The 113,071-nt window shown below is 72.7% G+C and carries 106 protein-coding genes and 2 pseudogenes (2 of these 108 running past the window's edge); 57 read left to right on the forward strand and 51 right to left on the reverse strand.

Features of this window, described 5'->3' with window-relative positions:
• The 14 genes from DN051_RS05385 to hypE all read left to right on the forward strand — a co-directional run.
• Positions 1-987, forward strand: partial view of an NADH-quinone oxidoreductase subunit B family protein gene (locus DN051_RS05385; protein ID WP_053756130.1) — the 3' portion only. It extends 102 nt beyond the left edge of the window; the window shows 987 of its 1,089 coding nt (coding positions 103-1,089); its start codon lies beyond the left edge, outside the window; the stop codon is at positions 985-987.
• A gap of 76 nt (positions 988-1,063) precedes the next feature.
• On the forward strand, positions 1,064-2,845 hold the full coding sequence (locus DN051_RS05390; protein WP_112438116.1) for a nickel-dependent hydrogenase large subunit: 1,782 nt from the start codon (positions 1,064-1,066) through the stop codon (positions 2,843-2,845).
• A complete protein-coding gene (locus DN051_RS05395; protein WP_112438117.1) occupies positions 2,842-3,405 on the forward strand; it encodes a hypothetical protein in 564 nt (187 codons plus the stop codon). The genes DN051_RS05390 and DN051_RS05395 overlap by 4 nt, the downstream gene beginning before the upstream one ends.
• On the forward strand, positions 3,402-4,067 hold the full coding sequence (locus DN051_RS05400; RefSeq protein ID WP_112438118.1) for a DUF5947 family protein: 666 nt from the start codon (positions 3,402-3,404) through the stop codon (positions 4,065-4,067). The genes DN051_RS05395 and DN051_RS05400 overlap by 4 nt, the downstream gene beginning before the upstream one ends.
• The gene (locus tag DN051_RS05405) at positions 4,064-4,702 is read left to right on the forward strand and encodes a DUF6084 family protein (protein ID WP_112438119.1); all 639 of its coding nucleotides are present in this window, start codon (positions 4,064-4,066) and stop codon (positions 4,700-4,702) included. Before DN051_RS05400 ends, DN051_RS05405 begins: the two co-directional genes overlap by 4 nt.
• Positions 4,699-6,150: a hypothetical protein gene (locus tag DN051_RS05410; RefSeq protein ID WP_112438120.1), complete on the forward strand. Its 1,452-nt coding sequence runs from the start codon at positions 4,699-4,701 to the stop codon at positions 6,148-6,150. Before DN051_RS05405 ends, DN051_RS05410 begins: the two co-directional genes overlap by 4 nt.
• Entirely contained in the window at positions 6,147-6,659 is a 513-nt protein-coding gene (locus tag DN051_RS05415) for a hydrogenase maturation protease (RefSeq protein ID WP_053756124.1), read from the forward strand. The genes DN051_RS05410 and DN051_RS05415 overlap by 4 nt, the downstream gene beginning before the upstream one ends.
• 59 nt (positions 6,660-6,718) lie before the next feature.
• Positions 6,719-6,835 (forward strand): DUF6893 family small protein, encoded by a 117-nt coding sequence (locus DN051_RS47755; RefSeq protein WP_381280856.1) that lies wholly within the window; start codon positions 6,719-6,721, stop codon positions 6,833-6,835.
• A gap of 133 nt (positions 6,836-6,968) precedes the next feature.
• Positions 6,969-7,364: a hydrogenase maturation nickel metallochaperone HypA/HybF gene (locus tag DN051_RS05425; RefSeq protein WP_053756122.1), complete on the forward strand. Its 396-nt coding sequence runs from the start codon at positions 6,969-6,971 to the stop codon at positions 7,362-7,364.
• Between the two features lie 2 nt (positions 7,365-7,366).
• Complete coding sequence (gene hypB / locus DN051_RS05430) at positions 7,367-8,062, forward strand: hydrogenase nickel incorporation protein HypB (RefSeq protein ID WP_053756121.1); 696 nt, start codon at positions 7,367-7,369, stop codon at positions 8,060-8,062.
• The gene (gene hypF, locus DN051_RS05435) at positions 8,059-10,470 is read left to right on the forward strand and encodes a carbamoyltransferase HypF (protein WP_425471732.1); all 2,412 of its coding nucleotides are present in this window, start codon (positions 8,059-8,061) and stop codon (positions 10,468-10,470) included. The genes hypB and hypF overlap by 4 nt, the downstream gene beginning before the upstream one ends.
• A 41-nt stretch (positions 10,471-10,511) precedes the next feature.
• A complete protein-coding gene (locus DN051_RS05440) occupies positions 10,512-10,811 on the forward strand; it encodes a HypC/HybG/HupF family hydrogenase formation chaperone (protein WP_053756120.1) in 300 nt (99 codons plus the stop codon).
• Complete coding sequence (gene hypD / locus DN051_RS05445; protein WP_112438122.1) at positions 10,808-11,959, forward strand: hydrogenase formation protein HypD; 1,152 nt, start codon at positions 10,808-10,810, stop codon at positions 11,957-11,959. The genes DN051_RS05440 and hypD overlap by 4 nt, the downstream gene beginning before the upstream one ends.
• A 19-nt stretch (positions 11,960-11,978) precedes the next feature.
• Positions 11,979-13,019: a hydrogenase expression/formation protein HypE gene (gene hypE / locus DN051_RS05450; protein WP_199314975.1), complete on the forward strand. Its 1,041-nt coding sequence runs from the start codon at positions 11,979-11,981 to the stop codon at positions 13,017-13,019.
• A 56-nt stretch (positions 13,020-13,075) separates the two neighbouring features.
• Here hypE and DN051_RS05455 read toward each other — a convergent pair whose 3' ends face one another.
• The 7 genes from DN051_RS05455 to DN051_RS05485 form a co-directional block, all read right to left on the reverse strand.
• Positions 13,076-13,306 (reverse strand): hypothetical protein, encoded by a 231-nt coding sequence (locus tag DN051_RS05455; RefSeq protein WP_079000238.1) that lies wholly within the window; start codon positions 13,304-13,306, stop codon positions 13,076-13,078.
• Positions 13,290-13,541, reverse strand: coding sequence for a DUF6400 family protein (locus DN051_RS05460; protein ID WP_112438124.1), 252 nt, complete (start codon positions 13,539-13,541; stop codon positions 13,290-13,292). The genes DN051_RS05455 and DN051_RS05460 overlap by 17 nt, the downstream gene beginning before the upstream one ends.
• Before the next feature lie 134 nt (positions 13,542-13,675).
• Positions 13,676-14,869: a glycerate kinase family protein gene (locus DN051_RS05465; protein ID WP_112438125.1), complete on the reverse strand. Its 1,194-nt coding sequence runs from the start codon at positions 14,867-14,869 to the stop codon at positions 13,676-13,678.
• Between the two features lie 10 nt (positions 14,870-14,879).
• Positions 14,880-16,295: an SLC13 family permease gene (locus DN051_RS05470; protein ID WP_162624860.1), complete on the reverse strand. Its 1,416-nt coding sequence runs from the start codon at positions 16,293-16,295 to the stop codon at positions 14,880-14,882.
• A gap of 74 nt (positions 16,296-16,369) precedes the next feature.
• On the reverse strand, positions 16,370-17,032 hold the full coding sequence (locus DN051_RS05475; protein WP_112438126.1) for a response regulator transcription factor: 663 nt from the start codon (positions 17,030-17,032) through the stop codon (positions 16,370-16,372).
• Positions 17,029-18,393, reverse strand: a complete 1,365-nt coding sequence (locus DN051_RS05480) for a sensor histidine kinase (RefSeq protein ID WP_053756281.1) — start codon at positions 18,391-18,393, stop codon at positions 17,029-17,031. The genes DN051_RS05475 and DN051_RS05480 overlap by 4 nt, the downstream gene beginning before the upstream one ends.
• Before the next feature lie 58 nt (positions 18,394-18,451).
• On the reverse strand, positions 18,452-18,772 hold the full coding sequence (locus DN051_RS05485; RefSeq protein WP_112438127.1) for a small secreted hydrophilic protein: 321 nt from the start codon (positions 18,770-18,772) through the stop codon (positions 18,452-18,454).
• A 268-nt stretch (positions 18,773-19,040) separates the two neighbouring features.
• On the opposite strand from DN051_RS05485, the gene DN051_RS05490 reads away from it, so the two are divergent.
• Positions 19,041-19,778, forward strand: a complete 738-nt coding sequence (locus DN051_RS05490) for a carbonic anhydrase (protein WP_112438128.1) — start codon at positions 19,041-19,043, stop codon at positions 19,776-19,778.
• An 87-nt stretch (positions 19,779-19,865) separates the two neighbouring features.
• On the opposite strand, the gene DN051_RS05495 is transcribed toward DN051_RS05490, so the two are convergent.
• Complete coding sequence (locus tag DN051_RS05495; RefSeq protein ID WP_053756112.1) at positions 19,866-21,086, reverse strand: alginate lyase family protein; 1,221 nt, start codon at positions 21,084-21,086, stop codon at positions 19,866-19,868.
• A 306-nt stretch (positions 21,087-21,392) separates the two neighbouring features.
• Between DN051_RS05495 and DN051_RS05500 the strand changes: the two genes are divergently transcribed.
• On the forward strand, positions 21,393-23,036 hold the full coding sequence (locus tag DN051_RS05500) for a GMC oxidoreductase (protein ID WP_112438129.1): 1,644 nt from the start codon (positions 21,393-21,395) through the stop codon (positions 23,034-23,036).
• Positions 23,037-23,108: 72 nt separating this feature from the next.
• Here DN051_RS05500 and DN051_RS05505 read toward each other — a convergent pair whose 3' ends face one another.
• The 3 genes from DN051_RS05505 to DN051_RS05515 form a co-directional block, all read right to left on the reverse strand.
• Positions 23,109-23,534: a carboxymuconolactone decarboxylase family protein gene (locus DN051_RS05505; RefSeq protein ID WP_425471807.1), complete on the reverse strand. Its 426-nt coding sequence runs from the start codon at positions 23,532-23,534 to the stop codon at positions 23,109-23,111.
• A gap of 63 nt (positions 23,535-23,597) precedes the next feature.
• Positions 23,598-24,674 carry an NAD(P)H-dependent amine dehydrogenase family protein gene (locus tag DN051_RS05510; RefSeq protein WP_112438130.1) on the reverse strand — a complete coding sequence of 359 codons (1,077 nt, stop codon included), beginning with the start codon at positions 24,672-24,674 and terminating at the stop codon, positions 23,598-23,600.
• Positions 24,675-24,748: 74 nt separating this feature from the next.
• On the reverse strand, positions 24,749-25,183 hold the full coding sequence (locus tag DN051_RS05515) for a response regulator (RefSeq protein WP_053756110.1): 435 nt from the start codon (positions 25,181-25,183) through the stop codon (positions 24,749-24,751).
• Positions 25,184-25,381: 198 nt separating this feature from the next.
• On the opposite strand from DN051_RS05515, the gene DN051_RS05520 reads away from it, so the two are divergent.
• From DN051_RS05520 to DN051_RS05530, 3 genes are all read left to right on the forward strand, one after another.
• A complete protein-coding gene (locus DN051_RS05520; protein WP_053756109.1) occupies positions 25,382-26,962 on the forward strand; it encodes a sensor histidine kinase in 1,581 nt (526 codons plus the stop codon).
• Positions 26,959-28,212, forward strand: a complete 1,254-nt coding sequence (locus DN051_RS05525; RefSeq protein WP_112438131.1) for a PP2C family protein-serine/threonine phosphatase — start codon at positions 26,959-26,961, stop codon at positions 28,210-28,212. The genes DN051_RS05520 and DN051_RS05525 overlap by 4 nt, the downstream gene beginning before the upstream one ends.
• Positions 28,213-28,431: 219 nt before the next feature.
• Positions 28,432-29,124 (forward strand): GAF and ANTAR domain-containing protein, encoded by a 693-nt coding sequence (locus DN051_RS05530; protein ID WP_053756277.1) that lies wholly within the window; start codon positions 28,432-28,434, stop codon positions 29,122-29,124.
• 248 nt (positions 29,125-29,372) lie between these two features.
• Here DN051_RS05530 and DN051_RS05535 read toward each other — a convergent pair whose 3' ends face one another.
• From DN051_RS05535 to DN051_RS05545, 3 genes are read right to left on the reverse strand one after another with little or no spacing between them, the layout of a single operon-like run.
• Positions 29,373-30,863: a tripartite tricarboxylate transporter permease gene (locus DN051_RS05535; protein WP_112438132.1), complete on the reverse strand. Its 1,491-nt coding sequence runs from the start codon at positions 30,861-30,863 to the stop codon at positions 29,373-29,375.
• Between the two features lies 1 nt (position 30,864).
• Positions 30,865-31,404, reverse strand: coding sequence for a tripartite tricarboxylate transporter TctB family protein (locus tag DN051_RS05540; RefSeq protein ID WP_112438133.1), 540 nt, complete (start codon positions 31,402-31,404; stop codon positions 30,865-30,867).
• Positions 31,401-32,384: a Bug family tripartite tricarboxylate transporter substrate binding protein gene (locus DN051_RS05545; protein WP_053756105.1), complete on the reverse strand. Its 984-nt coding sequence runs from the start codon at positions 32,382-32,384 to the stop codon at positions 31,401-31,403. Before DN051_RS05545 ends, DN051_RS05540 begins: the two co-directional genes overlap by 4 nt.
• Before the next feature lie 234 nt (positions 32,385-32,618).
• Between DN051_RS05545 and DN051_RS05550 the strand changes: the two genes are divergently transcribed.
• From DN051_RS05550 to DN051_RS05560, 3 genes are all read left to right on the forward strand, one after another.
• Positions 32,619-34,268 (forward strand): sensor histidine kinase, encoded by a 1,650-nt coding sequence (locus DN051_RS05550; protein WP_112438134.1) that lies wholly within the window; start codon positions 32,619-32,621, stop codon positions 34,266-34,268.
• A complete protein-coding gene (locus tag DN051_RS05555; protein WP_053756104.1) occupies positions 34,265-34,978 on the forward strand; it encodes a response regulator in 714 nt (237 codons plus the stop codon). Before DN051_RS05550 ends, DN051_RS05555 begins: the two co-directional genes overlap by 4 nt.
• A gap of 416 nt (positions 34,979-35,394) precedes the next feature.
• Positions 35,395-36,453, forward strand: coding sequence for a hypothetical protein (locus tag DN051_RS05560; protein ID WP_112438135.1), 1,059 nt, complete (start codon positions 35,395-35,397; stop codon positions 36,451-36,453).
• A gap of 37 nt (positions 36,454-36,490) precedes the next feature.
• On the opposite strand, the gene DN051_RS05565 is transcribed toward DN051_RS05560, so the two are convergent.
• Complete coding sequence (locus tag DN051_RS05565; protein ID WP_053757000.1) at positions 36,491-36,946, reverse strand: flavodoxin family protein; 456 nt, start codon at positions 36,944-36,946, stop codon at positions 36,491-36,493.
• Between the two features lie 96 nt (positions 36,947-37,042).
• On the opposite strand from DN051_RS05565, the gene DN051_RS05570 reads away from it, so the two are divergent.
• On the forward strand, positions 37,043-37,786 hold the full coding sequence (locus DN051_RS05570; RefSeq protein WP_112438136.1) for a class I SAM-dependent methyltransferase: 744 nt from the start codon (positions 37,043-37,045) through the stop codon (positions 37,784-37,786).
• A 77-nt stretch (positions 37,787-37,863) separates the two neighbouring features.
• A complete protein-coding gene (locus tag DN051_RS05575; RefSeq protein ID WP_112438137.1) occupies positions 37,864-38,760 on the forward strand; it encodes an arginase family protein in 897 nt (298 codons plus the stop codon).
• A gap of 101 nt (positions 38,761-38,861) precedes the next feature.
• Here DN051_RS05575 and DN051_RS05580 read toward each other — a convergent pair whose 3' ends face one another.
• Positions 38,862-39,572 carry a type 1 glutamine amidotransferase domain-containing protein gene (locus tag DN051_RS05580; protein WP_053757003.1) on the reverse strand — a complete coding sequence of 237 codons (711 nt, stop codon included), beginning with the start codon at positions 39,570-39,572 and terminating at the stop codon, positions 38,862-38,864.
• Between the two features lie 193 nt (positions 39,573-39,765).
• Between DN051_RS05580 and DN051_RS05585 the strand changes: the two genes are divergently transcribed.
• Both DN051_RS05585 and DN051_RS05590 read left to right on the forward strand, forming a co-directional pair.
• On the forward strand, positions 39,766-40,329 hold the full coding sequence (locus tag DN051_RS05585) for a TetR/AcrR family transcriptional regulator (RefSeq protein ID WP_053757004.1): 564 nt from the start codon (positions 39,766-39,768) through the stop codon (positions 40,327-40,329).
• A 137-nt stretch (positions 40,330-40,466) separates the two neighbouring features.
• Positions 40,467-41,525 (forward strand): medium chain dehydrogenase/reductase family protein, encoded by a 1,059-nt coding sequence (locus DN051_RS05590; RefSeq protein WP_112438138.1) that lies wholly within the window; start codon positions 40,467-40,469, stop codon positions 41,523-41,525.
• On the opposite strand, the gene DN051_RS05595 is transcribed toward DN051_RS05590, so the two are convergent.
• Positions 41,517-42,419 (reverse strand): LysR family transcriptional regulator, encoded by a 903-nt coding sequence (locus DN051_RS05595; protein ID WP_053757006.1) that lies wholly within the window; start codon positions 42,417-42,419, stop codon positions 41,517-41,519. The genes DN051_RS05590 and DN051_RS05595 overlap by 9 nt on opposite strands.
• A gap of 256 nt (positions 42,420-42,675) precedes the next feature.
• On the opposite strand from DN051_RS05595, the gene DN051_RS05600 reads away from it, so the two are divergent.
• Positions 42,676-44,040 carry an FAD-dependent oxidoreductase gene (locus tag DN051_RS05600; RefSeq protein ID WP_053757007.1) on the forward strand — a complete coding sequence of 455 codons (1,365 nt, stop codon included), beginning with the start codon at positions 42,676-42,678 and terminating at the stop codon, positions 44,038-44,040.
• A 208-nt stretch (positions 44,041-44,248) separates the two neighbouring features.
• Here DN051_RS05600 and DN051_RS47235 read toward each other — a convergent pair.
• Positions 44,249-44,706: pseudogene (locus DN051_RS47235) on the reverse strand (SDR family oxidoreductase); the annotation flags it as partial.
• Between the two features lie 240 nt (positions 44,707-44,946).
• On the opposite strand from DN051_RS47235, the gene DN051_RS05610 reads away from it, so the two are divergent.
• The 4 genes from DN051_RS05610 (at position 44,947) to tgmB (ending at position 48,085) form a co-directional block, all read left to right on the forward strand.
• Positions 44,947-46,101 carry a hypothetical protein gene (locus DN051_RS05610; protein ID WP_112438139.1) on the forward strand — a complete coding sequence of 385 codons (1,155 nt, stop codon included), beginning with the start codon at positions 44,947-44,949 and terminating at the stop codon, positions 46,099-46,101.
• Between the two features lie 154 nt (positions 46,102-46,255).
• Positions 46,256-46,567 carry a DUF1232 domain-containing protein gene (locus DN051_RS05615; protein WP_053757009.1) on the forward strand — a complete coding sequence of 104 codons (312 nt, stop codon included), beginning with the start codon at positions 46,256-46,258 and terminating at the stop codon, positions 46,565-46,567.
• A gap of 324 nt (positions 46,568-46,891) precedes the next feature.
• Complete coding sequence (gene tgmA / locus DN051_RS05620) at positions 46,892-47,083, forward strand: putative ATP-grasp-modified RiPP (protein WP_053757010.1); 192 nt, start codon at positions 46,892-46,894, stop codon at positions 47,081-47,083.
• 15 nt (positions 47,084-47,098) lie between these two features.
• Complete coding sequence (gene tgmB / locus DN051_RS05625) at positions 47,099-48,085, forward strand: ATP-grasp ribosomal peptide maturase (protein ID WP_053757011.1); 987 nt, start codon at positions 47,099-47,101, stop codon at positions 48,083-48,085.
• A gap of 27 nt (positions 48,086-48,112) precedes the next feature.
• On the opposite strand, the gene DN051_RS05630 is transcribed toward tgmB, so the two are convergent.
• The 3 genes from DN051_RS05630 to DN051_RS05640 form a co-directional block, all read right to left on the reverse strand.
• Positions 48,113-48,355 (reverse strand): DUF5133 domain-containing protein, encoded by a 243-nt coding sequence (locus DN051_RS05630; RefSeq protein ID WP_053757012.1) that lies wholly within the window; start codon positions 48,353-48,355, stop codon positions 48,113-48,115.
• A gap of 123 nt (positions 48,356-48,478) precedes the next feature.
• Positions 48,479-50,248, reverse strand: a complete 1,770-nt coding sequence (locus tag DN051_RS05635; RefSeq protein WP_112438140.1) for an ABC transporter ATP-binding protein — start codon at positions 50,246-50,248, stop codon at positions 48,479-48,481.
• A 174-nt stretch (positions 50,249-50,422) separates the two neighbouring features.
• On the reverse strand, positions 50,423-50,968 hold the full coding sequence (locus DN051_RS05640) for a hypothetical protein (protein ID WP_112438141.1): 546 nt from the start codon (positions 50,966-50,968) through the stop codon (positions 50,423-50,425).
• A gap of 218 nt (positions 50,969-51,186) precedes the next feature.
• Between DN051_RS05640 and DN051_RS05645 the strand changes: the two genes are divergently transcribed.
• Both DN051_RS05645 and DN051_RS05650 read left to right on the forward strand, forming a co-directional pair.
• Positions 51,187-51,408 carry a DUF397 domain-containing protein gene (locus DN051_RS05645; protein WP_053757132.1) on the forward strand — a complete coding sequence of 74 codons (222 nt, stop codon included), beginning with the start codon at positions 51,187-51,189 and terminating at the stop codon, positions 51,406-51,408.
• A gap of 74 nt (positions 51,409-51,482) precedes the next feature.
• The gene (locus DN051_RS05650; RefSeq protein ID WP_112438142.1) at positions 51,483-52,403 is read left to right on the forward strand and encodes a helix-turn-helix domain-containing protein; all 921 of its coding nucleotides are present in this window, start codon (positions 51,483-51,485) and stop codon (positions 52,401-52,403) included.
• A gap of 16 nt (positions 52,404-52,419) precedes the next feature.
• Here DN051_RS05650 and DN051_RS05655 read toward each other — a convergent pair whose 3' ends face one another.
• The 10 genes from DN051_RS05655 to bdeA all read right to left on the reverse strand — a co-directional run bounded on the left by DN051_RS05655 (position 52,420) and on the right by bdeA (position 65,056).
• The gene (locus DN051_RS05655; protein WP_053757016.1) at positions 52,420-53,238 is read right to left on the reverse strand and encodes an SAM-dependent methyltransferase; all 819 of its coding nucleotides are present in this window, start codon (positions 53,236-53,238) and stop codon (positions 52,420-52,422) included.
• A 166-nt stretch (positions 53,239-53,404) separates the two neighbouring features.
• Entirely contained in the window at positions 53,405-54,262 is an 858-nt protein-coding gene (locus tag DN051_RS05660) for an aldo/keto reductase (RefSeq protein ID WP_053757017.1), read from the reverse strand.
• 196 nt (positions 54,263-54,458) lie between these two features.
• Positions 54,459-55,730, reverse strand: a complete 1,272-nt coding sequence (locus DN051_RS05665) for an ABC transporter substrate-binding protein (protein WP_112438143.1) — start codon at positions 55,728-55,730, stop codon at positions 54,459-54,461.
• On the reverse strand, positions 55,727-56,836 hold the full coding sequence (locus tag DN051_RS05670; RefSeq protein WP_053757019.1) for a branched-chain amino acid ABC transporter permease: 1,110 nt from the start codon (positions 56,834-56,836) through the stop codon (positions 55,727-55,729). Before DN051_RS05670 ends, DN051_RS05665 begins: the two co-directional genes overlap by 4 nt.
• On the reverse strand, positions 56,829-57,725 hold the full coding sequence (locus tag DN051_RS05675) for a branched-chain amino acid ABC transporter permease (RefSeq protein ID WP_053757020.1): 897 nt from the start codon (positions 57,723-57,725) through the stop codon (positions 56,829-56,831). The genes DN051_RS05670 and DN051_RS05675 overlap by 8 nt, the downstream gene beginning before the upstream one ends.
• Positions 57,722-58,522, reverse strand: a complete 801-nt coding sequence (locus tag DN051_RS05680) for an ABC transporter ATP-binding protein (protein WP_053757021.1) — start codon at positions 58,520-58,522, stop codon at positions 57,722-57,724. The genes DN051_RS05675 and DN051_RS05680 overlap by 4 nt, the downstream gene beginning before the upstream one ends.
• Positions 58,519-59,301 (reverse strand): ABC transporter ATP-binding protein, encoded by a 783-nt coding sequence (locus tag DN051_RS05685; protein ID WP_053757022.1) that lies wholly within the window; start codon positions 59,299-59,301, stop codon positions 58,519-58,521. The genes DN051_RS05680 and DN051_RS05685 overlap by 4 nt, the downstream gene beginning before the upstream one ends.
• Before the next feature lie 481 nt (positions 59,302-59,782).
• Positions 59,783-61,039, reverse strand: a complete 1,257-nt coding sequence (locus DN051_RS05690; RefSeq protein WP_053757023.1) for an RsbRD N-terminal domain-containing protein — start codon at positions 61,037-61,039, stop codon at positions 59,783-59,785.
• 142 nt (positions 61,040-61,181) lie between these two features.
• The gene (locus DN051_RS05695) at positions 61,182-63,911 is read right to left on the reverse strand and encodes a helix-turn-helix transcriptional regulator (protein ID WP_107093822.1); all 2,730 of its coding nucleotides are present in this window, start codon (positions 63,909-63,911) and stop codon (positions 61,182-61,184) included.
• A 203-nt stretch (positions 63,912-64,114) separates the two neighbouring features.
• Positions 64,115-65,056, reverse strand: coding sequence for a bis(hydroxyethyl) terephthalate hydrolase (gene bdeA, locus DN051_RS05700; protein ID WP_053757025.1), 942 nt, complete (start codon positions 65,054-65,056; stop codon positions 64,115-64,117).
• A 269-nt stretch (positions 65,057-65,325) separates the two neighbouring features.
• Here bdeA and DN051_RS05705 point away from each other — a divergent pair, with 269 nt between their 5' ends.
• The 6 genes from DN051_RS05705 to DN051_RS05730 all read left to right on the forward strand — a co-directional run bounded on the left by DN051_RS05705 (position 65,326) and on the right by DN051_RS05730 (position 70,488).
• Positions 65,326-66,210 (forward strand): Gfo/Idh/MocA family protein, encoded by an 885-nt coding sequence (locus DN051_RS05705; protein ID WP_053757133.1) that lies wholly within the window; start codon positions 65,326-65,328, stop codon positions 66,208-66,210.
• A gap of 74 nt (positions 66,211-66,284) precedes the next feature.
• Positions 66,285-67,430 (forward strand): PP2C family protein-serine/threonine phosphatase, encoded by a 1,146-nt coding sequence (locus tag DN051_RS05710; protein WP_112438144.1) that lies wholly within the window; start codon positions 66,285-66,287, stop codon positions 67,428-67,430.
• Positions 67,431-67,680: 250 nt separating this feature from the next.
• The gene (locus DN051_RS05715; protein ID WP_053757027.1) at positions 67,681-67,887 is read left to right on the forward strand and encodes a hypothetical protein; all 207 of its coding nucleotides are present in this window, start codon (positions 67,681-67,683) and stop codon (positions 67,885-67,887) included.
• A gap of 149 nt (positions 67,888-68,036) precedes the next feature.
• Positions 68,037-69,440: a Si-specific NAD(P)(+) transhydrogenase gene (sthA, locus tag DN051_RS05720; protein WP_053757028.1), complete on the forward strand. Its 1,404-nt coding sequence runs from the start codon at positions 68,037-68,039 to the stop codon at positions 69,438-69,440.
• 38 nt (positions 69,441-69,478) lie between these two features.
• Positions 69,479-70,210 (forward strand): Type 1 glutamine amidotransferase-like domain-containing protein, encoded by a 732-nt coding sequence (locus DN051_RS05725; RefSeq protein WP_234388664.1) that lies wholly within the window; start codon positions 69,479-69,481, stop codon positions 70,208-70,210.
• Between the two features lie 62 nt (positions 70,211-70,272).
• Positions 70,273-70,488: a hypothetical protein gene (locus DN051_RS05730; RefSeq protein WP_199314976.1), complete on the forward strand. Its 216-nt coding sequence runs from the start codon at positions 70,273-70,275 to the stop codon at positions 70,486-70,488.
• Between the two features lie 101 nt (positions 70,489-70,589).
• Here the strand turns inward: DN051_RS05730 and DN051_RS05735 are convergent, their stop codons facing one another.
• The 4 genes from DN051_RS05735 to DN051_RS05750 form a co-directional block, all read right to left on the reverse strand.
• Complete coding sequence (locus tag DN051_RS05735; RefSeq protein ID WP_053757030.1) at positions 70,590-70,832, reverse strand: DUF6411 family protein; 243 nt, start codon at positions 70,830-70,832, stop codon at positions 70,590-70,592.
• Positions 70,833-71,039: 207 nt separating this feature from the next.
• On the reverse strand, positions 71,040-72,017 hold the full coding sequence (locus tag DN051_RS05740; RefSeq protein ID WP_112438145.1) for a lysylphosphatidylglycerol synthase domain-containing protein: 978 nt from the start codon (positions 72,015-72,017) through the stop codon (positions 71,040-71,042).
• Between the two features lie 303 nt (positions 72,018-72,320).
• The gene (locus DN051_RS05745) at positions 72,321-74,663 is read right to left on the reverse strand and encodes a glycoside hydrolase family 65 protein (RefSeq protein WP_112438146.1); all 2,343 of its coding nucleotides are present in this window, start codon (positions 74,661-74,663) and stop codon (positions 72,321-72,323) included.
• Positions 74,660-75,400 carry an HAD family hydrolase gene (locus DN051_RS05750; protein WP_053757033.1) on the reverse strand — a complete coding sequence of 247 codons (741 nt, stop codon included), beginning with the start codon at positions 75,398-75,400 and terminating at the stop codon, positions 74,660-74,662. The genes DN051_RS05745 and DN051_RS05750 overlap by 4 nt, the downstream gene beginning before the upstream one ends.
• Before the next feature lie 185 nt (positions 75,401-75,585).
• Between DN051_RS05750 and DN051_RS05755 the strand changes: the two genes are divergently transcribed.
• The 4 genes from DN051_RS05755 (at position 75,586) to DN051_RS05770 (ending at position 80,073) form a co-directional block, all read left to right on the forward strand.
• Positions 75,586-76,230, forward strand: coding sequence for a nucleoside/nucleotide kinase family protein (locus DN051_RS05755; RefSeq protein ID WP_112438147.1), 645 nt, complete (start codon positions 75,586-75,588; stop codon positions 76,228-76,230).
• A 566-nt stretch (positions 76,231-76,796) separates the two neighbouring features.
• Positions 76,797-78,326, forward strand: coding sequence for a glycosyltransferase family 39 protein (locus tag DN051_RS05760; protein WP_112442089.1), 1,530 nt, complete (start codon positions 76,797-76,799; stop codon positions 78,324-78,326).
• Between the two features lie 100 nt (positions 78,327-78,426).
• Entirely contained in the window at positions 78,427-79,347 is a 921-nt protein-coding gene (locus DN051_RS05765) for a MurR/RpiR family transcriptional regulator (protein ID WP_053757034.1), read from the forward strand.
• A 345-nt stretch (positions 79,348-79,692) separates the two neighbouring features.
• A complete protein-coding gene (locus DN051_RS05770) occupies positions 79,693-80,073 on the forward strand; it encodes a hypothetical protein (RefSeq protein ID WP_199314894.1) in 381 nt (126 codons plus the stop codon).
• Positions 80,074-80,142: 69 nt separating this feature from the next.
• Here the strand turns inward: DN051_RS05770 and DN051_RS05775 are convergent, their stop codons facing one another.
• A complete protein-coding gene (locus tag DN051_RS05775; protein ID WP_053757035.1) occupies positions 80,143-80,493 on the reverse strand; it encodes a winged helix-turn-helix domain-containing protein in 351 nt (116 codons plus the stop codon).
• Between the two features lie 131 nt (positions 80,494-80,624).
• Between DN051_RS05775 and DN051_RS05780 the strand changes: the two genes are divergently transcribed.
• Both DN051_RS05780 and DN051_RS05785 read left to right on the forward strand, forming a co-directional pair.
• A complete protein-coding gene (locus DN051_RS05780) occupies positions 80,625-81,335 on the forward strand; it encodes an STAS domain-containing protein (protein ID WP_079000405.1) in 711 nt (236 codons plus the stop codon).
• A 314-nt stretch (positions 81,336-81,649) separates the two neighbouring features.
• Entirely contained in the window at positions 81,650-82,063 is a 414-nt protein-coding gene (locus tag DN051_RS05785) for a Zn-ribbon domain-containing OB-fold protein (protein WP_112438148.1), read from the forward strand.
• Between the two features lie 108 nt (positions 82,064-82,171).
• Here DN051_RS05785 and DN051_RS05790 read toward each other — a convergent pair whose 3' ends face one another.
• The 5 genes from DN051_RS05790 to DN051_RS05810 form a co-directional block, all read right to left on the reverse strand.
• Positions 82,172-82,555 carry a PPOX class F420-dependent oxidoreductase gene (locus tag DN051_RS05790; protein WP_112438149.1) on the reverse strand — a complete coding sequence of 128 codons (384 nt, stop codon included), beginning with the start codon at positions 82,553-82,555 and terminating at the stop codon, positions 82,172-82,174.
• A gap of 69 nt (positions 82,556-82,624) precedes the next feature.
• Positions 82,625-83,803, reverse strand: a complete 1,179-nt coding sequence (locus DN051_RS05795; RefSeq protein WP_053757038.1) for a MalY/PatB family protein — start codon at positions 83,801-83,803, stop codon at positions 82,625-82,627.
• Positions 83,804-84,222: 419 nt separating this feature from the next.
• A complete protein-coding gene (nhaA, locus tag DN051_RS05800; protein WP_112438150.1) occupies positions 84,223-86,103 on the reverse strand; it encodes a Na+/H+ antiporter NhaA in 1,881 nt (626 codons plus the stop codon).
• Between the two features lie 139 nt (positions 86,104-86,242).
• Positions 86,243-86,932 (reverse strand): DUF899 domain-containing protein, encoded by a 690-nt coding sequence (locus DN051_RS05805; RefSeq protein WP_053757039.1) that lies wholly within the window; start codon positions 86,930-86,932, stop codon positions 86,243-86,245.
• 242 nt (positions 86,933-87,174) lie between these two features.
• On the reverse strand, positions 87,175-89,238 hold the full coding sequence (locus DN051_RS05810) for a galactose-binding domain-containing protein (RefSeq protein ID WP_246040929.1): 2,064 nt from the start codon (positions 89,236-89,238) through the stop codon (positions 87,175-87,177).
• A gap of 307 nt (positions 89,239-89,545) precedes the next feature.
• Here DN051_RS05810 and DN051_RS05815 point away from each other — a divergent pair, with 307 nt between their 5' ends.
• Entirely contained in the window at positions 89,546-90,376 is an 831-nt protein-coding gene (locus DN051_RS05815) for an SAM-dependent methyltransferase (RefSeq protein WP_053757041.1), read from the forward strand.
• A 116-nt stretch (positions 90,377-90,492) separates the two neighbouring features.
• Positions 90,493-91,866 carry a S1 family peptidase gene (locus tag DN051_RS05820; protein WP_112438152.1) on the forward strand — a complete coding sequence of 458 codons (1,374 nt, stop codon included), beginning with the start codon at positions 90,493-90,495 and terminating at the stop codon, positions 91,864-91,866.
• A gap of 72 nt (positions 91,867-91,938) precedes the next feature.
• On the opposite strand, the gene DN051_RS05825 is transcribed toward DN051_RS05820, so the two are convergent.
• Both DN051_RS05825 and DN051_RS05830 read right to left on the reverse strand, forming a co-directional pair.
• Entirely contained in the window at positions 91,939-92,124 is a 186-nt protein-coding gene (locus DN051_RS05825) for a hypothetical protein (RefSeq protein WP_053757043.1), read from the reverse strand.
• Between the two features lie 100 nt (positions 92,125-92,224).
• A complete protein-coding gene (locus DN051_RS05830; RefSeq protein ID WP_112438153.1) occupies positions 92,225-93,385 on the reverse strand; it encodes an ROK family transcriptional regulator in 1,161 nt (386 codons plus the stop codon).
• A gap of 163 nt (positions 93,386-93,548) precedes the next feature.
• Here DN051_RS05830 and DN051_RS05835 point away from each other — a divergent pair, with 163 nt between their 5' ends.
• The 4 genes and pseudogenes from DN051_RS05835 to DN051_RS05850 all read left to right on the forward strand — a co-directional run bounded on the left by DN051_RS05835 (position 93,549) and on the right by DN051_RS05850 (position 98,036).
• A complete protein-coding gene (locus DN051_RS05835; protein ID WP_053757045.1) occupies positions 93,549-94,511 on the forward strand; it encodes a carbohydrate ABC transporter permease in 963 nt (320 codons plus the stop codon).
• A gap of 18 nt (positions 94,512-94,529) precedes the next feature.
• Positions 94,530-95,447: pseudogene (locus DN051_RS05840) on the forward strand (carbohydrate ABC transporter permease).
• 10 nt (positions 95,448-95,457) lie between these two features.
• Positions 95,458-96,819, forward strand: a complete 1,362-nt coding sequence (locus DN051_RS05845) for an ABC transporter substrate-binding protein (protein ID WP_246040931.1) — start codon at positions 95,458-95,460, stop codon at positions 96,817-96,819.
• Between the two features lie 14 nt (positions 96,820-96,833).
• A complete protein-coding gene (locus DN051_RS05850) occupies positions 96,834-98,036 on the forward strand; it encodes a Gfo/Idh/MocA family protein (RefSeq protein ID WP_112438155.1) in 1,203 nt (400 codons plus the stop codon).
• A 26-nt stretch (positions 98,037-98,062) separates the two neighbouring features.
• Here the strand turns inward: DN051_RS05850 and DN051_RS05855 are convergent, their stop codons facing one another.
• The 6 genes from DN051_RS05855 to DN051_RS05880 all read right to left on the reverse strand — a co-directional run bounded on the left by DN051_RS05855 (position 98,063) and on the right by DN051_RS05880 (position 103,293).
• The gene (locus DN051_RS05855) at positions 98,063-98,758 is read right to left on the reverse strand and encodes a L,D-transpeptidase family protein (RefSeq protein WP_053757049.1); all 696 of its coding nucleotides are present in this window, start codon (positions 98,756-98,758) and stop codon (positions 98,063-98,065) included.
• A gap of 206 nt (positions 98,759-98,964) precedes the next feature.
• Positions 98,965-99,765, reverse strand: coding sequence for an SDR family NAD(P)-dependent oxidoreductase (locus DN051_RS05860; RefSeq protein ID WP_053757050.1), 801 nt, complete (start codon positions 99,763-99,765; stop codon positions 98,965-98,967).
• Between the two features lie 66 nt (positions 99,766-99,831).
• The gene (locus DN051_RS05865) at positions 99,832-100,746 is read right to left on the reverse strand and encodes an SDR family oxidoreductase (protein WP_053757051.1); all 915 of its coding nucleotides are present in this window, start codon (positions 100,744-100,746) and stop codon (positions 99,832-99,834) included.
• 234 nt (positions 100,747-100,980) lie between these two features.
• Positions 100,981-101,610 carry an MBL fold metallo-hydrolase gene (locus tag DN051_RS05870; RefSeq protein ID WP_053757052.1) on the reverse strand — a complete coding sequence of 210 codons (630 nt, stop codon included), beginning with the start codon at positions 101,608-101,610 and terminating at the stop codon, positions 100,981-100,983.
• The gene (locus tag DN051_RS05875; protein ID WP_112438156.1) at positions 101,607-102,698 is read right to left on the reverse strand and encodes an S-(hydroxymethyl)mycothiol dehydrogenase; all 1,092 of its coding nucleotides are present in this window, start codon (positions 102,696-102,698) and stop codon (positions 101,607-101,609) included. The genes DN051_RS05870 and DN051_RS05875 overlap by 4 nt, the downstream gene beginning before the upstream one ends.
• Positions 102,699-103,005: 307 nt before the next feature.
• The gene (locus tag DN051_RS05880; RefSeq protein ID WP_053757140.1) at positions 103,006-103,293 is read right to left on the reverse strand and encodes a metal-sensitive transcriptional regulator; all 288 of its coding nucleotides are present in this window, start codon (positions 103,291-103,293) and stop codon (positions 103,006-103,008) included.
• Positions 103,294-103,363: 70 nt separating this feature from the next.
• Between DN051_RS05880 and DN051_RS05885 the strand changes: the two genes are divergently transcribed.
• From DN051_RS05885 to DN051_RS05895, 3 genes are all read left to right on the forward strand, one after another.
• Positions 103,364-103,930 carry a rhodanese-like domain-containing protein gene (locus DN051_RS05885; protein WP_053757054.1) on the forward strand — a complete coding sequence of 189 codons (567 nt, stop codon included), beginning with the start codon at positions 103,364-103,366 and terminating at the stop codon, positions 103,928-103,930.
• Positions 103,931-104,058: 128 nt separating this feature from the next.
• The gene (locus tag DN051_RS05890) at positions 104,059-105,771 is read left to right on the forward strand and encodes an ABC transporter ATP-binding protein (RefSeq protein ID WP_420709116.1); all 1,713 of its coding nucleotides are present in this window, start codon (positions 104,059-104,061) and stop codon (positions 105,769-105,771) included.
• Positions 105,772-105,908: 137 nt separating this feature from the next.
• Positions 105,909-106,277 carry a nuclear transport factor 2 family protein gene (locus DN051_RS05895; RefSeq protein ID WP_053757056.1) on the forward strand — a complete coding sequence of 123 codons (369 nt, stop codon included), beginning with the start codon at positions 105,909-105,911 and terminating at the stop codon, positions 106,275-106,277.
• Positions 106,278-106,533: 256 nt separating this feature from the next.
• Here DN051_RS05895 and DN051_RS05900 read toward each other — a convergent pair whose 3' ends face one another.
• The gene (locus DN051_RS05900; protein ID WP_112438157.1) at positions 106,534-108,504 is read right to left on the reverse strand and encodes an elongation factor G; all 1,971 of its coding nucleotides are present in this window, start codon (positions 108,502-108,504) and stop codon (positions 106,534-106,536) included.
• A gap of 270 nt (positions 108,505-108,774) precedes the next feature.
• On the opposite strand from DN051_RS05900, the gene DN051_RS05905 reads away from it, so the two are divergent.
• Positions 108,775-109,875, forward strand: coding sequence for an XdhC family protein (locus DN051_RS05905; RefSeq protein ID WP_053757058.1), 1,101 nt, complete (start codon positions 108,775-108,777; stop codon positions 109,873-109,875).
• 40 nt (positions 109,876-109,915) lie between these two features.
• Here DN051_RS05905 and DN051_RS05910 read toward each other — a convergent pair whose 3' ends face one another.
• On the reverse strand, positions 109,916-110,416 hold the full coding sequence (locus tag DN051_RS05910; RefSeq protein WP_112438158.1) for a metallophosphoesterase family protein: 501 nt from the start codon (positions 110,414-110,416) through the stop codon (positions 109,916-109,918).
• A 122-nt stretch (positions 110,417-110,538) separates the two neighbouring features.
• Between DN051_RS05910 and DN051_RS05915 the strand changes: the two genes are divergently transcribed.
• Both DN051_RS05915 and rfbC read left to right on the forward strand, forming a co-directional pair.
• Positions 110,539-112,479, forward strand: coding sequence for a glycosyltransferase family 2 protein (locus tag DN051_RS05915; protein ID WP_112438159.1), 1,941 nt, complete (start codon positions 110,539-110,541; stop codon positions 112,477-112,479).
• Between the two features lie 4 nt (positions 112,480-112,483).
• Positions 112,484-113,071, forward strand: partial view of a dTDP-4-dehydrorhamnose 3,5-epimerase gene (rfbC, locus tag DN051_RS05920; protein ID WP_112438160.1) — the 5' portion only. It continues 21 nt past the right edge of the window; only the first 588 of its 609 coding nucleotides appear in the window; its start codon is at positions 112,484-112,486; its stop codon lies off the right edge, out of view.

Here is a 113,071-nt window from a genome sequence, read left to right on the forward strand (position 1 = left end):
AGTTGCGACGGCGACTCGGTCGCCCTGACGGCCGCCATGCAGCCCAGCATCGAGGAGATCGTCCTCGGGGCGCTGCCCGGACTGCCCAAGATCGCGGTGCACTGGCCGCTCATCGACTTCGAGTGCGGACCCGTCGGCGGCGCGGACACGTTCATCGAGTGGTTCTTCAAGGGCGAACGCGGTGAGATCGACCCGTTCGTGCTGGTGGTGGAGGGGTCCGTCCCGAACGAGTCGATCAAGCAGGAGGGCTACTGGTGCGGCTTCGGCGACGATCCCGAGACCGGCCAGCCCATCACCACGAGCGAGTGGATCGACCGGCTCGCCCCGAAGGCGCTGGCGGTCGTCGCGATCGGCACCTGCGCGACGTACGGCGGCATCCACGCGATGGCCGGCAACCCGACCGGGGCCATGGGTGTGCCCGACTACCTGGGCTGGGACTGGAAGTCCGAGGCCGGCATCCCCATCGTGTGCGTGCCGGGCTGCCCCATCCAGCCCGACAACTTCGCGGAGACCCTGACGTACCTGCTCTACCAGGCCGTCGGGTCCGCGCCGATGATCCCGCTCGACGACAAGCTGCGCCCCACCTGGCTGTTCGGGGCCACCGTGCACGAGGGTTGCGACCGGGCCGGCTACTACGAGGAAGGCCTGTTCGCGACGGCCTACGACTCGCCGCAGTGCCTGGTCAAACTGGGCTGCTGGGGGCCGGTCGTCAAGTGCAACGTGCCCAAGCGCGGCTGGATGAGCGGCATCGGCGGCTGCCCCAACGTGGGCGGCATCTGTATCGCGTGCACCATGCCCGGCTTCCCCGACAAGTTCATGCCGTTCATGGACGAACCTCCCGGCGGCAGGTTGTCCAGCACGGCCAGCGGCGCGTACGGCGCGGTGATCCGCAGGCTGCGGAACATCACGGCCAGGACCGTGGACAAGGAACCCAAGTGGCGGCACCGCGGCCAGGAGATCACCACCGGCTACCGGCCGCCGTGGTGACCACCGCGCCCGCGGCCCGCTGACCGACCCCTCCCCCGCTCGACGACCCGACCGACCGAAGGGCATCACAGACACAATGGCGACCTCGACGACGACCGGTGACGGCACCGGCCTGGTGGAGATGGCGTGGGACCCGATCACCCGGATCGTGGGCAGCCTCGGCATCCACACGAAGATCGACTTCAAGCAGAAGCGGGTCGCCGAGTGCTACAGCACCTCGTCGGTCTTCCGCGGCTACAGCGTCTTCATGCGCGGCAAGGACCCGCGGGACGCGCACTTCATCACCAGCCGCATCTGCGGCATCTGCGGTGACAACCACGCCACCTGCTCGGTGTACGCGCAGAACATGGCCTACGGGGTGAAGCCGCCGCACCTGGGCGAGTGGATCCTCAACCTCGGCGAGTCCGCCGAGTACATGTTCGACCACAACATCTTCCAGGAGAACCTGGTCGGGGTCGACTACTGCGAGAAGATGGTCCGCGAGACCAACCCGGGCGTCCTCGAACTCGCCGAGCGCACCGAGGCGCCGCACGCCGCCGAGCACGGCTACCGCACGATCGCCGACATCATGCGCTCGCTCAACCCGCTGGAGGGCGAGTTCTACCGCGAGGCCCTCCAGGTCAGCCGGTACACGCGCGAGATGTTCTGCCTCATGGAGGGCCGCCACGTGCACCCCTCCACGCTCTACCCGGGCGGTGTCGGCACGGTCGCCTCCGTGCAGCTCTTCACGGACTACATGAGCCGCCTCATGCGGTACGTCGAGTTCATGAAGCGCGTCGTGCCGCTGCACGACGACCTGTTCGACTTCTTCTACGAGGCACTGCCCGGCTACGAGGAGGTCGGCCGCCGACGCGTCCTGCTCGGCTGCTGGGGCGCGCTCAACGACCCCGAGTACTGCGACTTCACCTACGCCAACATGACGGACTGGGGCCGGCGGATGTTCGTCACCCCCGGCGTGATCGTGGACGGCAAGCTGGTCACCAACGACCTGACGCAGATCAACCTCGGCATCCGCATCCTGCTGGGCAGCTCCTACTACGAGGACTGGGAGGGCCAGGAGCAGTTCGTCACCCACGACCCGCTCGGCAACCCGGTCGACCCGCGCCACCCGTGGAACCAGCACACCATCCCGGCCCCGCAGAAGCGGGACTTCGACGACAAGTACAGCTGGGTGATGTCCCCGCGCTGGTTCGACGGCAAGGACCACCTCGCCCTCGACACCGGCGGCGGCCCCATCGCCCGGCTGTGGTCCACGGCCCTGTCCGGTCTCGTCGACGTCGGCTACGTCAAGGCCACCGGCCACAGCGTGGTCATCAACCTGCCGCGCACCATGACCAAGCCCGAGACCACCTTCGAGTGGAAGATCCCGCAGTGGTCCAACGCGCTGGAGCGCAACCGGGCCCGCACCTACTTCCAGGCGTACGCCGCCGCGATCGCCCTGCACTGCGCGGAGAAGGGCCTGGAGGAGGTCCGCGCCGGACGCACCCAGACCTGGGAGAAGTTCGAGGTCCCGGACGAGAGCATCGGCTGCGGCTTCACCGAGGCCGTCCGCGGCGTCCTCTCCCACCACATGGTGATCCGCGACGGCAAGATCGCCAACTACCACCCGTACCCGCCGACTCCGTGGAACGCCAGTGTCCGCGACTCCTACGGCACCCCGGGCCCGTACGAGGACGCCGTGCAGAACACCCCCATCTTCGAGGAGAACCCCCCGGAGAACTTCAAGGGCATCGACATCATGCGCGCCGTGCGCAGCTTCGACCCCTGTCTGCCGTGCGGGGTCCACATGTACGTCGGCGGCGGACGGACGGTGAAGTCGATGCACGTGCCGACCGGACTGAGCGGCCTCGCCGGATGAGCGGCGGGCACCGAACGCTCGACGCGGAGACGGCCGGCCGGCTGGTCGAGCAGGTCCTCGACCGGCTGGCCGCCTCCGGCGACCGCGCGGCCTGCGACGCCGCCGAGGAACTCGTCCGGGTGCTCATGGACTTCTACGGCGCCGGCCTCGCCCGCGCCATGGAGCTGATCGGCCGCGACCCGCAGGCCCCCGCCCGCGACCTCACCGAGGTCCTGCTCGGCGACGAACTCGTGGCCGGACTGCTGGTGCTGCACGGTCTGCACCCGGACGACGTGCACACCCGGATCGCCCGTGCCCTGCACGGCACCGGACAGTCGTGGCAGGCAGCCGGGTTCGACCCGGCCACCGGTGTGCTGCGGCTGCGGCTCACCGGCTCCTCGGGGTGCGGCTGCGCCGGCACCCGCGAGGCCCTGGCCCAGACGGCGAAGGACGCCCTGGCGAGTCTCGCGCCCGAGGTGACGAGCGTGGAAGTGGAGGCCGCCGCGAAGGAACCGGCCCTCCTCCAGATCGGCGCCGCCCCGCACCGCGCGGGCGGCCGTTCACCGGCCACGGCACCGTGAGCGCGCCGCCGGCCGGTGCGGGGCCCGTCCGGTCCGGCCCCGGTCCCCGGGGCCTGCGCCGCTTCACCGCGCCGCGTCCACCGGCGCAGGAACGCTGCGAGCTGTGCTCGGCGACGCTCGCCGACGCACGGCACCGGCACCTCGTCGACACCGAGAAGCGCGCCCTGGCGTGCGTATGCGACCCCTGCGCCCTCCTGCTGGACCGCTCCGGCGGCAGCCGGGGCCGCTTCCGCACGGTCCCGGGCCGCCACCTGAGCGACCCCGACCATCGCATCGACGACCGGGCCTGGGAGCAGTTGCGCATCCCCGTCGGGGTGGTCTTCTTCTTCCGCAACTCCGCGCTCGGCCGGCCGGTCGCCTTCTACCCCAGCCCCGCTGGGGCGACAGAGAGCGAACTCGACCCGCAGGCCTGGCAGTCCGTCCTGGAGCGCACCCGCCTCGCCGGGCTGCTCCAGCCGGACGTCGAGGCACTGCTGCTGCGCCGCCGGGACGACCGTGTCGAGTGCTTCCTGGTGCCGATCGACATCTGCTACGAACTGGTGGGCCGTATGCGACTGCGCTGGCAGGGCTTCGACGGCGGCGCGGAGGCGCGCGCCGACCTGGAGGCCTTCTTCACCCACGTCCGCGACCGGGCCGGCGCCACGCCGGGGAGCCGGTCATGACCGACTTCGGCTTCACCTGCACCGGGGTGCGGGCCGACCCGTACTCCGCGGGCCCCACCCTCGTGTTCCGGCTGCGGATCACGGCCACGGCCGGGACCCGGGTCCACGCGCTGGCGCTGCGCTGCCAGATCCGCGTCGAACCGGCCCGGCGCGGCTACGGCGACGACGAGGCCGAGGCGCTGTCCGACCTGTTCGGCGAGCGGTCCCGCTGGGGCAGCACCCTCAATCCCGTGCAGTTCGCACAGGTGCAGGCGATGGTCCCGGGCTTCACCGGCGAGGTGGAGACCGACCTGGTGGTGCCCTGCACCTACGACATGGACGTCGCGTCCACGCGCTACTTCCACGCCCTGGAGGACGGCGAGGTGCCGCTGCTCCTGCTGTTCTCCGGCACCGCCTTCACCGGTGACCGCGGCTTCCATGTGGAGCCGGTCCCCTGGGACAGGGAGACCACCTTCCGGATGCCGGTGAAGACCTGGCGGGAGATGGTCGACCAGCACTTCCCGGGCGCCGGCTGGATCCGGCTGCCGCGGGACACCATGGACGCCCTGCTCGCCCACCGGTCGCGGCTCGCCCTGCCCTCGTGGCAGGCGGCCGTCGAGGACCTGCTGGACGCGGCCGGGGAGAGGACACCGTGACCACGACGACGTTCACCCCCGGCACCGAGGCCCGGCTGGCGGTCGCGCGGCAGGTCGCCGACGCCGTGCTGTTCGAGGGTTACGTGCTCTACCCCTACCGGGCCTCGGCCGCCAAGAACCGGCTGCGCTGGCAGTTCGGGGTCCTCGTACCGCCGGCCTGGACGCCGGTCGCCGAGGAACACGACTTCCAGCACACCGAGTTGCTGATGGAGCCCCGGCAGGGGGCCACACTCGCCGTCGAGGTGCGCTTCCTGCACAGCCGGCGCCGCACGGTGCAGCGGACCCGCCCGGACGGCGGGTTCGAGACCGTGGCCGAACTGCGCCTGGAGGACCGGGTGCTGGTTCCCTGGGACGAGGGGCACGAGGAGACGGTCCGGTTCACCGTGCCCGTGGCGGAGCTGGCGGACACCGGTGTCGTCATGCCCTTCGAGCGCCCCGCGGCCGACACCACCGAAGCGGTCACGGACGACGCCGGACAGGTCGTGGGGCGGCTGGTGCTGCGGCGCGAGGAGATCCGCGGCGCCGTACGGCTGTCCACCAGCGAACTGGACGGCCCCTACCGCACACAGCGTCTGACCGTCGTCGTGGAGAACACCAGCGACTGGTCACCGGACGAGTCCGCCGACCGCGACGCGGCCCTCCCCCGGTCGCTCGTCGCCAGCCATACGCTGCTCTGTCTGGACGGCGGCGGCTTCCTGTCGATGACGGACCCGCCGGAGTGGGCCGCGGGCGCCACCGCGGCGTGCCGCAATCTGCACACCTGGCCCGTGCTCGCGGGTGAGCCCGGCCGCCGCGACCTGGTGCTGTCCTCGCCGATCATCCTGGAGGACCATCCGGCCATCGCCCCGGAGAGCCCCGGCGCCCTGTACGACGCCACGGAGATCGACGAGATCCTGACACTGCGCACCGCGGCCCTCACCGACGAGGAGAAGCGCGAGGCCAAAGGGACCGATCCACGGGCGGCGGCGGTGATCGACCTGGCCGACTCGATGCCGCCGGAGATCCTGGAACGTCTGCACGGCGCGGTGCGCGGCCTTCGCGAGGTCGTCGCGCCGAACGCACCCGCGGTGCCCGGCACTCCGGCTGCGGCGCCGCCCGGCGCACCCGGCGACCCGTTCACCGGGGTCACCCGGCCCGCCACCCCGTGGTGGGACCCCGGCGCGGACGCCTCCGTGGACCCCGCCCACGACCACGTCCAGGTCGGGGGTCACGCGGTGCGGGCCGGCAGCCGGGTGGTGCTGCGGCCCCGGCTGCGCCACACCGACGCGCAGGACCTGTTCCTGCACGGCCGCAACGCCCTGGTGGAAGCGGTCCTGCAGGACGTCGACGGAGGCGTGCACATCGCGGTGACCGTCGACGACGACCCCGGCGCAGACCTCAGGCGCGAGCAGGGCCGTTTCCTCTACTTCCAGCCCGACGAGGTCGAACCCCTCCCGGAGGACGCGTGAGCACCGACGCACCGCCCCGCCCCCGCACGCTGGTCGCCGGGGTGGGCAACATCTTCCTCGGCGACGACGGCTTCGGCGTGGAGACCGCGCGCGCCCTGGCGAACCACGAACTGCCCGCCGGCGTCGAGGTCGCCGACATCGGCATCCGCGGCGTGCATCTGGCCTACCGGCTGCTCGACGGCTACGACACGCTCGTCCTCCTCGACGCGACGGCCCGGGGCGGCGATCCGGGCACGCTGTACGTGATCGACGCCACGGACCCCGGCACCCGCCCGCCGTCCGAAAGCGTGCCCCTGGACGGCCACCGCATGACCCCCGACGCGGTGCTGGCGCTCCTGGACACGCTGTGCGCCGGCACCGGCGCCACGCCTCCGCGCCGGACCCTGGTCGTCGGCTGCGAGCCCGCGCAGGTGGAGGAGGGCATCGGCCTCAGCCCGCAGGTCACCGCCGCGGTGCCCGAGGCGGTGCGCCTGGTCGCCGAACTGGTCCGTGACGAGGCCGTCGTATGACGTACCGAGGACTGCCCCGGCGTCTCGCCGAGAAACACACCACTCCCAGGGAGACCACCATGAACAAGCGCCTTGTCGGCGGTACGGCCGCCGCCACCACCGCCACCGCGTTCGCGGCGCTCCTCGCGCGCGTCCTGCCCGACATCCGCCGCTACTTCCGCATGCGCAGGATGTGACGCCCCCTCGCCCGCCCGTGTGCACCGAACGGGCTAGCCGGGCGTGCGACTTCGGCGCGCCACGCCTGGGGCCGTGGGTCCCCGCCGTGTAATGGACGCCGGAGAGGCATCCGCGCGCCCAGGACGGAGAGCGATGCACGAGATGTCCGTCGCCCTGGCGGTCGTCGACCAGGTCGAGCGAGCGGCACGCTCCCGCGGAGCGCACGGCGTGCGGGACGTGCACGTCGAGATCGGCGAGCTGGCCGGAGTGGTGCCCGACTCGCTCGGGTTCTGCTTCGAACTCGCCTGCGCCGGAACCGCCCTGGAGGGCGCCGCCCTCCACACCCGCAGCGTCCCGGGCCGGGCCCGCTGCGCTCCGTGCGGACGGAGCTGGGACACCGGGCTGCCCCCGGACATGGTCTGCGCCGGCTGCCGCGGGGCCGCCACCGAGCTGGTGTCGGGCCGGGAACTGCGTATCGCCGAGGTGCGCTGGGCCGCCGGTCCCGACTCCCCCGAGTACAGCAACGCAACGAACGGCGAGGAGACCTGACCATGTGCCGTGTAGTCGACCTCCAGCAGGCGGTGCTCGCCAAGAACGCGATGGCGGCGGACGTCCTGCGCACCGAACTGGCTGCCCGGGGCACGACGGTGGTCAACCTCCTGTCGAGCCCTGGCAGCGGCAAGACCGCGCTGCTGGAGCGGGAACTGCTGCTGGCGAGGGAGCGCGGCATCGCCGCCGCCGCCCTGACCGCCGATCTGGCGACCGAGAACGACGCCACGCGTCTGTCCCGCTCCGGTGTCCCGGTCAAGCAGGTGCTCACCGACGGCCTGTGCCATCTGGAGGCCGACATGCTCGCCGGCCATCTGCACAACTGGCTTCCGCAGGACACCCGGCTGCTGTTCGTGGAGAACGTGGGCAACCTCGTCTGCCCCGCCTCCTACGACCTCGGCGAGTCGCTGCGGGTCGTCCTCGCCTCCGTCACCGAGGGCGAGGACAAGCCACTGAAATACCCCACCGCGTTCGGCCTGGCCCAGCTCGTACTGGTCACCAAGGCCGATCTGGCGGGGCCCGCCGAGTTCGACGAGACCGCGTTCCGCAGGAACGTGCAGCAGGTCAACCCGGGCGTCGAGGTGCAGCTCACCTCCGTGCGCAGCGCACGCGGCGCCGGCCTGCTGCTCGACCGGGCGCTGGCGGCCGCCGAGGGCCGGTCCGTGCACGCGCCGGTGATGGCCAGGGCCCAGGCGTGAGCACCACCCCCGACGTGAGCGCCCCGCCGCCCGGCGCGGCGCTCACCGCGCCGCGCCGTCGCGTCCGGGTCACCGTGCGGGGCGTGGTGCAGGGGGTGGGGTTCCGGCCCTTCGTCCACGGTCTGGCGACGGAGCTGTCGCTGGCCGGTCAGGTGACCAACACCGGTGACGGGGTCGTCGTGGAGGTCGAGGGCCCGCCGGACGCCGTCGACCGGTTCTGCGCACGGGTCGCGCCCGACGCCCCGCCGCTCGCCCATGTGGAGTCGGTGGACACCACCGACCTGCCCGCGACGGGCGGCGACGGCTTCACCATCGTGGCGTCGGACCCCACCGGCCCCGTCCGCACCCTGGTGGCCCCCGACACCGCCACCTGCGCCGACTGTCTGGCCGAACTGGCGGACCCGGCCGACCGGCGCCACCGCCACGCCTTCATCACCTGCACGCACTGCGGACCGCGCTTCACCATCGTCACCGGCCTGCCGTACGACCGCGCGCACACCACGATGTCGGGGTTCCCGCTGTGTCCGCGCTGCGACCGGGAGTACCACGACCCCGGCGACCGCCGCTTCCACGCGCAGCCCGTCGCCTGTCCCGACTGCGGCCCCCGGCTGCGGCTGGTCCTGGCGGACGCCGGCGCCGCCGCGTCCCGGGAGCTCGATCCCGTCGACGAGGCGCGCGCCCTGCTCGCCGCCGGAGCGATCGTCGCCGTCAAGGGAATCGGCGGGTACCACCTGGCCTGTGACGCCACCCAGCCGGAGGCGGTCGCCGAGCTGCGCCGCCGCAAGGCCCGCGGCGACAAGCCGTTCGCGCTGATGGCCGCGGACGTGGCCGCGGTCGAGCACCTGGTGCACCTCGACGCCGCCGAACGGGAACTGCTCACCGGCCGCGCGCGACCCGTGGTCCTGCTGCGGCGCCGCCCGCCCGTCCGGCCCGCACCCGGCAGGCCCGTGCCCGCCGACGCGGTCGCTCCGGGCAGTCCCGACCTCGGCGTCATGCTGCCGTACACACCGGTGCACCACCTGCTGCTCGGGGCGGCCGACCGCGGCGCGCGCACCGCGGCGCCCCGCCTGCTCGTGATGACCAGCGGCAACCTCTCCGGGGAGCCCATCGTCACCGACGACGGCGAGGCCCTGGACCGGCTGGCCGGTCTGGCCGACGCGTGGCTGCTGCACGACCGGCCCGTCCACGTCCCGTGCGACGACTCCGTGGTGCGCGTCTGCGACGGCAGACCGCTCGTGCTGCGCCGCTCCCGGGGCTACGCCCCGCTGCCGGTCACCCTGCCGGTCCCGGTGGCGCCGGCGCTCGCGGTCGGCGGCGATCTGAAGAACGTCTTCTGTCTCGGCCGGGGCGACCGGGCCTGGTTGTCCGCGCACGTCGGCGACATGGACGACCTCGCCACGCAGCACGCCTTCGGCCGTGCCGAGCGGCAGCTGGAATCCATCACGGGCGTACGGCCGGAGCTGCTCGTCACCGACACGCACCCGGCGTACCGGTCGGCAGCGTGGGCGCGGCGCCACGCCGGCGGCCGGCCCGTCGCCCGGGTCCAGCACCATCACGCGCACATCGCCGCCGTACTGGCGGAACACGGTGTCGAGGACGGCCGCCGGGTCATCGGCGTCGCCTTCGACGGCACCGGGCACGGGACGGACGGCACCGTGTGGGGCGGTGAGTTCCTGCTCGCGGACTACGACGGCTTCGACCGGTTCGCGCACCTCGCCCAGGTGCCGCTGCCCGGCGGTGACGCCGCCGTGCGGCGGCCGTACCGCATGGCGCTCGCGCATCTGCGCGCCGCGGGTGTGGCGGCCGCCGCGGACCTGCCGTGCGTCGCCGCCTGCCCCGACGGCGAACTCCCGCTGCTGACGCGCCAGTTGGAGCGCGGCCTGAACTGCGTGCCCACCTCCAGCATGGGCCGTCTCTTCGACGCCGTCTCGTCGCTGGCGGGCGTCTGCCACCACGCGGGCTACGAGGCACAGGCCGCGATCGAACTGGAGGCGGCGGCGGTGTCCGCCGGCTGCGAGGACGACGACCCGCGGTACACGTTCCGCCTGACCCGCGGCGAAGGTCCGGGCGACGCGCCGCTGGCCGCCGATCCGGCGCCGCTGCTGGCCGCCGCCGTCGACGACGTCCGGCTCGGGGTCCCGGCCGCGACCGTCGCCGTCCGCTTCCACCTCGCCGTCGCCCGGCTGGTGCGGACGGTGTGCGGTGCCGCCCGGGAGACGGCCGGCCTGGAGACCGTCGCCCTGACGGGCGGAGTGTTCGCCAATGTGCTGCTCTCCTCGGCCTGCGCCCGGGGGCTGCGCGCGGACGGCTTCACCGTGCTGCGCCACCAGAGGATTCCGCCCAACGACGGCGGTCTGGCGCTCGGCCAGTTGGTCGTGGCCGCCCGCACCGCGGCCACGGGACGCTGACGGGCACCGGCCCGCCGCGCGCGAACAGTGAGGAGACACACATGTGCCTGGCGGTACCCGGCCGAGTGCTGGGCATCGAGGAACGGGACGGCACCCGGATGGCCACCGTCGACTTCGGCGGCGTCGTCAAGGAGGTGTGCCTGGAGTACCTGCCCGATCTGAAGGTCGGTGAGTACGCCATCGTCCATGTCGGTTTCGCCCTCCAACGCGTGGACGAGGAGTCCGCGCTGAGGACCCTGGAGCTGTTCGAGAACCTGGGCCTGCTCCAGGAGGAGTTCGGGGACCCCTGGGAACAGGCCGCGCAGGCGGATGCCGGTCCGGCCGGGGAGGTGCGTCGGTGAAGTACGTCGACGAGTTCCAGGACCCGGATCTGGCGGCCCGGCTGCTGGACGACATCAGGGCCGCGGTGACCAGGCCGTGGGCGCTGATGGAGGTGTGCGGCGGTCAGACGCACACCATCATCCGGCACGGCATCGACCAACTCCTCCCGGACGAGGTCGAGTTGATCCACGGACCGGGATGCCCGGTGTGCGTGACGCCGTTGGAGGTGATCGACAAGGCGCTGGAGATCGCCTCCCGCCCCGGCGTGATCTTCTGCTCCTTCGGGGACATGCTCCGGGTCCCGGGCACCGGCCGCGACCTCTTCCAGGTGCGCGGCGCAGGCGGCGACGTCCGCGTGGTGTACTCCCCGCTCGACGCGCTGCGGATCGCGCGGGAGAACCCGGACCGCGAGGTCGTCTTCTTCGGCATCGGCTTCGAGACCACCGCACCGCCCAACGCGATGACCGTGTACCAGGCCCGCAAGCACGACATCCGCAACTTCAGCCTGCTGGTGTCGCACGTCCGGGTGCCGCCCGCGATCGAGGCGGTCATGCAGTCGCCGGACTGCCGCGTGCAGGGCTTCCTGGCGGCCGGGCACGTGTGCAGCGTGATGGGGACGCGGGAGTACCCGGCGCTCGCCGAGCGGTACCGGGTGCCCATCGTGGTCACCGGGTTCGAGCCGCTCGACATCCTCGAAGGTGTACGGCGCACGGTGCGCCAACTGGAGCGGGGCGAGCACTCGGTGGTCAACGCCTATCCGCGCGCCGTGCGCGACGAGGGCAACCCGGCGGCGCGGGCGATGCTCGACGACGTCTTCGAGGTCACCGACCGGGCCTGGCGCGGCATCGGAGTCATCGCCGACAGCGGCTGGCGGCTGTCCGAGCGCTACCGCGCCTACGACGCCGAACACCGCTTCCAGGTGGGGGACATCGCCACGCGCGAGCCCGCGGAGTGCCGCAGCGGCGAGGTCCTCCAGGGGCTGCTGAAACCGCACGAGTGCGAGGCCTTCGGCACCACCTGCACGCCGCGCACGCCGCTCGGGGCCACGATGGTCTCCAGTGAGGGCGCCTGCGCCGCCTACTTCCTGTACCGGCGGCTCGACCTGCCGGCCCGCCCGACGGCCGCGGCCGTACCCGGCCCGAGCCTGGAGGACAGCACCGTTGGCTGACACCGCGGCGACCCCGGACATGCTCTCCTGGACCTGCCCCGCGCCCCTGCGCGACCGGCCCCGGGTGGTGATGGGCCACGGCGGCGGTGGCGCCCTGTCCGCCGAGCTCGTCGAACAGATCTTCCTGCCCGCCCTCGGCGGCACCGCACGGGCCGCGCTGACCGATTCCGCCGCCGTCGAACTGGGCGGTGCGCGGCTGGCCTTCTCCACCGACTCGTTCGTGGTGCGGCCGTTGTTCTTCCCCGGCGGCAGCATCGGGGACCTCGCGGTCAACGGCACGGTCAACGACCTCGCGATGAGCGGGGCGCGCCCCGCCTACCTCTCGTGCGGCGTCATCCTGGAGGAGGGGGTCGAGCTCGACACCGTCGTCGAGGTGGCCGCCGCGATCGGCGCCGCCGCCCGCACCGCCGGCGTCCGGGTGGTGACGGGCGACACCAAGGTCGTGGAGGCCGGGCACGGCGACGGCGTGTACCTCAACACGGCCGGCATCGGCCTCATCCCGCCCGGCGTCGACCTGCGCCCGGAGCGGGTGGTGCCCGGCGACGTCGTCATCGTCAGCGGCGCGATCGGCCTGCACGGCGTGGCCATCCTGAGCGAACGCGAGAACCTGCGGTTCGGCACCGACATCGAGAGCGACTGCGCGGCGCTCGGCGGGCTCGTCGAGGCGATGCTGGCCGTCACACCGGACCTGCATGTGCTGCGCGACCCGACGCGCGGCGGTCTGGCCGCCTCGCTCAACGAGATCGCCGTCGGGTCGGGCACCGGGATCGTCGTGCGGGAGCGTTCCGTGCCGGTGCCGCCGCCCGTGGCCAGTGCCTGCGCGATGCTCGGACTCGATCCGATGTACGTCGCCAACGAGGGCAAACTCGTCGCCTTCGTGCCGCGGGAGCACGCCGAGGCGGTCCTCGCCGCGATGCGCGGGCACGAGCGGGGCGCCGAGGCGGTGATCATCGGCGAGGTGGTCGAGGAGCATCCGGGCATGGTCGTGGCGCGCACCGCGCTCGGCGGCACCCGGGTGGTGGACATGCCGCTCGGCGAACAGCTGCCGAGGATCTGCTGACCCGCGCCGGACGCACCCCCGCGCGCACGACACCCGGTGCCGTGCGGCGCCGGGTGTCAGCGGGACCGGTCGCGCCGTCCGGGGCGGGTGTCCAGGGTCCAGGTGTGTGTGCAGCCGGGGCACTGGAGGTGCACCCGGGCACCCTCGTTCCCTATCAGGTAACGCCAGTGCTGCGGGCAGTTGCGGCCGTCCAGGCAGGTGGCGCAGTCGCGCGCGTCGTCACAGCCGGGGCAGGGCACCCAGGCCCGCCGGGCCCGGTCGGCCTGGGGGTCAATGGGAAGTCGCATCGCCCTCGTCCCGTCCGGGCAGCACACCGGCCGCCACGAGCATGGCGTACGTCCGCTGCTGCTCGGCGTCGAGGCCGGAGTACAGCAGGGCGGTGGCCTCCTGCTCCGACCGCAGCGCGGCGACGGGATCCCAGTCGGGCCCGAGCGCGGCCATCACCTCGGCCCGTCGCCGGGCCTCCTCCAGAGTGAGGTCCAGCGAGAAGGTGAACGGGCCGGAGCCGGAGCTGTCAGTCATGGGACCGGTGCTTTCGCGGGGGACGTGCTTTCCGGGCCACGTTTACCAGAGCGAATCGCGGTCCGTGAAGCGAATGTGACCGACCTCATCGCCGGGCCGCGCCCGCCCGTACCGCCCCGGTCCTCGCGGTGCCGCTATCGCACGAGCGCCGGGAGCCCTGCCGCCGACGTCTGTGCGCGAACGGGAAGCCGGGCTCCGAGCAGAATCATCAGCAGGGCCCGCTCGGTCGCGTCGGTGAGGAGTTCGGAGGCCCGTGCCATGGCCTCGGCGAGCGCCATCGGCGCCGGCAGGATGCCGCTGTAGGCGTCCACCCCGGGCACCTCGGCGGCGCCCTCGCCGAGTGTCCCCGCCAGCGCGAGCACCGGTCGCCCGTGCAGCTTGGCCCGGCGGGCCACCTCGGCGGGGACCTTTCCCCGGGGGGTCTGGCGGTCCAGGGCGCCTTCCGCGGTGACGACCAGATCGGCACGGGCGAGACGGGCGTCGAGGTCGAGGTGGCCGAGCAGCACGTCGAAGCGTGGCAGCAGCCGGGCGCCCAGCGCGGCGAGCCCCGCGCCGAGACCGCCCGACGCGCCGGTGCCGGGGCCCTGCCGCAGATCGGCGGCGGTACCGGCGAGATCGCGGGTGAGGACGGCCGCCCAGTTCTCCAGCGCGGCCGACAGCTGCTCGACCTGCGACGGCGTGGCGCCCTTCTGCGGTCCGTAGACGCGGGCCACGCCCCGCTCCCCGCACAGCACGTTGTACGGATTGCAGGCGACGAGCAGTTCCACCTCCCGCAAGCGGGGGTCGAGTCCGCCCGGGTCGACGCGGCTCAGCCGGGTCAGCTCCCGTCCCCCGGGCGGGAGTTCGCGGCCGTCGGCGTCGAGCAGCCGCGCGCCGAGGGCCTGGAGCGCGCCGGCGCCGCCGTCGGAGGTTCCGGAGTCGCCGCAGCCGACGAGGACGCGGCGCACACCGGTGTCCAGCGCGGCGCGGATCAGCTCGCCGACGCCGTACGTCGTGGTGGCGCCGGGATCGCGCAGGGCCTGCGGGACGAGGCTCAGGCCCGCCACCGCGGCCATCTCCACGACCGCGGTGTCCCGCGGGCCGAGCAGCGCCCAGTGGGTGTCGACCGGCAGGCCGACGGGTCCCGTGGCGGACCGCGCGACGAGCCGTCCGCCGGTCGCGGCGGCGAGTGCGGCGGCGGTGCCCTCGCCTCCGTCGACCAGGGGGATCCGGTCGATCCCGGCGTCGGGCAGGACGCGGTGGACACCGGCCGCGATGGCGTCGGCGGCGGCCTCGGCGGACAGGGACTCCTTGAAGCCACTGGGGGCTACGACGACACGGGTCAGCATGGGCCGGCTCCTAACGTGCGACGGGAACGCCGAGCAGCGGCCATACCGCGACGGCGAAGATCAGGACCAGCGCGGCGGTCAGCGGCGCCAGGACCGCGGACAGACGCAGCAGGTCGCGGGGGGTGTACGTGGGGGTGCCGGGGATGTCCGCGAACAGCGTGACCGGCTTGGCGGAGGCCGGCAGCGTGTGGCAGAACCCCGCGGCGGCGGTGGAGGCGAGTGCCGCCGCGACCGGGTTGACCCCCGCGCCGACCGCGGCCGCGACGACCAGCGGCACCAGCACCGAGGAACGGGCGGAGCGGGACTGGAGCACCAGATGGGCGGCGGTGCTGACGACGACCACGACGGTCAGGAACGCCAGCGGGGTGACCTCCGCGGGCAGCCCGCCGACCACCCACCTCGCCGCGCCCGAGTCGGCCAGTGCGACACCCATGGCCATGGTGGCCGCCATGAACAGCAGCAGCGACCAGGGCACCGTCTTCAGGGCGTCCTTCAGCCGTACGGTGCCGAGGGCCGGTGAGGAGGCCACGACCGCGCCGATCAACGCGACGACGGCCGGAGACACCCGGTGCAGCGGTTCGCTGCACCACAGGAGGACCACCGTGCCCAGCAGCAGGGCGCAGCGCGTCTCGGACGGGGTCCAGGGCCCGGTGACCGGGCTCTTGCTGTGCTCCTGGATCTGCTCGGCGGTGATGTGCACGGCGCCCCGGCGGTCGGCGCGCCGCGTGGTGGTCAGCAGGACGAGTTCGGCGGCCAGGTGGGAGGAGGCCACGGCCAGGGGCAGCCCCAGCAGCAGCCACTGGGTGAAGCCGATCCGCTCCCCCGTCTCCTGCCACAGCACCGACACGGTGATCAGGTGCGCGCCGGCGCCGATCAGCGTCGCGACCGCCGACAGCAGGATCACCGTCGGGAACAGCAGCGCCAGCATCACGACCAGGCGCCGGCGGTCGGCGAGGGCCTTGGCGAGGGCGAGGAACACCGGCAGCGCGAGCGCCGCCCGGCCCGATGTGGCCGGCACCGCGAACGCCGTGACGACCAGCGCGGCCGTCGTCAGGTGCACCAACTGGCGTACGGTGCGCGCCCCGCCGACCAGGAACGCCGCCGCCCGCCCCGCGAGTCCGGTCCTGGCCACCGCGGCGGCCAGGACGAAGGCGCAGATCAGCAGCCACACGGTGGAGTCCCCGAGCGTGCCGAACAGGGTGTCGCTGCTGATCACCCCGGTCACGGTCAGCGCCAGCCCGGCACCGAGCGCGATGTACGTGTCGTCGACCGGCGTTCCGATCCAGGCGCAGGTCGCGAGGACGAACACGGCCAGGGTGAGGCGGGCCTGCCCGCTCAGGCCGGGGAAGTTGCCGGGGACCACGAGCAGCGCGCACAGGGACAGCGCCACACAGAGAGCCGCGGTGGCACGGAGGTTCAGGGTCACGTCATCGAGAGTTCACCTGGGCGGTGAGCCCGTTATGAGCCTCAGATGAAGGAAACCTCACGCACGGCCCTGCCTCACACCGGTAGCCGGTACCCCATGCCCCGGACGGTCTCCACCTGCTGCGCGCCGAGCTTCTTGCGCAGCGACCGCACGTACACGTCCACGATGTTGGACCCGGGGTCGAAGTCGTAGCCCCACACATGGGACAGGATCTGCTCGCGGGACAGCACCTGGCCCGGATGCCTCAGGAACAGCTCCAGCAGGACGAACTCACGGGCCGTGAGGTCGACGGTCCGCTCCCCCGCCCTGGCCCGCCGGGTGCGCAGGTCCAGGGTGAGCGAGCCCGACCGCAGCACCGTCACCTCGGGAGCCCTGGCCGCCGTGCGCAGCCTCAGCCGCACCCGTGCCAGCAGTTCCTCGAAGCGGAAGGGCTTGGTCATCCAGTCGTCGGCGCCGCCCTCCAGACCGGCCACGGTGTCGCGTACGCAGTCCCGCGCGGTCAGCACGATCACCGGAACCGTCACCCGGGCCTCGCGCAGTTCGCGCAGCACCGTGAAGCCGTCCCGGCCGGGCAGGCCGATGTCGAGGACGACCAGGTCGAAACCTCCCGTGAGGGCGTACTCGTAGGCCGAGTCGCCGTCGCCGACCACGGTCGTGGTGAAGCCGTTGGCGCGCAGGCCCTTCTCGACGAAGGAGGCGATGCGCTCCTCGTCCTCGACGATGAGAATCCGGTTCACGTGCGTGCCTCTTCCAGGGTGAGTACGAAGGTGGCGCCGCCGCCTTCGGTGTCGTGCAGGCGGACGCGGCCGCCGTGCGCCTCGGCGATGGCGCGGACGATCGACAAGCCGAGCCCCGCGCCGGAGCCGCGGGCGCCACGGCGTGCGGTGCCGCGGCGGAACCGTTCGAAGATGACCTCGGTGTCCTGTGCCTGGACGCCGGGGCCGGAGTCGGCGACGTAGAGCTCCACCTGGGCGGCGTGGGAGCGCGAGCCGATGCGGATGGTCTGGCCCGGCGCCGTGTGCTGCACGGCGTTCTGCGCGAGCTGCACCATCGCCTGGGTGATGCGCTGGGGGTCCAGCACGGCCTCCCGGTCCGCCACCTCGGCCAGGTGCCAGTCCCGGTCGCCGAGGGTGCGGGCCTTGACGTAGACGTCGGCGGTCAGTTCGGCGAGCTGGACGGGTTCGGGGGTGACGAAGTCGGGGCGCTCGGCCTTGGCGAGGAGGAGCAGGTCCTCCACGATGCGGCTCATCCGGTCCAGTTCGTCGGTGACCAGGCGCACGGTCTCCTCGCGCTCGGCCGGGTCGTCGCCCATGAGTTCCAGGTGCCCGCGCACGATCGTGATGGGGGTGCGCAGTTCGTGTCCGGCGTCGTCGACGAACTCGCGCTGGGCTGCGAAGGCACGCTCCAGCCGGTCGAGCATCGCGTTGAACGTCTCGGCGAGCGCGGCCACGTCGTCCCGGCCGCGCACCGGGATGCGCCGGGTGAGGTCCTGCTCGGTGAGCTGTGCCGCGGCGGTGCGCACCAGGCGTACGGGCTTCAGGATCCGTCCGGCGACCACCCAGCCGACGCCGGTGGTCAGGACCAGGGCGACTCCGGAGATGGCGAGCAGGATGCGGAACACCGCGTCGGCGCCCTGCTGTTCGCGCTCGGGGTGGAAGGCGACGACAAAGGCGGCGTCCGGTTCATCGCCGGGCCGGGAGACGGCCACTTTGGCCCAGCGGATCTCACCCGAGGGCCGGTGCAGGGTCCCGGTGGAGGCGGACGACTCGAAGACGCGGCGCCGGGCGTCGGCGTCCTCGTAGAGGGGGACGCGCACGGGGATGTCCCGGGGCTGGAAGATCTGGGCGGGGTCGCGGCCCGCCCGGCCGACCAGGCCGATCAGTTCCTCGTCGCGGTCGGCGTACTGCCGCTCCAGGAAGACCCGCAGCAGCCGGGCGGGGTCGTCGAAGGGCCGGCCCGTCGCCGGGTCGACGCCGCGCTCGACGAAGTTGGTGAACTCGCCCGCCTCCTGCGCCAGCAGTCCGTTGATCCGGTGGTGGGCGTCCCGCAGCAGGATCGAGCGGGTGGTCGTGGCGACCGAGCCGAGCGCGACCGCCATCACGAGCAGCAGCCACAGCAGGATGCGGACGCGGGCGGAGATCCGCCGGCGGGGTGCGTCAGCCGTCGTCGGCTCCGTCGTCCGCTGCGTCGTCGTCGGCGCGGTCGTCCCCGGTCGGCCGGTCCGTGCCGGGTCGGCCGGAGTCGTCGTCGTCATCGTCGTCGTCCGAGGAGTTGTCGGTCACCCCGGGCCGGGGGACGGCCTCGTCGCTCGGTGTCGGCCCGGGACGGCTGGGCGTGGCGGAGCCACTGGGCAGGTCCACCTGCGAGGGCACCTCCGGGGTTTTCGGGCTGTCTGCGAGGGCGAAGCTGGTCGCGGCGATACCGACGGGAATCACCACGACCGCGGCGAGGGCCGCCAACCGGCGAGAGAAGACCATGGCATCGATCCTGCGCACCGGACCACTGCGGCAGGATGAGCCCCGGATGAGGATTTCTTCATCTGCGGGCCGCACCACCCCGCCGATTCGCCACGATCCTCCGCCTCTTCGTTGCGCACGTCCGCCCACCCTATGCGCGCTCCGCGAGTAGCCCGCGCCCGCGCGGTCCGCCAAGAACGCGCCAACCCCTGGCCATGAATTCACCATGCCAGGTCACGATTCAGCAGTGTGAACTTGACGGTGCGCGCTCGCGCATACGTTCTACCTCGTGAATTCTCACTCCACTCCCCACACATCCGCCGCGGTCCCGCCGGCCCGCCGCGCGCTGCTGCGCACCGCGGTGACCGGAGCGGCCGCCCTCGGTGTCGGCCTGGCCGTCACCTCCCCGGCCTCCGCCGCGCCGTCGGTCTCACGTCCGCGTCCCACCACTCCCGCCGAGGCCCTGCGCGAACTGGCCGCCGGCAACCGCCGTTGGCGGGCCCACCACCAGCGGCACCCCCACGAGTCGCCCGCCGTGCGGCAGGCGCTGACGGCGGGTCAGCACCCGTTCGCGATCGTGCTCGGCTGCGTCGACTCACGCGTCCCTCCGGAGCTGGTCCTCGACCAGGGCCTCGGGGACCTGCTCACCGTGCGCTCGGCCGGCGAGGTCCTGGACGAAGCCGTGCTCGGCAGCATCGCGTACGGGGTGCTCGAACTCGCCGTCCCGCTGATCCTGGTGCTCGGACACCAGTCGTGCGGCGCCGTGCGTGCCGCGGTCGAGGCCGACGAGTCCGGCCGGCCGCTGCCCGCCCACATCCAATATCTGGCCGACCGGATACGACCGGCCATCGACCACAGCCAGGAGGGTGACGCCCGCGTCGACGCGACGATCGACGCGAACATACGGCTCGTCCGCTCGCAACTCGCGGCGGAGCCCGACCTCGCCGCCCAGGTGAACGCCGGTCGGCTGGCCGTCGTCGGTGCCCGTTACGAACTCGACAGCCAGCTGGTGCACCACATCGGCTGAACACGCGAAACGGGGCGCGCGGGACCGTACCCGCGTGCCCCGTCCCCGTGTCCGGCCGGCGCGCCGCCGGGGGACGGCGCCGACGGGTCAGGCCGGGTTGTCGCCGTGCGTCAGGGTCTCCCAGGCGACGAAGAGGTTGTTGGTGCCGGACGGGCGGTTGCGCTCGGTCAGCGCCTGGGTGTTGGTCATGGCGTGCCCCAGGCGGTTGTGCAGCGCGTTGTAGCCGACCTCGGTCACGGGTCCGAGCCCGAGGTGCAGGGAGCCCCCGCACAGCCAGCTCGGCACGGCGGTGCCCATCTCGTACTTGGCCTGGAAGCCGAGCGCGTGGCGCAGCCGCTCGCCCACGTCGGTGCCGTAGAGGTCCTGGCCCTGGATGCGGCTGGTCTCGGCGACGTGCGCGATCGCGGAGATGCCGTATCCCGTGTGGGTCAGGTCGCGGCAGGTCTCCTGGGTGAGGCCGGTGACGAAGGTGGACTGCCCCTGCCAGTAGTTGACTATCTTCTCGCGGGTGTTGAGGTTCTGGCTGGGGACGGTCTTCGGCAGGGCCCCGTCCGATTCGAGGTAGACGAAGGCGGCCGCGCGGGTGCGGAACTTCGCCATGGCCTTGTCGTACGACGTCCTGTCCTCCAGGAAGACGGAGATGCCGAGGGCGGCCTCCATCATCGACAACTCCCAGTTCCCGTTGGAGTTGGAGCCGTTGATGATCTCGGGCAGGTAGACGTCGCGGAGCATGGTGGCGAAGCGGCCGGAATTGGCCCAGGTGCCGGTGTACGTGTACTTGATGATCTCGGCGGCCTTCGGCCAGCTGGAGCCCGCCCAGCCGGTCTGCAGCGGTGCGTTGCTGTTGGTGTGGTCACGGATCACGGCCGACCAGGCGTCCATCAGCTCGATGGCCTTCCTGGCGTGCCGGTCGTCCCGGGTGATGTACCAGGCGAGGGCGTGGGTGTACGCGGCGATCGCGTCCTCGCGCTCGTCGGTGCAGCCGTAGTTGGGGTTGGAGTACGAGCCGCACTCGACGACCGCGCGGGGTCTGGGCGTGCGGTTCAGATCGGCGTACTTGCTCGCCATCATGCGGTCGAAGGCGAGCTTCCAGGGCTGGGCGCCGGAGTTGACCTTGCTCCGCGCGAAGTCCAACTGGCCCTGGGAGACGGTCACTCCTGGGTGGACGAAGGTGGCCGGGGCGGCGTCGGCACGGGGCGCGGCGGGTCCGGTGAGCAGTCCCGCGACGAGGGCGGCGGTGGCGGCGGCTCCCCCGGCGAGAAGGGTGAGCCGGGAACGACGAGGGCGTCTTGCGGGGGCGTGTGACATCGGCGTCCGTTCTTGTATGTGAACGACAGGTGGGGGTCTGAACACGCGCGCTGGCCGAGACCATAGGTACAGACCAGTCCACCGTCAAGGGGTGGCGCGGGAGTTCGCCCCTGCCGGATCGGGAGACGCCTTCGCCGAGCGACGACGTACGGGGCGGGCGGGGCGCCCGGGCCGGCAGTTTCCGGAGTCGATTCCTGCGCGGCGATTTATTACGGAATACCAGGAAGTTACCTCTGAGTATGTCGTGACTTAGTAGGCAAATAACAGTAGAACCCGTTTCGATTCGTCGAGACAGAGGAGTGCTGCATGAGCGCTGACCTCCAGACCAGACGCCCCGACAGAGGGAGCTCCCGCCGCCAATTCATTGCTGGAACGAGTTCTATTCTCGGAGCTGCTGTGATCGGCAGCAGTGCAACTTCCGCCTGGGCGGCGGCACAACGCGACAGCGCTGTGATCGAGCCGGGTGCCCGCGTTCCCGCCTTGGTCATCGGCAGTGGATACGGCGGCTCGGTGGCCGCCCTGAGGCTCGCTCAGGCGGGCGTCGACGTGCACATCGTCGAAATGGGAATGGCCTGGGACACCCCGGGTACGGACGGAAAGATCTTCGCCAACACGACCAAGCCCGACTACCGGTCCTTCTGGCTGCGCACCCGCACCAAACAGCCCTTGAGCAACTTCCTGGGCTTCCCGCTCGACAAGGACGTGCCCCGCTACACCGGAATCCTGGACGCCGAGGAGATGGGCGGGATCATCGTCTACCAGGGCCGCGGCGTCGGCGGCGGCTCACTGGTCAACGGCGGTATGGCCGTCACGCCCAGAAGGGAGAACTTCGGGGCGGTGCTGCCCTCGGTCGACCCCGACGAGATGTACGACGTGTACTACCCGCGCGCCAACGCCGCCCTCGGCGTCAGCACCATCGACCCGGCCTGGTTCGAGACCGCGGCCTGCTACCAGTACGCCCGCGTCGGACGGAAGCACGCGGAACGCTCCGGCTTCCCCTTCGTGTTCGTACCGGACGTCTACGACTGGGACTACATGAAGCAGGAGGCCGCCGGCACGGTCCCCAAGTCCGCCCTGGCCGCGGAGATCCTCTACGGCAACAACTACGGGAAGAAGACCCTCCAGAAGACCTACCTCGCACAGGCGAACGCCACCGGCAGGGTCACCGTCTCACCGCTGCACCGGGTCACGACGGTCACTCCCGCGAGCGCCGGGGGCTACCTCGTCGGCATCGAGCAACTCGACACCGGCGGCGCCGTCACGGCGACGAAGACCGTGACCGCGGACCGGGTGTTCTTCGCCGCGGGCAGCGTCGGGACCAGCAAGCTGCTGGTCCGGCTCAAGGCGACCGGCGCGCTGCCGGGCCTCAACGGCGAGGTCGGCAAGGGCTGGGGCGAGAACGGCAACGTCATGTGCGGGCGCGCCAACCACCTGTGGGATCCGACGGGAGCACTGCAGTCCTCCATTCCCACCGCGGGAATCGACAACTGGGCCGCGGGCGGCGCCTTCGCCGAGGTGGCGCCGCTGCCCACGGGAATCGAGACGTTCGCCTCGTTCTATCTGTCGATCACCAAGAACCCGCATCGCGCCCAGTTCTCCTGGAACGCGGCGACCGGAAAAGTGGAACTGAACTGGCAGACGTCCTGGAAACAGCCCTCGATCGACATGGCGAAGTCCATATTCGACCGGATCAACGCCAAGGAGGGGACGATCTACCGCACCGATCTCTTCGGCGCGTACAAGATCTGGGGCGACCATCTGACGTACCACCCCCTCGGTGGGGCGGTGCTCGACCGGGCGACGGACAACTACGGCCGCCTGCACGGTCATTCCGGCCTCTATGTCGTCGACGGCGCACTGATCCCCGGCAACGCGAGCGTCAACCCCTTCGTCACCATCACGGCTCTCGCCGAACGGAACATCGAGGAGATCATCGCCGCTGATCTGTGACGCGCCCGTGTGATCGTCCGGCCCGGGGCGGGCCGGGGCCGACGGCCCCGGCCCGTCTCACCCCGAACCGCCTCACCCCCGGGGCAGCACGCACACGCTGTCGAGACCCAGAACGTGGTTGAGCCGTCCGAACGCCAGCCACGACCCGATGCTCATGCTCAGCTCCACGATCTCCGCCTGGCTGAAACACGCCGTCATCCGGCCCCAGAACTCCTCTTCCAGCCGGTGGTGGTCCACCGCGTAGCGCTCGGCGTACTCGGCGGCGAGCCGGGTCCGGTCGTCGAAGACGTCCGTGGTGCGCCAGTCGGCGACGGCTTCGGCGAAGCCCTCCTCGACCTTCTGCCCGTCGCGCTCGGTACGCCAGTCCAGACAGAAGACGCAGCCGTTGATCTGCGCGATGCGCAGCCGGGCGGCCTCGAACTCGCGCAGGCCGAGGCTCGTGTGGGCGTAGACGGCCAGGGAGAAGTTCGAGGCAGCCATGCCTATCTCCGGGACCATCTCGCCCCACACATAGGGGATCGGGTCCGCTCCGTCGGGGATGTCGATGCGCAGGGTCACCGGTCAGGTCCTTCCCAGTCGGCCGGCCGCGGGGCGCAGCGGGACGTCGAGCGCGTCGTAGAGTCCGGGCTTGGCCTCCGCCAGCCAGTCGATGGCGTTCACCAGCCGGCCGACCGCGGTGGCGTTGCCGCCCGCCGAGCGGTTCCCGCCCTCGTCGGTCGCCTCCACGGTGACCTCGATACGGGGACGCCCCTCGATGATCACGCGGTGCGCGCCGGCGCCGCCGTCCGGCGGCGCGGGCCAGTCCGGCGCGCAGGACGGGTGGATGCGCGTGACGTGCTCGATGACGATGCGGGCCCGGCCGTCGACCATCCCCTGCACCTCGAAGCGGACCGCGCCCTGGGTGCCCGCCTCGAACTCCCCCATCGTCGCCGTGGTGACGGTGGTCTCGAGCGCCCGGCGCTGGAGCGTCTCGCGGATCTCGTCGACCTCCACGCCCAGGGCCCGCGCCATCATGCGGATCTGCCCGCCCCACACCATCGTCGGCACGCCCTCCACGAGCATCAGGGGCTGGTGGTCCATCGGCCGGCCCATACCGACCAGATCGCGGACGGAGTCCTCCTGTTCGTAGGTGGAGTAGTCGAAGATCTCCTGGCAACGCACCACGTCGATGCGCGAGCCCAGTCCGCTGACCAGCAGCGGCAGCGTGTCGTTCGCCCAGCCGGGATCGACCCCGGACACGAACAGCGAACCGCCGCCGGCCGAAACGGCCTCCAGCAGCGGATCCCTGATCTCGGGCGGCGCGTTGCGCACGTCGTACAGCCCGTACACCGACGGGGACACGACCACCGCGCCGGCCCGCATCGCGCGCCCGATGTCCGCCAGCGCGTCATCGGGACGCAGTTCCCCCGACGCCGCGTACACCACCGCGCGCGGCCCCGCGGCCAGCACCGACGCCACATCGTCGGTCGCGGCCACCCCGAGACGGCGCTCCAGTCCGGCCAGTTCGCCCGCGTCACGGCCGACCTTGGCGCCGTCGGCCACCAGCACGGCGGCAAGGGCCAGTGCCGGATGCGCGTCCACCGCGCGGATGGCCGCGCGTCCCACATTGCCCGTACCCCACACAACCGTGGAAATCATGGGCGGAGGGTAACGAGGGGGCGCAAAGGTTCCCAGAGCCGTGCAGGGAGATTCTTTCCGGGCGCCGGATCGTGCTACGCCCGCGGCGGCTTGACGGCGACGTCCAGGTAGAACGTGTCGATGCTGCGGACCGCCTCCTCGAACTCCTCCAGGTTGACCGGCTTGGTCACATAGGCGTTCGCGTGGTGGCGGTACGCCCCGGACACGTCGTCCGGCGCCGACGAGGTGGTCAGCACCACCACGGGGATGGTGCGCAGTTCGGCGTCCTCCTTGACGACGGCCAGGAACTCACGGCCGTTCATACGGGGCATGTTCAGATCGAGGACGATCAGGTCGGGGCGAGGGTTCGCCGGGTCGCGGAGGTACTCCAGGGCCTCGATACCGTCGGCGACCTGGGTGAGGTTGCGGGCGCCGCGATCGGCGAGGGCGTCCTGGATCAGCATCGCGTCGGCGATGTCGTCCTCGACCAGCAGCACGTCGTGGGGGCGGGTGGTGGCTGAGGCAACCATGACAGTGAACTCCGGAGGGGCGTGAGGGGCGGCGGGACGGGTGTCAACGTGGGGGCACCGCCACGACCACGACGTCGGTCGTCTCCCCCTGACTCATGTCCCCTTCGTTTATGGGCAAAGAGAAGTGGGAGGCGAACATGCCATTACCCTAAGGGGCCGCCACATGGCGCGACAACAGGTGAAGGAGCCACGCAGACCGTGAGGAGCGAGCGGCCGTCGGGCCGAGCGGGCGGGATCTCCGGCTGGACCACCCGCCGCTGGCTGCGGGTGAGCGTCGCCCTCACCCTGTCCGTCCTCACCGTGCTCGGCTCCCTGGGGGTGTGGGCGATGACCCGCACCACCCAGCTGACGGACCAGCTCGTGGAGCGCCGCTCCCCCGCGTTGACGCACGCGGTACGGCTGGAGGCGGCGCTGGTCAACCAGGAGACCGGGGTGCGCGGATACGGCCTGTCCGGCCGGCGCGACTTCCTCGAGCCCTACGCGCAGGGTGTGACCGACGAGAAGGCGGCGCTGAACCGCCTCGACGCACTGCTTCAGGACGATACGCGGGGCCGCGCCGAACTGGCCGCCGTACGACGCCTCGCGGACCGCTGGCACGAACGCTTCGCGGCGCCGCTGGCGAACGCCCCTGCGGACCGGGTGGTGTCGCTGGCGGACTCCCGCGCGCAGGAGGCGAAGAGCACCTTCGACGGACTGCGCCGGGCGATGGACCGGCAGCAGACGTACCTCGCGCAGGAGCGGGCCGACGCCGCGCAGGAGCTGCGTCGGGCGACGACGCTGCGCAACTGGACCTTCGCCGGGATCGCCCTGTTCATCGCGCTCGTCGCCACGCTGGTCTTCGAGGCACTGCGACGCGGCATCACCGGTCCGCTCGGGCTGCTCGGGCAGACCGCGCGGGAGGTGGCCGGCGGCCGCTTCGAGCAGCCCATCGCCATCACCGGCCCGGCCGACCTGCGGCAGTTGGGCTCCGACGTGGAGTCGATGCGCGGACGTCTGCTGAAGGAACTGGAGTTCAGCGAGCGGTCCCGGCGGCTGCTCGACGAGCAGGCAGCCGACCTCAAGCGCTCCAACGCCGAACTGGAGCAGTTCGCGTACGTCGCCTCCCACGACCTCCAGGAGCCGCTGCGGAAGGTGTCCAGCTTCACCCAGCTGCTGCAACGCCGCTACGGCGGACAACTGGACGAGCGGGCCGACCAGTACATCGCGTTCGCCGTCGACGGCGCCAACCGCATGCAGGTCCTCATCAACGACCTGCTCGCCTTCTCGCGGGTCGGCCGGGTCCACAACGACCACGCGGAGGTGGAACTGGAGGCGGTCGTCGGCCGCGTGCTGGACAACCTCAGCGTGGTCGTGGACGAGAGCGGTGCCGAGATCACCCGCGATCCGCTGCCCTCGGTGGTCGGTGACGCGACGCAGCTGGGCATGCTCTGGCAGAACCTGCTGTCGAACTCCGTCAAGTTCCGCCGCACCGACAGGTCCCCGAGGATAGGGGTCACGGTCCGCAGGGACGAGGATCTGTGGGAGTTCGCGGTCACCGACAACGGCATCGGGATCGAACCGGAGTTCCAGGAGAAGGTCTTCGTCATCTTCCAGCGACTGCACACCAGGGACGCCTACCCGGGCACCGGAATCGGCCTGGCCATGTGCAAGAAGGTCGTGGAGTTCCACGGCGGGACCATTCGGATCGACCCTCGGTACACGGCCGGTACCCGTGTCGTGTTCACCCTTCCCGTTGAGCATTCCGCCGCGGCGGACGGCGCGCGAGAGGCACATACGTGACAGAGTCAGCCGCCGGGCAGGCACAGCACTACCACGTCGCGCTCGTCGAGGACGACGACGGCGACGCGCTGCTGGTCGAGGAGCTGCTGTTCGACACCGACCTTCCGCACACCCTGGTGCGGTGCCGCACGCTAGACGAGGCGCGCGGCCGGCTGGCGGCACACCACTTCGACTGCGTGCTGCTCGACCTGCATCTGCCGGACGCCTCCGGTCTGGGCACGGTCGAGGCGATCCAGCGCACCGGCACCCACGCCGCGGTCATCGTGCTCACCGGGCTGGCGGAGTCCTCGGCCGGGGTGGACGCGCTGGCCGCCGGCGCCCAGGACTACCTCGTCAAGGGGAAGGTCGAACCCGACCTGCTGCAACGGGCCGTGCGCTACGCCGTCCAGCGCAAGCAGGCCGAACGGGCCAACGCGGCGTTGCAGGTCGGCCGGCTGCGGGCACAGGAGAACGCGCGGCTGGAGCGCGGGCTGCTGCCGACGCCGCTGCTGACCTCGGACTCCGTGACGGTCACCAGCCGCTATCTGCCGGGCCGTGAGCAGGCCCTGCTCGGCGGTGACTTCCTGGACGTCGTCCAGACCGACGACGGGCAGGTGCACGCGATCATCGGCGACGTCAGCGGTCACGGCCCGGCCGCCGCGGCGCTCGGGGTCTGTCTGCGGATCGCCTGGCGCGCACTGACGCTCGGCGGGCACCGCGGACACCATCTGCTGCACCTGCTGGAGCAGATCCACATCGCGGAGCGCACCGGCAGCGACCTGTTCACCACCTGCACCCTGATCGTCCTCGACCCGCACGCGGCGACGGTGACCCTGCATCTCGTGGGCCATCACGAACCGCTGCTGGTCGGCGGCGCCGGCACCGACGTGCTCGACGCCGCGCACGGCATCGCGCTCGGCATCGTGCCGGGCCTCGGCGACTGGCCGGCCACGACCGTGCCGCTCCCGCCGAACGGGACGCTGATCGCGTACACCGACGGTCTCATCGAGGGGTACACGGGCAGTGCCGGGGCACGTCTCGGCGTCGAGGGGCTGCTGCACATACTCGACGAGACGCGGGAGGTGGATCCGGGCAAGCACCTCGATCGGCTGATCGGCCGGGTCCGGGCGCTGAACGCGGAGCGTCACACCGACGATCTGGCCATCCTGCGGCTGGACTGGACGGCCCTGTCCGGCTCCCGTCCCCGCCCAATGGGCCACGGCGAGCGGACCGTCCCCCACCAGGCGGACCGGCGCGTCGGCAGACACTGACCGGCCTGCCGCCGGTGCCGGGTCGCGGTGGCCGTCCGACCGGGGCGGGAAGGTGACCGGGCGGTAGGCTGCGACTGTGAGCAGCCGGGCGGAGCGCGGGCCGACGTTCCGGCCGGTGAGCGCGGAGAGGGTCTTCGGTGGCCGGACCCGACGGCGCATCCTGATCGACCTTCGGCCTCCTTCCGCGGCGAGGGTGCGAGGAGCGGGACGATGAGCACGATGGAGTGGCGTGATTTCGCCGAACAGATGGCCGAGCTCGCCCGGCATCTGCTGGCACAGGACTCCGCTCAGGACACGCTCGACGAGATCGCGTCGAAGGCGGTCGAGCTGATCGACGGCTGCCAGGCCGCGGGTGTGCTGGCCCTGCGCAAGGGCCGCGCGGTCACGCTCGCCGCGTGCGGGGACATGGTCGAGGAGTCCGACCGGCTGCAGGGCGAACTCGGTGAGGGTCCCTGCTTCGACGCCGCCCGGCGCACAGACGGGGAGCGGATGTTCCGCATCCCCGACATGACCGAGCCGCAGCCGGACTTCGAGCGTTTCGCGCCCGCGGCCCGCGACCTGGGCGTCGGCAGCATGATGGGCTTCCTCCTGTACACCCAGGATGACGACTTCGGCGCCCTGAACTTCTACTCCTCGCGCCCCGGAGCGTTCGGCCCGGAGAGCGAGACCGCCGGCTGGCTGCTCGCCTCCCATGCCGCCGTCGCCCTGGCCAGTGCCCGGACCGTGGACCAGCTGGAGCACGCCCTGGACACCCGGCACGCCATCGGTGAGGCCATGGGCATCCTGCGCGAACGCCACCATCTCAGCGAGGACGCGGCCTTCGACGTGCTGCGCCGCATCTCCCAGACCCACAATCTCAAGCTGCGCGACGTGGCCCAGTCCATCCGTACCAAGGCCCGCCGGGAAAACTGACCGCGGCCGATCAACGACCGTCCATCCGGGGTACCTGGGAAGGACACGGAGCCGGTGCCGCGGAATCGGCTTTGTCAGGTGTCGTGGTTCGGACCAGGAGCCACGGCACCGCCCCACGCGTCCCGTCACAGGACGCCACGCCCCGTCACGCCCGGCGATCGGTTCCGGAGGGTCCGAGGCCGGCACGGCGCGCCGGGCAGCCCTGGTCGCGGCCGGGGCCGCGATCGGCGGCGCGGCCCCGGCCCGTCTCAGGACACACCCGGACGGCGTACGAGGCGCCTCAGCAGCGGCCACGCCAGCAGCACGGCGATCACCGCGTACACGGTCACCGCGAACGGCGTGTCGACCAGCCCGACGACGCTGCCGTCGCTGATCTGAAGGGCACGGCGGAGCTGCTGTTCCGCGTTGGGGCCGAGGATCACCCCGATGACGGCGGGCAGCACGGGCAGGCCGTAGCGGCGCATCCCGAACCCGATCAGACCGATGACCAGCAGGATCACCAGGTCGACGACCTCGCCGCCTACGGCGTAGGCACCGACCGCCGCGAAGAAGAGGATCCCCGCGTAGAGGTAGGGCCGCGGGATGCGCAGCAGCTTGGCCCACAGCGGCGCGAGCGGCAGGTTGAGGGCGAGCAGCAGCACCATGCCGATGAACAGGGACGCGATCAGGCCCCAGACGAGTTCCGGTTCGCGTTCGAACAGCAGGGGACCGGGCTGGATGCCGTACTGCTGGAACGCCGCCAGCATGACCGCCGCGACCGCCGTCGTGGGCAGGCCCAGGGTGAGCATCGACACCAGGGTGCCCGCCGCCGAGGCCGACGCCGCGGACTCCGGTCCGGCGACGCCCTCGATCGCGCCCTTGCCCCACTCGTCCCGGTGCTTGGACAGCCGCTTCTCGGTGACGTACGACAGGAAGGTGGGGATCTCCGCGCCGCCCGCCGGGACGGCGCCGAAGGGGAAGCCGATGAACGGGCCGCGCAGCCAGGACTTCCAGGTCCGGCGCAGGTCGCCGCGGCCCAGCCAGGGGCGGCCGACCGGGATGGGCTCGGCGGGCGCGCGCCGCAGATGGGCGGCGACCCACAGGGCCTCGCCGATCGCGAACAGACCGACCGCGACGATCACCACGTCGATGCCGTCCGCGAGTTGCAGCGATCCGAAGGTGAGCCGCTGCTGACCGGTCATCTGGTCGAGGCCGACCAGACCGACGGTGAGGCCGATCAGCAGTGAGGCCATACCGCGGATACGGGACGAGCCGAGCACGGAGGTCACCGCGATGAACGCGAGGACCATGATGGCGAAGTAGTCCGGCGCGCCGATGTCCACGGCGAGTTCGGCGACCGTCGGGGCGAGCGCGACCAGCAGGATCGTGCCGATCATGCCGCCGGCGAAGTGGCCGATGGCGGCGGCGGCCAGTGCCTGCGCCCCGCGGCCGGACTTGGCCATCGGGTTGCCCTCCATGGCGGCGACCACCGCGGCGCTCTCACCGGGGGTGTTGAGCAGGATCGAGGTCGTGGAACCGCCGAACATGGCGCCGTAGTAGATGCTGGCGAACATGATGAAGGCCCCGACGGGATCCAGTCCGTACGTCACGGGCAGCAGCAGCGCCACCGCCATGGCCGGGCCGATGCCGGGCAGGACGCCGATCGCGGTGCCGAGCAGCACGCCGAGCGCGGCCCACAGCAGATTGATCGGGGTCAGTGCCGTACCGAAGCCGTCCAGCAGGGAGTCGAGGGCGTTCATCTCACAGCGCTCCCATCAGCGGGCCGCCGGGCAGCGGCACTCCGAGCAGGTTGTTGAACACGGCGTAGGTGATCAGGGACAGGACGGCCGCGACGAGCGGATCGCGGTCCGTGCGCCGGCTGCCGAGCGCGAAGGCGGCTCCCCAGAAGAGCAGGGCACCCGCGAGGGGGAAGCCGAGCGGTTCGATCAGCACGGCGGCGCCCAGGAACACCCCGGCGAGCAGCAGCACGGTGCGCCAGTCGGCGGGTTCGGAAAGGTCGACGTCCTCCCCGGTCTCGGCCTGGCCGCGGCCGCCGCGCAGCACGTCCACGGCGAGCAGCGCGGCCACGAGCAGCAGCCCGCAGCTGACCACGACCGGCACGGTCCTCGGCCCGACGGGGCCGCGCCGGCCGATGTCGACGTCCATGGTCAGCGCGTCGGTCAGCACGAGCACACCGAGCGCCAGCAGCAGGACGCACACGCCCAGTTCGGAGTGGTCGCGCAGCCAGGAACGGCGGGGCGTCGGGGCCGCCGGACGGGTGTCGGTGGTCTGCTCGGTCACAGTCCCAGCTCCTTCAGCACGGAGGTCACGCGCTTGTCCTGGGCCTCCAGGTAGTCGCCGAACTCCTCGCCCGTGAGGAAGGCGTCGTCCCAGCCGTTCTGCTCGAGGGAGGCCCGCCACTGCGGGGAGTCGTGGAGTTCCTCGAAGAGGCGCACGAGTTTGTCGCGTTCGATGTCGGACAGGCCGGGTGGTGCGACGATGCCGCGCCAGTTGGTGAAGTTCACGTCGTAGCCCGCCTCCCGGAGCGTGGGCGCGTCGAGGCCGTCGACGCGCTCGGGCCCGGTGACCGCGAGCAGCCGCAGCTCACCCGCCTTGATCTGGTCCAGGTACTCGCCGACGCCGGAGACGCCGAAGGCGACCTTGTTGCCGAGGATCGAGGCGAGCAGTTCGCCGCCGCCGTCGAAGGGCACGTAGTTGACCTGCTTCGGGGCGATGCCGGCGGCCCGCGCCATCAGCATCGGCGCGAGGTGGTCGGGGCCGCCCGGTGAGGATCCCCCGCCGACGGGCAGCTTGCCGGGGTCGGCCTTCCAGGCGTCGACGAGTTGACCGATCGAGCGGTACGGGGAGTCCTTGGCGACCACGACGACGTCCTGCTCCTCGGTGAGCCGGGCGATCGGTGTGGTGTCGGCGAGCGTCTTCGGCGCGTCGTTGGAGCGTACGGCGCCGACCACGCCGAGTCCCATCGACATCGCGAGCTTGCCGTTGCCGTGTTCGCTCACCAGGCGGGTCAGACCGACGGTGCCGCCGGCGCCCGGCAGGTTGAACACCTCGACATCGGGGGTGAGTCCGGCGTCCTCGGCGTTCTTCGCCGCCGTACGGGCCGTGATGTCGTAGCCGCCGCCCGGCGTGTTGGGGACCATGAAACGCAGGCCCGGGATCTGCGTGCCGGTCGCGGTGCCGCTGCCGGTGCTCAGCAGAGGCGGCCCCAGGAGCAGGAGCACGGCGGCCCCGAGCAGGGCGAGGGGGGTGCGCAGGCGCACGTGTGCCACCACCTGTCGGTCTGTGGATGCGGTTTCGGGAGGGCCCTGCGGGCAGGGTGAGGTGGGCCACATCGTGCCCGCGGCCCGGCGGTGTGTCTCCTTTCCGGAACCAACGGAGGTTGTGGTCTTTGTGTCAGCGAACGATGCGCCGACCGATCTCTTCTCCCGGGCCCGGACCGAGGCCATGATGGGGCGATCCGCGCGTCAGCCCCCTCGGTCACAGATTGAGTCCTCGTGGTCGCCTCCTTCCGTCGCCAGACCCTCGCGGGCGAGATGCTGGTGCTCCAGCTCGCCATCGTCGTGATGGTGCTGCTGGCGGTCGCGGCGGTCTCGCTCGCCCAGTCGGAGGCGACCTTCGACCGGGTCGAGGGCCGCCGGGTGAGCGCTCTGGCCGAGCAGGTGGCCGCCAACCCCCTGGTGCGCAGCCAGCTCGTGGCGCCGCTGCCCCGCGAAGCGCTGGCGCCGTTGGTGAACTCCACGCAGTCGCAGTCGGGGGTGACCTCGGTGACCGTCGCCGACGCGGAAGGCCGGATCGTCTCCTCCACCGACCCGACGGTCATCGGTGACGCACTGCCGCTGGGCGAGGGCGCCGCCGCGGGGCGCGGCTGGTCCGGGGAGCTGACGCTGGACGGCACCCTGGAACTGGTGGCCCAGGTGCCGGTGATCGGGGCGGGCCGGGACAATCTGGGCCGGCGACTGGGCACGGTGATGATCGGTGCGGCCTCGCCGACGATGTGGCAGCGCCTGAGCGGCGCCTCGTCCTACCTGCTCGCCTATCTCGGCATCGCCAGCGGTCTGGGCCTGGCCGGTTCGCTGCTGCTGGCCCGCCGGGTCAAGCGGCAGACCCTCGGTCTGGAGCCGCGAGAGATCGCCGGTCTGGCCGAGCACCGTGAGGCGCTGCTGTACGGGATCGCGGAGGGCGTCGTCGCCCTGGACCCGCAGCACCGGCTCACCCTGGTGAACGAGATGGGCCGGCGCCTGCTGGCGCTGCCCGCGGACTGCGTCGGCCGGAACCTGGCCGACCTCGGGATCGAGGGACGGCTGCGGGACGTGCTGACCGGCGACCGGGAGGGGCCGGCCGAGGAGCGCGACGAGGTCGTGATCCGCGACGACCGGATCCTGGTCATGAACCGGATGACGGTCGTCAAGGACGGCCGGCTCCTCGGCTCGGTCACCACCCTGCGGGACCGCACCGAACTGGCGCGGCTGGAGCGGGAGATCGGCTCGTTCCGCAGTTCCTCGGAGCTGCTGCGGGCGCAGGCGCACGAGTTCGCCAACCAGTTGCACACCATCTCGGGGCTGATCCAGATCGGCGAGCAGGAGGAGGTGGTGCGCTACATCCGCGCGCTGCACCGGCGCCGCCAGTCGCTGGACGTCACGCTGAGCCGTCGTGTGCGTGACACGGCCGTGGCCGCGCTGCTGATGGCCAAGTCCTCCCAGGCCGCCGAACGCAGGGTCCGGCTGCGCATCTCGGACGACACCGCGCTCGACCGGCTGACCCCCGAGGACGCCGCCGACGTGGCGACCGTCGTCGGCAACCTCGTCGACAACGCCGTGGACGCGGCCGCCGCGGGCGAACCGGTCGACGGCGGTGCCTGGGTCGAGGTCGAGCTGCGGCAGGACGCGGCCACCGTCGAGATCGCGGTCCGTGACTCCGGCCCCGGCGTGGCCCCCGACCTGGCGCGGGAGGTGTTCTCGCACGGTTTCACCACCAAGGCCGCCCGGAAGGGCGAGCGCGGTATCGGTCTCGCCCTGACGCGGCTGGTCTGCGAGCGGCACGGGGGCGAGATCTCGGTGACGAACACCCCGGACGGTGCCCTGTTCACCGCTCGCATGACCGTCAGCCACCTCGCCGACGCGGTGGCGGAAGGAGCAGGCCGATGACCGGTACGACGGACACCACGGGCGCGGCGGACGCCATCGACGTACTGGTCGTCGACGACGACTTCATGGTGGCCAGGGTCCACCGCGCCTTCGTCGAACGGGTGCCCGCGTTCCGGGTCGTCGGCGTCGCCAGCAGCGGCGGACAGGCCGTCGAGGCCGTGGACCGGCTGCGGCCGGACCTGGTGCTGCTCGACCTGTATCTGCCGGACGTCTTCGGCCTCGACGTCATTCCGCGGCTGCGCACCGCGGGCCACGACTGCGACGTCATGGTGATCAGCGCGGCCCGCGAGACGGACGCGGTGCGCGGCGCCGTACGCCACGGTGTCGTCGACTACCTCCTCAAGCCCTTCGAGTTCGAGGACCTGCGGGCCCGGCTGGAGCGCTACGCCGCCCAGCGCGGCCGGCTGCTGGCCACCGTCGTACGCGGTCAGGCCGATGTGGACCGTGTGCTGGCCGGGGCGTCCACACCGGCGACGGCGGGTGCGGCACTGCCGAAGGGGATGAGCGTGGAGACCGCCGAGTTGGTCGAACGCGCCCTGCGCGGCGCCGACGGCACCCTGTCCGCCACCGAGTGCGCCACCCTGACGGGCGTCTCCCGGGTGAGCGCCCGCCGGTACCTGGAGTACTTCCACACGACCGGCAACGCCGAGGTGTCGCTGCGCTACGGGGCGGCCGGGCGGCCGGAGCGGCGGTACGGCTGGCGGGCCTGACGGCGCGGCTCCGGACCGGGGTCACGCGGTCGCCGCGTCCGGGTGGCGGGGCACGGGGGGTGGCCTTACGAATGGGACGGTAGAACGCGTGTCGCGTCCGGCCCAAGCGCGGGGGCGACCGCACCACTGCCATGGAGACCAGGATGAATTCCCGCTCCTCACCCGCACAGTCGAATCAGCCCGCCATAGCCTTCACCGAGGCGATACCCGTGGCCGAGCCGTTGCCCGGCATCGTCCCGGGTGGCGGCCCGGCCTGCCCCGCCGGTACGGGCCCCCGGCCGGACCCGGCGTCCGCCCGCCCCACGGCACCGGCCGACGGCGCGGCTCCCCCGCCCCCCACGGCCCCGCCGCCGCCCCCCGCACCGCCACCAGCACCGGCCGCCGGCACGGCTCCCTCCGTGCCCCCCATTCCCTCCATGCCCCCTGCTCCCCCCGCGCCGCAGCCCGAGGAGAGCGAGGACGGCGATGTGTGGGGCGACCCGGCCTTCGACCTCATCCACGCCGCCGTCAGCGACAGGCCGCTGGACGAAGTCGTCCGCCTCGTCACGCTGATGGAGGAGTCGCCCGAGCACGCCCAGACGGTGGCCGCCGTGCTGAGGGCCGTGGCGGTCAACCGCCCGGTCGACGACGTCGCCCTGCTGGTCGCCGAGCTGACCCGGCCGCCGCGCGGCGCCGACAGCGCGGACGAGACCATCCGCGCGGCCATCGAGGGCCGGTGCGTCGAGGACGTCACACGTCTGATGGAGCTGCTGCACCGGACCCCGCTGCAACCGCACTGCGGTCAGGAAGCGGTACGGGCGGCCGCCACCGTCCGGCCGGTCGAGGAGCTCATGGAACTCATCGGGCAACTGGCCCTGGAGCAGCGCCTGCACCCGCGCCGGATCCGGACGGCGCGGCCGACCGGGTCCACGGCCCTCGCGGAGGCGGACCCGTCCGCCGCACCGGCGCCCGGGTCCGAAGCGCTGTACCAGGCCGGCTCCGAGGTTCCCCCCGCCGGACGGCGGCGGCGCACCCTCCGCGTGCGCCGCGAACAGCCCCCGGCCCTGCCCAGGAAGCCCGTCTTCTGGCCGAGTTGGCTCGCCGCGGCGACCCTCGTCGTGTGCGGTGCCGCCCACTTCCCGCTGCATCGCGAGGGCGCCCCCCTCACCGTCTACGCGGCCGCTCTCGGCGCGTCCGGCCTCTGCGTGCTGCTGGCCGTCGTGCTGGTGCTGCGCAGCAGCGTGACCACGCTGGGTGCGGGGATGCTGCTGCCTGCGGCGCTGGCGGGGGCCGAACTGCTGGAGAACAGGATCCGTTCGTCCGGACTGACCCGTGCGCTGGACATCACGGTGGCCCCGCACTGGAGCGCGGGCCTGACCTCGGTGTGCGCGTCACTGGCGTCGCTGGCGGCCCTGCTGCTGCTGTTGATGATGCAGATGGCGCTCCGGCACCCGGCACCGCGGCCGATGGCCGAGGTGGGCCGGGTCGCGGACTGATCCGGGCGGGCCGGGGCGTCGGGCGGACCGCCGAGCGTCACCCCTCCATGAGGCCGGCGGCCACCGTCGCCCCCAGCTCCCAGCACGCCTCGACGCTCTTGCGATCCGGCTCGCCCGTCACGGTCACCGCCTCCGCGGCACGCCGCCAGCCCAGGCCGGTCGTGATCGCCTCGATACCGCGCACCGCTCCCGTGACGTCGCTGCCGCCGTGCACGTAGTAGCCGAAGGGCCTGCCCCGCGTCTCGTCGAGACAGGGGTAGTAGACCTGGTCGAAGAAGTGCTTGAGGGCACCGGACATGTACCCGAGGTTCGCCGGCGTGCCCAGCAGGTATCCGTCGGCGGCGAGCACGTCGGACGCCGTGGCGGACAACGCGGCGCGCCGTTCGACGCGGACCCCGTCGATCTCCGGTGTCGTCGCCCCGGAGACGACTGCCTCCAGCATCGCCTGGCAGTTGGGCGACGGCGTGTGATGCACGATCAGCAAGGTGGCCACGCCCGAACCCTGCCGTGACGCCCGGCACGGCCGCAAGCCGGGACGGGGCCCGGCGCGGCCCCGGCCCCGTTGTCACCGCCGGTGCCGGATGCGACGATGCCGACCGCCGGAACCGGATCCGGCGCACCCGCGACGAAGGGCGGCACCGTGACCGAGGGCGACCAGCGGCCGAGCGCCGCAGCGGTGTTCGACGCGATCGGGGTGGCGTACGAGGAGGCGTTCGCGGGATCCGAGTCCCACCGGGCGTCCCTCGACTGGCTGCTCCACCGTCTGGAGCCGCGCGCCCGGGTGCTGGACGTCGGCAGCGGGACGGGCCGGCCCACGGCCCGGACCCTCGCCGCCGCGGGTCACGACGTGCTCGGGGTCGATGTCTCCCCCGTGATGGTCGACCTCGCGGCCCGGCAGGTGCCCGACGCGACGTTCCGGTGCGTCGACATCCGCGAGGAGCCGCTCACGGAGGCGTCGTTCGACGCGGTGTGCGTGTACTTCTCGCTGCTTCAGATGTCCCGCGACGAGCAGGCCGCGCTGGTCCGCCGGCTGGCCCTCGCGCTGCGTCCGGGCGGCCACGCGGTCATCGCCACGGTTCCCCTCGACCTGGACGGCGTCGAGGGTGTCTTCATGGGGCAGCCGGTGCGGGTGACCAGCTTCGCGGCGGACGCCTTCACGGCCCTGGTGCGCGAGGCGGGTCTGACGGTGCTGCGGCAGGAGGAGACCCTCTTCACCCCGGCGCGCGCCGACGCGGTGCCGGAGCCCCAGTTGTTCCTGTACTGCCGGCGCGGCGCAACCGATGAGTACGGTGCGGACGACGGGGACGATGGCGACGGTACGGGCGCCGACTGACCGTCGGCCGGGCGCGGGCCCGCGTTCCGCGCGACGATGGTGGCAGGAGTCGCACGGGTCGGCGAAAGGGCTGTGACGTGCGGGAACCGGCGATCATCGAGGCGCCGTCCGTGCTGGGACTGCGGCCGTCCGGCGTCCAGGACCTGCCGGCCGCCCTGTCGGCGGCCGGACTGCTCCGGGCCGACCCGCCGGTGGCACGAGCCGCCCGGGTCGAGCCGCCGGCCTACGACCCGAGGCGGGACCCGGTCACCGGCGTCCTCAACTCCGACGCGCTCGCGCGGTACTCGGTGCGGCTCGCCGACGCCGTCGGTGACGTCCTGGACTCCGGCCGTTTCCCGGTCGTCCTCGGCGGCGACTGCAGCATTCTGCTGGGCAACCTCCTCGCCCTGGCCCGCCGCGGACGCCACGGCCTGCTGTTCCTCGACGGCCACACCGACTTCTACCAGCCCTCCGCGGAGCCGACGGGTGAGGCGGCCTCGATGGAGCTCGCCCTGGTCACGGGCCGCGGCCCGCGGCCGCTCACCGATCTCGAAGGGCGCGGGCCCCTGGTGCGGGACGAGGACGTGGCCGCTCTGGGCTTCCGGGACACGGCCGAGTCCGCCCGGGCCGGGATGCAGCCGCTGCCGCCGGAGCTGTACACCCTCGATCTGGACGGCGTACGAGCGATGGGTGCCGGCCGCGCGGCCCGCCGGGCGGTCGACCGGCTGGCCGGCGCGCCCGGCGGGTACTGGGTGCACCTGGACGTCGACGTGCTGGACGACGCGGTCATGCCCGCCGTCGACTACCGCGCGCCGGGCGGGCTGAGCTGGGCGGAGCTGGAGCGGATGCTGCGCGTCGCACTGACCGGGGACCGGGTCACCGGATTCGACGTCACGATCTTCAACCCCCGCCTGGATCCCGACGGAAGCATCGCGTCCGCGCTGGTCCGGTGCCTGAACCGGGGGTTGTCGGCGCTCACCTCCGAGGTCGCCTGAGGCCGACCCTGCCGGGACGGGATCGGCCGTCGTCGGCCGGGACGAGACCGGCCGTCGTCGGCGGACAAGGCCGGACCGGCGGAAGGGGCGGCGCGGCCCGGTCAGCCCGTGAGGTCCTTGAGGTTCTTCAGCACGGCCTCGGCGGTGGCCCTGCTGGACTGCGGGTTCTGACCGGTGATCAGGTTGCCGTCCTGGACGACCGTGCTGCTCCACGCGGGTCCGGACCGGATCACGGCCCCGCGCTCACGCAGCCGGCTCTCCAGGTAGTACGGCGTGTTGTCGCCCAGCCCGCCCTGGCGCTCCTCCTCGTCGGTGAAGGACGTCAGGGTGCGTCCCGCGAAGGTGAAGCCGGCGTCCTGCCGGTCCGCGCTGAGCAGCGCGGCGACCCCGTGGCACAGGGCCGCCACGGTCCGGCCCGAGGCGTCGGCCTCGCCGAGCAGCCGTCCGAGGGCGGCGTCCGTGGCGAGGTCGGCCATCGGCGCGTGGCCACCGGGGACGAGGACGGCGTCGTAGTCGTCCGCCCGCGCCTCGGCGAGGGCGAGCGGCGCGGACAGCTGGTCGGCGATGCCGTCGAGGTAGGCGCGGTGGCGCCGGGCGTCCGCCTCGGCGACGCCGCCGCGCTCGTCCAGGCTGAGGGCGTCGACGGTCGGCCGGACGCCGCCCGGCGTGGCGATCACCACCTGCGCCCCGGCTCCGGTGAGCACCTCGTGGGAGACGGCCACCTCCTCCGCCCAGTAGCCGGTGGGGTGGGTGGTGCCGTCGGCCAGCCGCATGCTGTCCGCGCCGGAGACGACCATCAGAATCTTCGCCATGGGAGTGCCTGCCCTTCGTGATCGGGGTCCTCGGGCGCCGGGGCGCCCTTCGGGTCAACGCCAGCTTCCATCAGGGAACTTCCGAAGCCGTACTGCGAGCCATAAGCCTCCTTATGGTTCCGGAGTTGCCCCGCCAGGACGTGTTCGGCTACGGGTGTTGACGCCTCACAAGAGTGAGTGGTTGAGTACTCACATGAATACGGAACAGCGCAGACTCTCCACCGCCGAGGAGCGTCGCGAGACGGTCCTGCGCACGGCCATCGGCGCGTTCGCGGCCCGCGGCTACTTCGGCACCACCACCACGGAGGTGGCCAAGGCGGCCGGCATCTCGCAGGCGTACGTCTACCGCCTCTTCCCCAACAAGGAGGCGCTGTTCACCGCGGTCGTCAAGCACTGCTTCGTGCAGGTGCGCGCCGCCCTCGAACGCGGCGCGGCCGCGGCCACGAGCAGCGCACCGGAGGCCGTGCTCCGCTCCATGGGCGATGCCTACGCCCGGCTGATCAGCGACAACGATCTGCTGCTGGTGCAGCTGCACGCCCAGGCGGCGGCCGTCTCCGAGCCCGCGGTGCGCGAGGCGGTCAGGGCGGGGTACGCCCGCGCGGTCGAATACGTCCGCGGCGCCTCCGGCGGCGGCGAGGAGCAGGTCCAGCAGTTCTTCGCCACCGGCATGCTCTGCCATCTGATCGTCTCCATCGACGCCGACACCGTCGACGCGCCATGGACCCGCACCCTGGCCGCGGGCATCAGGCACTACTGACCGACCCGCGCCCGGGCGGCCGTCCGGTTCCGACGAACCGGCGCCGCCCTCTCTCGGACCCGAAGAGTGAGTGATGAACCACTCACCTCATTCTCATTACAACGAGAACCGCACCGCCCCGACCACAAGGAGCTGTCATGCGAACCACCGAAGTCGTCCTGCCGGCCGTCGGAGAGCCCGAGATCCTCGCCCTCCGGTCCAGGGACCTACCCGAACCGGGACCCGGCCAGGCACTGGTCCGCGTGGAGGCGAGCGGAGTGACCTTCGCCGAGCAGCAGATGCGGCGCGGCAGGTACTACGACATGCCGGCCTTCCCCTTCGTCCCCGGCTACGACCTGGTGGGCGTCGTCGAGCGGACCGGCCCGTCCGGGCCCGACGCGCCCGCGCTGCCGGTCGGACAGCGGGTCGCCGCGCTGACCAAGACCGGCGGCTGGGCCGAGCACGTCGTGATCGACGCGGCGGATCTGGTGCCGGTGCCCGACGGGGTGGACGCCGTACGGGCCGAGACCCTGATCACCAACGGCGCCACGGCCTGGCGCATGCTGCACCGCACCGCGAAGGTCCGCCCGGGTGACACGGTCGTGGTGCACGGCGCCAACGGCGGCGTCGGCAGCGTGCTGGTCCAGCTCGCCCGCAGCCACGGCGCCAGGGTCATCGGCACCGCCTCGGCCCGCAACCAGCAGGCCGTCGCCGACCTGGGCGCCGTCCCCGTGGACTATCGCGGTGACGTCCCCGCACGGGTGCGCGAATTGGCGCCCGGCGGAGTGGCCGCCGTCTTCGACCACGTGGGCGGCGAGGGCATCAAGGACTCGTGGCGGATGCTCGCGCCGGGCGGCACGCTCGTCTCCTACGGCAGCGCCTCCACCCGCGACCGGGCCGGCAGCGGCACCGTCACCGTGCTGAAGCTCGTCGCGCGGCTCGCCGTGTGGAACATCCTGCCGAACGGCCGCGGCGCCCACTTCTTCAACCTGTGGGCGGGCAAGGCGCGCCGTCCACAGCGGTTCCGGGCGGAGCTGCGCGCGGACCTCGAGCGGATCTTCGGCCTGCTGCGGTCGGGGACGATCGAGGCCAGGGTCGACCGGGTCTACCCCCTGGAGCAGGCGGCCGAGGCCATGCGGCACGCCGAGTCCGGCACCGTCGTCGGCAAGGTCGTCATCGCCCCCGGCGCCGAGCCGGTCGAGCAGCGCTCACAGTGAGCTCCACCCGCGCGCGGCCTGCTGCAGACGGTCGCGCACGACGGTGACGGCGGGACCGGCGGCACCGCCCCGCCGCACCGCCGTGTACAGGGTGTTCAGCGGCGCCACCTCGGGCCGGTGCAGCTGCACGACCTCCCCGGCGGCGAGGGCCGGGGCCGCGATGTACCGGGGCAGGACGGAGATCCCCGCACCGGCCGCCACCGCCGCCAGGACCGCCCTGAGGTCGGCGACCACCAGGGCCACCGGATTCGGCGGGCGCCGTCCGAACTCACCGCGCCAGTAGCGGCGCACGATCGGCAGTTCCTCCGCGTACGCGACCAGCGGCAGATGGGCCAGCGCCGCCACCGGCTCGCTGCGAAGCCGGTCCGCGTCGACGGTGTGGGCCAGCGCGGGCGGCGCGACCAGGACGAACTCCTCGTCCACCAGCGGAGCCGCAAGAAGTCCCGTACGGGAGGGCCTCACCGCCGAGACGACCAGGTCGAGGCGGTCGTCGGCCAGCTGGGACAGCAGGTCGTCGGCGAGCCCGAGGGTCACATGGACGGTCAGACCGCGGCCGGTCAGCCCGGCCAGCGCCGGCAGCACCCGCAGCGCCATCACCTCGGCCGCCCCGCCGATCCGCACCGTGCCGCGCAGCGGCGGCTCGTCGGCCGGGTCCAGCGCCCCGCGCAGCCCGTCCACGTGAGCGCCGACGCGCGCCGCCAGCAGGGCCGCGCGCCGCGTCGGCGTGACGCCCCTGCTGCCGCGGACGAACAGCGGCTCACCGATCCGCTCCTCCAGCCGGGCCAGCTGACCGCTGACGGCCGGCTGTGTCACCCCGAGCCGCTGGGCGGCCGCGGACAGCGACCCCGCCCGGTAGACCTCCAGGAAGGTGGACAGCAGATCAAGGTGCGGCATGCCACCGCGGTTCTCCTTCACGACCACGGACAGAAGCAAAGCACTACGCCGAGGTCAAAGGGCGGGCGGTGAGGGGGACCGGGCTGACGGCGGCCGGCGCGCGGGCGGTAAAGTACTCGCGGTCCCATGGGACGATTTTATGCACCCCATAAGATCGGCTTATGGGTCCATAGATCCGACCCGCGTACCAAGTAAGGCTTGCCTTAGCTTAGGGTTCTCGTCGAGTCGCTCGTCACCGCTCGAAGGGAACCTGATCATGTCCCGCCCTCTGCGGGTAGCCATTGTCGGAGCCGGCCCCGCCGGGATCTACGCCGCCGATGCACTGCTCAAGTCCGACGTGGCCGCCGAACCCGGAGTGTCCATCGACCTCTTCGAGCGGATGCCCGCGCCGTTCGGCCTGATCCGCTACGGTGTCGCGCCCGACCACCCCAGGATCAAGGGCATCATCACGGCCCTCCACCAGGTGCTCGACAAGCCGCAGATCCGCCTCTTCGGCAACGTCGACTACCCGACGGACATCAGCCTGGACGACCTGCGCACGTTCTACGACGCGGTGATCTTCTCCACCGGCGCCACGGCCGACCGCGCGCTGCCCGTCCCGGGCATCGACCTCGACGGGTCCCACGGCGCCGCGGACTTCGTCTCCTGGTACGACGGTCACCCCGACGTGCCGCGCACCTGGCCGCTGGAGGCGGAGAAGGTCGCCGTGCTGGGCGTCGGCAACGTCGCGCTCGACGTGGCCCGCATCCTGGCGAAGACCGCGGACGAACTGCTGCCGACGGAGATCCCGGCCAACGTCCACGAGGGCCTCGAGGCGAACCGGGCCAAGGAGATCCACGTCTTCGGCCGCCGCGGCCCCGCGCAGGCGAAGTTCAGCCCGATGGAGCTGCGCGAACTCGACCACTCCCCCACCATCGAGGTCATCGTCGACCCCGAGGACATCGATTACGACGACGGTTCGATCGCGACGCGGCGCGGCAACAAGCAGGCCGACATGGTCGCCAAGACCCTGGAGAACTGGGCGATACGCGACGTCGGCGACCGGCCGCACAAGCTGTTCCTGCACTTCTTCGAGTCGCCGACCGAGATCCTCGGCGAGGACGGCCAGGTCGTCGGCCTGCGCACGGAGCGCACCGAGCTGGACGGCACCGGCAACGTCCGGGGCACGGGCAAGTTCACCGACTGGGACGTCACCGCGATCTACCGCGCCGTGGGCTACCTGTCGGACAAGCTGCCCAAGCTGCCCTGGGACATCGACTCGGGCACCGTGCCGGACGAGGGCGGCCGGGTCATGCAGGAGAGCGGCACGCACCTGCCGTCGGTGTACGTGACCGGCTGGATCCGGCGCGGCCCCGTCGGCCTCATCGGCCACACCAAGGGCGACGCCAACGAGACGGTGTCCAACCTGCTGGACGACTTCGCCCACAGCCGGCTGCAGACCCCCTCGGCACCGGAGCCCGAGTCCGTGGACGCGTTCCTGGCCGAACGGAACGTCCGCTTCACGACGTGGGAGGGCTGGTACCGGCTGGACGCGGCGGAGAAGGCCCTGGGCGAGCCGCAGGGCCGGGAGCGCGTGAAGATCGTCGAGCGTGAGGACATGCTGCGGGAGAGCGGCGCCTGAGCCGCCGCCCCCGAACGTCCACCGACGCGAGGTCCCGGGGCCGGGGCCGTGTGCCACCGGCCCCTCGGACCGCGCCGCGGCCCGTTCACCGGCGTCGTACGACGTCACGACGGGCCGGATCGGCCTCTCGGGCGGCCGGAAACCCCGCGGACCCGCCCGCGGACCGAGGCCCGGCGGACCCGCCCGCGGACGGCCGCCGACCCTCCGGCGGCAGGATCGAGTCGCCGTATCCCCCGTCGACCCGCAGGGGCCCCGCCGGTCGTGGCGGAGGCCGGCGGGGAGCTCAGACAGAGCACGAGGTTCGCGATCTCCTCGGGTTCGATCAGAGGCTCGAGCAGCGACTGCGGGCGGTGGTCCCGCATGAACACGCGCTGCGCCTCGTCCCAGGGGAGAGCGGGATCCACGAGCTGACGGACGAAGTCCTCGACGCCTCGGTGTGGGTGGGTCCTGCGATGACGGAGTTCACCGTGACGCCCGTTCCGTCCGCCTCCTTGGCGAAACCCCGGCCGGCAAGGGCAAGAAGTCGCCCCGCGGCACTTCGGCGCGCGGTTTCTCCAGGCTCCGTTCGAGGCGCTCGGCGTCACGTCCGTTGACGCCCACACGTGCGCCCGCCCGGGCCGGTCCGGCGGCAATCGCCGCCCCGATGCCGGAGGAGGAACCGGTCACGAGCTCGGTCCGCCCGCCGAGGTCGAGCTCCCCGAGTCACCCCTTCTCGCGATGCTGTCGCCCGCCGTCCCCCTCCCCACGAGTTCCCACGGGTTCCCACGATCGCCGACGTCGCACCCGCGGGCAGTCGGACGACCGCCCAGGACCGGAGCGATCCGCACGGCGCGCCCCGCCGTGATCGCGGCTTCCGGCGGCGACGATACTGGCAGCAGCCCCACGCCCCCGTTCACAGATGGACCCATGCCGACCTCCACCACCGTCCACCGTCCGACGACTCCCCCCACGGTGTGGCTGGCCCGCGGCCGTCACACCGGAACCGCCACCGCGGAAGACGTGATCCGCGGCACCCTCCAGCGACACAAGGACAGCGGTGCCCTCCGCGACCATCTGGAACTGCCCGAATCCGCGCACCCCGGCGAACGGGTCGTCGAGGCCCGCTGGGAGGTGGCGGACGGATCGGTGACCGTCCGGGCCCGGCTGGCCCTCGCGGACGCGTCGGACACCGGCCGGCAGTGGACGCTGACGGCCGAGGCGGAGCAGCCCTGGGACATGCGATGGCCGAGCCCGGCCACCATGTTCTGGCCGTCGGACCCCGATGCGGGCTGGGACCACCACGCCGGCACCGAGCTGCGCTTCCGGGACGTGAACCCCCTGCCCGCGGACGACAAGGAGCTGCGGCGTGTGCTGCGCGCCGCGGCGCGCGACCCGTGGTCCGTGCACGTCGTCGTCCACGAGGCCATGACGCCGGACGCGGTGGGACGCCGCCCGCTCGCCCCACTGCTGCCGCCGGGTCTGCGGCACCGGGTGGTGGAGCACCGCGCCACGCCGCAGCAGCTGCGGGCCGTGAACTGGGCCCTGCGCGAGTTCGACGTGCAGGTGCCGCGCGGCGGAGCGGTGGTGCTGCCCGGCGCTCCGGCCCCGGCCGGCCACGACAGTGCGGCGTTCAGCGTGCGCAGCGTCTTCCTGGACCGCGGCGAACCGGTCGAACTGATCGACGCCCTGACCCGTTTCGTCGCCACGCCGCGACCGCTGCCCGACGGCGCCGAGGACGCGCTGACCGCGCTGCGCGAGGACTGGCATCTGCTGACCCTGGAGGAGGAACTCGCCCGCGAGCGCGCCCTGGTGGCCATGTACGCCGACGCGCTGGAGGCGATGACCAAGTCACGGGACCTCTACCGGGAGGCCGCCGAGCACGCCCACGAGGCGCTGGCCGCCTACCGCGACTCGGCCGCCGTGCTGCCGGCACCGTCCGGGCCGCCGTCGCAGGAGACGCCCACCGGTTCCCCGCTCCAGCAGTTGACCCGCACCTTCGAACGGCTCAAGGTCAACGCGCGGTCCCGGCGTGCGGGACCGGCCGACGACCAGGACGCCGGAACCGACGGTTCCGGCAGCTGAGGAGCGGGCCGCGCGGCGAGTCCTGCCTGCATCGGCATGGCGTACGGATGTGCCGATCGGTCACAAACGCCGTAACGGAGGCAATACCAGGGCGGAATCCGGGAATTCAAGGAAGGGCGCGTCATTCGGCGGCGCACCGGACCGAGGAGGGCCCGTGGAAATCAGCACAACAGTGCTCGTCGTGCTCGCCGTGATCCTCGCCGTCGTGCTCGCCGCAGCCGTGGCGCTGCTGGTGCGACTGGTGCGGGCGCGACGGGTCCTACGGCGTGCCGGGCTGCCCACCGGGCCGCGCTGGGTCTTCTGGGGCGCCGTCGCGTACTTCGTGCTCCCGGCAGACCTGTTGCCCGACCCGCTCTATCTGGACGACGTGGGCGTCCTGCTGCTGGCGCTGCGCACCCTGCGCGCCCCACTGACCGCACGCGACCACCGCACCGCCGGGAAGAGCCGCCCGCGCGCCGCCGCCTGACCCCGAACCCGCCCGCGTCGCTCGATCGGCCGCGTCCTGGCGCGGCCGCCCCGGGACACCACCGGGTCCGCTCCGTCCTCACCTCCGTGCGCCCCCTTCGCCGCCCGGGCGCGCGGTTTTCCGCAGTACGAACGGTCAACCGGAGGACGTCGTCCTCCGTCTCAGGTTCGGGGCGGCCAACTCGCCGATGACTACGGAGTGTAAGGAAACCATTCACCCGTTCGATTCGTATAAGTCCATGGAAGCCCCCGGAGATCCACGGACGAATCGACGACACGGCAGGCCGGCGGCCTGGCCCGGGGCAGCACCGACGAGGGAGAGACGATGCAACCGTTCGCGCTCGACTACGCACGCCCGGCAGCGAAGTTGGACGTCGCCATGCCGTACGCCTACGACCCAGGCCTCCAGTTGAACGTCCTGTGCGACGGCCGGATAGCGGCCACCGATCTCGCCTTGATGAGAGAACTGGGCACCACGACCTCGACCGCCGGTTCGAAGACGCACTTCGACGACTGATCACGGAACGTCGACATGACCGTACTGATCTTGACCTCCGAACAGGACGTGACGGCCGACATGGTGGTCGTCCACCTCAACGCGTCCGCGGTCCCCGTGGTCCGCCTGGACCCCGCCGATCTGATCGGCGGCGCGGCCCTGTCCGGCGAGTACGTGCACGGTTCGTTCCGCGGCCACCTGTGGTCCGCGGGGCGGCTGGTGGGCCTGGACGGGCTGCGTTCCGTGTGGGTGCGCAGGCCCGGGACTCCGGCCTCGCGGGTGGCCGAGCCGTCGGAGTGGCTCACCGAGGAGTCCTCACAGGCGTTGTACGGCATGCTGCGCAGTTCCGGCGCGCGCTGGATGAACCACCCCGACGCGGCCCGACGCGCTCGCTACAAGCCCTGGCAGCTGCGCCTGGCCCAGCGCAGCGGGCTGCCCGTGCCGGCCACGCTGATCACGACCTTCCCGCAGGCCGCCCGCGACTTCGCCGCACGCTTCCCGGACCTGGTCGTCAAGCCCGTCTCCGGCGCCCATCCCCAGGAGCCGCCGCGGGCGGTGCCCACCAGCCGGGTGGCACCGGACGCCGACTTCGCCGCGGTAGCCTTCGGCCCGACCCTGCTGCAACGGCGTATCGCCAAGCGCGCCGACATCCGGCTCACCGTCGTCGGCGAACGCATGCTGGCGGCCCGCAAGGCGACGGCGCCGGACGCCGATCCCGACGAGGTGGACGTCCGCTTCGCCCCGGGCGACGTGCCCTGGCGCCCCTCCGACGTTCCCCCGCGGATCGCGGACGGTGTGCGCGCCTACCTCCGCGAGGCGGAACTGGCCTACGGTGCGTTCGACTTCGCCGAGGACGCGGACGGGACCTGGTGGTTCCTGGAGTGCAACCAGTCCGGGCAGTTCGGCTTCGTGGAGGTGGACACGGGCCAGCCGATCGCCCGCACCATCGCGGAGTGGCTGGCCCGTCCCGTCCCGGAGAACGCGCCGAAGCGGGTCAACGGAACCAGCAGCAGGGTGTGTTGACCGCCGCGGGCCGCCGCCCGCCCGGCGTCACACGGCGAGGCTCAGATCGCTCTCGCCGTCGGTGTCCGGGGTGCGCCCGTCGACCAGCAGGGCGTCCGCGCGGGTGATGGCGTCATGGATGCTGGTGGTGCCCATCATGACGCACAGGGTGTAACTGACGTCCTCCAACTCCCGAGCCCTTGTCGGCGTCTCCCACTCCGCCTGAGCGATGCGCAGGGATGCGTACCTGGTCAACAGCTTTCTGACGACCTTCGGGTCCGGAACCAGCACGGGGCGCCCCTCTCTCGACTTTTGCGCACCGTATGCCCGGACAGGGCCGGACCATTCGCCTGACCGGGGTCCGGGCACCCAATTGGCGCAATAACGCTGCCTAGTGGGGCACGTGGGGACCCGTCAGGCGGCCTGGCCGCGGTGCAGCGCGGCGTACGCCCCGCCGCCGCGGAGGAGTTCCTCGTGGGTGCCGATCTCCTGGATCCGGCCGTCGGCCATCACCACGATCCGGTCCGCGCCCCGCACGGTGGACAGCCGGTGGGCGACCACGAACGTGGTACGTCCCGCCAGCAACCGGGCGAGCGCTTCCTGCACGAGCGCCTCCGAGCGGGTGTCGAGCGCCGAGGTCGCCTCGTCGAGCACCAGCACCTTGGGATCCCTGATCAGGGCACGGGCGATGGCCAGCCGCTGCCGCTGCCCGCCGGACAGCCGCGTGCCGCGCTCACCGACCACGGTGTCGAGTCCCTGCGGCAGTCCGTCGACGAACTCCAGGGCATTGGCGTCCCGCAGCGCCGCCCGGACCGTCTCCTCGTCGGCGTCGTCCATCCCGTACGCCACGTTCTCGCGGACGGTCCCGTCGAAGAGGATCGACTCCTGCGGCACGACCGACAGGAAACGCCGGTAGGTGCGCAGGTCCAGGGTGTTCATGTCGGTGCCGTCGAGCAGCAGCCGGCCCGAGGTGGGCCTGATGAAGCCGATGACGAGGTTGAGCACCGTGGACTTCCCGGCACCGGAGGCCCCGACCAGGGCGATGGTCTCGCCGGGTGCCACCGAGAGGCTGAAGTCGCGTACGGCGGGCCGTCCGCCGTCGTCGTAGGCGTGGCCGACGCTCTCGAAGGTGACGGAGCCGCGCACCGAGGCGACCGGCGCCCGGCCCTCGTTCTCCTCCAGTTCGGGCGCCTGGAGGACCTCACCGACCGAACGGACCGATTCGAGGCCCTTGGTGATGACCGGGGCCAGGCCCGCCAGGGTCGTGGTGGAGTTGGTGAGGGTCGTCAGGAAGGCGCTGAGCATGACGACGTCGCCGGCGGTGACGCCCCAGACGTCGTAGTACGAGACGAGCGCGGCGCCCGCGAGCACCAGGACGCCGACCACGTTGAGCACCACCCAGGCCAGCGAGCCGAACCGGCCGTTGACCAGGTCCAGGCGCATCCCGGAGGTCAGCAGACGGTGCAGCGTGCCGTCCATGCGGCGCAGCGCCTTGCCCTCCAGGCCGTGCGCGCGGGTCACCGGGATGAGGCGGGTCATCTCCGTGACGCGTGAGGACAGGGTCTCCACCTCGTGGCGGAAGTTCTCGTTGTGGGCGCGCAGCCGGGCCCTCAGGCGGGCCACGAGAAGTGCGGCGGCGGGCACGACGACGAGGAAGACGGGCAGGAACTCGGGGGTGCGTACGCCGATGATGACGAGCCCGCCGGTGAGCACGGTGATCGCGCCCAGTCCCGTCTCGGCGGTCTGCTGCACCATCTGCTCGACCGTCTCGACGTCGCGCACCACCTTGGCCTGGAGCACTCCGGCGCTCACCCGGGAGTGGTAGCCGATGGAAAGTTGCTGCATCCGGGTGCAGAGCGCGGAGCGCAGGGCCGTGCCCATGCGGCGCACGCTGCCGTACAGGAGGCGGACGTACAGCACGTGCAGCGGGTAGTTGACCAGCAGGATGAACATGATGATCCCGGTGCTGGTCCAGAGTCTGCCGATGGGCTGGTGCTGCACCACGGTGTCGATGATGGACGCGGTGATCAGCGGCAGCAGCCAGATCGGGCTGTGCTTGACCGTGAACACGACGACGGCGGCGGCCAGTCGCCGGCGGTCGGCGTGGAACAGGTAGGCGAGGGTGCGTATCGGGTGTTCGCCCCGGTAGCGGTGGTCGAGGGGTCTTTCCAACGACGACGCCATCCGCGGTGTCCTCTCCGTCGGCCGAGTCGGGGAACGGGCAGGAAGCGCTTTCTGCCCGTGTTCGGCCAGGGGTACACCAGGAAACGGATGGGCTGCCCGGGTGTCCGCGGCGTGAGACCGCGCGGCCGCGTCAGCGGCCTGACGGGCGGAGAGGGACGCCTGTCCGCCGGACGCCTACTCGCCGAGGGCCCGGGCGAGTTCCGAGGACGCGCGGACGACCTCGGCGTCCTTCTCGGCCCGCAGCTGCCGCAGGGCGCCGCGCCGGGCGTGGACGGCCTGCCGGGCCGCCCGCTCCCACACCACATGGTTCTCGCGGCGGTTGAGCAGCTTGGGATACGCCGTCGCCGTGTTCTCCCACTGGCGGGCGTCGGCGATGTTCTTCAGCAGCAGCAGGATCCGGGCCCGGCAGGTCACATGGGGCAGCTGGGCGAGCTCCCACAGGAACGGGACGGTCGCCGCCGTCGCCTGCTCCACCACGAAGCCGTACTGGCAGATGCGGTCGCGCAGTTCGTCGAGCGCGGCGTCGGCGGTACGGGCGCCGCCCCAGGCGATGGAGTTGAGCAGGAGCGGGATCCCCGCGGCACTGCCGGTGGAGTCCTGGATCTCCCGCCACGCCACCTCGCCCAGTGCCCCCAGGGGCGTGGGACGGGACACTCCCGTCGGCCGCGTCTCGCGGTCTGTGCGCTCGTTGCTCGGCTGTTCCGTCGAAGCGGTGCGCATGGCGTCGGGCCTTTCCGCGGCAGTCATGTCGGTACGAGTGACAGGTCGACGACCTGGGCCTTTTCCCTGATGCGGCGTCATGATCAGGCGCCTTCCCGTGGGTTGACGCTGTAGCTATTATCCACACCGACCCCACCTCCGTGCAATTGCACGAGAAATTGCGCGGGAATCCGGGTAGGAGTCAGCAACGGGAACCGAGGGAGGTCACGGTGCCAGTGATGCCGAACGGAGTACGGGCCAGTTCGCTGGAAGCCCGCTGGATCAAGAGCCGCCACAGCAACGCCGAGGGGAACTGCGTCGAGGTCGCCGCACTGGTCGACGGGGGTGTCGCGGTGCGCAACTCCCGCGATCCCGACGGGCCGGCGCTCGTCTACACCGCGGGCGAGGTGGCGGCGTTCCTGGCCGGTGCCAAGGAGGGCGAGTTCGACCATCTCGTGTGAGCCCACCCATCTGCTCCACACCGGCCAAGTACGGTAGCGTGAGAGCTACTTCTGCCGGTCTGCAGGGAGCCAGGATGTCCGCCCAGTCACAGCGCGTGTCCCGTCTCCGACCCTATCTCGACCGGGCGGAGCCCGCGCCCACTCTGTTGAAGATGCTGGTCGGCGTCCAGTTGAACGGTCTGCGGGAGGACGCCGGGCTCGCCCAGGACCAGGCGGCCCGCGCGCTCGGATTCAGTCCGGCGAAGCTGTCCCGCATCGAGTCCGGCAAGGGCCGCAAGCCGCCCACCGAGGGCGATGTGCGCGCGCTGCTGGAGCTGTACGGCGCCGAGGAGTACGAGGCGTCGGTGCTGCTCCAGTTGCTCAAGCGGGCCGGAGAGCCGGGCTGGTGGCAGCGATACGACAAGCGGCTGATGCCCGAGTGGTTCGACCGGCTGGTGGGACTCCAGGAGGCAGCGGCCTCGATCCGTACCTTCGAGCTCCAGTACGTGCCCGGTCTGCTGCAGACCGCGGACTACACGCGTGCGGTGGTCGAGCGCGGACTGCCGGTGGCGCCGCGGCAGGAGGTGCGGCGGCGGGTCGAGCTGCGCACCCGGCGCGCACAGCTGCTGCACCGGCCGGACGCCCCGCAGCTGTGGGCGATCGTCGACGAGTCCGTACTGCTGCGGGTGCTCGGCGGCCGTGCGGTGATGCGCGATCAGCTGGCGCATCTGGTGGAGATGGCCCGGCGCCCCCATGTGAGCCTGCAGATCGTGCCGTTGGACGTGACGAAGGCGTCGGCGCCGTCCATCCCGGTCACCTATCTCCGGTTCGACGGCCTGGACCTGCCCGACGTCGTCTACCTGGAGCACATCCGCAGCGCGAACTTCCTGGAGGACCGGGACGAGACCGAGGAGTACCGGGTCGCCCTGGACCGGCTGGCCGACGAGGCGCTGACGCCCCGCGCCTCCCTGGAGCTGCTCCGGGAGACGATGGAGCACCGCTACCCCGCCGGCTGAGCGGCGGGGCGGGCCGTCACGGCACGCGGGCGACCCCGCCGAACTCGATCCACTCGTGGGTGAGCTGGCGGGGCGCCACCTCGGAGTCGGGGCGCCACGTGGACACCTCCACGAGGCCCGGCTCGAGGATCTCCAGGCCGTCGAACAGCTGGGCGACGTCCTTCTCCTGGCGCACCCGGCCCCAGTGTCCCTGGGTCGCCTGGTCCATGAAGTCGGTGACGAAGGCGCGGACCTCGGGGTCCTCGCTGACCAGCTGGCACATGAGTACGTAGCTGCCCGGCGCGAGCCGTTCGATCACCCGGCGGGACACGGCGAGCGGGCCGTCGGTGTCGCTGTCGGGAATGCAGTGGAAGACCGAGTTGAACAGCACCGCCACCGGCTCCGAGAAGTCGATCAGGCGCTGGGTGTCGGGATCGGCGAAGATCCGGTCGGTCTCCCGCATGTCGGCGTGTATGACGCAGGTGCGCTCGTCCTGCTCCAGCAGGGCCCGGCCGTGGACCAGCACCATGGGGTCGTTGTCGACGTAGACGACGTGCGCGGTGGGGTCGTGGCGCTGCGCGACCTGGTGCACGTTGTCCTGGGTCGGCAGGCCGGAGCCGTGGTCCAGGAACTGCCGTATGCCGTACTCCTGCGCGAGGGTGCGGACGGCGCGCTGGAGGAAGCGGCGGTTGTTCACCGCCAGCCGGCGGGTGCTCGGCACGACCTTGTCGAGTTCCTCGCAGGCCGCACGGTCCGCGGCGTAGTTGTCCTTGCCGCCGAGGTAGTGGTCGTACATCCGAGCGGCGGTCGGCACCTTGGCGTCGATCTCCGTGGACAGCGACTTGTCGGTGTGCATCGATCCCCCTGCTTGGCTGCCGAGCGTCAACTCCACTGGCCTGACGGGAAATCATCCTAGGGACTGGGTGACAGCCGGTGCCAGCCCATGCGCGAATCGTCGGCAGAAGTCGTGCGGGTGTTCCACGGTGCGGGCCGTCGCCGGTGGCCCGGCCCGCACCGGGATGTCACGCGGCGTCCAGTTCCGCCAGTTCCGCGGAGGTGAGCACGAGGTCGGGCGTGGCCGCCGAGTCGAGGATCGTCTCCGGCCGGCTGGCACCCGGGATGGGCACGACGACCGGCGACTTGGCGAGCATCCAGGCCAGACAGACGCGCTGCGGGCTCACACCGCGGGCCGCGGCGATCCGCGCGAACGGCGCGTGGGCCGATCCCAGTTCACCGGCCCTGGCGATGCCCCCGAGCGGGCTCCAGGGCAGGAAGGCGATGCCGAGTTCGTCGCACAGGCGCAGCTCCGGCTCGCTGGAGCGGAACGCGGGTGAGAACTGGTTCTGCACCGAGACCAGCCGGCCGCCCAGGATGCCTGCGGCAAGCCTGATCCGGTCCGGGTCGGCGTTGGAGATGCCGGCCATCCGGATCTTGCCCTCGTCGAGCAGGTCGCGGATCGCGCCGACGGACTCCTCGTAGGGGACGCGGGGGTCGGGGCGGTGGAACTGGTAGAGGCCGATCGCCTCGACGCCCAGCCGGCGCAGCGACTGCTCACAGGCGGCCCTGAGGTGGGCCGGGCTGCCGTCCAGCGTCCAGCTGCCGTCGCCGGGGCGCAGATGCCCGCCCTTGGTGGCGACCAGGACGTCCTTGCCGAGGTCATGGGTGGCCAGGGCCTTGGCGATCAGCGTCTCGTTGTGGCCCACCTCGTCGGCGTCCCGGTGGTAGGCGTCGGCGGTGTCGATCAGCGTCACACCGGCGTCCAGGGCGGCGTGGACGGTGGCGAGGGAACGCGCCTCGTCCGGACGGCCCTCGATCGACATGGGCATGGCGCCCAGACCGATCGCGCTGACTTCGACATCACCGATGCGGCGGGTGTGCATGGGTTCGTGACCTCTTTCGGCTGTCGCGCAGAACCGGCGGGATCCGCCCGGCGGGGTGAGCCGGGCGGAACCGTTCCAGCCTGACCGGCGCGCGACCGGAGGTCCAATAGAAGAAAGTGAACGGATTCAGCGGTCCGGGCGCTGAATCCGGGCCGGCCGCCGGGCCCGTGTGCGACGCGGGCCCGGCGGCGGCAGGTCACGCGCCGCGCGACGCCAGGTAGTCCTCGACGCCGGGTGCCGCGTGGGCTTCCTCCACCACGACGAGCCCGCCGACGGCCTCGGGGTCGGGCTTCAGGACGTAGGTGGCGAGGCTCGCGGGGCGCGAGACGTCGGAGAAGTCCTGCGGGGTGCCGAGTCCGGTGTCGGCGTCGCGCTGCGCGCGGTGCGCCTCGACCACGTCCTCGCGGGCGAGACTGCCCGCCTCGCAGGCCTTCTTCAGGTCGGCGCCCATGAGCTGCGCCGCGTTGTAGCCGGACAGCACACCGGAGTCGACGGGCGAGCCCGGGTACTTCTTCTCGTAGGCGGCCACCATGGTCCGGACGCCGGCCAGGTCCGAACTGACGGCGGGCGCCGCGCTCACCACGCTCAGCATGGCCTCCAGCGCGCCCGCGGCGGGCGTCTTCATCAACTGGGGGGCGAAGCCGGGGGCGTTGCTCACGATGGGCACGCGCAGTCCCCGGGAGGCCGCGACGCCGGCGAGGGACGCCGTCTGGGCGGGTCCGGCACTGATGAGCAGGGCCTTCACCCCGGCCTTGCGCAGCGCCGACACCTGGGCGGTGAGATCGGTGTCGGTCGCCTTGATCTTCTGCTCGACCACGCTCAGCCCGGCGCGTTCGGCCGCCCAGGTCGAGCCCTCCAGCGCGTTGGCGCCGTAGTCGCCCTCGAAGTAGACGTGGCCGATCTTGTCGCCCTTCTTCAGCGCCTTGGTCCGGGTCAGGAAGTCGACCGCGGCGATCATGTCGACGTCGTAGGTGGTGCCGAGCACCTGGACCGCCTGCTTGCCGAGCAGCGAGGCCGCCCAGGCCTGCGGGAAGGTCAGCATGCTGTCCTTCTCGATGTCGTCGATCAGGGCGGCCATCACCGGGGACCCGATCACCTGGGGCAGCGCGACGACGTCGGCGGAGATGTCGGCGTACGCGGTGACCGCCTTCTGCACGTCGTAGCCGTGGTCCTCGACGACGATCTGCACCTTGCGGCCGCAGATCCCGCCGTCGGCGTTCGTCTCGTCGGCCCACATCTGCTGGGCCTGCACAATGCTCTTGCCGAGGGTGGCGTAGGGGCCGGTCAGGTCGGTGAGCGCGCCCAGGCGGATGGACTTGTCGGTCACTCCGGGGCCGGACTTGACGCCGTCGGCGCCGTCGCCGGTGCTCTCGCCGCCGGCCTTGGAGCTGCAGCCGGTGGCCGCGACGAGCAGTGCCGACAGGGCCGAGGCGAGGAGGATTCTGGTGGTGCGGTGCGGGAGGTTCACGGGGTGTGCTCCTTGGCTCGTGCGGCGGAGGCGGACGGAGGGGAGGCGGCCGGGGTGAGGGGGCGTCGGCGGCCGAGGCGGGCTCGGACGCGGGAGGTCAGCCCGTGCAGGCCGTCGGGGGCGTACAGCAGGACCAGGACGATCGCCGCGCCGTAGAGGTAGCGGGCGGCCTCGGTCGGTCCCACGGAGCCCTCGGCGGAGCCGGGCGCGGCGACCAGCGGGAGATGGTCGGCGTAACGGGTCATCAGCAGCGGCAGAGCGGTGACGAAGACGGCCCCCGCGGTGGCGCCCGCCACCGAGCCGAGGCCACCGATGACGATCATGGCGAGGTAGTCGACGGAGAGGGCGAGCCCGAAGTAGTCGGGCACGATACGGCGGAAGCCGAGCGCCAGCAGGGCGCCGGCCAGGCCGGCGTACATCGAGGAGACGACGAACGCCGCCGACCGGTAGCGGGCCACGTCCACGCCCATCACCGCGGCCGCCGTCTCGCTGTCGCGCAGCGCGACCAGGGCCCGGCCGGGGCGTCCGCGGAGGATCCCGCGGGCGGTGAACCAGGTCAGCGCGAACAGCGCCAGCCCCAGGTACCAGAGCCGTTCCTCGGCGCCGAACGGCACGCCCAGCAGTACGACTTCGGGGTCGCCGTCGGTGAAGCCGAAGCCGCCGAGGCTGAGCGGCGGCACGGAGCGGCCGTTGAAGCCGCCGGTGACGGAGTCCGCGGTCAGCAGCACGTGGTGGCCGAGGAAGACCAGCGCGAGCGTGGCCACCCCGAGGTAGATCCCGCGGACTCGCCCGGCGACGGGGCTGAACAGGCCGCCCGCGACACCCGCGAGGAGCACGGCGAGCACGAGGGCGAGCGCGGACGGCAGTCCGGGGCCCGGTTCGCCCGCCAGCCACGCGTAGCCGTAGGCCCCGACGGCCAGGAAGAACGCGTGGCCGAGGGAGAGCTGCCCGGCGGTGCCGGCCAGCAGGTTGAGACCGACGGCGCCGATGGCCGCGGCCATGGCGAACAGGCCGATCCGCAGCCAGAAGGCGTCCAGGTAGAACGGCAGTACGCACAAGACGAGCACGGGCAGCAGCACCTTGCCCCGCTCACGGAGGTCAGACACGGGCCGCTCCGCTCGCTCCGAACAGGCCCGTCGGCCGCACCAGCAGCACCAGGACCATCACGGCGTACGGGGCGACGTCGCCGAACCCCTCGCCGAGGACGTGCAGTTCGGTCTGGTAGCCGGCGACGAGTGCCTCGGTCAGGCCGATCAGCAGACTGCCGGCGAGCGCGCCGGTGGGTGAGGTCATGCCGCCGAGGACGGCGGCCGGGAACGCCTTGAGCGCGATCTGTCCCGTGGTGCGTTCCAGGCCCGGTGCCGGGAACGCGGCGAGGAACACCGCCGCCAGCGCGGCCAGCCCGCCGGCCAGACACCAGGCGATGGTGCGCACCCTGGCCAGCCGAACGCCCATCAGGGCGGCCGCCTCCACGTCCTCGGCCGCCGCGCGCAGCGACAGCCCCCAGGAGGTGAAGCGGAACAGCGCGAAGACGGCGCCGATGACGGCGGCGGACACGACGATCGCGGCGATGCGGCTGTCGGCGACGGTCACCGGGCCGAGTTCGCGCACCGAGTCCCCCCAGGGGTCCCCGAGGGTGAGCAGATCGCCGCCGATGCGCCGGGCCAGGTCGGTGAGCAGGACGATGTCGACGCCGATGGTCGCGATGGTCGCCACATGCGCGGCCCGCTGGTCCCGGCCGATGCGCTGGAGCAGCAGCCGGTCCACGAGCCCGGACAGGGCCGCCGTCACGAGGACGGCCAGCGCGAGGGCGCCGGCGAAGCCGAGGTCGTCGTGCAGGACCGCGACGAGATAGCCGCCGAACAGCAGCAGCGAGCCGTGGGCGAAGTTGAGCACGCCCGACGCCTTGAAGATGATGACGAAGCCCAGGGCGACCAGGGCGTACACCGCGCCGAGGGCGAGCCCGCCGAGGACGTGGTCGAGGAGCTGGGTCATGCCGCGTCCTCCCCGCTGCCGCCGGTGCCCAGATAGGCCCGCAGCACCTCCGGATGCCGCTGGACCTCCTCGGGGGTGCCGTGCGCGATACGGCGCCCGAAGTCGAGGACGGTGACCTCGTCGGCCAGGCGCATCACCAGGCCCATGTCGTGCTCCACGAGCAGCACCGAGAGGCCGAGGCGGGCCCTGACGTCCCGGACGACCTCGGCGGTGCGGGCCCGTTCGGCGGCGTTCATACCGGCCACGGGCTCGTCGAGCAGCAGGACACGCGGTTCGAGGCACAGGGCGCGGGCAAGCTCGACACGTTTGCGGTCGCCGTAGGACAGTGCGGCGACCGGGGTGTCGAAACGCCCTTCGAGGCCCACGAGTTCCGCGATCTCGCGGGCCCGCTCGCGGTGGTCGCGCTGCTCGCGCACGGCGCGCGGCAGACGCAGCGCGCTGGCGGCGAAACCCGCGCGGGACAGGGCGTGCCGGCCGAGCATCAGGTTGTCGGCGACCGTGCCCTCGGTGGTGACGATGTTCTGGAAGGTACGGGCCACGCCGAGTCCGGCGACGCGGTGCGGCGGCAGCCGGGTGAGTTCGGTGTCGCCGAGGCGGACCGTGCCCGCGGCCGGACGGTACAGGCCCGACAGGACGTTGAAGCAGGTGGACTTGCCCGCTCCGTTGGGGCCGATGAGGGCGTGCACCGAACCCGGTGCGACCGTGAGCGAGACCCCGTCCAGGGCGGTGAGCCCGGCGAACCGTACGGTCACGTCGCGGACTTCGAGCACGGGCGGCGGATCGGTACGGGCGCTCACGCCGCCCCCTGGTCGCCGGCGGCCTCGCCGAGGTAGAGGCGGCGCACCGCGTCCGTGCGGGCCAGTTCGTCCGCGGGGCCGGACAGCCGGACCTCGCCGACCTCCAGCACATGGGCGTGGTCCGCGAGCGACAGCGCCAGGCCGGCGTTCTGCTCGACCAGGAGAACGCCGGTGCCCTGGGCGTTGATCTCGCGGATCACCTCGGCGATCCGCTCCACCATGCGCGGAGCCAGACCGAGGGACGGCTCGTCGAGCAGGAGCAGCCGGGGGGCCGCCATCAGAGCACGGCCGATCGCCAGCATCTGCTGTTCCCCTCCGGACAGCAGACCGGCGGCCTGGCCGGTGCGCTCGGCGAGCAGCGGGAACAGTGTGAACACCCGGTCGCGGGCCTCCCGGACTAGGGCGGGACTGCGGCGGCCGAGCCCCAGCCCGCCGGTGCGCAGGTTCTCGTCGACGGTGAGCCCGGCGAACACCCGCCTGCCTTCGGGGACCTGGACGACCCCGGCGCGGACCGCCGCGACCGGGTCCTGGCCGTCGAGTGCGGTCGCGCCGTAGCGGATACGGCCGGCCGTGACCGCTCCGCGGTGCAGGCGCAGCGTCCCCGACACCGCCCGGAGCAGGGTCGACTTGCCGGCGCCGTTGGCGCCGAGCAGGGCGACGACGGTGCCGGGCGGGACCGTCAGGGACACGGAACGGAGGGCGGACAGGGCGCGGCCGTAGGTCACGTCGACGTTCTCGACGTGCAGCGCGCTCTGTCCGTCCGGTGGTGCTTGGGGCATCGAGGCTCCTCGGATCCGTGCCGGGGCGGGCCGGTACGGGCTCGGGGGAAGGGCAGCTCACGACAGCACGGGCGCCGGACGGCGGTACAGGCCGCGCGGCGGTGTCGCTGCGCGCTCCCAAGCGGGGGCCGGTGGGGTTGTGCGGATGCCCATCGGTGGCCCGGGACTGCGGACCCACCGGGCGGCGGGACTCCGGCGCCACCGCCGGTTTCCACCGACCCGGAGACCGGGGGTACCGGCGGCGGTGCGACGGCCGGAGAACAGGGAGCGCCGACGGCTGCGCGACGGCAGGAAAGCGGGGAGGAGCACCGGCGGCGGTGCGACGGCCGGGAATCGGGTATCGGGAACCGCCGTTGCCCGCGCGACTGCCTGGCGAGCCGGAGCCCTCCCCGCGCCGCGCCTCCGGGAGTGGGGAACACCGCCGCCGCGGCCGCCCGGCAAGCGGGCGGCGCCGCCGCCGCCGGGACGGCGGCGCGGGGTGTCAGCCGCCCAGCAGTCGGCGGGCGGTCAGGGCCAGGCTGACCTCCACGACGTCGGACGGGCGGCTCAGCGAACGGCCGGTCAACTGCTCGAAGCGGCGCAGCCGGTTCAGGACGGTGTTGCGGTGGCAGTACAGGCTGCGGCCCGCCCGTTGCGCCGAACCGTCGCACTCCAGCCACGCCGACAGCGTGTCGAGGAGCACCTCACGGTCGGCGGGTTCCAGTCCGGACAGCGGCCCGAGGACCCGGTCGGCGAGCGTCTCGCCGAGTTCCGGGGACGACACCACCAGGGCCGCGGGGAGGTGTTCGCCCAGCCGTACGGTGCCGCCCTCGGCGGGGCAGATGCGCAGCGCGGTGTCGGCGAGCCGGCGGGCGTCGCCGATCGCGGCCAGCCCTTCCACCGCGCCGCCGAAGCCGATCCTCGCCGGTGTGGGCGCGGCCGCGGACGGCAGCTCGCCGTCGCCGACCAGGACGATGCCGTAGTCCACTTCGACGCCGGTGTGCCAGTACGTGCGCGCCCCCGGCGGCACGGCCGCGGCCCGCGCCTGCGCGCACCCCGGGGCGGGTCCGCCGTCCACCGCGACGACGACGTACCGGGCGTGCTCCGGCAGGCCGAGCGCCCGCGCGGTCTCGGGCAGGTCGGCGATGCGGCTGGTGCCGTCGAGCAGAGCGGTGGCCAGCAGCCGCACCCGGTTCTCGCGCCGCCAGTTCAGCTGCCGCTCGGCCTGCCGGTAGGCGTCGGCGACGAGGGTGCAGTGCTCGTCGACGAAGTTCCACACGTCGGAGGCCACGTGCACGAGCAGGCGGACGTCCTCCGGTGCCGTCCGGGAGGTCTCCTCGACCAGCGCCTGCCACACCAGGGACCCGCCCAGCCGGAACGCGTGCAGCAACGCGTCCAGCGGCAGGCCCTGTTCGGCGCGGGCGGCGCCGATCCGCCAGGAGCAGCGGCGCGCGGCGTCCCGGGTGCCGCGGGGGTCGAGCAGCGAACCGACGCTGTGCCGCAGCGAGCGCTGCACCTCCTGCCAGGTGGCGACGGGGTCGATCTCGACGGCCGCCCGGTAGGCCGGTTCCTGTTCCTGGAGGACGGCCACGAGCCGGTCGGTCAGCTCGGGCAGGTCGTCCAGCAGGACGCGGGCAGCCCGGTGCAGCACACTCAGGGCCTCGGCGTCGATCAACGAGCGGCCGGGGCGTGTTCGCGGTCGCGGAACGGCTGTCGGTCCGGTGCGCAGCGCCGATCGCGGCCGTAGGGCTTGGTGCATCGCGGTCCTCCCCCAGGGTCGGTTGGCCGGCGGTGCACGTGCGGCGGGCGGCCGGCCGGTCCCCCGTCGGCCGGGGAGCCCGTGCGGTGGCCGGCGTCTTACTCGTGCTGCCCCGAAGGATGGCATACCGTCCGGTCGGTCCCTAGGGGTGTGCACCGGACTTTTCGGCCTGGCCCACCAGTCGGGCCAGCTCCACCCGGGAGCGCACACCGAGCAGGGCGAAGACGTTGCGCAGGTGGTAGTCGATGGTGCGGGTGCTGACGGACAGGCTGCGGGCCACCTCCCGGTTGGTGGCACCGTCGGCCACGTGGCGGGCGACGCGCCACTGCTGGGGCGTCAGCCGGGCGAGGGCCCCGGTCCCCGCCGTGTTCGGCGCCGCGCCGAGAGCGCGCAGCTCACCGCGCGCCTGCTGCGCCCAGACACCGGCGCCGCAGCGCTCGAACCCCACCAGCGCGGCCCCGAGCCGGTCACGTGCCTCGCGCAGCCGGCGCCGGCGGCGCAGCCATTTGCCGTACGCCAGCTCGGTCCTGGCCCGTTCGAAGTCCCCGGCGGTGCCGTCGTGCAGGTCCAGCGCGCGCAGATACAGGTCGTCGGCGGCTTCCGGCGCCGCCAGCAGGGCACGGCAGCGCAGCAGTTGGGCGGGTGCCTGCGGATCGGCCCCGAGGCCGGCCCACACGGCGAAGGACTCCAGCGCCTCCGGCGCGTCCTGCGGGCGTGCGGCGAGCGCCGCCGCCTCCACGTAGCAGGGCACGGCGAGCATCCACACCGCGAAGTGGCCGCGCCGCGGACCGGGACGGACGAGCGGGCCGAGCCGCTCGGCGGCCTCCAGCGGCCGGCCGCGGCCGAGGTCGGCCCGGGCCGCCGCCCAGTGCGCCAGCGTGGCCGCCTGGGCGAGCCCGTGCCGGCGGGCGGTCGTCAGCGCGGCCCCCACATGGGCCGCGACGACGGACGTCTCCGCCTCGATGGACGCCGCCAGGGCCAGTACGGCGTGGTGGTGTGCGGCCGTGTTGCGCTGCCCGGTGGCCGTCGCGGCGCGCAGGCCCGCCTCGGCGTGCGTGCGGGCCAGAGCGTGGCATCCGGCGCGCAGTTCGGCGTAGGCGAGGTACTCCAGTGCCCGCGGTTCGAAGGCGCCCGATCCGCGGTCGCGGGCCGCCGCCAGGGCCCGGGCGCCCGCCCGGCCCGCCGAGGGCAGGTCGCCGAGCAGCAGGGCGGCCGACGCGGAGCGCAGCAGGACCTCCGGCTCGTCGTCGGCCGCGGCGTCCCCTACGACGCGCCGCAGCGGTGCGGCCGCCCGGTCGAAGCGGGCCTCCAGCACGGCGCGCATTCCGAGCCGGTAGTCGCGTGTGCGGTCGGCGCCGGGTCCTGCCGGGTCCTCCTGGATGCCGCCGAGGGCCTCCTGGCATTCCGTCATACGGCCCGCCGTCCAGGCGGCGTCCGCGGCGGCGAGCGCTGCCGCGGCGGACCGGCCGGGAGCGTCCGCGGCGAGCAGGCCGGCGGCGGACAGCAGGGACGCGTGGGCGTCGGCCACGGGCCCGTCGTACCGGTCCGCCAGGCCCCGTACGAACTGGGCGCGCCCGCGGACCACCGGCGGTGCCGTGTCCAGCGGGGCACGGGCGAGTGATCGGAGCGCGTGCCCGGGACTCCCCGCGAGCAGCGCCTGTTCGGCGGCGGCCGTGTACCGGTCCGCCCGCGGGCCGTTCGGCGCCGTCAGCTCGGCCGCGCGGGTCAGGGCGACGGCCCGCAGCCGGTGCGAGGCGGGGACCGTGGTGTCGGCGGCGGCCGCCGCGAGCCCGGTGGCGATCCGCGGCGCGCTGCCGGTCGCGGCCCATGCCCGGTGCAGCAGCGCGGGCAGCCGGTGTCCGCCGGCCTCGTGGACCGCGGCGAGCGCCCGGTGCGCGCGGCGGCGCCGGCCGGGCGGAGCCGCCGCGTAGACGGCCCTGCGCACCAGGTCGGAGCCGAACCGGTAACGACCGTCGGCCAGGACCAGTACCTCGGACCGGGGCGCCTGGGGGCCGGGGGTGCCGTCGGCCCGTCCGGTCGCGGCGAGGACCGGGCCGGCGTCGACGTCGTCGTGGTCCGCCGCCCGCAGCGCGGCGGCGACGGTCAGCGGCAGGCCGTCGGCGTCGGACCAGGCGCCGCTCAGCCGGTCCCCCACCACGCTCGCCAGCACCCCGGCGTCGGCCAACGGGCGCGGCGGCAGCCGCCGTCCGCGCGGTTCGGCGGTGGACAGACGGCGGGCCAGGGCGAGCAGCAGCGCGGGGTTGCCGGCCGCCTCCTCCAGCAACTCCTCCCGGAGCGCGGGGGCGAGGGCGGCGCACGTCGCCTCGTCCAGCAGTTCACCCGCATCCGACACCGGCAGCGGGGGCAGGCCGAGGACGGGCAGCGCGGCGAGGTCCGGGTCCAGCGGACGGTGTCCGCAGACGGACAGGAGCAGACCCACCCGGCCGGCCGTGTGCAGGCTTCTGGCCGCGCGGCCGAGGGCGGCGCGCGAGGGGGCGTCCCACAGGTGGACGTCGTCGACGCAGACCAGCAGCGCTGCGGTGCCGGCCGCGGCCCGCAGGGTCTCCAGCAGGGCCTGGGGCGTCGACCCCGCGGACGGCGCGGGACGGGCACCGCCCGCGGCCCGCAGCAGGGCGCGCACGCCGTCGTGGGGCGGCCGGGGCCGGTCGGTCGGGACCCGGAGCACCGGACCGGCGTCGAAGGTGCGGGCGGCGTGGTCGAGGAGGGCGGTACGGCCGAGTCCGGGTTCCCCGGTCACGACGAGTACGGCACTGTGGGTCCTCAGCCTGTCCGACAGCGCGGCCACCTCGCGCAGTTGGGAGTTCCTTCCGTACAGCCGAGGAGCGGTTCTCACGGTTGTCCGTCCGGTCATTCCCGCGACGTTACGGACGGGTAATGGCGGGCGGAAGGCGGGCGTCCGGGCGGGCCGGGGGCCTCATCCCGCCCGTCACCTGGCCGTTCGGGGCACGGCCGGGGTGCGGGCGCTGTGCCGCCGCCCAGCGCCGCGGGCGCCCGCCGGTGCTCCGGCACAACGCCGCACGGCGGCCGCGCGGGCGCGCGACCGCCGTGCGGGCCTCAGGAGGTGTGCGGGCAGTTGCCCCGGTACTCCTCGATGGTCAGGCTCGGGCTGGGCAACGGGCACAGGAACTGCTCGTAGCGGGTGTCGTTGTCGATGAACCGCTTGAGCCAGGACACGCTGTACTTGGCGATGGTGGTGTTCGAGCTGTTCGGTGTGAAGTGGCTCGCGCCGTTGAGTTCCAGGTAGGCGCGGTCGAGGGAGGAGCGCAGGCTGCCGTAGAAGGGTTCGGCGTGGGAGGAGACCGGGGCGATGGAGTCGCCGTCGGCACCCACGATCAGGGTGGGTGTGGTGACCTCGGGCCAGGACTTGTCGAGGTTCCAGGGCGTCAGGGGGATCGCGGCCTGGAGGGACGGGCGGGACTTGGCGGCCTCCAGGCTGCCGCCGCCGCCCATCGAGTGACCCATGACGCCGAGCCGGGTGCTGTCGACGCGGCCGCGCACCGAACTGCGCGTCGTCAGGTAGTCGAGGGCGGCGAGGAGTTGCCGGCCGCGGGAGTCGGGCTGGTCCAGCGTGGTGAGGGTGTCGATGGTGAACACCACGAAGCCCTGTGAGGCCAGCCGCGGCCCCAGCCAGGCGATCGAGGACTGGGTCCCGGTGTACCCGGGGGAGACCGCCACCGCTCCGAAGGTGCCGTCGGCGGTGCTGGTCGGGTAGTAGATCGTGCCGCCGCCGAACCCGGAGACGGCGAGGGAGGAGACGGAGGTCTCGGAGACGGAGTACGGGCCGCGCGACGCCTCGATGCTCGCGGTGGTCGGCGCGGGGCCGCGCTCGTAGGGGTTGTCCGCCGCGCGGGCGCCGGGCCCGGTGAGGGTGCTGAGCGCTACGGCGGCGGCGATCGCGGCGGCGGCGCCGGCGAACCGGCGCGTGCCGCGGCGCCCGGCGCCTCTCGCCGGTCCGGGGGCTGCGGATGCGGTGGTGCTGCGCGGGTGCTGCTGCACGACGAGTCGTCCTCTCGGTCGTGGCGGGCCGCCCGGCCGGGCCGCGGACATGGGGTGCGTTCCGTGGACCGGTGGACGCCGCCGACTGGCTGGCCGTGCCACTGTCGGCGCGCACCCGCGGCGCGGGCACCGGCGAAGTCACCGGTCTCGAAGCGGGCCCGACCGCGACCCGCTGTGTCCTGTCACCCGTGCGTGTGACACGCTCACCTGCGGCCGGCCTCGTGACGTCGGCCGATGAACGTTTCGGCACTGTGGAGAGGCGACCCGTGATGCGTTTCGGACTGCTCGGCACCGGCCCGTGGGCGCAGATGGTGCATGCCCCGGCCCTCGACGCGCACGAGGGGGTGGACTTCGTCGGCGTGTGGGGGCGGCGCCCGGAGGCCGCGAAGGAACTGGCCGACCGCCATGGCACGCGCGCGTACGACGACGTCGACGCCCTGCTCGCCGATGTCGACGCGGTCGCCGTCGCGCTGCCGCCGGCGATCCAGGCCGACCTCGCCGCCCGGGCCGCCCGGGCCGGCCGCCATCTGCTGCTGGACAAGCCGATCGCGGAGACGGTCGAGGGCGGCCGGGCCGTGGTCGACGCCGCGCGTGCCGGCGGGGTCGCCTCGGTCGTCTTCTTCACCACGCGCTTCCTGTCCGAGCCCGCGGCGTGGATCACCGAGCAGTCCGAGCGGGACGGCTGGTTCGTCGCGCGGGCGCAGTGGCTCGGCGCGGTGTTCTCGGGCGGGGACAGCCCGTTCGCGGCCTCGCCGTGGCGGCGGGAGAAGGGCGGCCTGTGGGACGTCGGCCCGCACGCCCTGTCCGTGCTGCTGCCCGTCCTCGGCGACGTGACCCGTGTGACGGCCGCCGCACGCGGGCCGGAGGACCTCGTCCATGTGGTCCTGGACCACGCCGGCGGCGCCTCCAGCTCGCTCGCCCTCAGCCTGACCGCTCCGGCCGAGGCGGCGGGGAACTTCGTCGAGCTGCGCGGCACCGCGGGTGTGACGACGCTGCCGGCAAGCTCGGAGGGCGCGCTGCCCGCGTTCGCCCGCGCGATCGACGCGCTCCGCACCGCCGCCGACACCGGCCGGCCGCACCCGTGCGACGCGGCGTTCGCGCTGCGCGTCACCGAGATCCTCGCCTCGGTGGAGGAGACGCTGGGCAGCGCGTGAGCGCGCGGCGCCGGCGGCGGCCCCGGTGGCCGCCCCGGCGTGCGGCGTACGACCCGGCGTAGCAGCGTGGTGGTGTGGAGAAGACGTCCGACCCGCCACCCGTGGGGCACCGGGAGCGGCGGAGCTGGCTCAGGGGCGCGCCGCCCCCGCGCTGGGTGCGGGTGCTGCCGGTCCTCCTGATCGTGGGCGTGGCCGTGGCCACGTCGATCAGCGAGTCGCCGCTCGACATCGGTTTTCTGCTGGGTGCCATCCCGCCGCTGGCCGTGCTGTCGTACGGGCCGCTGGCGACCGCGCTCCTCGGCGGGGTGGCCATCGTGCTGCTGAACCTGCCGCACCTCCAGCTGAACCGGCCGGGCAACACCGACCTGCTGACCATCACGTTCGTCGCCGTGCTGAGCGTGTTCGTGTCCTTCGTGCGCAGTCACCGCGACGCCCAGCTCGACATCGAGCGGACCACGGCCGAGGCGGCGCAGCGGGCCCTGCTGCCGCCGATGCCGGAAGCGGTCGGTCCGGTGCGGTGCTGGGGCCTGTACCGGGCGGCGGAGCGCGGGACGCTGGTCGGCGGGGATTTCTACGATGTGCGCGAGGGGCCGTACGGGGTGCGCGCCGTGCTGGGCGACGTCCAGGGGCACGGTCTGGCGGCCGTCGCCACGGTCGCCTCCCTGCTGGGCGCGTTCCGGGAGGCGGTGCTCGACCAGCCGGACCTGGAGTCGGTGGCCGGCCGGCTGGACCGCCGGCTGTCGGTGGACTCGGCGAACGCGGAGTACGCCGAGCTGTTCGCGACCGCGGTCCTGCTGGAGTTCTCCCGTGACGCGCGGTCCGTGCGGATCATCACCTGCGGCCATCCGCCGCCGGTCCTGCTGCGTGCCGGGACGGCCGCCGACATCGGGATCGAGCCCCGCTCGCCGCTCGGCCTCGGGGTCGCGGTGGGTACGCCCCCGAACGCCTGCCCCGTGTCGCTGGAGCCGGGCGACACACTCGTGCTGACCTCCGACGGCGTCCTGGAGGCCCGGGACCGCGGCGGCGGCTTCTACCCCCTGACCGAACGGCTGACGGCGCTGGACGTGACGGACCCGGCCACCCTGCCCGACCGGGTGTGGACGGATCTGGCGCGGAACGGCTGGACCATCCGCGACGACGTCACGATGCTCGTCCTCGCTCCGCGGACGCCGCCGCGCACCGACCCCGCCGAGCGCGCCTCCGCTCACGGTTCGCGCTGACCTCGGCGGTCGCGCCCGCGCTCAGGGTCCGCTCCGGCCCCGGCGATCGCCCCCGCGCGGACGGTTCCCGCCGGTCGCGCCCGCGGTCGCGGGTCACGCGGGACGCCCCGGCGATCATCCCGGCGGCCCGGTGCGGGAGACGGCCCGGGGCCGCTCCGGATGCAGGCTGCGCTCCGAGGATGAATGGTGTTAGTGGACCCGTGTCGACCCACCGGGTCCGGCAGACCCCCGGACCGGAGGAGCACAGATCATGTCCACCTCACAGCCCGACGCGTCCAAGCCGGTCACGGACCGCATCACGCCCGACTCCATGCTCCACACCCGCACCGGCACCGATGTGTCTCCGGAGGACGTGGTGCTCGCCTCCGGCAAGGACATCACTCCGAAGAATCTGGAATGGGCCCGGCGCAAGCTGGCGCAGGAGGGGACGGCGGCCATAGACAAGCTGCTGCCTTAGTCACGGCGGTTGCCTTCCGGGGGGACGGGTGGACGCGTTCCCCCGGCGGGCGCGCGTGCCGTATCGGCGTGCGCCCGGGGGCAGTTGAGCCCGGCGCCGGTTGACCGTTCACCCTTTCGGAGCGCGCGTACGGCTGTCAGACTCCGGGGGTGCCCGACTACGACATGCTCGTCCTCGGATCCGGTCCCGGTGGCCAGAAGGCCGCCATCGCCGCGGCCAAGCTCGGCCGCAGGGTCGCCGTCGTCGACCGCCCCGACATGGTCGGCGGGGTCTCCATCCACACCGGCACCATTCCGTCCAAGACCCTGCGCGAGGCGGTCCTGTATCTGACCGGTCTCACCCAGCGCGACCTCTACGGGCAGAGCTACCGGCTCAAGGAGGACATCACGGTCGCCGACCTGACCGCGCGCACCCAGCACGTGGTGGGCCGCGAGGTCGACGTGATCCGCAGCCAGCTGTCCCGCAACCATGTCTCCGTGTTCGCCGGCACCGGCCGGTTCGTCGACCCGCACACCGTGGCGCTGCGCGAGGTCACCGGCCAGGAGCGGCTGATCGGCGCGGAGCACATCGTGATCGCCACCGGCACCCGGCCCGCCCGTCCCGACAGCGTCGAGTTCGACGGACGGACGATCATGGACTCGGACAATGTGCTCGCCCTCGAACGGGTTCCCCGGTCCATGGTGATCGTCGGCGCCGGTGTGATCGGCATGGAGTACGCCTCGATGTTCGCCGCGCTCGGCAGCAAGGTGACCGTGGTCGAGAAGCGGGCCGCGATGCTCGACATGTGCGACGTGGAGGTCGTCGAGTCGCTGAAGTACCACCTGCGGGACCTCGCGGTGACCTTCCGGTTCGGGGAGACCGTCGCCGCGGTGGAGCGGCACGCCCGCGGTGCCCTCACGGTGCTGGAGAGCGGGAAGAAGATCCCGGCCGACGCGGTCATGTACTCCGCGGGACGGCAGGGCCTGACCGACGACCTCGACCTCGGCAAGGCCGGGCTGTCCGCGGACCCGCGCGGCCGGATCGCGGTGGACGAGCACTACCGCACCGAGGTCCCGCACATCTACGCCGTCGGCGACGTCATCGGCTATCCGGCGCTGGCCGCCACGTCGATGGAGCAGGGGCGGGCGGCGGCGTATCACGCCTGCGGGGAGCCGGTGGGCCGGATGCACAACCTCCAGCCGATCGGCATCTACACCATCCCGGAGATCAGCTTCGTGGGCCGGACGGAGGATCAGCTCACCGAGGACCGGGTGCCGTTCGAGGTCGGCGTCTCCCGCTACCGGGAACTGGCGCGCGGGCAGATCATCGGCGACTCGCACGGCATGCTGAAGCTGCTCGTCTCACCCGAGGACCGCACGCTGCTGGGTGTGCACTGCTTCGGCACGGGAGCGACCGAGCTGATCCACATAGGCCAGTCCGTGATGGGATGCGGCGGTACGGTGGACTATCTCGTCGACGCCGTGTTCAACTACCCGACGCTCGCGGAGTCCTACAAGGTGGCGGCCCTGGACGCCACCAACAAGCTCCGCCAGATCGACCACATCGCGGACTGACCGCCCGGCCGTCCCCGACCACCGAGGAGGCCTCCCCCGTGGCCCGGTCCGCTGCCCCCCGCCGTCTGGCCCTGCTCGGCGGCGGCTTCTCCACCGACGAGGACGGCCTGCTGGACGACTGGGTGCTCGGCTGCGCGCGCGTCCCCCGGCCCAAGGTGTGCTTCGTGCCCACCGCGAGCGGGGACGCGCCCGGCTACGTCGAGCGGTTCCTCGGCGCGTTCGGGCCGCGGGAGTGCGAGCCCTCCGTCCTGCCCCTGTTCCGACGGGAACTCGACGACTGGGGGCTGCGGTCCTTCCTGGCGGCCCAGGACATCGTGTACGTCGGCGGCGGCAACACCGCGAACCTGCTGGCCGTCTGGCGCACGCACGGCGTGGACCGGCTGCTGCGCGAGGCCTGGGCGGGCGGCACCCTGCTGTGCGGAATCAGCGCCGGCGCCAACTGCTGGGCCGAGGCGTCCCACACCGACTCCTTCGGCCCGCTGGGCGTCCTGCGGGACGGCCTGGGACTGCTGCCCGGCTCGGTCTGCCCTCACTACGACAGCGAGCCGGGTCGCCGCCCCTCCTACCAGGAAGCCGTGGCGACCGGCGCGCTGCCCGCCGGGTGGGCGCTGGACGACGGAGTGGGGGCGCTGTTCACGGACGGGGAGCTGACCGAGACCGTGACGCGTGCCCCCGCCGCCCGTCTGCACCGGGTCGAGCCGGCCGCGGACGGCCGCTCGGCCTCGGTGCGCGCTGTCGAAGGGCGCGTACTGAAAACCCGTACGCGGTGACCGACATCCCGTAGCCGGCGACCGGCTCCCCCGGTGCCCGCCCTTACAGTGCGGCTATGGACATGAAGTGCTCGCAGTGCCAGGCGGTCGGTCTGGAACCCGGCTTCATCGAGGACGCCGGCGAACACTCCAGGGGCTACGCGCGGTGGATACCCGGTCCCCTGCAACGCGGGATCTTCGGCGGCGCCAAGCGCTTCGGCCGCCCCCGCTACCAGATCGACGCCCACCGCTGCCCGGCTTGCGGCCACTTGGAACTCTTCGCACCCCGCGAGACCTGACCCGGGAGACCGAGCCGGAAGACCGACCGCGGGAACTGAACCGCGAGGTCCTGAACCCGCGCGGCTTCCGCCGCCGCACCGGGCGGCGGCGCGCCGGGCTGTCAGAACGGCAGTCGGCCTCGGGCCCGGCGGCCCGCGGCGCCACTGCGGCCGACCGCGCGGGAACTGGAGCTGAACGGCCTGCTCAGCAGCCGCCCCACCGGTCCGGGGGCCTTCGAACCGGCCCGGGCCCCGAAGCCCAGCGTGCGCTGCGCGCCGCTCTGCGGGCGCCTGGACAGACGCGGGACGAAGAAGGCGAGGACGGCGATGAGCACGCACACGCCGATGACGACGGCGATGACCACGGGAACCTCCCGGTTGCTCGGCTGCGGCCGACGGACCGTACGGCCCGTTTCGCCTCGCTTGCCCCGTCGGGCGAGCATCACGCCTGCCCGGGCCGGCGGTTCCGCGCGGACGTCCGGCGTTCCCGTCCCGCGCAGCGCCGCTTCCCCCAGGGGCTGCGCCTCGACCGGTTCCTGACGGGAGCCGCCGGGCGGGAACGCCCCGTGCGCTCACAGGGCCCTGCGCCGGACCAGCACCGCCAGCACCAGCAGGCCCGGCAACAGGGGTAGCCACACGGTCAGGAGCCGGTAGCCGAGGACCACGGAGGCCGCCGCCGCGCCCGGAGCCCCGGCCACGGTGAGCGCGAGGGCCAGGGCCGCGTCGAGCGAGCCCAGGCCGCCCGGGGTGGGCAGCAGCGCGGCGGCGGTACTGGCCGCCAGGTACACCAGGGCCACCCGGACGGGAGGCAGGGACAGGCCGACGGCCTGGGCGACGGCGATCACCACGAGGGCGTGCAGCGCGGCGAAGGCCAGCGAGCCGCCCCACAGGGCGGCGGCCCGGCGCGGCAGGGCGTGCACGGCACGGATGTCCGCCGTGACCCTCGCCGCCGCCGACCGGCACCGGGGCCAGAGCCGCGCCGTCGGCACGGCTGCCAGGCAGACCGCGGCGAGCCCGCCCGCGACGTAGGCGCCAGGGACCCGCGGCAGATGCAGCAGCCCCGGACAGGCGAGGGCGAGCACGACGATCAGGGTGCCGCGGACGATCCCGCCCGCCGCGGTCTTCACCGCGAGCGCGGTCAGCGACCGGGCGGCCGGCAGTCCGCAGCGCATCAGGAAGCGCAGGTTCACCGCGCCGGCGCCGAGGCCCGCGGGCAGGACGTGGTTGGCCGCCGAGGCGGCGAACTGCGCCGCGACCAGCCGCCCGGCGGGCAGCGGCTGCGCCACGGCGCCCTGCTGGGCGAGCGCCGAACAGAGCCAGGTCGTGACCACCGCCGCGGCGGCCGCCAGCAGCCACGGGTGGTCGGCGACGGCGAGCCGGCCGGCACCGGTCTCCAGCACGGGCCAGTGCCGCCGGGCGAGAACGACCGCGACCACCAGGACGGCGAGCGTGAGGAGAACCGGCCAGCAGGCGCGCACGCGGGCGGACGGGGTCCCGGACGGACCCGGGCGCGGTGGCCCGGCGCGGGTGACGCGCACGCCGTCGGTCATCGACCGGAACCTCCCCCCGCGGCTCACAGGGTTGCTGACATCCCTCACGGTCACGTGACCGGAGGGCGGAGACAGAGAGACGGGCAAGAAGGAGCAGAAGGCAGGCAGGCATCGGGAGGATCAAGGGAAACAGCGGGAAACAGCGGGAAACAGGAGGAAACAGGAGGTACGCCAACAGCGGGGAAAACAGGGAAAAACTAACCCACGTGGCGAGCGTCCGCAGCGCCGCTCGCACCCGAATGCCCGGCGGACCGCCCCCTCGGCGGCCCGCCGGTGTACCCGCACCGTTCGCCGGGCCCGGCGTCAGCGGGAGTTCGGCCTGCGGTGCGGGGGCTGGTCGGGTGCCGAACGCCGCGGCGTCGGAGGGACGGTGCGGACGACGGGACTGTCGGGCCGCACGGCGAGCGGTTCGCCGTGGTGGCTGATCGTCAGGGGGCGGCCGGCCGACAGGGAGTACGTGGCCTTGTCCGGGGCGATCTCCACCCGCAGCCGGCGGTCCAGGAACTGCACGGTGAACGCCAGCCGGCTGAACTGCTCGGGCAGCCGCGGTGCGAAGCGGAGCGTGCCGCCGTCGAGGCGCATACCGCCGAACCCGGCGACGAGCGCCGTCCAGGTGCCGGCCAGCGACGCGATGTGCAGCCCGTCGCGGGTGTTCTGCGCCAGGTCCGCCAGGTCCATCAGGGCCGCCTCGACGGTGTAGTCGTAGGCGAGGCCGAGGTGTCCGGCCTGCGCGGCGACGACGGCCTGGCAGCACGCCGAGAGCGAGGAGTCGCGGACGGTCAGCGGTTCGTAGTAGGCGAAGTTGCGGACGACCTGGTCGTCGTCGAAGTGGCTGCCGCAGGTGTACATCGCAAGGACCAGGTCCGCCTGCTTGACCACCTGCTTGCGGTACAGGTCGAAGTACGGGAAGTGCAGCATCAGCGGGTACCGGTCCGGTCCGGTCGCCGAGAAGTCCCAGCGCTGGTAGCGGGTGAACCCGGCGTGCTGCTCGTGGACCCCGAGGTCGTGGTTGTACGGGACGGTCATGGCGCCGGCCGCGTCCCGCCAGGCGGCGCTCTCCTCGTCGTCGACGCCGAGCACCGCGGCCCGTTCCGGGTGGCGCTCGACGACGTCGGCCGCGGCCAGCAGGTTCGCCCGTGCCATGAGGTTGGTGTACGTGTTGTCGTCGGCGACGGCGCTGTACTCGTCGGGTCCGGTGACACCGTCGACGTGGAAGGCTCCGGCATGGTCGTGGTGTCCGAGCGACCGCCACAGCCGGGCCGTCTCCACCAGCAGTTCGACAGCGGTGTCGCGTTCGAAGTCCGTGTCACCGGTGGCCGTGACGTAGCGGACCGCGGCGGCGGCGATGTCGGCGTTGACGTGGAAGGCGGCGGTGCCGGCCGGCCAGTACGCCGAGCCTTCCGAGCCCTCGATGGTCCGCCAGGGGAACGCGGCGCCGCGCAGGCCGAGCTGGGCGGCGCGCTCCCGTGCGGCGGGCAGGGTGTTCTGCCGCCAGCGCAGCGCCTCGGCGACGGCGCCGGGCGAGGTGTGGATCAGCAGCGGCAGTACGAAGGTCTCGGTGTCCCAGAAGGCGTGTCCGTCGTAGCCGGAGCCGGTCAGGCCCTTCGCGGGGATGGCCCGGCCCTCGGCGCGGGCGCCGGCCTGGAAGACGTGGAAGAGGGCGAAGCGGACCGCCTGCTGGATCTTTTCGTCGCCGTCCACCTCGACGTCGGCGCGCGACCAGAAGTCCTCGAGGTGGGCGCGCTGTTCGTCCAGCAGGCCCTGCCAGCCGCCGTGCGCCGCCGCCGCGAGCGCCGCCTCCACCTGGTCGCTCATCGCGGGCCGGGACCGGGCGCCGGACCAGCCGTGGGCGACCAGCTTCTCCACCCTCAGCCGCCGGCCCGGTTCGAGCACGGAGGTGACGGTCAGCCGGGCCACGTCGACGTTGCTCTCGCCGCTGGTCGTGGTGCCCTCGGGGCCGCTGACGACGTGGTCGGCGGCCACGGCGACGCGCAGGCCGCTGCGCCGGGTGCGGTGCACCAGGCGCAGCCGGCTGCCGACCGCGAAGTCCTCCTCCGGCTCCAGCGGCGACTTCAGGGCGCGGGCCGCGCGCGGGTCGCCGTCCGGTTCGGGCAGGCTCTCGTTGGCGACCAGCTCCGACTGGATCACCACGCGGGTCCGGCAGTCGACGGGCTCCACCTCGTAGGCCACGGCCGCGATCGCCCGCTGGGTGAGGGAGACCAGCCGGGTGGAGCGCACCCGGACCGTCGTACCGGCCGGCGAGGTCCACTCGCAGACCCGCTCCAGGACGCCCCGGCGCAGGTCGAGGGTGCGTTCGTGCGAGACGAGCCGTCCGTACCGCAGATCGAACGGTTCGTCGTCGACGAGCAGCCGGAGGACCTTGCCGTTGGTGACGTTGATGACGGTCTGGCCGGACTCCGGGTAGCCGTACCCGGCTTCCGCGTACGGCAGCGGATGCAGTTCGTGGACGCCGTTGAGGTAGCTGCCCGGCATGCCGTGCGGTTCGCCCTCGTCGAGGTTGCCGCGCCAGCCTATGTGGCCGTTGGACAGGGCGAACACGGATTCGCTCTGTGCCAGGACGTCGAGGTCGAGGTCGGTCTCCCGCACGGTCCACGGCTCCACGGCGTACGCCCCCTGTGTGATCACTCCTTGCCCCCCAGTTCGGCGAGGTCCCCCACCACGACGTCCGCTCCGTGCGCGTACAGCGCCTGCGCCTGTCCGGTGCGGTCGATGCCGACGACGTACCCGAAGTCGCCCGCGCGGCCCGCCTCCATGCCGGCCAGCGCGTCCTCGAAGACGGCCGCCCGCCCCGGCGGGACACCGAGGTCGCGGGCGGCGGCCAGGAAGGTGTCCGGACGCGGTTTGCCGGGCAGCCGGCGCTCGGCGGCGACCAGGCCGTCGATCCGCACCTCGAACAGGTCCTCGGCGCCGACGGCGCGCAGCACGTCGCGGCAGTTGGCGCTGGAGGAGACGATCGCGGTGCGCAGGCCCCGCGCGCGGGCCGCCTCGATGTAGCGCAGGGTGCTGTCGTAGGCCTCGACGCCGCCGGTGCGGATCTTCTCCAGGAGGAGTTCGTTCTTGCGGTTGCCGACGCCGTGCACGGTGGCCGCGTCCGGCGGATCGTCCGGCCGCCCGTCGGGCAGGTCGATGCCGCGCGAGGCGAGGAAGGTGCGGACGCCGTCCGCGCGGGGGCGGCCGTCGACGTACTCGTCGTAGTCGGCGACGGCGTCGAACGGCTGGAAACTCTCGCCGTCGCGTTCACGCAGGAAGGCGTCGAACGTCTCCTTCCAGGCGGCGGCGTGGACGGCGGCCGTCTTGGTGACGACCCCGTCGAGGTCGAAGAGGCAGGCCAGGATTTCTTCGGGAAGACCGAGCTCCGTCATAAGGACACGGTTCCCCGCCCCGCGCCGTCCAGCCGGTGGCGGGGGCCACACGGGCCGGATTCCCACCGGGTGGCGGCAGCGGGACGGCGGGGCGCCTGCCCGGGCGGCCGCCGTTCCGTGCCGCGGCCGGTCGCGCGGTGTCCCCGGGCGCCGTCGCGGCGCACCCGGATGACACACTCTCCCGTGTGCCGGTGACCTTCGACGACCTCCTGGCCCGCGCCCGGGGCCTGGCAGCCGACGGCCGGCGGGCCGTTCTCGGTGTGGCCGGCAGCCCCGGCGCGGGCAAGACCACGCTCACCGAACGTCTGGTGCGGGAACTGAACGGCACGGGCCGGGCGTGGGCGGCGCATGTGCCGATGGACGGCTTCCACCTCGCGGACACCGAACTGGACCGGCTGGGCCGCCGGGACCGCAAGGGGGCACCTGACACCTTCGACGCGGCCGGGTACGCGGCGCTGCTGCGACGGCTGCGCGAGGAGGCCGACGGCGAGGAGACCGTGTACGCGCCCGGCTTCGAACGCGTCCTGGAGCAGCCGATCGCGGGTGCGGTGCCGGTGCCGCCGGCCGCCCGTCTGATCGTGACCGAGGGCAACTACCTGCTGCTGGGGACCGGGGCGTGGGCGCGCGTGCGCGCGCAGTTGGACGAGGTGTGGTTCTGCGAACTCGCCGAGCCCGAGCGGCTCCGCCGCCTGATCGCCCGTCACGAGGCGTTCGGCAAGGACCCGGCGGGGGCCCGGGCGTGGGCGCTGGGTCCGGACCGTCGCAACGCCGAACTGGTGGCGTCGACACGAGACCGGGCCGATCTGGTCGTGTCCACGGACCGGGTGTGAGCGTTCGGGCCTCCGGCCTCGACCCGGGTTCCGCGTAGGCGTCGCCCGCCGGTTCGCGGAGCGGGGCGGTGAACGCCTCTGCAGGGCGGGGGTGTGCGGGGCCTCCGTCCGGTGCGAGGTGCGTCGGCACCTGCCCGGTCGAGTCGGCGACGACCGCGTCGTACGCGTCCGGTGGCCGGGAAGCCGTGCAACGAGCCGTGCCGGTGGGGTGGATACGGGCCGGTCCGCCGTGTCCGCGGGGCAGGCCCGGCCGCGCGTCGGACCGGCCGCGGCGCGGTGACCGACCCGGGCATGAACGACGGGTCCGGCCGAATCGCGTTGAACCCAGGCACATCGCGATCCGTACCCCACTGCACGGCGGACGGTCCGCCGGTAGGACCTCCGAAGCCGTGCCGCCCTCACCGGCCGGAGCGGATGGGAGAGTTGACGCCGTGCCGCGGGCTCCGGATCGCTCCCCGCGCCCCGCGGACGACGCCCGCGAGGGCCGGACGACGGCGCGCGTCCCGCGCCGGATCGGCCGCGGGCGGTGGACGGCGCCGCTGCTCGCGGCGCTGCTCCTGGGCCAGATGGCCGTCGCCCTGGTGACCTGCGCCGTGCAGCAGACGCCGACGATCGACGAACCGGTGTACGTGGGCGCGGCGGTCCAGTACCTGCGCGAGCACGAGGTGCGGCTCAACCCGGAGCATCCGCCGCTGGGCAAGCTGATCGTCGGTGCCGGCGTCGCGCTCGCCGAGCCGCGGCAGGACCCCTCGTTCGAGGGCGGCCAGTCCGCCCTGGGGCGGCACCTGCTGTACGAGGCCGGGAACGACCCCTGGCGGCTGATGCTGTTCGCCCGGCTGCCGGTGATCGTGCTGACGCTGCTGTTCGGGCTGGTCGTCCTCGTCTTCGCCCGGGAACTGGCCGGCACGGCGGGCGGACTGGTGGCTCTGGCCCTGTACACGCTGTCGCCGGACGTCGTCGCGCACGGCTCGCTGGCCACGCTGGACGTCCCGGCGGCCGGGTTCCTGCTGACATCGGTGTGGCTGCTGTGGCGGGCCCGGCTCCGTCCGTGGCGGTACCTGCCGCTCGCGGGCGCTGCGCTCGGGGCGGCCCTGGCGACGAGGATGAGCGCGCTGGCGGCCGTACCGGTGCTGCTGGGGCTCGCCGCGCTGTCGACGCGGTGCACCCGGGCCGGGCCGAGGGCGCTGCTGAAGGGCGTCGCACTGACGGCGCTGGCCGCAGTCGCCGTCGTGTGGGCGGCGTACCTCACGGTCGATCCGCGGTTGCGCTGGGCACCCCAGCAGCACGTGCCGACGGTGCGCGGGCTGCGCGGCCATCTCGTGGACCTGCTGCCGTTCCCGGAGGCGTACCGGGACGGGATGCGCATCCAGTTCGGGCTGGAGAACAAGCCGTGGCGCGGCTTCCTGCTCGGCCGCCGCTACACGGGTTCCCTCTGGTACTACCTGCCGGTCGCGCTGCTGGTGAAGACCCCGCTCGGCACGCTCGTCCTGTGGACGGCCGGGGCCGTGACGACCGTGGCGGTACCGCGGCTGCGCGCGGCCGCCCTCTATGTGCTCGCCCCCGCGGCCGTGCTGCTGGCGGCGGCCGTGCAGGGCTCCCGGGACCTCGGTACCCGGTACGCCCTCTTCCTGCCGATGTTCCTCGCCGTGGCGGCCGGTTGTGTCCTCGCCGCCAGGTGGCGACGGGTACCGGCCGTGACGACCGCGCTGGTGATCCTTGTGGCGGTCAGCTCCCTGCGCACCTTCCCCTACTACCTGCCGTACTCCAACGAGGCGTTCGGCGGCCCCGGAAAGACGCGGCTGCGGCTGCACGACTCCAACGTGGACTGGGGTCAGGACCTCGGCCGGCTCGCCGACCGGCTGCGCGAGCGCCACGGTGGCGAGCGGATCTGGCTCGTGTACAAGGGCAGCGGGGTGCCCTCCCACTACGGCATCGAGGCGGCCGATCCGCTGCGGGTGCCCGCCGCCCGGGTGCGCGGGCTGCTGGTCGTGTCGGACTCGGCGGCGGCCACCGCGACGGGGCGGCTGGCCGATCTGATCGCGAGCAGCAGGCCGGTCGACGAGGTCGGGCACTCGATCACCCTCTACCGCCGTTGAACAGAGCCTGGAGGGCGTGCGCGACCAGTGCCGTGCGGCCCTGTCCGCCACTGTCCGTGAGCTATGTTGAAGCTCCGTGGGAAACAAAGGAGGCGCACCGGTGCCATCGCCTCAGCAGGCACGCGCACAGGCATCCGCGATCACCTCTGGGAAGGCCGCTCCGGAAACGGGGGCTGCCCCGACCTCCCAGCTCAGGGAGCTTTTCGATCGGCCTCGTCTGTCGCCGGGGCAGCGGCGCATCGCGCAGTACCTGATCGAGCACATCACCGAAGCGGCGTTCTTGTCGATCACCGACCTCGCCGACCGGGTCGGCGTCAGCCAGCCGTCGGTGACCCGGTTCGCCGCGGCGGTGGGCTTCAGCGGCTACCCGGCGCTGCGGGAGAAGCTCCAGGCCATCGCCCTCGGCACGTTCGCGGGCGGCGGCGCGGCCGAGGAGGAGCGCGGCAACGAACTCCAGGCCGCGGTGGACGCCGAGATCGAGAACCTGGAGAACCTCCGGCGGGACTTCGCCGACCCGGGCCGGCTCATCGAGGTCGGCCGCGAACTGTCGGAGTCGACGCCGCTGACGGTGCTGGGTCTGCGCATCTCCGTGTCCCTGGCCGAGTACTTCGCCTACGCCGCACGCCGTATCCACCCCGATGTGCGGCTGGTGACCCGCGGCGGCAGCGTGGCCTACGACGCGCTGCTCCAGTCCCGCGAGGCGGGCGGCACCTGGGTGCTGGCCTTCTCACTGCCCCGGCACGCCCAGGAGACGCTGGCCGCGGTGCGTCAGGCGCGCGGCGCCGGGCTGCGCGTCGCCGTGATCACCGATCTGGCGCTCGGCCCCGTGGCCGACGAGGCGGACGTCACCTTCGCCACCGGGACGGGCTCGCGGCTGGTCTTCGACTCCTACGCCGCACCCGGAGTGATGGCGGCGGCGCTGCTCCAGGCCATGACGGACGCCGACCCGGAGCGCACACAGGCCCGGCTGGAGGCGTACGAGCAGGTCTCGGACCAGCACCACTTCTTCCTGCGCGACTGACAGGCAGCCACCTTCGTCCTGCCGAAAGGCAGCACAAAGGGATCTTTCACATCAGAACGCGCATGAATGTTTTCATACGTCTTGCAAAGCGAACGGCATATATAAATACTGCTCGCGGATCCGCACCCGCCCGATGAGAGCCGACCGTCCGCCCATGCGCATGCCGCACACTCCACCGCGCCGGCGACGACCGCTGTCGACGGGCTCCCACACGGACACCCGAAGCCGTCGTCCCCTACCCATGACGGTGCCCGGGGTGTTCGCACGGGGCGGCCCCGGTCATCCCCTGGGCCGGGGCCGCCCGACTCGGTCGCACCACCCCTGCGACACAGCACACCGGAAGCGATGATCATGCCTTTGACGTCCACTCGCATCAGCCCGGACTGGCCGTGCCAGGTCAAGACGCCCGGCAGCTACGACTGGGAACGCTCGGCGGTCCGCTGGCTGCGCGAGCTGGTGCCGGCCCGCTACGCCGGCTATCCGGCCCTGATCCGCCACCCCGTACTGCTCGCCCGCCACGCGCACATCCAGGTCCAGCACGAGATACGGGTGGCGCGCACCGCGCTCCAGACCGCGCGGGCCGACCTGCCGAGGCTCGGCATGCCGGAGTCGGTCATCGAGCACACGATCAAGCTGTACGCCGCCGAGGTGCTCCAGCTCCAGCACATCGCACGCAGCGTGCGTGCGGTCACCGAGGCACTCGTGGAGCACAACTCCGGTCGCTGATCCGGGCCGTGGCCCTCGCACCGCCCGGACGACGCGTCACGTCCCGGGCGAGCACGCGCGGACGGGCGCTCAGCCCTCGCGGCCGACGGCCGGGCCGTCCGCCGAACCCCGCGCGCGATGCACCTCGTCCCGGACGAGCAGCCCCAGCAGGGAGGCCACGGTCAGCCCCGCCTCCGCCGGATGACGCAGCACCTTGCTCGGCTCGATGCGGTACGAGTTGCTGCGCCCCTCGCGCCGGTGCGACAGGTAACCGGCCTGCTCCAGATCGGCGATGATCTTCTGCACGGCCCGCTCGGTCAGCCGGCAGTGCGCCGCGATGTCCCGCACGCGCGCGTTGTGATCGTCGGCGATGGCGGCCAGCACCCGGGCATGGTTGGTGATGAAGGTCCATCCGGTATGCGGCTCAGGCACTCCACCCATGCGCCAATCATAGGACCGGGGGTTCCCGCATACAAAAACGCGAAATCGATTTCGCGTATCGCTTGACGTATTCCGGTCCGGGTCGGAGTCTGGAGGGGACGACAGGCAGGAGTGTCGAAGGAGAGTCGGCCATGCCGGAGCCTGCGTTCTCGGCGCAGTCCCCCCAGGGGGACCCTCCCGCCCGCACGGGAACGGACGGCACCTCCGCGGTTCGCAGGCCGCGGCCGCTGTCGATCGGCCTCCGCGCCGACGGCACCCGCACGGTCGTGGTGGTGCGCGGGGAACTCGACCTCCAGCTCGCCGATGAACTGCACGCCGCCCTGCGCGCGGCGCTCACGGGGGCGCCGGACGGCGTGGACCTGGACCTCGGCGGTGTGGGCTTCTGCGACTGCTCGACCCTCAATGTGCTGCTCGCCCTGCGCGAACAGGCCGTCGCCGAGGGCAAGTCGGTGACGGTGCGGGCCCTCGGCCCCGTCGTCGAGCGGCTGTTCACCCTGACCGGCACGCTGCCGCTGTTCCTGCCCGCCGGCCCCGACGGCACCGGTGAGCACTCCCTGGGCGCCGAGGTCGTCCAGCTGCGCCGGGCCATGCTGACCCGGCCCACCATCGATCTGGCCCGCGGGGTCCTGATGGCCACGTTCGGGCTGAGCCCGCAGGACGCCTGGCACGTGCTGGTGACGGTCTCGCAGAACACCAACACCAAACTGCACCGTCTCGCCGAGGACCTGGTGACGGCCGTGCAGGGCGAGCCGCTGTCCGAGCCGGTGCGGCGCGAGGTGGCCGACGCGGTGGACCGCCTGTCCTCGCTCACCGAGGAACCGGGCGAGCCCGACGGCGCCTGACCCGGGCCACCGGCCCTCCGCCCTCGACTCCCCCAACTCCTGCACTGCGTGCCATGCAACGGGGTGCGACGCCATCGGGGCCGACCCGCACCGCCGGGACACTCGGCACGGCCGACCGGATCCACCGGGGCGCACCGCACGAGCCCGATCCCACGAGCGGGACTCGATTCCAATTTGATGGTACGGAGTATCTTTACGAGTGGCACTGAGTGCCATACGCTGTGGCCGTGCACGGTGGCACATCGAGCCGGGCACATGCGTGCGCGGTGCGCCGCGCACGCGGATTTCCGGCCGAGCGCAGGGAGTTGACCAGCGTGTACCACCACTCAGGAAGCGTCGCCCAGCAGTCGTCCGGTTCCGCGGCGGGCGTCCTCGAACCCACGTCCCACGACCCGGACGCGATGCACTTCCAGCGCTGCGCCTGGTGCGGCACCGCCATGTACCACCGTCTGCTGTGTCCGGTCTGCCAGGGCAGCGACCTGCACAGCGAACGCAGCGAGGGCATCGGCACGGTCCGCCACAGCACGGTGGTCAACCGCAACACACCCGCCGCGCGCAATGTGTCGCTGATCGAGATGGCGGAGGGGTTCGTCGTGCGGGGCCGGGTGATGGGGCCGCCCGTGGGCATCCACAGCGGCGACCGGGTACGGCTGTCGACGACGAAGGACCCGGTGCGCGGCGAGCCGGTGTTCCAGCTGGTCGACAAACCGTACCGGGCCTGGACCTGATCCGCCGGGCGGCGGCGCCCGGACCTGACCGGCGGCTCGCCGTCCGCGCATCGAGCGGGACCTCGGCCCGCCCGGACGGACTCCGGGCGGGCCGAGGTCCCCGGAGAGTCACCCCAGTGTGACCCGGATGCCGACGGTGCCCTTCACGCCGCGCCGCAACCGGCTGCCGAGCAGCGTGAGCCGGCCGACGAGGCCGTACTTGCGGGCGATGAGGGTGCGGTAGCGCGCGGTGGTCGCCGCGTCGACGACCGCCGCGGTGGCCGGCACCGGATCCCCGGTCGGGTTGCCGCGCAGGTCGCAGGGGCCGACGAGGACGTCCGCGCGGTTGCGTACCCGCTTGACCTTCCAGGAGTCGGCGGTCGTCCAGACGCCGAGCGCGTCGCCGTCCCGCACCACCCAGACCGGAGTGGGCACGCCGGTCCCGTTCTTGCGATAGCTGGTCACCAGCAGGTACTTGCCCGCGCCGAGGCGGTCCAGCGACGTGTCGTCCATCCCGTGAGTCTAGGGCGTGTCGCGAGGGTCCCGCCCGCCCGGCGACGCCCCGGGCGGCCGGTCCGGCGGTCACTCCAGAACGGCCGCCATCCGCCGTACCGCCTCCGTGAGCACCTCGGGTGCGGTGGCCAGGTTCAGCCGGACATGGCCCGCCCCGCCCGTGCCGAACGGAAGGCCGGAGTTGAGGGCGACCCGGCCCCGGTGCAGGAAGACCTGGGCCGGGTCGTCGCCCAGGCCGAGGGCGCGGCAGTCGAGCCAGGCGAGGTAGGTGGCCTCGCCCGGGCGGTGCACGATCCCCGGCAGATACTCCGCCAACAGGTCCGACAGCAGGCTCCGGTTGTCGTCGAGGCCCGCCAGCAGGGCGTCCAGCCAGGCGTTCCCGTCGCGCAGGGCCGCGCTGTGGGCGATGACGCCGAGATGGCTGGGGCCGTGGCTGACCTCCTCGGGCAGCCGGGCGAGATCGGCGCCCGCGGCCGGCCCGGCGATGGCGAGGGCCGCCTTGAGCCCGGCCAGGTTCCACGCCTTGGACGCCGACATCAGCGACAGCCCGCTCTCGCCGCCCGGGACGCTCAGATACGGCACGAAGTCGGCTCCGTCGAGGACGAGCGGGGCATGGATCTCGTCGGCGACCACCCGCACGCCGTACCGCTCGGCGAGGCGTGCCACGGTGGACAGTTCCTCGGCGGTGTGCACGGTGCCGGTCGGGTTGTGCGGGCTGCACAGCAGGAACGCGGCCCGCCGTCCGTCCGCGACGGCACGCCGGAACGACTCCTCCAGGGTGCCGGGGTCGATCCGCAGGTCGGGGCCGAGCGGGGCCTGCGCCACCTGCCGGTCCATGTGCGTCACGAACTCGAAGAACGGCGGATAGACGGGGGTGTTGACCACCACCGCGTCCCCCGGCCCGGTCACCAGCTTGATCATCTCCACCGCGCCGAGCATCACGTCCGGCACGATCGCGGTGCGCTCCACCGCGAGTCCGGCCCAGCCCCAGCGCTTCCCGGCGAAGTCGGCCAGCGCCTCGGCGTAGGCGGTGCCCGCCGGGTAGCCCGTGTCGCCGAGCGCCAGCGCGTCGGTGACCGCGCGCACCACGGGTTCGGCGAGCGGTACGTCCATCTCGGCCACCCACAGCGGAAGCACGTCCTCGGGGTAGGTGCGCCACTTCATGCTCGTACGGCGCCGAAGAGTGTCCAGGCCGAGGGCGCGCAGCGGGTTCGGTTCACCGGACGTCTCGTGCGGGATCCTGGTCATGGGCCCAAGATAGGGGGCCGCGGTGCGACCGGGAATCGGTGGGACGCCCGGGGCGGTACGTCGGTGTGGGCCCGGTTGTCGCCGTGCGGGCCGGCCGGGCGCGGACGAGGCCGGTGCGGTGTCACCGTGCGTGATCCGTCCCCTGCGTGACGACACGTCACGGACCAGGACCGACGACGACCGGCACCGGCCTCGATCGAGCGTTGGGCAGGCCTTGCACCTGCATCTCCCCGCAGGAAGCAGGGCGTCTTGCCTTGGACCACCAACGCGGGCCGCCACCCGTGCCGGGCGGCGTGCTCGAGTCCGACGCTAACGCAGGGACGTCCGCCGCGCGCGGCGGTGCCGCCGATCGGGTGAGGCCCCCGGCGGGCCCGCCCGGCGCGCCGGGGGGACGGGGGGACGGCACGGGCTGCCTTCCCCTAGGCGGCGACGGCGGCTCGTTCGCGGGCGGCTCGGACCGCCGCGGACAGGCTCTCGACGTCGTAGGCGCCGTGGTGCCTGCGGCCGTTGACGAAGAAGGTGGGCGTCCCGACGACGCCGCTGAGGTCGGCCGACTCGGCGTCCTCCGCGACCCGTACGGCGCCCGCCCTGGCGCGCAGGTCCCGTTCGAAGCGTTCGGGGTCGAGTCCGAGGTCAGCCGCGTACCCTCGCAGGTCGTCGAACCGGAGCGCGCCCTGATGGCTGATCAGCACGTCGTGCATGTCCCAGAACCGGCCCTGCAGTCCGGCCACTTCGGCGGCCTCGGAGGCGAGCTGGGCGTGCACGTGCACATCGGTCAGGGGCAGGTGCCGCCACACGTAGCACAAATCCCGGAAGTCGCCGAGCAGCTCGCGGACGACGGTTTCCGCCCGCCCGCAGTGCGGGCACTCGTAGTCGCCGTACTCCACCAGGGTCACCGGGGCGTCGCGCGGGCCGCGGAAGTGGTCCCGGTCCGGGTCGACGGGTACCGCCAGGTCGATGATCATGTCTGCCTCCCCCACCAGCGCCCGCAGCCGCACCCGCCGCGGCAGCAGACCGATCAGCGCCGTGACGGCCTGGCTGAGGACGAAGGAGCACACCACCGCCGCGAGGATGCCGATCTTGGCGTCCTCCAGCCGGGTGCCGTCGAAGGCGAGGGTGGCGATCAGCAGCGAGACCGTGAACCCGACCCCGGCCAGGGTGCCCGCCGTGATCAGGGCGCCCCAGCCGACCGGCAGCTGGATCCGGCCCCGGCTCAGGAAAGCCGCCAGCGCGGACGCCCCGACGATGCCGATCGGCTTGCCGAGGACGAAGGCGACCAGGATGCCCAGCGTGACGGGTGAGGCGAAGGCCCGCGCGAGCTCCTCGCCGCCGACCGGGATCCCGGCGTTGGCCAGGGCGAACAGCGGGACGACGACATGGCTGGTCCACGGGTGGTACATGCGCTGGAGCCGGTCGTTCGGTGAGATCGCCGAGGCGATCCCCTCGCGCACCAGGCGCTCCAGCTCCGGTGTGGGCTGCTCGCGGAACAGCCGGAACAGTCCGGTCGCGTGTTCCAGGTCCGAGCGCGAGGCGGGGTAGGCGTAGGTGATCAGTCCCATCGCGAGTCCGATGACCACCGGGTCGACTCCGGATTCGAGCAGCGCGATCCAGGCGACGAGGGCCAGCAGCGCGTACACGACGCCCCGGGTGATCCCGTACCGCCGGAACACCAGCACCGTCACGAACACGCCGACCGCCGTCAGCAGCGCGGGCACCGAGATGCGGTCGCTGTAGGCGACGGCGATCACGGCGAGGGCCAGGAAGTCGTCGATCACCGTGAGCGAGAGGATGAGGACCCGCAGGCCCGGCGGCATCCGGCGGCCGACGACGGCCAGCATGCCCAGGGCGATGGCGGTGTCGGTGGACATGGCCGCACCCCAGCCCTGCGCCGTCTCCCGGCCCGCGTTGATCACCAGGTAGAGGGCGACCGGCACGAGCATGCCGCACACGCCCGCCGCGATCGGAAGGGCGAGCTGTCTGCGGTCGCGCAGCTCGCCCATGTCGAACTCACGGCGCGCTTCCAGGCCCACGACGAAGAAGAACAGCGTCATCAGCCCGCTGTTGACCCACTCCCGCAGTTCGAGGGAGATGCCGTAGGAACCGGCCTCGACCGACAGGTGGGTCCGCCAGAACGCCTCGTAGTCCGCGAGCGCCACGTTGGCCCACACGAGGGCCACGACGGCCGCCGCCACCAGCACGGCGGCGCTGCCGGTCTCGGTGCGCAGGAAGTCGCGCAGCGGGGAATGCGATTCGGCCTCGGACGCGGTCTGCGCCGTGAAGTCACCGGCTGGCATGGACATGGACGGATCCTCGGTCACTCAGGTCTCGCTCGCCCACGGTGTCACATCCGGGGCACGGCCTCCGCCGCCGCGCCGGAGCGATGGCGGGCGGGACGGCCGGCGACCGCCTCCGTCGCCGGCCGGCGGAGCGGCCCGGCGTTCACCCGGTCGGCTCCGCCCGCTCGGTGGTGCCGTACTCGTCGTGCCAGTTCCACCACTCGTAGGGCGGGGTCTGGGGATAGCCCTCGGGTGAGTCCTCCCAGGTCTCCTGCCGTCCCAGCGCGGTCATGTCGAGATAGCTCCACGTGCTGCCGAGCGCCTCGTCGCCGCGGGCGTTGATGAAGTACGTGCGAAAGACCCGGTCGCCGTCGCGGATGAACGCGTTGGTCCCGTGCCACTCGTCCACACCGAAGTCGGTGTCGAAGCCGTCGGTGATCGTGTACCAGGGCATCGACCAGCCCATCCGCTCCTTGACCCGTTCGATCTCCGGCTGAGGGGCCCGCGAGGCGAGGACGAGGGTGGTGTCGCGGGCGTTGAGGTGGGCGAGGTTGCCGATGTGGTCGGCCACCATGGAGCAGCCGGGGCAGGCGTGGTCGGGCCAGCCGGTCACACCGGGCTCGAAGAAGGCGCGGTAGACGACGAGCTGGCGGCGCCCGTCGAACAGGTCCGGCAGACTCCGCCTGCCGCCGGGCCCGTCGAACGCGTACTCCTGTTCCACGGCCTGCCACGGCATCCGCCGGCGTTGGGCGGCCAGGGCGTCACGGGCCCGGGTCAGCTGCTTCTCCGCCTGGAGGAGCCGCGAGCGGGCTGCGTCCCATTCCTGCGGCGAAACGATCGGGGGTGTCTTCATGCCGGTGCCGCCTTCGTCCTCGAGTCCGGTCCGGGCCCCGCGCCGGGCGGGCGGGAGGGCCGGGCGCCCTCGGCGCCCTCGATTCCAGGGTCGGACGCGGTCGGCCCGGGCGCACCCCGGTGAACCGCGCACGGACCCCGGTGGGCCGAGGCCGGGCGCCGGCCGTCGGTCCGTCGACATGACTACGGCCGCGACGAGGGTTCCCCCTCGTCGCGGCCGCGGGCCGGCGGTGGTGAGCCGTGTCAGCCGCTGTGGACGCCCACTTCGTACAGCGAGTAGCCCCAGTCGGTGCCGCGGTCCAGGCCGTGGACGCGGACGTGGCGGGCCGGTGTGCCGGGGAAGACGGCCGTGTCGAGGCCCCCGTCGCCGGTGGTGGTGGACCAGGCGGTCTGCCAGTTCACGCCGTCGGTGGACAGCTCGACGCGGTACGCCTTCCCGTAGGCGCGTTCCCAGTCGAGCGTGACCCGCCCGACCCGATGGGTGGCGCCCAGGTCGAGGCTCAGCCACTGGTCGTCGTTCCAGTCGCTGGCCCAGCGGGTGTCGCGGCTGCCGTCGGCGGCGCGGTGCGGCGCGTAGCTGGTGAACGGGTTCCACTCCGCGGAACTGGCCGTGGCCGTGGATCCCTGGGCGAGGTTGACCGCGGACCGGTGGCGCTCGGAGGCGCCCCAGGTGTCGAGGTAGGACTCGGCGCCGCGGAACAGGTCGTCCACCACGTCCTGGCCGCCGACCCGCCGGATGTCCTCGATCCAGTCCGGGACGAGGCCGTAGTGGGCGGCTCCGTCGGTGTTCAGGTCCCAGGTGCGCTGCCCGGTGGTCTGCCGGTCGAGGACCGAGCCGCCGTCGACGCTGCGGAACGGGTAGGTGACGGGGTTGCCGGTGTCCGTGCCGCGCGGGGCGGGCCAGCCGCCGACGCCGTTCATGTCGGTTCCGTAGCCGTAGCCCACGCCGTACTTCTCGCGCAGCGCGTCCGTGCGCCGGGCCTCCGCGCTGAACTCCTCGGACCCGTGCATGTACTGGGCGATGAAGCCGCCGAGGCCGTAGACCCGTTCGGTCCAGTTCAGGTCCATCCAGCTGTGCGAGGAGATCACGCCGGGGTACGACTCGGACTCGAAGATGTCCAGCGCCCGGCCGGTGGCCTTGACGCTCATGTGGTCGATCTCCAGCATCATCTTGCGTTTCATCATGCCGCGCACGGCGTACTCGCCGAGTTCGGTGAGTCCTCTGACGTTGCACTGGGCGTCCTCGTCGTACGAGGGGACCTCCACTCCCGCGGGGAGTTCGTCCTCGGCCCCGGGAGCGGCGGCGGCGCCGATGGGGTTGTCGTGCTGGGGGCCGGTGCACCGCTCGGTCCGCCAGAAGGTGCCGGTCGACAGGAACTGCCCGACGTTGATGGCCGTTCCCAGACCGCCCGAGTCGAAGCGGACCCCGCACAGCGCGTTGTCGAACTTGTGGCAGAGGAACATGCTGCGCACGCCCAGCGCGTGCAGCTCGTCCAGCCCCTTGTCGATGTCCTCCTTGCTGCACTGGGCGATGTCCAGGATCTGCTTGCAGCCGAACGGCTCGGAGGTCTCGACGCCCAGGACGACCGCCAGCTTGCCCTGCTCGACGACCGAGCGGGCCTGCGCGCTGTCGGTGACGATCCGGAACCAGCCCTTACCGGGGCCGCCGTACATCTTGTCGACGTAGGCCTGGAGGTCGTAGGTCAGCTTCGCCTGGAGGCGGATGGAGGTCATCTCGTCGCAGCTGCGGTCCTTGAAGAAGTACACCGAGCAGATCACGCCGTTGGTGACGAGGTCGTTGACCATCACCCGCTGGCCGCCGCGCCAGGCGCGCTCGACCCAGGCGTAGTAGTTCTGCTGGTGGGTCAGCGAGTCGTGCGCGGGCCAGTCCTTGAAGGTGGGCCAGCCGACCGGGTCGTGCCGGCCGTCACCGCCGTTGGTGATGAAGTCGAAGATCGCGAGCGAGCCGTCCGGGTAGTGCTCGGGGCAGTCCTTGAGCGCGTCGGCGATCCCCGCCTCGGAGAAGGTCTTGCCGCAGATCAGCCGACCGCCGAAGGCCTCGTTGGACATCAGGTGGTTGTGTGCGTCGACGAAGCCGCGCACCTCGCCCTGCGCGTCGGTGCCCTTGAACGGCTCTCCGGTGACATTGATCCCGGAGTCCGGCGCGGGCCGCGCCGTGGGCGTGTACCAGTCGTTCGACGCGGCCGAACTCGGCGTGGGGCCGAGCGTCATGGCCAGCACGAACAGCAGCAGGGACAGCAGGGCGACGTCTTTGCGTCTGCGGTACGGGCGACGAGCCAGGGTCACTGTCCACGTCCCTCGGTCGGCGGGTGGGGCGCGGTCGCTGAACCAAGCCGTCCGGGGGTCGGTGCACCACACCCATGGGTTTGTCATGACCGGCGCAATTATGCGAAGAGGATCGTCACCCGCGCACGCAGAGTCAAGACCTTCGCCGGACGGACCTCCGCCCGGACGCCGGCCACCGCCCGGAGCAGGCCGAGGACAAGGAAATCCCCGCCGTCAACAGGATCAACTCCGCGGTCCGGATTGTTTCTTGACACCCCACCGGGAATCATCGTGATCCGAACACCAGGCACCCCCAGGAGCTGATTCCGTGACCGACAACCCGCCACCCCAGGACGATCTGGTCCAGTCCCTGCGCGAGCGCATCAACACGACCCAGCCGCACACCGCTCGGATCTGGAACTACTGGCTGGGCGGCAAGGACAACTACGAGGTCGACCGGGCCGCCGGCGACCAGATCCGGCAACTGCACCCCGGCATCGGGGACTACGCCCGCGCGGACCGCCTGTTCCTCGGCCGCGCCGTGCGCCACCTCGTCTCCGACGTCGGCATACGCCAGTTCCTGGACATCGGCACGGGGCTGCCGACCGCCGACAACACCCACGAGGTCGCCCAGCGCATCGCCCCCGACACCCGGATCGTGTACGTCGACAACGACCCGCTGGTCCTGGCGCACGCCCGCGCGCTGCTCACCAGCACACCCGAGGGAAGCACCGACTACCTCGACGAGGACCTCCGCAACGTCGACGCGATCCTCGAACACGCCGCCAAGAGCCTGGACCTCAGCCGGCCGGTGGCGCTGATGCTGCTCGGCGTCGTCATCTTCGTCCCCGACGACGAGGACCCGTACGCCCTGGTCCGGCAGCTGGTCGACCGGCTGCCGGCCGGAAGCCATCTGGTCCTGTCGCACACCGTCACCTCGCCCGCCATGCCCGACGTGGACGAGGCGGTGAAGTTCTGGAACGAGCACGGCACACCGAAGCTGACCCAGCGCACCCCCGAGCAGGTGACGCGCTTCTTCGACGGGCTGGACCTGCTGGAGCCCGGGGTCGTGTCGTGCTCGCGCTGGCGTCCGGACGGCGCCGACGGCGCCGAGCCGGAGGAGGTCGCGATGTTCGGCGGCGTGGCCCGCAAGAATTGAGCCGATCGCCCTCGGCGTGAACGCCGCCGCACCCCGGCACGTATGGAGGGAGGGCGCTCAACCCCCTGGGCGCCCCGCGGTGTTGCCGCCGCGCGTACGGAGTTCGGGAGCCATGCATGAGGCACGCACGACGACGGATCGTCCGGCGGGCGACACGGCTGGCGGCGGTCGGCGGACTCCTGCTCGGGGCGGGGATGGTCACCCAGGCCGTGGCGAGCGAGCCCTCGGGCTCCGCCGGGGTGCCGAACGCGTCCGTCCGGTCGGCCGCGGGCACGGGCGAGGACCTCGTGGAGCGGCTCGGCAGCGACCGGACGGCCGGTACCTGGATCGGCTCCGACGGCCGGCCGGTCGTCGCGGTCACCGACGCGGACACGGCGGCCGAGGTCCGGCGGTCGGGGGCGGCCGCCAAGCTCGTGCGGCACAGCATGCGCGAGCTGAAGTCGGCCACGGCGACGCTGCGTTCGGCGCCTCGGGTGAGCGGCACGGCATGGCTGCTGGACTACCGGACCAACGAGGTGGTGGTGCGCGGGGACAGCACCGTCTCGGCCTCCGCGTGGGCGGAGCTGACCGGCGTCGCGGACGGCATCGGCGCGTTCGTGCGCATGGAGCGCACGGACGGTTCGTTCACCACGCGGATCAACGGAGCCCAGGCGATCCTGTCGACCGCCGGGCGCTGTTCCGCGGGCTTCAACGTCACCGACGGGCGGACCGACTTCATCCTCACGGCCGGGCACTGCGGGCCCGAGGGCTCCGTCTGGTTCGCCGACGGCCGGGGCGACCGGGAAGTGGGCAGGACCGTGGTCGGCAGCTTCCCCGGCGACGACTACTCGCTGGTCGAGTACACGGGCGGCCGGGCCGGTGCGGGCGCCGACGTGGTGGCCGTGGGCGACGGGCAGGGCGTGCGGATCACGGGTACCGGCGCGGTCTCGGTCGGACAGCGGGTGTTCCGCAGCGGCAGCACCAGCGGGCTGCGCGACGGTGAGGTGACCGGGGTGGACGCCACGGTGAACTATCCCGAGGGCACCGTCACCGGTCTCATCGAGACGAACGTGTGCGCCGAACCCGGGGACAGCGGCGGGCCGTTGTTCTCCGAGGGTGTCGCGCTCGGGGTGACCTCCGGGGGCAACGGGGACTGCGACGCCGGGGGGACGACCTTCTTCCAGCCGCTGGACAAGCCCTTGTCCGAGCTCGGCGTACAGCTGATCACCGCGACGCCGCCGGGCGGGGAGCAGGACGCCGGCCCCGCGCCCTCCGCCGCCGGATCCGGAAGCGGTGCGGCGCCTCCGGACGCGGCAGGGCCCGGGGTGTCCGCCCCGGTGTCCGGGGAGGACGTCTCGAACCTGCTGTCGCGGCTCGCGGATCCGGCGAACGTCGGCCCCGGCCTGCTGGTCATCGGGGGCAGTCTGATCGCGCTGGTGGCCACGCGGTGGATCCGGACGGAACAGGACCGCAGGGCCTACCAGCGGCACTACTCGGCCACATGGGGGTGACGAGGAGGTCCGGGGGCCGTCGGGCCGGAGAGCACCGGCCGGGCGGACCCTTCCGGGGTCCGGCGACGCCGGTCAGGCGGCCTGCGCCGACTGCGGCGCCGCGGCGGCCCACTCCATGACGAGGCGCTGGTACTCCTCGCGCTGTTCGGTGCTCAGTGTCCCGCCCGACCGGCGCCACAGCGCCCGGATCTCCTCGTTGACCTCCGCGGCCGATCGCTCGGTAGCGGCTTCAACACTGGTGGACATGGTGTGAAGCATACGGCTGCCGAGGTGAAGGCGCCGTGAGTAATCACGAGCTAATCGGACATATCGGGCCGTGTCCCTGATCACGTCCATCTCTCAGAACCCACCGGGGAGTTCAGACGTCCGCGGCACCCAGCACGAGCACCTGGATGGCGAGAACGGCCGCCCCGCGCGCCCAGTCGTGGAAGTCGGACACCCTGGTCTCCAGCTCGACCGGAGTGGCCAGGGGATGCCGGCGGGCGCGGACGGTGTCCTCCACCGTGTTCCCCGCCACACCCATCAGACCGACCCCCTCACCGGCGAGCAGGATCTTCTGCGGCATGGCGAAGTTGGCGATGTGGGCGACGAGGGTGCCCAGGGCCACAGCGGCCTCGTCGACGACCCGGGCGCACATCGGCTCCCCCTCGACGGCGAGGCCGAGGATCTCCTCGTAGCTGTGCTCGCGTCCGGTGGCCGCCCGGATCTGGTAGCGGATGTTCGGAATGGTCAGCAGGGAGACGGCGCTGCCGCGCTCCCCGTCGGGAGTGAGCGGACCGTCGGGGTTGATGATCCAGTGCCGGCCGAAGCCGCGGTCCTCCTCGGCGTACGGCACCCGCTTGCCGCCCAGGACCAGCCCGTAGCCGATACCGGCGCCGATGGTCAGGACGACGAAGCGGTCGAGGCCGCGGCCGGCGCCGAACCAGGTCTCGGCCTCGACGAGGGCCGCCACGTCGTTCTCCACGACGACCGGCAACCCCGTCCGCTCCTGGACGAGTTCGGCGAGCGGCACGTCGCGCCACCCGAGGAACGGCGACTCCCCGACCACGGCGCGGTCCTCCACGAGACCGCCCACACCGATGCCGATGCCCGCGAGCCGGGGGTGGCGGTCGGCCAGTTCCTCGGCCATCTCGCCCAGCAGGTCCACGACCCCGGCGGGCTCATGGGACGTCACGGGGCGGTCGCAGCGGGCGACGATCTCGCTTCTGAGCGTGGTCACCACGCCGTAGACCATGTCATCGGTGATCTTGAAGCCGATGAAGGAGCGGGACTCGGCGACGACGTCCAGCGGCTGAGAGGGGCGGCCCTGGCGCGTCTCGGCCGGTCCGCCCGCCTCCGGCACCTCGACGAGCAGGCCCGACTCGATCAGCGGTTTGGTGAGCCTGGTGAGGCTGCCCGCGGACAGGTCGAGGCGCCGGGCGAGTTCGGTGCGCGACAGGGGGCCGGCGAGGAGCACCTCGATCGCCACGGAGCGTTCACCGGGGCTGAGCGGAAGCCAGCTGGCGGCTACTGCGGTCATGGTCGTCAGGCTCCCACATGATTTTTTTCTCTTCGAAACCAACCAGACCATTCTATGGCGTCGACGCGGCTGGAAAAAGATGTTCCCCCGCCTCTTGACGGCTTGATTCTTCCGCCACAAAAGTAAGTGGCCGAGGACGAGCCGCAGACGAGGGAGTCTCCCGATGACCATCGCGTCCAGCAGCCCTCCGTCGCTGCCACTGAGCGGCGCCGAGGGGGCAGGCAGCAAACCGAGGGCCCGGCGGGCGGCGGCCCGCGAGAACCGAGGGGACGGGCGGCTCGCCGCGGTGTTCATCGCACCCGCGCTGCTCGGCTACACGGTGTTCCTGCTGTGGCCGACGCTGCGAGGCATCTATCTGAGCTTCACCCGCTTCAACCTGCTCACGCCCGCTGAGTGGGTGGGCCTGGACAACTACGTACGGATGGTCCACGACCCGATCTTCTGGGACTCGCTCGCGGTCACCGTGGAGTACGTGGTCATCAACATCGGTGTGCAGACGGTGGCGGCCCTCGCCGTCGCCGTGCTCCTTCAGCGGCTCACACAGTCGGCGGTGCTGCGCGGGATCGTGCTCACGCCGTATCTGATGTCCAACGTCGTCGCGGGCATCGTCTGGCTCTGGATCCTGGACACCCAACTCGGCATAGGCAACGAGATCATCGCCGGGATCGGCCTCGACCGGATCCCGTTCCTCGCCGACGAGACCTGGGCGATCCCGACGATCGCCCTGATCAACGTGTGGCGGCACGTCGGATACACCGCCCTGCTGCTGTTCGCCGGACTGATGGCGATCCCGAACGACATGTACGAGGCGGCGAAGGTGGACGGCGCGAGCGAATGGCGCATGTTCCGCCGGATCACGCTGCCGCTGCTGCGGCCGGTCCTGGCGGTCGTGCTGATCATGACGGTCATCGGCTCGTTCCAGGTGTTCGACACGGTCGCCGTGACGACCGCCGGCGGTCCGGCGAACGCCACGAACGTCCTTCAGTACTACATCTACGGCGCCGCGTTCGGCCGCTTCCAGTTCGGGTACGCCTCGGCGATGTCGGTGGCCCTGCTGGTCGTGCTGAGCGCGATCACCGTCCTCCAGTACCGGCTCACCCGGGCCGGCCAGAGCGACCTCGGCTGAGGGAAGGGAGACACCGACATGGCTGCCGTGGCAGACACCACGCCCGTACGGCGCGTCAGGCGCAGACCCACCTTCGGGCGGGTCGTGGCCTGAGCGGTGATGGCCTCGATCGTGCTCATCACCCTGCTGCCCTTCTACTGGATCCTGCGCACCGCGCTGTCCTCCAACACCGCGCTCGCCGTCCGTCCCGGCGACGTGCTGCCGGTCGACCCGACGACCGGGGGCTTCGAACGGGCCCTCGGCCTGCAGTCGACCGAGGAGGCCATCGCCCAGGGCGGATCGGGTGGCGGGCTGGAGTTCTGGCGCTATCTGGTCAACTCGGTGATCGTCTCGACCCTGATCACCGTGTGCCAGATCTTCTTCTCCGCCATGGCCGCCTACGCCTTCGCCCGGCTGCGCTGGCGCGGACGGGAGACGGTGTTCGGGCTGTTCCTGGCGGGGCTGATGGTGCCGGCGATCTTCACGCTGCTGCCGAACTTCGTCCTGATCAAGCAACTCGGCTTGGTGGACACCCTGTTGGGGGTGGCCCTGCCCACGATGTTCATGACGCCGTTCGCGGTGTTCTTCCTGCGCCAGTTCTTCATGAACGTGCCCCGTGAGGTGGAGGAGGCCGCTCTGCTGGACGGGGCCGGGAAGATCCGGATCTTCTTCCGCGTGATGCTGCCGATGGCGTCCACGCCCGTCCTCACGCTGGGGCTGCTGACGTACATCACCGCCTGGAACGACTACTTCTGGCCGCTGATGGTGTCCTACAGCGACAGCTCGCGGGTGCTCACCGTGGCACTGGCCATCTTCCGGGCACAGACACCGCAGACGGGCTACGACTGGTCCGGCCTGATGGCGGCCACCCTGATCGCCGCCCTCCCGATGCTGGTGCTGTTCGGCTTCTTCGCACGCCGCATCGTCAGCTCCATCAGCTTCACCGGAATCAAGTAAGGGGACGGGGATGCGAGTTCGAATGCGTACGGTCGCCACGCGACTGGGTGCGCTGGGCGCGGCGCTGGCCCTGTCCCTGGCCACCGGCTGCGCGAAGGGCGGCACCGCGGGGTCGGACGGGAACACGGTGACGTACTGGCTGTGGGACGCCAACCAGCTGCCCGCGTACCAGGCGTGCGCGAAGGGGTTCGAGCAGCAGAACCCGGGCGTGAAGGTGAAGATCACCCAGATGGGCTGGAGCGACTACTGGACCAAGCTCACCGCGAGCTTCATCGCGGGCACCGAGCCCGACGTCTTCACCGACCACATCCAGAAGTTCGGGCAGTTCGCCGATCTGAAGGTGCTCGAACCGCTCGACGACCTGGGCCTGGACGACTCGGCCTACCAGGCGGGTCTGGGCGCCAACTGGCGGGGCCAGGACGGCCACCGCTACGGCGCGCCCAAGGACTGGGACACCGTCGCCCTCTTCTACAACCAGAAGATGGCCGAGGAGGCCGGACTCACCGCCGACGAGCTCGACAGCCTGTCCTGGAACCCCGAGGACGGCGGCACCTTCGAGAAGGCCATCGCGCACCTGACCGTCGACAGGAACGGCACGCGCGGCGACGAGAAGGGCTTCGACAGGAACAACGTCGAGGTGTACGGGCTCGCCGCGGGCGGCGCGGGCGACGCCGACGGGCAGACCACCTGGAGCCCGTTCACCGCCTCGGCCGGCTGGCACTACACGGACAAGGCGCGCTGGGGCACCGAGTACCAGTACGGCAGCGGAACCTTCCAGTCGGTGATCGACTGGTACTTCGGCCTCGCCGAGAAGGGCTATCTCGCGCCCTTCACCGACTACACCGACGGCGCCAACCCGGCCAACGCCCAGGTCGCCTCCGGCCGGGCGGCCACCTCGTTCGACGGCGCCTGGATGATCTCCACCTACTACGGCACCAAGGGCCTGGAGGTCGGCACGGCGCCCACGCCGGTCGGCCCGACCGGCAAGCGGGCCACCATGATGAACGGCCTCGCCGACTCCGTCACCAAGAACGCCCGCAACAAGGAGGGCGCGAAGAAATGGGTGCGGTACCTGGCCTCCGACGAGTGCCAGCGGATAGTCGGCGGCTACGGCATCGTCTTCCCGGCGACCCCGGACGGCACCCGGGCGGCCGTGGCCGCGTACGAGAAGAAGGGCATCGACGTGTCCGCGTTCACCGAAGCGGTCACCGACAAGACGGACTCCGCCACCTTCTCGTTCCCGGTCACCGACTACGCCGCGGACGTGTACTCCCTGATGCGCCCCGCCATGCAGGACGTCTACGCCAATGACGCCCCGGTGAGCGGCCTGACCAGGACCAACGACCAGATCAACCTCATCCTCGGCCAGTGAAAGGCACACACCCCATGACCTTCTCCCTCGGCATCGTCGGCGCCGGCCAGTTCTCCGGCCAGTTCGCCACGCTGTTCCAGGCCCACCCCGGTGTCAGCGACGTGTACGTCACCGATCTGCTGCCCGAGCGGGCCCGGCAGCTCGCCGACGCACAGGGACTGGCCGGGACGTTCCCCTCGTACGAGGCCATGCTGGAGTCGAAGGACGTCGACGCCGTCGCCGTCTTCACCCAGCGCTGGACCCACGGACCGCTGGTGCTCCAGGGGCTGAACGCGGGCAAGCACGTGTACTCGGCGGTGCCCATGGCGATCACCACCGAGGAGATCGCGGCGATCATCGAAGCGGTCCGGGCGACCGGGCTGACCTACATGATGGGTGAGACCAGCGAGTACAACCCGGCGACGGTGCACGCCCGCAACCAGATCGCCGAGGGCGCGTTCGGGCGGCTGTTCTACGCCGAGGGCGACTACGTCCACGACATGGACCTGGGGTTCTACGAGGCGTACCAGTACAGCGGCGGCGAGAACTGGAAGGCGACCGCCTCCTATCCCCCGCTGCTGTACCCGACGCACTCGGTGGGCGGTGTGCTGGGCGCCTGGCGGACGCACGCCGTCAGCGTCTCGGCGATCGGGGTCCTGGACGACCGGGGCGACGGTGTCTTCGACAAGGACGTCAGCCAGTTCGACAACGACGTGTCGAACGCGACCGCGCTGTTCGAGGTCGCGGGCGGCGGCTCGTTCCGTACGAACGAGTTCCGCCGGGTCGGCTACCCCTCGCACCTAAGGGAGTCGCGCTTCCGGTTCTTCGGCACCGAGGCGAGCATGGAGCAGCTCGCCACGGTCGCCCTGTGGCAGGACAAGAAAGGGGTCAAGGACATCAGCGAGCTGCTGGAGCCCAAGCCCACGCTGTCCCCCGACGACCCCTCGCTCCAGCACATCGCGCCGGAGCTGCGGGCCGCGTTCACCTCGGGTTCGGCGCCGGTGCACGACCGGTCGCGGCTGCCGCGGGAGTTCGACCACCTGCACAACGGCCACGAGGGCAGCCACCACTTCCTGGTGGACGACTTCGTGACCGCGGTGAACAACCGCACCCTGCCGTCGGTGAACGCGTGGGTGGCGGCCCGCTACACCCTGCCGGGCATCGTCGCCCACGAGTCCGCGCGGCAGGGCGGGGCACGGCTGGAGATCCCGGACTTCGGGGACGCGCCCGAAGCCTGAGGCGGTCCGGCGCGGGCCGGGTGCCGTCAGGTGCCCGGCTTGCGCCCGTACACGTAGACGTCGTCGCCCTTCTTCAGCAGCGACCAGTACTTCTTGGCGGCGGTCTTGGTCATGTTGACGCAGCCGTGCGAGCCCGGCGGGTTCCACATGCTGACGCCGACGGAGTGGAAGGCCTGTCCGCCGTCGAAGAACTGGCTGTAGGGCATGGGCACGTTGTAGATGGTCGACACGTGGTCGATGTTGCGCCAGTAGATCTTCTTCAGGCCGGTGCGGGTCTCGTAGCCGTTGCGTCCCGTGCGGACGGGAACGGGACCGTAGACGAGCTTCTTGCCGTCCTGGATCCAGCTGAGCTGGAGGGTGAGGTTCACACAGGCGATGCGGCCCTTGTTGACGGGGCAGCGTCCGTCCTTGTTGGGCGTGTTCCCCACGGCCTTCTGCTTGTTCATCAGGTCCATCACACCCCACGTGACCGGACCCGCGTAGCCGATGTTCGGCGTGATGCCGTGCTTGGTCTGGAAGGCCCGGATCGCCTTGCAGTCGGCGGAGGACTGCTTGCCGTCCACCGGCCGGCCCAGGAACTTCTCCACCTGCTTCTGGTACGGGCCGGTCTGCGTCGTGCAGCTCGCGGCCTGGGCCGGACCCGCGCCCAGTGCGAGTGTGAGCGGCGCCACCAACGCGGTGGCCCCCAGAACGACGGTTCCCCGTCTGCGTACGTCCCCCATGGCTGACCTTGCCCTTTCACCCGGAGTGCGCGGTTCTCGCACCATCTCTGCCAGCTAGACCGACGCCGAGCCGATTCGGTTGCAGGCTCGCGCTGGCTGCGACCAAAAGGAGACATTCGGTGTGGGTGAGGGGGCGCGCGGGACGCCTGGGCGCCACGTGGCCGACAAGCGGACGGTGCAGGAACGCGAGGCCGGTGCGGGCCGCGTCAGCGGGGTGCCGCGCTCCCCCTCCTGAACGCGGTGAAGCCGGTGTTCACCGCGGTGATCCCGCCGTCGACGACCAGTGCCGTGCCGGTGATCCAGGACGCGTCGCCGGAGGCGAGGAAGGCGACGGCGGAGGCGATGTCCTCCGGTTCGCCGACCCGGCCCAGCGGGTAGAGCGCACCGGCCGCGTCGAGGTCGGTGGAACGGCCCTCCCACGCCGGGGTCCGGACCGTCCCGGGCACCACCAGGTTGACTCGGACACCACGGGCCGCGGCGTGCCCGGCGAGGGTGCGGGTCAGCGAACCCAGTCCGGCCTTGGCGGCGCTGTAGGCATGGTTGCCGAAGTCCTGCAGGCCGTTGACCGAGCCGATGAGGACGACGGCGCCGCGTCCGCAGGCGGCCAGGTGGGGCAGGGCGGCCCGGCAGCAGCGGTACGTCCCGGTCAGGGTGACGTCCAGGTCGCGCGCCCACCCCTCGTCGGACTCGTCCTCGAACAGCGGGGCGTCGGGGTGACAGCTGTAGGCGTTGGCGACCAGCACGTCGAGCGAGCCGAACGCACCGGCGGCGTGCGCGACGGCCGCTTCCACGGACGCGCGGTCCGTCACGTCGCAGAAGAAGGCCTCCGCCGAGAGCCCCGCGTCCCGCAGTGACTCCGCCGTCCGCTGTGCCGCGGGCAGATCCACGTCGGTCACCAGGACACGGGCGCCCTCCTCGGCCAGCCGGCGGGCGGTGGCGGCCCCGATGCCCCGGGCCGCACCGGTGACGAGGGCACCGTGTCCCGCCAAGCGTGTGATCCCGGTCATGGCGCAGACCCTAACGCCGGGGCGGCCGGCTGGACAGACCGCGGCGGGCCGGGGACGACGGCCCGGTCACCGGTACCCGGTGGTGTCCGCCGGCCTGTCCGCGTCCTGGACCTCGACGAGGTAGCGCCAGGCGTCAGGACGGCTGCCGTCGAGATCGGTGAAGCCGTACTCCTGGGCGAGGCCGCCGCTGGAGAGGGACCGGCCGTTGAACCGGGCCACGTCGGCGTCGGCGGCGAGTGCGGCGACGGCGCGGCCGACATAGCGCGGGGTCTCCGAGATGGCGAAGTGCGGGACGCGGTCGAGGGCATCGCGCCAGTTCTCCTCCCGCACCGCGAAGTGTTCGAGCATCATCTCCGAGCGGAGCCAGCCCGGGGTGAGGGCCACGGCGGTGGCGCCGCGCGGCCCGAGTTCATGGCCGAGGGCGAAGGCCATCCGCAGCACCGAGGACTTGGCGAGGTCGTAGAAGAGGTTCACCCGGTAGTTGTCGCGGTTGTACTCGGCGGTGCCGTCCGTCATCTCCACCACGAGACCGCCGGGGTGGCGCAGCATCAGGGGCAGCGCGTGGTGGCTGGTGACGGCGTGCGTCTCCACCGCGAGCCGGAGCAGCCGGAGCCCCTTGTCGAGGTCGTGCTCCCAGACGGTCTTGTCCCACTCGAAGAGTTTCTCGCCGCCCCAGATGTCGTTGACGAGGATGTCGAGGCGGCCCTGCTCGTCGGCGATCCGGTCCACGAGGCGGCGGACCTGCGCGGGGTCGAGATGGTCGGTGGGCACCGCGATGCCGTGGCCGCCGGCCTCGGTGACCAGGTCGGCGGTGTCCTCGACGGTCTCGGGCCGGTCGTACTCGGAGCGCCGCGCGCGCGTGCTGCGTCCCGTGACGTAGACGGTCGCGCCGGCCGCACCCAGTTCGACGGCGATCCCGCGCCCCGCTCCGCGGGTCGCTCCGGCGACGAGCGCGACCTTGTCCTTCAGTGGCTCCGGCATGTCCGGCCTCCCGTGTTCGTTCGAACCTTCGCTTCGAGCGTGACGGGTAAACCGGACACCTTCTGTCGCCTTTCCCGGACGGTCACTCCGCCGGGCGCGGCCCGCTCGACATGCCGCGGCGGCGGGCTCGCGGCGACCCGGCCGAAGACGTCCCCGGCGACGGCCGGGCGCGGACGGTGACGCGCGCACCTCGGCGGCACCGCGCCCGCGAACCCGGCCCGTCCCCGGTCGGCGTCAGTGGCCCCGAGTGATCCACTCCTGGAGGTGCGGCGCCTCGGCCCCGATGGTGGTCGGGTCGCCGTGGCCGGTGAGGACCTTGGTCTCGGGCGGCAGGGTCAGCAGACGGTCGCGGATCGAGTCGATGATGGTCGGGAAGTGGGAGTAGGAGCGCCCGGTGGCGCCCGGACCGCCCTGGAACAGCGTGTCGCCGGTGAAGACCGTGCCGAGCCCCGGGTCGTACAGGCAGACCGCGCCGGGCGCGTGGCCGGGCGTGTGCAGGACGGTCAGGTCGGCGCCGGCGGCCTCGATGATCTGGCCGTCCAGCAGCCAGGCGTCCGGCGCCCGGTCGGGGTGGGTCTGCTTCCACAGCGGCAGGTCGTCGTGGTGCAGCCAGATGACGGCCCCGGTGCGCTCGGCGAGGGCGGGCGCGGCGTCGATGTGGTCGTTGTGGGCGTGGGTGCAGACGATGGCGGTCAGCCGGCGGTCCCCGACGGCTTCGGCGATGGCGTCGGCGTCGTGCGCGGCGTCGATGACGACGACCTCGTGGTCGTCGCCGACCAGCCACACGTTGTTGTCGACGTCCCAGGTGCCGCCGTCCAGCGTGAACTGCCCGGAGGTGACGAGTCGTTCGATGCGGGCGGTCATCGGAGCACCACCACCGAGCGCAGCACGTCGCCGCGGTGCATCCGCTCGAACGCCTTCTCCACCTCGTCGAGCTGGATCGTCTCCGTGACGAACGCCGCCAGGTCCAGCCGCCCTTGCAGGTGCAGGTCGATCAGCATCGGGAAGTCGCGGGACGGCAGGCAGTCGCCGTACCAGGAGGACTTCAGGGCGCCGCCGCGGCCGAAGACGTCCAGCAGGGGGAGTTCGAGCTTCATGTCGGGCGTGGGAACGCCGACGAGGACGACCGTGCCGGCCAGGTCACGGGCGTAGAACGCCTGCTTGTACGTCTCCGGCCGGCCCACGGCCTCGATGACGACGTCGGCGCCGAAACCGCCGGTCAGCTCGCGGATCGCCTCGACCGGGTCGGTCTTCGTGGAGTTGACGGTGTGGGTGGCGCCCATGGTGCGGGCGTTCTCCAGCTTCCGGTCGTCGATGTCGACGGCGATGATCCTCGACGCTCCGGCCAGCTGCGATCCGGCGATGGCCGCGTCCCCGACGCCGCCGCAGCCGATGACCGCGACCGAGTCGCCGCGGCCGACGTTCCCGGTGTTGATCGCCGCGCCGATGCCGGCCATGACACCGCAGCCGAGCAGTCCGGCGACGGCGGCGGGGACGGAGGGATCGACCTTGGTGCACTGTCCGGCCGCGACCAGCGTCTTCTCGACGAAGGCACCGATACCGAGGGCCGGTGCGAGCTCCTGGCCGGTGGCGGCCAGGGTCATCTTCTGCCGGGCGTTGTGGGTGTCGAAGCAGTACCAGGGCCGGCCGCGCAGACAGGCCCGGCAACGGCCGCACACCGCACGCCAGTTGAGGATGACGAAGTCCCCGGGCTCCACCTCGGTGACGCCGTCGCCGACGGCCTCGACGATCCCGGCGGCCTCGTGGCCGAGCAGGAAGGGGAACTCGTCGGTGATGCCGCCCTGCTTGTAGTGCAGGTCGGTGTGGCAGACCCCGGAGGCCTGGACGCGCACCACGGCCTCCCCCGGGCCGGGGTCGGGCACGACGATCGTCTCGATCCGGACCGGCTCGTCCTTCCCCGGTGCGATCACGCCGCGTACTTCCTGCGCCATGTTGCTGACCCCTTCTGTCGGCGGGCGTCCGTCCCGCTGCCGACCCTACGCGCGACTGATCGGTAAGGGCATGGTTTCGAGGTCCGCCGTGTGACGTCGATCGGGTGACCGCGCCCGCCGCCGCCCGGTACCGCCCGGCTGTCCCAGGCGGAGCCGCGGTCTCCGGCGAGGCAGCCGCGTCAGGCCGAGGCGCCGTCTCAGGCCCCAGGAGCCGTCTCGAACCAAGGCACCCGTCTCAAGCCGGGGCGCCGACTCGGGCCCCAGGAGCCGCCTCGAGCCAAGGCGCCCGCTCCAGCCGAGGCGCGTCTCAGGCCAAGGAGAGGAACAGCTTCTCCAGGCGGGCCTTGACCTCGTCCGTGCTCCCGGCGTCGCCCTCACCGCTCACGGAGTCGGCCAGGCACTGCTGGAGTCCGGTCGCGATGATCGCGAACCCGGCCCGGTCGAGGGCGCGTGACGCGGCGGCGAGCTGCGTGACGACCTCCTCGCAGTCCCGGCCCTCCTCGATCATCCTGATCACGCCGGAGATCTGCCCCTGCGCCCGGCGCAGCCGGTTCAGCACCGACTTCAGTTCGTCACCCTCGAAGCGCAGATCCACCGCCACCCACTCCTCCATATACCCTCGGGGGTATTCTACCGCCCTCGGGTCAGGAAGGATCGCCCCCGCCATGACCACTCACGCCGCCCTCGACTCCGACGAGGCCCGGGTCCGGCTGCCCGAGCTGACCGTCGTCGACGTCCGCACGCCCGGCGAGTACGCCACCGGACACCTGCCCGGCGCCCTCAACATCCCGCTGGACGCACTCCCGCGCGCGGTGCCCGCGCTCCGCCCGCTGTCCGGCGACGTGCTCGTGGTGTGCGCCGCCGGACCCCGCTCCGAGCAGGCCCGCGTCCTGCTGTCCTCGGAGGGCGTCGACGCGATGACGCTGACCGGCGGGACCCAGGACTGGGCCCGGCGCGGGCACGGGCTGGACCGGCCGGAGCCGGGCGGGCGGCGCACCTGGTCGATGGAGCGCCAGGTCCGGTTCACCGCGGGCGCCCTCGCCCTGACCGGTCTGGGCCTCGGACTGCTGCACCCCGGCTGGCAGTTGATCTCCGCCGTGGTCGCGGGCGGCCTCGTCTTCTCCGCCCTGACCGACACGTGCGGTATGGCCGTCGTCCTCGGGAAGCTGCCGCACAACCGGCCGCGCGCCACCGACCTCGACGCCACCCTGGCGCGGCTCGCGGCCCGCTGAGCGACCGCGGCGACAGCCCACCGGACCCCGCGCCCCGGCTCCCCCGTACGCTGAACGCTCCCTTCGACCGGCCGAGGAGCAGCAGCGTGAGCAAGGCAGAGACGGATTCGGCCACGCCCCCGTGGCGCATGCTCCTCGGCTATGTCCGGCCGCACCGGTGGGCCCTGCTCGCCGGTGCCGTGCTGTCGCTGGTCACCGGGGCCACCGGGCTGCTGCTGCCGCTGGTCGCCCGCGAGCTGATCGACGACCTCTCCCACGACCGGGCCATCACCGGCGCGCTGGTCGTCATGTCGGCTCTGGTGGTCACCAACGCGGCGCTGGGCGCGCTGGGTTCGTACGTGCTGCGGCGCACCGCGGAGTCGGTGGTCCTCGGGGCGCGGCGCACCCTGTCGTCGTACCTGCTGCGGCTGCGGATAGCCGCCGTGGACCGCAGCGAGCCGGGCGACCTGATGGCCCGCATCACCTCGGACACCACTCTGCTGCGCGAGGTCACCACCGACTCCCTGGTCGGTCTGGGCACCGGCGGACTCACGCTGGTCGCGACCGTGGTGATGATGGGCCTGGTCGACCCGGTGCTGCTCGCGGTCACACTCGCCGTGATCCTCGGCGCGACCGCGGTCCTCGGCGTGATCGTGCCGCGCATCAACCGGGCGAGCCGGCAGGCGCAGGACGCGGTCGGGGTGATGGGCGCGTCGCTGGAACGCGTGCTGGGGGCGCTGCGCACGGTGAAGGCGTCCGGCGCCGAGCACCGGGAGGAGGCCACGCTGCACTCCGCGGCCGAGGAGTCGTGGCGGCAGAGCGTGCGCGCCGCCAAGTGGTCGGCCGCCGCGGGCAACACGGCCGGACTGGCGATGCAGGTCGCGTTCATCACGGTGCTGGCGGTGGGCGGGGCGCGGGTCGCGACCGGCGCCGTCGGCATCGGCACGCTGGTCGCGTTCCTGCTGTACGTCTTCTATCTGATGTCGCCGATCCAGCAGGTGGTCGGCGCGATCACCCAGTACCAGTCGGGTGCCGCCGCCCTGTCCCGCATCGAGGAGGCGCTGCGCCTTCCCGCGGAGCCCGCCGCCACCGCCGCCCCGTTGCCGGCGACGGACGCCGAACCGGCCGCGCTCGCCTTCTCCGACGTCCGTTTCCGGTACGCCGAGGACCTCCCCCACGTCCATCACGGGGTGACCTTCGACGTGCCCGCCCGGGGCATGACGGCGTTCGTCGGCCCCTCCGGCGCGGGCAAGACCACCGTGTTCTCCCTCATCGAGCGGTTCTACGACCCCGAGTCCGGCGTGATCACCCTGGACGGCCGGGACCTCGGCCTGTGGGACCTGCCCCGACTGCGGTCCGCGATCGGGTACGTCGAGCAGGACGCGCCCGTCCTGTCGGGCTCGCTGCGCCAGAACCTGCTGCTCGGCCACCCGGGAGCGGACGACGACACCCTGGAACGGGTCCTGGCGACGACCCGGCTGGACGGTCTGGTGGCGCGGCTGCCGGACGGACTCGACACACTCGTCGGGCATCGCGGCACCAAGCTGTCGGGCGGTGAACGTCAGCGGGTGGCGATCGCCCGCGCGCTGCTGCGCCGCCCCCGGCTGCTGCTCCTGGACGAGGCCACCTCGCAGCTGGACGCGGTCAACGAGGCGGCGCTGCGCGACACCGTCGCCGAGGTCGCCCGCACCACCACGGTGCTGGTCGTGGCCCATCGGCTCTCCACGGTGACGATGGCCGACCGGATCGTGGTGATGGACGCCGGCAAGGTCCGTGCGGTGGGCACCCACCGCGAACTCGTCGCCACCGACTCGCTGTACGCCGAGCTGGCGGCCACGCAGTTCCTCGCCACGGCGGGCTGAACCGGCGGGCCCGTCACGCCGCTCGGTGGGGTCCGGGCGCCGGCTGGGCTTGCCGTGGCCGACGGGGCGGAGGAGGCTCGAAGGAGAGGCCCCCGCGGCCCGCTCCCGCCGGGTCGCGGCCCTGCGAGGAGGTCACGATGGGAACCGGGGCAAGCCCCGTCTTCGACGCCGAGACGTTGCGCCGCGCCGTCGAGGGGAATCCGAACACGCTGCTGTCGCTCTACGCCGACGACGCCGAACTGCGTGTGGTGGACCGCGACGCCCAGCCCAGCCGTCCGCGGCTGCTGCACGGCCGCGACGAGATCAGCGCGCTGCTCGACGACGTGTACAGCCGCGACATGACACACCGGCTGGAGAACTGCGTCATCCAGGGCGACCACGCGGCCTTCAGCGAGTCCTGCGAGTACGCGGACGGCGTCCGCGTACTCGCCGAATCGATGATCACGCTGCGCGACGGCCGGATCGTCGAGCAGACCATGATCCAGGCCTGGGACGACAAGCGGTGACGGCCTTCGGACCGTCGCGAGCGGCACGCTGGCCCCGGTGAGGGCACCCTCGACGGGTGCGCTCGGCGCGGGGTGCCCGCGACGGAACCGGCCCGTCGGCCGGCCGACGGGCCGCGGGCCCACGCCCTGAAGTCCTTTCGGTGGATCGACCAGCCGCGCAGCCCACACTCCCCGAGTCACCCCTCGGCCGATCGACCGCCCTCCCCCTCGGATCCGTCCGCCGGGCGCGGTCCGCGTGCGGCGGGCCACCGGAGGGTCAACCTCCCACCCGCCGGGTCACGTTGAGCAGGTACTCCTTCCGGTCGAGCGGATTGTGGTCGGTGCGGGGACGCTCGGGGACCGTGCGTCGCACGACCTGGGCGTAGTGGTCGAAGGCGCTCTCCAGCTCGCCCTCGCCGCGGGTGAGCCCCGGCAGCTGCTGCTCCAGCGCGTGGACGTGGACCGCGGGCACCGTGCCCTCCAGGACGCAGCCGGCGCCGTGCGACTCCGTCGTGCGCGGCACGGCCCGCGCCGCGGCCAGCACCGGCAGAAGCGCGCCCAGGGTGTCCGCGGGGGCCTCGATGCGGAAGCGGTGCATCGGCTCGTGCACCGAGGTGCCCGCCCGCCGCAGCGCCTCGATCAGCACCAGCGGCGTCAGGCCGCGGAAGTCCGCGCCGGTGCTCGACATGCTCTTGTCGAAGCCCTGGTGAGCGTGGCTCTGCCGGGGCGAATAGCCGGAGTGCGTCATGGTGACCGTGCAGTCGGCAACCCGCCAGCCGTGCAGGCCCTGCCCGAGCGTCTCCCGGACGGTGTCCTCCACCGCCTTGAAGAACGCGTACGGCATCGATCCCAGCTCCACCTCCAGCCGGAACTCCGTGCCCGCGCCGGCCGGTGCCGGATCGACGCGGAGCCCCACCGTCGCGAGGAAGGGGTTGGCACCCTGCTTGTTGAACTCGACGGCCGCGCCCGACCCGACCGCCCGCTCGACGCACAGGGGCGTCGTCTCCCGGAAGCCGACGTCCAGGCCGTACTCGTCGGCCAGCGTCGCCTGCACCACCTCCTTCTGCACCTCCCCGTAGAGGGAGACCGAGATCTCCCGGCGCACCCGGTCGTGCCGCAGGGCGATCAGCGGGTCCTGCTCGGCCAGCCGGGTGAGCGCGACGTGCAGGGCACCGCGGTCCACCTCCGGGCCGGGCACCACCACCGTCTCCAGGGTGGGCGGGGCGAACAGCCGCCCGTGCGGCGCGCGCGGCAGGCCGACGCTGTCGCCGATCCTGATGTCGGTCAGGCCCCACAGCCGGGCGATCCGGCCGGCGGGCACCTCGTCGCGCCGGACGTCGCCGCCGCGGTCGAAGACGGTGAGCGCGGTGATCCTGCCCTCGCCGCCCGGCCCGCCGCACGCCACCTTGTCCCGGACGCGCAGCGTGCCGGAGAACATCCGGGCGTAGGCGATCTTCTCCCCCGCCGGTCCCCGCTCGACCTTGAAGACGGTGCCCGAGACGGGCCCCCGGGGGTCGCCGGCGGCGGCCGGGAGCAGGTCCCTGATGCCCTCGGCCAGCGCGGCGACACCCGCGCCGGTGACGGCGGATCCCGCGTACACCGGATGGACGGCCGCCTGCCGGGTGCGGGCCGACAGGGAGGCACGCAGACGGTCCGGGCCGACCGTGCCGTCCACGTAGGCGGCCAGCAGATCGTCGTCGTGGTCCGCGAGGACGTCGAGCGCGGCGGGCCCGATGTGCGGTGCGAAGCGGGCCGCGCGGGTTCCGAGGCCGGTGGCCGAGCCCATGGGCACGACCGCCGCCGAGAGCCGGTCCGTCAGCTCCCGCAGCACCTCCTCGTACCGCGCGCCGCGCCGGTCGATCTTGTTGACGAAGATCAGCGCGGGGATCCGCAGACGGCGCAGGGTCCGCATCAGGACGCGGGTCTGCGCCTGTACGCCCTCGACGGCCGAGACCACCAGCACGGCGCCGTCCAGGACGCCGAGCACCCGCTCCACCTCCGCGATGAAGTCGGGGTGGCCGGGTGTGTCGATGAGGTTGACGGTCACGTCGTCGAGCGGGAACGAGACGACGGCCGACCTGATGGTGATGCCGCGCCGGCGTTCCAGCGCGAGGGTGTCGGTCTGCGTACTGCCGGCGTCGACGCTGCCGATCTCGTCGATCACTCCGGCCGAGTGCAGCAGCCGTTCGGTCAGGCTGGTCTTACCTGCGTCGACGTGCGCGAGAATTCCCAGGTTGAGCAGGGGCACTGAGCGTCATGTCCTTTGTGGTGGGGGTCGTTCCTTCGCGGCTGGACATGAACGCTGCGCGCATCTGCTGCTCCTCACGGTGCGGTGAACGGGTCCGTGCAGTGCAGCAGAGCCGGCTGCCGCGGGCAACGGAATTAGCACCGCGCCGGCCGGCGGCGGGCGCGCGGACCGCTGGAATGGCGGTGTCGCCGCGGAGCGTGGACGCTTTCGTCAAGGGACGCGGCAGCGCCGGACGACGGGGGTGCGCGGCCACGGTGAGAGGAGCCGAACGTGCGTGACATCCTTCCGGCACTGAACGGCTGGTACACCCGACGGACACCGTTCGGGCTGGCCACGGTGGTGGCGGTGAGCCGCAGCACGCCCCGGGACCCGGGCGCCGCCATGGCCGTGGGGCCGGACGACGAGGTCGTCGGGAGCGTGTCCGGGGGCTGTGTCGAGGGCGCGGTGTTCGAGCTCGCCCGGGAGGTGGTCGCGACCGGTGAGGCTCGGCTGGAGACATTCGGGTACAGCGACGACGACGCGTTCGCGGTCGGTCTGACCTGCGGCGGTGAGATCACCCTGCTGGTGCGGCCGGTCACGCCCGAACGGGATCCCTCGTTCGGCGAGGTGGCGGAGTCGGTCGCGGCGGGCCGGCCGGTGACCGTGGCCACGGTGATCGACGGGCCGGCGCCGCGCGGGGCGGCCCTCGCCGTCTGGCCCGACCGGGTCTCCGGCACCCTGGGCACGCCCGGTCTGGACGTGGCAGTGACGGCCGACGCGCGCGGTGAACTCGCTCTGGGCGCCACGGGTGTGCGCCACTACGGGGCGCACGGGGAGCGGCGCGAGGACGACGTCGCGGTGTTCCTGCACTCGTTCGCGCCACCGCCGCGGATGCTGGTGTTCGGCGCGATCGACTACGCGGCGGCGGTCGCCCGTATCGGTGACTTCCTCGGCTACCGGGTCACCGTGTGCGACGCGCGTCCGGTGTTCGCCACCGCCAAGCGCTTCCCGCCGGGCGTGGAGGTGGTCGTGGACTGGCCGCACCGCTATCTGCGCGGCACCGACACCGACGAGCGCACGGTGGTCTGCGTGCTCACGCACGACCCGAAGTTCGACGTGCCGCTCCTGGAGGTGGCGCTGCGCCGGCCCGCCGCCTACATCGGGGCGATGGGCAGCCGCCGCACACACGACGAGCGGGCCAAACGCCTGGCCGAGGCGGGGGTCGGCGACGCGGAGACGGCGCGGCTGCGCTCGCCGGTCGGTCTCGACCTCGGGGCCCGTACGCCGGAGGAGGTGGCCGTGTCCGTCGCGGCCGAGATCGTCGCGCTGCGCTGGGGCGGCAGCGGGGCTCCGCTGACGGCGACGGCGGGGGCGATCCACCCGCCGTCGTGAACCGCCGCGGGCGCCCGGCGCCGCCCGCGGCGCGCCCGCCTCAGCGCGGCGGCAGCCGGTGCAGCGTCACGTCGGCCAGGGCGCCGTCGGCGACGACCGCGGTGAGGTACGTACAGTCCGGCTGACGGCGGCGGTCGGTCGGGGAGCCCGGGTTGAGCAGCCGCAGACCGGTGGGGGCCGTGGTGTCCCACGGGATGTGGGAGTGCCCGAAGACAAGGACGTCAGCGTCGGGGAAGCGGGCGGCGCAGCGCGCCTCCCGGCCCTGGGCGGGGCCGGTCTCGTGGACGACGGCGAAGCGCAGGCCGTCGAGTACGGCGTACGCCACCTCGGGCAGCCGGGCGCGCAGCTCGGCGCCGTCGTTGTTGCCGTACACGGCGACGAGCCGTCGGCAGCGGCTCTCCAGCAGGTCGAGGGTGGCGGTGTCGACCCAGTCCCCGGCGTGGAACACCACGTCGGCGTGCGGGAGTTCCGCGAGCAGCTGCTCCGGCAGCGCCTTGGCGCGCTTCGGCAGATGGGTGTCGAACATCAGGAGCAGGCGCACGCACTCAGCGTAGAGCGGCGCTCACGCGCGGGGGCGCCGGCGGCCCCGCGCGGGTTAGCATCTGGCAACGCGCACCAAACCCTTCCGTAAACGGCAAGCGACCCCGAGGGGGCCCGGAGCCCATGCCGGTCAAGGTCAGCGTCGTCGTCCCCGTCTACAACCCGGGGCGTTACATCGAGGACTGCGTGGCGTCGCTGCTGCGGCAGTCGCTGCCGCCCGACGAGTACGAAGTGATCTTCGTGGACGACGGGTCGACCGACGGCACGCCCGCCCTGCTGGACGCGCTCGCCGCCGAACACTCCCGGGTGCACGTCGTCCACCAGGCGAACTCCGGCTGGTCGGGCAAGCCCCGCAACGTCGGAATCGCCGCCGCCCGCGGCGAGTACGTGATGTTCGTGGACAACGACGACTACCTGGGCGACGAGGCCCTGGAGCGGATGTACGACTACGGGGTGGCCAACGGCGCCGACGTCGTGGTCGGCAAGATGGCGGGCCGCGGACGCGGGGTCCCGGTGGAGCTGTTCCGGGTCGACCGCCCGCGCGCCGGCGTCGACGACGCCCCGCTCATCGACAGCCTCACCCCGCACAAGATGGTCCGCCGCGCGTTCCTGGACCGCACCGGACTGCGGTTCCCCGAGGGCCGGCGGCGGCTGGAGGACCACGTCTTCGTCACCGAGGCGTATCTGCGCGCGGACAACGTCTCCGTGCTCGCCGACTACGTCTGCTACTACCACGTCCGCCGCGACGACTCCTCCAACGCCGGCTTCCAGCGCTTCGACCCGGTCGGGTACTTCAAGAACCTGCGGGAGGCACTGGACGTCGTCGAGCGGTACACCGAGCCGGGTCCGCTGCGCGACCGGCTGTTCCGGCGGTGGCTGCGGGTCGAGATGGTGGAGCGGCTGCGCGGGCGGCGGCTGCTGTCACTGCCGGAGGACTTCCGCCGCGACCTGTTCGAGCAGATCCACCAGGTGGTGGTGGAACGCTTCGGCCCGGGTGTCGCGGCCGGACTCCCGGCGGCGCAGCGCGTCGTGGCCGTGCTGGCCGCCGCGGGCCGCCTCGACGACGTGATGGCCCTCGCCGAATGGGAGGCGTCGGTCGGGCTCGTCGCCCGTACCGAGCGGGTGGAGTGGCGGGACGGCGCGCTGCACGTCGGGCTCAGCGCCGAGTTCACGCTGCGCGGCGAGCCGATGACCTTCGCGAAGGGAGGCGCCCGGCCCTCCTTCGACGCGCCGCCGCGCGATGCGGCCGAGGCGGTGGCATGGCTGGACGCCGACAGCGTGGCGCGCTTCGGGACGGCCGCCCTGGACCTGGTGCTGCGCGACCGGGCCAGTTCGGCCTCGTACTTCCAGCCGGTGCGGACGACCCACGAGACCGTCCCGGCCGGTGACGGCGACCGGGTCCGACTGGTGCTGCGCGCGACGGCGACCGCGGACCCCCGCACGGCGGCCGGCGGCATGCGGCTGGACGGCGGGCTCTGGGACGCGTTCGTGCGGGTCAGGCTGGGCGGCTGGACCAAGGAGTGCCGCCTGGGCCGCGGCAGCGCGGCGGCCCTGCCGCACGCCGGCGTCGTGGCCGGCCGGGTGGTCCTGCCCTACTGGACCGAACCGCACGCCAACCTCTCCCTGGACGTCGACCGGGCCCGCGACCGGCTGGGCCTCGGCCGGTCGGGGCGGCGCGAGGCCGGTGTCTCCGGCGGCGCGCTGCGTGCGGCACTGCCGCTGTACGTCCCGGACACCACCGAGGTGCGCCTGCGGCTGACCGGCCCGGCGAACAGGCTGGACGTGCCGGCCACGCTCGCCCCGGGCGGGCGCCTGGAGGCCGCGCTGCCGGTCGCCGAACTGGCCGGCGCGACCTGGCGGACCGCTCTGGGCCCGGCCCCCCACACCCCCGGCGAGCCCCGTTTCCTGCCGCTGCCGCTCACCCTGCGAGGCAGGGCGGGCGGCGTCCGGCTGGTGCGCACCGCGCGCCCGGGGCTTCCGGGACGGCTGGCCCGCAGGGCGCGGCGCGTGCTGCGGGCGGCACTGAGACGGGCGGCGGACCGGGTGCGGACGGCGAGGAGGTGACGGGGTGCGCCCACTGGACATCGACGGCGCCTGGGTGCTGGAGCCCAAGGTCTTCCCGGACGACCGGGGCAGTTTCCACGAGTGGTACCGCGGCGCGGAGTTCCGCGAGGCGACCGGCCAAGACCTCGACCTCGCGCAGGCCAACTGCTCCGTATCACGGCGGGGCGTGCTGCGCGGGGTGCACTTCGCCCAAGTGCCGCCGGGGCAGGCGAAGTACATCACCTGCGTGCGCGGTGCCGTCCTCGACGTGGTGGTCGACCTGCGGGTCGGCTCCCCCGCGTTCGGCAAGTGGGAGGCGGTACGGCTCGACGACGGCGCGCATCACGCGCTGTTCCTCGCCGAAGGGCTCGGGCACGCGTTCATGGCGCTGACCGACGACGCCACGGTGGTGTACCTGTGCTCGACACCGTACGCACCGGAGCGCGAGCACGCGGTGCATCCGCTCGACCCTGAGCTGGGCATCGACTGGCCGGCGGACGTGCCGCCGGTGCTGTCGCCGAAGGACGCGCAGGCCCCGTCGCTGGCGGAGGTGCGCCGGGCGGGGCTGCTGCCCTCGTACGAGGAGTGTGTGGCGCACCGGGAGCGGCTGCGC

The organism is Streptomyces cadmiisoli (assembly GCF_003261055.1).
In the GTDB taxonomy this organism is placed as follows: Bacteria; Actinomycetota; Actinomycetes; order Streptomycetales; family Streptomycetaceae; genus Streptomyces; species Streptomyces cadmiisoli.

Bases quoted from the DNA above. Each gene is read 5' to 3' on its own strand.
- DN051_RS05390 (WP_112438116.1), top strand. From the start codon at position 1,064: ATGGCGACCTCGACGACGACCGGTGACGGCACCGGCCTGGTGGAGATG.
- DN051_RS05395 (WP_112438117.1), top strand. From the start codon at position 2,842: ATGAGCGGCGGGCACCGAACGCTCGACGCGGAGACGGCCGGCCGGCTG.
- DN051_RS05405 (WP_112438119.1), top strand. From the start codon at position 4,064: ATGACCGACTTCGGCTTCACCTGCACCGGGGTGCGGGCCGACCCGTAC.
- DN051_RS47755 (WP_381280856.1), top strand. From the start codon at position 6,719: ATGAACAAGCGCCTTGTCGGCGGTACGGCCGCCGCCACCACCGCCACC.
- DN051_RS05425 (WP_053756122.1), top strand. From the start codon at position 6,969: ATGCACGAGATGTCCGTCGCCCTGGCGGTCGTCGACCAGGTCGAGCGA.
- hypB (WP_053756121.1), top strand. From the start codon at position 7,367: ATGTGCCGTGTAGTCGACCTCCAGCAGGCGGTGCTCGCCAAGAACGCG.
- DN051_RS05440 (WP_053756120.1), top strand. From the start codon at position 10,512: ATGTGCCTGGCGGTACCCGGCCGAGTGCTGGGCATCGAGGAACGGGAC.
- hypE (WP_199314975.1), top strand. From the start codon at position 11,979: ATGCTCTCCTGGACCTGCCCCGCGCCCCTGCGCGACCGGCCCCGGGTG.
- DN051_RS05455 (WP_079000238.1), bottom strand. From the start codon at position 13,306: ATGCGACTTCCCATTGACCCCCAGGCCGACCGGGCCCGGCGGGCCTGG.
- DN051_RS05460 (WP_112438124.1), bottom strand. From the start codon at position 13,541: ATGACTGACAGCTCCGGCTCCGGCCCGTTCACCTTCTCGCTGGACCTC.
- DN051_RS05465 (WP_112438125.1), bottom strand. From the start codon at position 14,869: ATGCTGACCCGTGTCGTCGTAGCCCCCAGTGGCTTCAAGGAGTCCCTG.
- DN051_RS05480 (WP_053756281.1), bottom strand. From the start codon at position 18,393: ATGGCGGTCGCGCTCGGCTCGGTCGCCACGACCACCCGCTCGATCCTG.
- DN051_RS05485 (WP_112438127.1), bottom strand. From the start codon at position 18,772: ATGGTCTTCTCTCGCCGGTTGGCGGCCCTCGCCGCGGTCGTGGTGATT.
- DN051_RS05495 (WP_053756112.1), bottom strand. From the start codon at position 21,086: ATGTCACACGCCCCCGCAAGACGCCCTCGTCGTTCCCGGCTCACCCTT.
- DN051_RS05500 (WP_112438129.1), top strand. From the start codon at position 21,393: ATGAGCGCTGACCTCCAGACCAGACGCCCCGACAGAGGGAGCTCCCGC.
- DN051_RS05505 (WP_425471807.1), bottom strand. From the start codon at position 23,534: ATGGTCCCGGAGATAGGCATGGCTGCCTCGAACTTCTCCCTGGCCGTC.
- DN051_RS05510 (WP_112438130.1), bottom strand. From the start codon at position 24,674: ATGATTTCCACGGTTGTGTGGGGTACGGGCAATGTGGGACGCGCGGCC.
- DN051_RS05515 (WP_053756110.1), bottom strand. From the start codon at position 25,183: ATGGTTGCCTCAGCCACCACCCGCCCCCACGACGTGCTGCTGGTCGAG.
- DN051_RS05530 (WP_053756277.1), top strand. From the start codon at position 28,432: ATGGAGTGGCGTGATTTCGCCGAACAGATGGCCGAGCTCGCCCGGCAT.
- DN051_RS05535 (WP_112438132.1), bottom strand. From the start codon at position 30,863: ATGAACGCCCTCGACTCCCTGCTGGACGGCTTCGGTACGGCACTGACC.
- DN051_RS05555 (WP_053756104.1), top strand. From the start codon at position 34,265: ATGACCGGTACGACGGACACCACGGGCGCGGCGGACGCCATCGACGTA.
- DN051_RS05560 (WP_112438135.1), top strand. From the start codon at position 35,395: ATGCCCCCTGCTCCCCCCGCGCCGCAGCCCGAGGAGAGCGAGGACGGC.
- DN051_RS05570 (WP_112438136.1), top strand. From the start codon at position 37,043: ATGCCGACCGCCGGAACCGGATCCGGCGCACCCGCGACGAAGGGCGGC.
- DN051_RS05580 (WP_053757003.1), bottom strand. From the start codon at position 39,572: ATGGCGAAGATTCTGATGGTCGTCTCCGGCGCGGACAGCATGCGGCTG.
- DN051_RS05585 (WP_053757004.1), top strand. From the start codon at position 39,766: ATGAATACGGAACAGCGCAGACTCTCCACCGCCGAGGAGCGTCGCGAG.
- DN051_RS05590 (WP_112438138.1), top strand. From the start codon at position 40,467: ATGCGAACCACCGAAGTCGTCCTGCCGGCCGTCGGAGAGCCCGAGATC.
- DN051_RS05595 (WP_053757006.1), bottom strand. From the start codon at position 42,419: ATGCCGCACCTTGATCTGCTGTCCACCTTCCTGGAGGTCTACCGGGCG.
- DN051_RS05600 (WP_053757007.1), top strand. From the start codon at position 42,676: ATGTCCCGCCCTCTGCGGGTAGCCATTGTCGGAGCCGGCCCCGCCGGG.
- DN051_RS05610 (WP_112438139.1), top strand. From the start codon at position 44,947: ATGCCGACCTCCACCACCGTCCACCGTCCGACGACTCCCCCCACGGTG.
- tgmA (WP_053757010.1), top strand. From the start codon at position 46,892: ATGCAACCGTTCGCGCTCGACTACGCACGCCCGGCAGCGAAGTTGGAC.
- tgmB (WP_053757011.1), top strand. From the start codon at position 47,099: ATGACCGTACTGATCTTGACCTCCGAACAGGACGTGACGGCCGACATG.
- DN051_RS05635 (WP_112438140.1), bottom strand. From the start codon at position 50,248: ATGGCGTCGTCGTTGGAAAGACCCCTCGACCACCGCTACCGGGGCGAA.
- DN051_RS05640 (WP_112438141.1), bottom strand. From the start codon at position 50,968: ATGCGCACCGCTTCGACGGAACAGCCGAGCAACGAGCGCACAGACCGC.
- DN051_RS05645 (WP_053757132.1), top strand. From the start codon at position 51,187: ATGCCGAACGGAGTACGGGCCAGTTCGCTGGAAGCCCGCTGGATCAAG.
- DN051_RS05650 (WP_112438142.1), top strand. From the start codon at position 51,483: ATGTCCGCCCAGTCACAGCGCGTGTCCCGTCTCCGACCCTATCTCGAC.
- DN051_RS05655 (WP_053757016.1), bottom strand. From the start codon at position 53,238: ATGCACACCGACAAGTCGCTGTCCACGGAGATCGACGCCAAGGTGCCG.
- DN051_RS05660 (WP_053757017.1), bottom strand. From the start codon at position 54,262: ATGCACACCCGCCGCATCGGTGATGTCGAAGTCAGCGCGATCGGTCTG.
- DN051_RS05675 (WP_053757020.1), bottom strand. From the start codon at position 57,725: ATGACCCAGCTCCTCGACCACGTCCTCGGCGGGCTCGCCCTCGGCGCG.
- DN051_RS05685 (WP_053757022.1), bottom strand. From the start codon at position 59,301: ATGCCCCAAGCACCACCGGACGGACAGAGCGCGCTGCACGTCGAGAAC.
- DN051_RS05690 (WP_053757023.1), bottom strand. From the start codon at position 61,039: ATGCACCAAGCCCTACGGCCGCGATCGGCGCTGCGCACCGGACCGACA.
- DN051_RS05695 (WP_107093822.1), bottom strand. From the start codon at position 63,911: ATGACCGGACGGACAACCGTGAGAACCGCTCCTCGGCTGTACGGAAGG.
- DN051_RS05705 (WP_053757133.1), top strand. From the start codon at position 65,326: ATGCGTTTCGGACTGCTCGGCACCGGCCCGTGGGCGCAGATGGTGCAT.
- DN051_RS05715 (WP_053757027.1), top strand. From the start codon at position 67,681: ATGTCCACCTCACAGCCCGACGCGTCCAAGCCGGTCACGGACCGCATC.
- DN051_RS05730 (WP_199314976.1), top strand. From the start codon at position 70,273: ATGAAGTGCTCGCAGTGCCAGGCGGTCGGTCTGGAACCCGGCTTCATC.
- DN051_RS05740 (WP_112438145.1), bottom strand. From the start codon at position 72,017: ATGACCGACGGCGTGCGCGTCACCCGCGCCGGGCCACCGCGCCCGGGT.
- DN051_RS05750 (WP_053757033.1), bottom strand. From the start codon at position 75,400: ATGACGGAGCTCGGTCTTCCCGAAGAAATCCTGGCCTGCCTCTTCGAC.
- DN051_RS05760 (WP_112442089.1), top strand. From the start codon at position 76,797: ATGGCCGTCGCCCTGGTGACCTGCGCCGTGCAGCAGACGCCGACGATC.
- DN051_RS05770 (WP_199314894.1), top strand. From the start codon at position 79,693: ATGATCATGCCTTTGACGTCCACTCGCATCAGCCCGGACTGGCCGTGC.
- DN051_RS05775 (WP_053757035.1), bottom strand. From the start codon at position 80,493: ATGGGTGGAGTGCCTGAGCCGCATACCGGATGGACCTTCATCACCAAC.
- DN051_RS05780 (WP_079000405.1), top strand. From the start codon at position 80,625: ATGCCGGAGCCTGCGTTCTCGGCGCAGTCCCCCCAGGGGGACCCTCCC.
- DN051_RS05790 (WP_112438149.1), bottom strand. From the start codon at position 82,555: ATGGACGACACGTCGCTGGACCGCCTCGGCGCGGGCAAGTACCTGCTG.
- DN051_RS05795 (WP_053757038.1), bottom strand. From the start codon at position 83,803: ATGACCAGGATCCCGCACGAGACGTCCGGTGAACCGAACCCGCTGCGC.
- nhaA (WP_112438150.1), bottom strand. From the start codon at position 86,103: ATGTCCATGCCAGCCGGTGACTTCACGGCGCAGACCGCGTCCGAGGCC.
- DN051_RS05805 (WP_053757039.1), bottom strand. From the start codon at position 86,932: ATGAAGACACCCCCGATCGTTTCGCCGCAGGAATGGGACGCAGCCCGC.
- DN051_RS05820 (WP_112438152.1), top strand. From the start codon at position 90,493: ATGAGGCACGCACGACGACGGATCGTCCGGCGGGCGACACGGCTGGCG.
- DN051_RS05825 (WP_053757043.1), bottom strand. From the start codon at position 92,124: ATGCTTCACACCATGTCCACCAGTGTTGAAGCCGCTACCGAGCGATCG.
- DN051_RS05830 (WP_112438153.1), bottom strand. From the start codon at position 93,385: ATGACCGCAGTAGCCGCCAGCTGGCTTCCGCTCAGCCCCGGTGAACGC.
- DN051_RS05835 (WP_053757045.1), top strand. From the start codon at position 93,549: ATGACCATCGCGTCCAGCAGCCCTCCGTCGCTGCCACTGAGCGGCGCC.
- DN051_RS05845 (WP_246040931.1), top strand. From the start codon at position 95,458: ATGCGAGTTCGAATGCGTACGGTCGCCACGCGACTGGGTGCGCTGGGC.
- DN051_RS05850 (WP_112438155.1), top strand. From the start codon at position 96,834: ATGACCTTCTCCCTCGGCATCGTCGGCGCCGGCCAGTTCTCCGGCCAG.
- DN051_RS05855 (WP_053757049.1), bottom strand. From the start codon at position 98,758: ATGGGGGACGTACGCAGACGGGGAACCGTCGTTCTGGGGGCCACCGCG.
- DN051_RS05860 (WP_053757050.1), bottom strand. From the start codon at position 99,765: ATGACCGGGATCACACGCTTGGCGGGACACGGTGCCCTCGTCACCGGT.
- DN051_RS05865 (WP_053757051.1), bottom strand. From the start codon at position 100,746: ATGCCGGAGCCACTGAAGGACAAGGTCGCGCTCGTCGCCGGAGCGACC.
- DN051_RS05870 (WP_053757052.1), bottom strand. From the start codon at position 101,610: ATGACCGCCCGCATCGAACGACTCGTCACCTCCGGGCAGTTCACGCTG.
- DN051_RS05875 (WP_112438156.1), bottom strand. From the start codon at position 102,698: ATGGCGCAGGAAGTACGCGGCGTGATCGCACCGGGGAAGGACGAGCCG.
- DN051_RS05885 (WP_053757054.1), top strand. From the start codon at position 103,364: ATGACCACTCACGCCGCCCTCGACTCCGACGAGGCCCGGGTCCGGCTG.
- DN051_RS05890 (WP_420709116.1), top strand. From the start codon at position 104,059: ATGCTCCTCGGCTATGTCCGGCCGCACCGGTGGGCCCTGCTCGCCGGT.
- DN051_RS05895 (WP_053757056.1), top strand. From the start codon at position 105,909: ATGGGAACCGGGGCAAGCCCCGTCTTCGACGCCGAGACGTTGCGCCGC.
- DN051_RS05915 (WP_112438159.1), top strand. From the start codon at position 110,539: ATGCCGGTCAAGGTCAGCGTCGTCGTCCCCGTCTACAACCCGGGGCGT.